General features: G+C 31.9%; 132 protein-coding genes, 3 tRNA genes and 3 pseudogenes (2 of these 138 running past the window's edge). 53 read left to right on the top strand and 85 right to left on the bottom strand.

Annotation, left to right across the window (positions count from 1 at the left end):
- The 13 genes from DSQ20_RS09590 to DSQ20_RS09650 form a co-directional block, all read right to left on the bottom strand.
- Positions 1-803, bottom strand: the 5' portion of a protein-coding gene (locus tag DSQ20_RS09590) for a CoA ester lyase (RefSeq protein ID WP_179365444.1). It extends 64 nt beyond the left edge of the window; 803 of the gene's 867 nt are visible here — the first part of the coding sequence; the start codon lies at positions 801-803; its stop codon lies beyond the left edge, outside the window.
- 7 nt (positions 804-810) lie between these two features.
- On the bottom strand, positions 811-1,890 hold the full coding sequence (locus DSQ20_RS09595; RefSeq protein ID WP_179365445.1) for a zinc-binding dehydrogenase: 1,080 nt from the start codon (positions 1,888-1,890) through the stop codon (positions 811-813).
- A 40-nt stretch (positions 1,891-1,930) separates the two neighbouring features.
- Complete coding sequence (locus tag DSQ20_RS09600) at positions 1,931-2,206, bottom strand: DNA-binding protein (RefSeq protein ID WP_007551490.1); 276 nt, start codon at positions 2,204-2,206, stop codon at positions 1,931-1,933.
- 7 nt (positions 2,207-2,213) lie between these two features.
- Complete coding sequence (locus tag DSQ20_RS09605) at positions 2,214-2,666, bottom strand: 30S ribosomal protein S19e (RefSeq protein WP_007551491.1); 453 nt, start codon at positions 2,664-2,666, stop codon at positions 2,214-2,216.
- A 31-nt stretch (positions 2,667-2,697) separates the two neighbouring features.
- On the bottom strand, positions 2,698-2,964 hold the full coding sequence (locus DSQ20_RS09610) for an RNase P subunit (RefSeq protein WP_179366381.1): 267 nt from the start codon (positions 2,962-2,964) through the stop codon (positions 2,698-2,700).
- 86 nt (positions 2,965-3,050) lie between these two features.
- A tRNA-Gly gene (locus DSQ20_RS09615) sits at positions 3,051-3,124 on the bottom strand.
- A gap of 22 nt (positions 3,125-3,146) precedes the next feature.
- Positions 3,147-3,815: a ribosome biogenesis protein gene (locus tag DSQ20_RS09620; protein ID WP_179365446.1), complete on the bottom strand. Its 669-nt coding sequence runs from the start codon at positions 3,813-3,815 to the stop codon at positions 3,147-3,149.
- Position 3,816: 1 nt separating this feature from the next.
- A complete protein-coding gene (locus tag DSQ20_RS09625) occupies positions 3,817-4,938 on the bottom strand; it encodes a hypothetical protein (protein WP_179365447.1) in 1,122 nt (373 codons plus the stop codon).
- 309 nt (positions 4,939-5,247) lie between these two features.
- On the bottom strand, positions 5,248-7,896 hold the full coding sequence (locus DSQ20_RS09630; RefSeq protein WP_179365448.1) for an adenosylcobalamin-dependent ribonucleoside-diphosphate reductase: 2,649 nt from the start codon (positions 7,894-7,896) through the stop codon (positions 5,248-5,250).
- Between the two features lie 206 nt (positions 7,897-8,102).
- Positions 8,103-10,196, bottom strand: coding sequence for an anaerobic ribonucleoside-triphosphate reductase (nrdD, locus tag DSQ20_RS09635; RefSeq protein ID WP_179365449.1), 2,094 nt, complete (start codon positions 10,194-10,196; stop codon positions 8,103-8,105).
- Positions 10,197-10,351: 155 nt separating this feature from the next.
- Positions 10,352-10,513 (bottom strand): hypothetical protein, encoded by a 162-nt coding sequence (locus DSQ20_RS09640; protein WP_179365450.1) that lies wholly within the window; start codon positions 10,511-10,513, stop codon positions 10,352-10,354.
- A gap of 70 nt (positions 10,514-10,583) precedes the next feature.
- Positions 10,584-10,952, bottom strand: a complete 369-nt coding sequence (locus DSQ20_RS09645) for a Zn-ribbon domain-containing OB-fold protein (RefSeq protein ID WP_179365451.1) — start codon at positions 10,950-10,952, stop codon at positions 10,584-10,586.
- A gap of 1 nt (position 10,953) precedes the next feature.
- Positions 10,954-12,117 (bottom strand): thiolase domain-containing protein, encoded by a 1,164-nt coding sequence (locus DSQ20_RS09650; RefSeq protein ID WP_179365452.1) that lies wholly within the window; start codon positions 12,115-12,117, stop codon positions 10,954-10,956.
- Positions 12,118-12,164: 47 nt separating this feature from the next.
- Here DSQ20_RS09650 and DSQ20_RS09655 point away from each other — a divergent pair, with 47 nt between their 5' ends.
- Positions 12,165-12,632 carry a topoisomerase DNA-binding C4 zinc finger domain-containing protein gene (locus DSQ20_RS09655; RefSeq protein WP_179365453.1) on the top strand — a complete coding sequence of 156 codons (468 nt, stop codon included), beginning with the start codon at positions 12,165-12,167 and terminating at the stop codon, positions 12,630-12,632.
- Here the strand turns inward: DSQ20_RS09655 and DSQ20_RS09660 are convergent.
- The 5 genes from DSQ20_RS09660 to DSQ20_RS09680 all read right to left on the bottom strand — a co-directional run bounded on the left by DSQ20_RS09660 (position 12,616) and on the right by DSQ20_RS09680 (position 18,064).
- Positions 12,616-13,422: a carbon-nitrogen hydrolase family protein gene (locus DSQ20_RS09660; RefSeq protein WP_179365454.1), complete on the bottom strand. Its 807-nt coding sequence runs from the start codon at positions 13,420-13,422 to the stop codon at positions 12,616-12,618. The two genes, DSQ20_RS09655 and DSQ20_RS09660, sit on opposite strands and share 17 nt — an antisense overlap.
- Positions 13,423-13,587: 165 nt before the next feature.
- On the bottom strand, positions 13,588-13,764 hold the full coding sequence (locus tag DSQ20_RS09665; RefSeq protein WP_007402510.1) for a 4-oxalocrotonate tautomerase family protein: 177 nt from the start codon (positions 13,762-13,764) through the stop codon (positions 13,588-13,590).
- A gap of 39 nt (positions 13,765-13,803) precedes the next feature.
- Positions 13,804-14,574 (bottom strand): rhomboid family intramembrane serine protease, encoded by a 771-nt coding sequence (locus tag DSQ20_RS09670; protein ID WP_179365455.1) that lies wholly within the window; start codon positions 14,572-14,574, stop codon positions 13,804-13,806.
- Between the two features lie 64 nt (positions 14,575-14,638).
- Positions 14,639-17,275, bottom strand: coding sequence for a PEFG-CTERM sorting domain-containing protein (locus DSQ20_RS09675; RefSeq protein WP_179365456.1), 2,637 nt, complete (start codon positions 17,273-17,275; stop codon positions 14,639-14,641).
- 93 nt (positions 17,276-17,368) lie between these two features.
- Positions 17,369-18,064 carry a hypothetical protein gene (locus DSQ20_RS09680; RefSeq protein ID WP_179365457.1) on the bottom strand — a complete coding sequence of 232 codons (696 nt, stop codon included), beginning with the start codon at positions 18,062-18,064 and terminating at the stop codon, positions 17,369-17,371.
- Between the two features lie 106 nt (positions 18,065-18,170).
- Here DSQ20_RS09680 and DSQ20_RS09685 point away from each other — a divergent pair, with 106 nt between their 5' ends.
- On the top strand, positions 18,171-19,085 hold the full coding sequence (locus DSQ20_RS09685) for a hypothetical protein (protein WP_179365458.1): 915 nt from the start codon (positions 18,171-18,173) through the stop codon (positions 19,083-19,085).
- A 34-nt stretch (positions 19,086-19,119) separates the two neighbouring features.
- On the opposite strand, the gene DSQ20_RS09690 is transcribed toward DSQ20_RS09685, so the two are convergent.
- From DSQ20_RS09690 to DSQ20_RS09715, 5 genes and pseudogenes are all read right to left on the bottom strand, one after another.
- The gene (locus DSQ20_RS09690; protein ID WP_255458251.1) at positions 19,120-20,847 is read right to left on the bottom strand and encodes a winged helix-turn-helix transcriptional regulator; all 1,728 of its coding nucleotides are present in this window, start codon (positions 20,845-20,847) and stop codon (positions 19,120-19,122) included.
- A complete protein-coding gene (locus tag DSQ20_RS09700) occupies positions 20,840-21,232 on the bottom strand; it encodes a hypothetical protein (RefSeq protein ID WP_179365459.1) in 393 nt (130 codons plus the stop codon). Before DSQ20_RS09700 ends, DSQ20_RS09690 begins: the two co-directional genes overlap by 8 nt.
- A 63-nt stretch (positions 21,233-21,295) precedes the next feature.
- A complete protein-coding gene (locus DSQ20_RS09705) occupies positions 21,296-22,897 on the bottom strand; it encodes a peptidase (RefSeq protein WP_255458252.1) in 1,602 nt (533 codons plus the stop codon).
- 32 nt (positions 22,898-22,929) lie between these two features.
- Positions 22,930-23,136 (bottom strand): hypothetical protein, encoded by a 207-nt coding sequence (locus DSQ20_RS09710; RefSeq protein ID WP_179365460.1) that lies wholly within the window; start codon positions 23,134-23,136, stop codon positions 22,930-22,932.
- Between the two features lie 14 nt (positions 23,137-23,150).
- Positions 23,151-24,820, bottom strand: a pseudogene (locus tag DSQ20_RS09715) (peptidase).
- A 113-nt stretch (positions 24,821-24,933) separates the two neighbouring features.
- Between DSQ20_RS09715 and DSQ20_RS09720 the strand changes: the two are divergent.
- Both DSQ20_RS09720 and DSQ20_RS09725 read left to right on the top strand, forming a co-directional pair.
- On the top strand, positions 24,934-25,746 hold the full coding sequence (locus DSQ20_RS09720) for a CFI-box-CTERM domain-containing protein (RefSeq protein WP_179365461.1): 813 nt from the start codon (positions 24,934-24,936) through the stop codon (positions 25,744-25,746).
- 58 nt (positions 25,747-25,804) lie between these two features.
- A complete protein-coding gene (locus DSQ20_RS09725) occupies positions 25,805-26,677 on the top strand; it encodes a PEFG-CTERM sorting domain-containing protein (RefSeq protein ID WP_179365462.1) in 873 nt (290 codons plus the stop codon).
- Positions 26,678-26,692: 15 nt separating this feature from the next.
- On the opposite strand, the gene DSQ20_RS09730 is transcribed toward DSQ20_RS09725, so the two are convergent.
- The gene (locus tag DSQ20_RS09730; protein WP_179365463.1) at positions 26,693-27,313 is read right to left on the bottom strand and encodes a hypothetical protein; all 621 of its coding nucleotides are present in this window, start codon (positions 27,311-27,313) and stop codon (positions 26,693-26,695) included.
- Positions 27,314-27,415: 102 nt separating this feature from the next.
- Between DSQ20_RS09730 and DSQ20_RS09735 the strand changes: the two genes are divergently transcribed.
- Positions 27,416-30,202, top strand: a complete 2,787-nt coding sequence (locus DSQ20_RS09735) for a CopD family protein (protein WP_179365464.1) — start codon at positions 27,416-27,418, stop codon at positions 30,200-30,202.
- Here the strand turns inward: DSQ20_RS09735 and DSQ20_RS09740 are convergent.
- The 3 genes from DSQ20_RS09740 to DSQ20_RS09750 are packed head-to-tail and all read right to left on the bottom strand — an operon-like array spanning position 30,185 to position 32,639.
- Positions 30,185-30,976, bottom strand: a complete 792-nt coding sequence (locus DSQ20_RS09740; RefSeq protein WP_179366384.1) for a metal ABC transporter permease — start codon at positions 30,974-30,976, stop codon at positions 30,185-30,187. The two genes, DSQ20_RS09735 and DSQ20_RS09740, sit on opposite strands and share 18 nt — an antisense overlap.
- Before the next feature lie 32 nt (positions 30,977-31,008).
- Entirely contained in the window at positions 31,009-31,731 is a 723-nt protein-coding gene (locus tag DSQ20_RS09745; RefSeq protein ID WP_179365465.1) for a metal ABC transporter ATP-binding protein, read from the bottom strand.
- The gene (locus tag DSQ20_RS09750; protein ID WP_179365466.1) at positions 31,725-32,639 is read right to left on the bottom strand and encodes a metal ABC transporter substrate-binding protein; all 915 of its coding nucleotides are present in this window, start codon (positions 32,637-32,639) and stop codon (positions 31,725-31,727) included. The genes DSQ20_RS09745 and DSQ20_RS09750 overlap by 7 nt, the downstream gene beginning before the upstream one ends.
- 90 nt (positions 32,640-32,729) lie before the next feature.
- Here DSQ20_RS09750 and DSQ20_RS09755 point away from each other — a divergent pair, with 90 nt between their 5' ends.
- Positions 32,730-33,113 (top strand): CopG family ribbon-helix-helix protein, encoded by a 384-nt coding sequence (locus tag DSQ20_RS09755; RefSeq protein ID WP_179365467.1) that lies wholly within the window; start codon positions 32,730-32,732, stop codon positions 33,111-33,113.
- 2 nt (positions 33,114-33,115) lie between these two features.
- Here the strand turns inward: DSQ20_RS09755 and DSQ20_RS09760 are convergent, their stop codons facing one another.
- From DSQ20_RS09760 to pyrB, 3 genes are all read right to left on the bottom strand, one after another.
- Positions 33,116-34,501 carry a PEFG-CTERM sorting domain-containing protein gene (locus DSQ20_RS09760; protein WP_179365468.1) on the bottom strand — a complete coding sequence of 462 codons (1,386 nt, stop codon included), beginning with the start codon at positions 34,499-34,501 and terminating at the stop codon, positions 33,116-33,118.
- A gap of 6 nt (positions 34,502-34,507) precedes the next feature.
- Positions 34,508-35,218 (bottom strand): LON peptidase substrate-binding domain-containing protein, encoded by a 711-nt coding sequence (locus DSQ20_RS09765; protein WP_179365469.1) that lies wholly within the window; start codon positions 35,216-35,218, stop codon positions 34,508-34,510.
- A 74-nt stretch (positions 35,219-35,292) separates the two neighbouring features.
- The gene (gene pyrB, locus DSQ20_RS09770; protein ID WP_179365470.1) at positions 35,293-36,222 is read right to left on the bottom strand and encodes an aspartate carbamoyltransferase; all 930 of its coding nucleotides are present in this window, start codon (positions 36,220-36,222) and stop codon (positions 35,293-35,295) included.
- A gap of 41 nt (positions 36,223-36,263) precedes the next feature.
- Between pyrB and pyrI the strand changes: the two genes are divergently transcribed.
- On the top strand, positions 36,264-36,725 hold the full coding sequence (gene pyrI / locus DSQ20_RS09775) for an aspartate carbamoyltransferase regulatory subunit (protein ID WP_048110111.1): 462 nt from the start codon (positions 36,264-36,266) through the stop codon (positions 36,723-36,725).
- Between the two features lie 33 nt (positions 36,726-36,758).
- Here the strand turns inward: pyrI and DSQ20_RS09780 are convergent, their stop codons facing one another.
- Genes DSQ20_RS09780 through DSQ20_RS09800 form a run of 6 tightly spaced genes read right to left on the bottom strand, consistent with a single transcriptional unit; the run spans position 36,759 to position 41,648 of the window.
- Positions 36,759-37,067, bottom strand: a complete 309-nt coding sequence (locus tag DSQ20_RS09780; RefSeq protein WP_179365471.1) for an ATP synthase subunit C — start codon at positions 37,065-37,067, stop codon at positions 36,759-36,761.
- Positions 37,068-37,118: 51 nt separating this feature from the next.
- Positions 37,119-37,250 (bottom strand): hypothetical protein, encoded by a 132-nt coding sequence (locus tag DSQ20_RS10945; protein ID WP_255458253.1) that lies wholly within the window; start codon positions 37,248-37,250, stop codon positions 37,119-37,121.
- Positions 37,250-37,882 (bottom strand): V-type ATP synthase subunit D, encoded by a 633-nt coding sequence (locus DSQ20_RS09785; protein ID WP_179365472.1) that lies wholly within the window; start codon positions 37,880-37,882, stop codon positions 37,250-37,252. The genes DSQ20_RS10945 and DSQ20_RS09785 overlap by 1 nt, the downstream gene beginning before the upstream one ends.
- 4 nt (positions 37,883-37,886) lie before the next feature.
- Entirely contained in the window at positions 37,887-39,272 is a 1,386-nt protein-coding gene (locus DSQ20_RS09790) for a V-type ATP synthase subunit B (protein ID WP_007551535.1), read from the bottom strand.
- Complete coding sequence (locus DSQ20_RS09795; RefSeq protein ID WP_179365473.1) at positions 39,269-41,047, bottom strand: V-type ATP synthase subunit A; 1,779 nt, start codon at positions 41,045-41,047, stop codon at positions 39,269-39,271. Before DSQ20_RS09795 ends, DSQ20_RS09790 begins: the two co-directional genes overlap by 4 nt.
- Position 41,048: 1 nt before the next feature.
- Positions 41,049-41,648 carry a V-type ATP synthase subunit E gene (locus DSQ20_RS09800; RefSeq protein WP_179365474.1) on the bottom strand — a complete coding sequence of 200 codons (600 nt, stop codon included), beginning with the start codon at positions 41,646-41,648 and terminating at the stop codon, positions 41,049-41,051.
- A gap of 92 nt (positions 41,649-41,740) precedes the next feature.
- Between DSQ20_RS09800 and DSQ20_RS09805 the strand changes: the two genes are divergently transcribed.
- A complete protein-coding gene (locus DSQ20_RS09805; protein ID WP_179365475.1) occupies positions 41,741-43,840 on the top strand; it encodes a V-type ATP synthase subunit I in 2,100 nt (699 codons plus the stop codon).
- A gap of 69 nt (positions 43,841-43,909) precedes the next feature.
- Here the strand turns inward: DSQ20_RS09805 and DSQ20_RS09810 are convergent, their stop codons facing one another.
- Positions 43,910-45,301, bottom strand: a complete 1,392-nt coding sequence (locus DSQ20_RS09810) for a hypothetical protein (protein WP_179365476.1) — start codon at positions 45,299-45,301, stop codon at positions 43,910-43,912.
- 122 nt (positions 45,302-45,423) lie between these two features.
- Between DSQ20_RS09810 and DSQ20_RS09815 the strand changes: the two genes are divergently transcribed.
- Positions 45,424-46,332, top strand: coding sequence for a DMT family transporter (locus DSQ20_RS09815; protein ID WP_255458254.1), 909 nt, complete (start codon positions 45,424-45,426; stop codon positions 46,330-46,332).
- Positions 46,333-46,410: 78 nt separating this feature from the next.
- Here the strand turns inward: DSQ20_RS09815 and DSQ20_RS09820 are convergent, their stop codons facing one another.
- Positions 46,411-46,833 carry a DoxX family protein gene (locus DSQ20_RS09820; protein ID WP_179365477.1) on the bottom strand — a complete coding sequence of 141 codons (423 nt, stop codon included), beginning with the start codon at positions 46,831-46,833 and terminating at the stop codon, positions 46,411-46,413.
- A 170-nt stretch (positions 46,834-47,003) separates the two neighbouring features.
- Positions 47,004-47,771: a DUF6293 family protein gene (locus tag DSQ20_RS09825; RefSeq protein ID WP_255458255.1), complete on the bottom strand. Its 768-nt coding sequence runs from the start codon at positions 47,769-47,771 to the stop codon at positions 47,004-47,006.
- 94 nt (positions 47,772-47,865) lie between these two features.
- On the opposite strand from DSQ20_RS09825, the gene DSQ20_RS09830 reads away from it, so the two are divergent.
- Positions 47,866-48,138 (top strand): hypothetical protein, encoded by a 273-nt coding sequence (locus tag DSQ20_RS09830; RefSeq protein ID WP_179365478.1) that lies wholly within the window; start codon positions 47,866-47,868, stop codon positions 48,136-48,138.
- Between the two features lie 62 nt (positions 48,139-48,200).
- Here the strand turns inward: DSQ20_RS09830 and DSQ20_RS09835 are convergent, their stop codons facing one another.
- Together DSQ20_RS09835 and DSQ20_RS09840 are read right to left on the bottom strand one after the other, a co-directional pair.
- Complete coding sequence (locus DSQ20_RS09835; RefSeq protein WP_179365479.1) at positions 48,201-48,977, bottom strand: sulfurtransferase; 777 nt, start codon at positions 48,975-48,977, stop codon at positions 48,201-48,203.
- A gap of 72 nt (positions 48,978-49,049) precedes the next feature.
- Complete coding sequence (locus tag DSQ20_RS09840; RefSeq protein ID WP_179365480.1) at positions 49,050-50,612, bottom strand: ammonium transporter; 1,563 nt, start codon at positions 50,610-50,612, stop codon at positions 49,050-49,052.
- A 128-nt stretch (positions 50,613-50,740) separates the two neighbouring features.
- On the opposite strand from DSQ20_RS09840, the gene DSQ20_RS09845 reads away from it, so the two are divergent.
- The 4 genes from DSQ20_RS09845 to DSQ20_RS09860 all read left to right on the top strand — a co-directional run bounded on the left by DSQ20_RS09845 (position 50,741) and on the right by DSQ20_RS09860 (position 53,432).
- Positions 50,741-51,406, top strand: a complete 666-nt coding sequence (locus tag DSQ20_RS09845) for a hypothetical protein (protein ID WP_179365481.1) — start codon at positions 50,741-50,743, stop codon at positions 51,404-51,406.
- 64 nt (positions 51,407-51,470) lie between these two features.
- Positions 51,471-52,508 carry a V-type ATPase subunit gene (locus tag DSQ20_RS09850; protein WP_179365482.1) on the top strand — a complete coding sequence of 346 codons (1,038 nt, stop codon included), beginning with the start codon at positions 51,471-51,473 and terminating at the stop codon, positions 52,506-52,508.
- A gap of 10 nt (positions 52,509-52,518) precedes the next feature.
- On the top strand, positions 52,519-52,755 hold the full coding sequence (locus tag DSQ20_RS09855; RefSeq protein ID WP_179365483.1) for a hypothetical protein: 237 nt from the start codon (positions 52,519-52,521) through the stop codon (positions 52,753-52,755).
- Positions 52,756-52,787: 32 nt separating this feature from the next.
- On the top strand, positions 52,788-53,432 hold the full coding sequence (locus DSQ20_RS09860) for a hypothetical protein (RefSeq protein WP_179365484.1): 645 nt from the start codon (positions 52,788-52,790) through the stop codon (positions 53,430-53,432).
- A 265-nt stretch (positions 53,433-53,697) separates the two neighbouring features.
- On the opposite strand, the gene DSQ20_RS09865 is transcribed toward DSQ20_RS09860, so the two are convergent.
- Positions 53,698-54,219, bottom strand: coding sequence for a hypothetical protein (locus DSQ20_RS09865; protein ID WP_255458256.1), 522 nt, complete (start codon positions 54,217-54,219; stop codon positions 53,698-53,700).
- Positions 54,220-54,347: 128 nt separating this feature from the next.
- On the opposite strand from DSQ20_RS09865, the pseudogene DSQ20_RS11055 reads away from it, so the two are divergent.
- Positions 54,348-54,703, top strand: a pseudogene (locus DSQ20_RS11055) (hypothetical protein).
- Here DSQ20_RS11055 and pyrH read toward each other — a convergent pair.
- From pyrH to tmk, 3 genes are read right to left on the bottom strand one after another with little or no spacing between them, the layout of a single operon-like run.
- Positions 54,704-55,387: a UMP kinase gene (gene pyrH, locus DSQ20_RS09875; protein WP_179365485.1), complete on the bottom strand. Its 684-nt coding sequence runs from the start codon at positions 55,385-55,387 to the stop codon at positions 54,704-54,706.
- A complete protein-coding gene (locus DSQ20_RS09880; RefSeq protein WP_179365486.1) occupies positions 55,387-56,622 on the bottom strand; it encodes an HD domain-containing protein in 1,236 nt (411 codons plus the stop codon). Before DSQ20_RS09880 ends, pyrH begins: the two co-directional genes overlap by 1 nt.
- Positions 56,619-57,200 carry a dTMP kinase gene (gene tmk, locus DSQ20_RS09885; protein ID WP_179365487.1) on the bottom strand — a complete coding sequence of 194 codons (582 nt, stop codon included), beginning with the start codon at positions 57,198-57,200 and terminating at the stop codon, positions 56,619-56,621. Before tmk ends, DSQ20_RS09880 begins: the two co-directional genes overlap by 4 nt.
- A 77-nt stretch (positions 57,201-57,277) precedes the next feature.
- On the opposite strand from tmk, the gene hsp14 reads away from it, so the two are divergent.
- The gene (hsp14, locus tag DSQ20_RS09890) at positions 57,278-57,670 is read left to right on the top strand and encodes an archaeal heat shock protein Hsp14 (RefSeq protein WP_179365488.1); all 393 of its coding nucleotides are present in this window, start codon (positions 57,278-57,280) and stop codon (positions 57,668-57,670) included.
- On the opposite strand, the gene DSQ20_RS09895 is transcribed toward hsp14, so the two are convergent.
- From DSQ20_RS09895 to DSQ20_RS09925, 7 genes are all read right to left on the bottom strand, one after another.
- Positions 57,671-59,218 carry an AarF/ABC1/UbiB kinase family protein gene (locus tag DSQ20_RS09895; protein WP_179365489.1) on the bottom strand — a complete coding sequence of 516 codons (1,548 nt, stop codon included), beginning with the start codon at positions 59,216-59,218 and terminating at the stop codon, positions 57,671-57,673.
- 2 nt (positions 59,219-59,220) lie between these two features.
- Positions 59,221-59,607, bottom strand: a complete 387-nt coding sequence (locus tag DSQ20_RS09900) for a hypothetical protein (RefSeq protein WP_179365490.1) — start codon at positions 59,605-59,607, stop codon at positions 59,221-59,223.
- An 80-nt stretch (positions 59,608-59,687) separates the two neighbouring features.
- Positions 59,688-59,870, bottom strand: coding sequence for a hypothetical protein (locus DSQ20_RS09905; RefSeq protein WP_255458258.1), 183 nt, complete (start codon positions 59,868-59,870; stop codon positions 59,688-59,690).
- A gap of 214 nt (positions 59,871-60,084) precedes the next feature.
- Positions 60,085-60,417, bottom strand: a complete 333-nt coding sequence (locus DSQ20_RS09910; RefSeq protein ID WP_179365492.1) for a hypothetical protein — start codon at positions 60,415-60,417, stop codon at positions 60,085-60,087.
- Between the two features lie 41 nt (positions 60,418-60,458).
- Positions 60,459-61,760 carry a COG1361 S-layer family protein gene (locus tag DSQ20_RS09915; protein ID WP_179365493.1) on the bottom strand — a complete coding sequence of 434 codons (1,302 nt, stop codon included), beginning with the start codon at positions 61,758-61,760 and terminating at the stop codon, positions 60,459-60,461.
- Positions 61,757-62,404: an ABC transporter ATP-binding protein gene (locus tag DSQ20_RS09920; RefSeq protein ID WP_179365494.1), complete on the bottom strand. Its 648-nt coding sequence runs from the start codon at positions 62,402-62,404 to the stop codon at positions 61,757-61,759. The genes DSQ20_RS09915 and DSQ20_RS09920 overlap by 4 nt, the downstream gene beginning before the upstream one ends.
- A 49-nt stretch (positions 62,405-62,453) precedes the next feature.
- A complete protein-coding gene (locus DSQ20_RS09925; RefSeq protein WP_179365495.1) occupies positions 62,454-63,641 on the bottom strand; it encodes an ABC transporter permease in 1,188 nt (395 codons plus the stop codon).
- A gap of 117 nt (positions 63,642-63,758) precedes the next feature.
- Here DSQ20_RS09925 and DSQ20_RS09930 point away from each other — a divergent pair, with 117 nt between their 5' ends.
- On the top strand, positions 63,759-64,661 hold the full coding sequence (locus tag DSQ20_RS09930) for an AsnC family transcriptional regulator (RefSeq protein ID WP_179365496.1): 903 nt from the start codon (positions 63,759-63,761) through the stop codon (positions 64,659-64,661).
- A 25-nt stretch (positions 64,662-64,686) separates the two neighbouring features.
- Entirely contained in the window at positions 64,687-65,199 is a 513-nt protein-coding gene (locus DSQ20_RS09935; RefSeq protein WP_179365497.1) for an NUDIX hydrolase, read from the top strand.
- Here the strand turns inward: DSQ20_RS09935 and DSQ20_RS09940 are convergent, their stop codons facing one another.
- Positions 65,200-66,180: an AbrB/MazE/SpoVT family DNA-binding domain-containing protein gene (locus tag DSQ20_RS09940; protein WP_007551568.1), complete on the bottom strand. Its 981-nt coding sequence runs from the start codon at positions 66,178-66,180 to the stop codon at positions 65,200-65,202. It abuts the gene before it with no gap.
- Between the two features lie 65 nt (positions 66,181-66,245).
- Between DSQ20_RS09940 and DSQ20_RS09945 the strand changes: the two genes are divergently transcribed.
- From DSQ20_RS09945 to DSQ20_RS09975, 7 genes are read left to right on the top strand one after another with little or no spacing between them, the layout of a single operon-like run.
- Positions 66,246-67,160, top strand: a complete 915-nt coding sequence (locus tag DSQ20_RS09945) for a pantoate kinase (protein WP_007551570.1) — start codon at positions 66,246-66,248, stop codon at positions 67,158-67,160.
- 10 nt (positions 67,161-67,170) lie between these two features.
- Positions 67,171-67,935 carry a 4-phosphopantoate--beta-alanine ligase gene (locus DSQ20_RS09950; RefSeq protein ID WP_179365498.1) on the top strand — a complete coding sequence of 255 codons (765 nt, stop codon included), beginning with the start codon at positions 67,171-67,173 and terminating at the stop codon, positions 67,933-67,935.
- Positions 67,928-68,767 (top strand): 3-methyl-2-oxobutanoate hydroxymethyltransferase, encoded by an 840-nt coding sequence (panB, locus tag DSQ20_RS09955; RefSeq protein ID WP_179365499.1) that lies wholly within the window; start codon positions 67,928-67,930, stop codon positions 68,765-68,767. The genes DSQ20_RS09950 and panB overlap by 8 nt, the downstream gene beginning before the upstream one ends.
- A complete protein-coding gene (gene coaBC / locus DSQ20_RS09960) occupies positions 68,757-70,016 on the top strand; it encodes a bifunctional phosphopantothenoylcysteine decarboxylase/phosphopantothenate--cysteine ligase CoaBC (protein ID WP_179365500.1) in 1,260 nt (419 codons plus the stop codon). The genes panB and coaBC overlap by 11 nt, the downstream gene beginning before the upstream one ends.
- 1 nt (position 70,017) lies before the next feature.
- Positions 70,018-70,179: a hypothetical protein gene (locus tag DSQ20_RS09965; protein ID WP_179365501.1), complete on the top strand. Its 162-nt coding sequence runs from the start codon at positions 70,018-70,020 to the stop codon at positions 70,177-70,179.
- Positions 70,180-70,206: 27 nt separating this feature from the next.
- Positions 70,207-71,049 carry a class I SAM-dependent methyltransferase gene (locus tag DSQ20_RS09970; protein ID WP_179365502.1) on the top strand — a complete coding sequence of 281 codons (843 nt, stop codon included), beginning with the start codon at positions 70,207-70,209 and terminating at the stop codon, positions 71,047-71,049.
- A 19-nt stretch (positions 71,050-71,068) separates the two neighbouring features.
- The gene (locus DSQ20_RS09975; protein ID WP_179365503.1) at positions 71,069-71,557 is read left to right on the top strand and encodes a DUF3888 domain-containing protein; all 489 of its coding nucleotides are present in this window, start codon (positions 71,069-71,071) and stop codon (positions 71,555-71,557) included.
- 2 nt (positions 71,558-71,559) lie between these two features.
- On the opposite strand, the gene DSQ20_RS09980 is transcribed toward DSQ20_RS09975, so the two are convergent.
- Entirely contained in the window at positions 71,560-72,624 is a 1,065-nt protein-coding gene (locus DSQ20_RS09980) for a Xaa-Pro peptidase family protein (RefSeq protein WP_048110132.1), read from the bottom strand.
- A 72-nt stretch (positions 72,625-72,696) separates the two neighbouring features.
- Here DSQ20_RS09980 and DSQ20_RS09985 point away from each other — a divergent pair, with 72 nt between their 5' ends.
- Both DSQ20_RS09985 and sepF read left to right on the top strand, forming a co-directional pair.
- On the top strand, positions 72,697-73,704 hold the full coding sequence (locus DSQ20_RS09985; protein WP_179365504.1) for a tRNA (5-methylaminomethyl-2-thiouridylate)-methyltransferase: 1,008 nt from the start codon (positions 72,697-72,699) through the stop codon (positions 73,702-73,704).
- Positions 73,705-73,777: 73 nt separating this feature from the next.
- Positions 73,778-74,056, top strand: coding sequence for a cell division protein SepF (gene sepF, locus DSQ20_RS09990; protein ID WP_007551580.1), 279 nt, complete (start codon positions 73,778-73,780; stop codon positions 74,054-74,056).
- On the opposite strand, the gene DSQ20_RS09995 is transcribed toward sepF, so the two are convergent.
- Together DSQ20_RS09995 and psmB are read right to left on the bottom strand one after the other, a co-directional pair.
- Positions 74,048-75,985 carry a beta-CASP ribonuclease aCPSF1 gene (locus DSQ20_RS09995; RefSeq protein WP_007551582.1) on the bottom strand — a complete coding sequence of 646 codons (1,938 nt, stop codon included), beginning with the start codon at positions 75,983-75,985 and terminating at the stop codon, positions 74,048-74,050. The genes sepF and DSQ20_RS09995 overlap by 9 nt on opposite strands.
- Positions 75,986-75,992: 7 nt before the next feature.
- A complete protein-coding gene (gene psmB / locus DSQ20_RS10000; RefSeq protein ID WP_007551584.1) occupies positions 75,993-76,625 on the bottom strand; it encodes an archaeal proteasome endopeptidase complex subunit beta in 633 nt (210 codons plus the stop codon).
- 76 nt (positions 76,626-76,701) lie between these two features.
- On the opposite strand from psmB, the gene DSQ20_RS10005 reads away from it, so the two are divergent.
- Entirely contained in the window at positions 76,702-77,766 is a 1,065-nt protein-coding gene (locus DSQ20_RS10005) for a sn-glycerol-1-phosphate dehydrogenase (RefSeq protein WP_179365505.1), read from the top strand.
- 1 nt (position 77,767) lies between these two features.
- On the opposite strand, the gene DSQ20_RS10010 is transcribed toward DSQ20_RS10005, so the two are convergent.
- From DSQ20_RS10010 to DSQ20_RS10020, 3 genes are read right to left on the bottom strand one after another with little or no spacing between them, the layout of a single operon-like run.
- Positions 77,768-78,517, bottom strand: a complete 750-nt coding sequence (locus tag DSQ20_RS10010; protein WP_179365506.1) for a peptidylprolyl isomerase — start codon at positions 78,515-78,517, stop codon at positions 77,768-77,770.
- A 41-nt stretch (positions 78,518-78,558) separates the two neighbouring features.
- Positions 78,559-79,704 (bottom strand): alanine--glyoxylate aminotransferase family protein, encoded by a 1,146-nt coding sequence (locus DSQ20_RS10015; protein WP_007551589.1) that lies wholly within the window; start codon positions 79,702-79,704, stop codon positions 78,559-78,561.
- A gap of 43 nt (positions 79,705-79,747) precedes the next feature.
- Positions 79,748-80,242 carry a nicotinamide-nucleotide adenylyltransferase gene (locus tag DSQ20_RS10020; RefSeq protein WP_179365507.1) on the bottom strand — a complete coding sequence of 165 codons (495 nt, stop codon included), beginning with the start codon at positions 80,240-80,242 and terminating at the stop codon, positions 79,748-79,750.
- Between the two features lie 63 nt (positions 80,243-80,305).
- Between DSQ20_RS10020 and rtcA the strand changes: the two genes are divergently transcribed.
- Positions 80,306-81,328: an RNA 3'-terminal phosphate cyclase gene (gene rtcA, locus DSQ20_RS10025; RefSeq protein WP_179365508.1), complete on the top strand. Its 1,023-nt coding sequence runs from the start codon at positions 80,306-80,308 to the stop codon at positions 81,326-81,328.
- Here rtcA and DSQ20_RS10030 read toward each other — a convergent pair.
- Positions 81,311-81,808, bottom strand: a complete 498-nt coding sequence (locus DSQ20_RS10030; protein ID WP_007551592.1) for a CopD family protein — start codon at positions 81,806-81,808, stop codon at positions 81,311-81,313. The genes rtcA and DSQ20_RS10030 overlap by 18 nt on opposite strands.
- A 100-nt stretch (positions 81,809-81,908) precedes the next feature.
- Here DSQ20_RS10030 and DSQ20_RS10035 point away from each other — a divergent pair, with 100 nt between their 5' ends.
- On the top strand, positions 81,909-82,385 hold the full coding sequence (locus DSQ20_RS10035; RefSeq protein WP_179366388.1) for a hypothetical protein: 477 nt from the start codon (positions 81,909-81,911) through the stop codon (positions 82,383-82,385).
- Between the two features lie 9 nt (positions 82,386-82,394).
- On the opposite strand, the gene DSQ20_RS10040 is transcribed toward DSQ20_RS10035, so the two are convergent.
- Positions 82,395-82,468, bottom strand: a tRNA-Val gene (locus tag DSQ20_RS10040).
- 83 nt (positions 82,469-82,551) lie between these two features.
- On the opposite strand from DSQ20_RS10040, the gene bluB reads away from it, so the two are divergent.
- The 3 genes from bluB to DSQ20_RS10055 all read left to right on the top strand — a co-directional run bounded on the left by bluB (position 82,552) and on the right by DSQ20_RS10055 (position 83,963).
- A complete protein-coding gene (gene bluB / locus DSQ20_RS10045; protein ID WP_007551594.1) occupies positions 82,552-83,262 on the top strand; it encodes a 5,6-dimethylbenzimidazole synthase in 711 nt (236 codons plus the stop codon).
- 24 nt (positions 83,263-83,286) lie between these two features.
- Positions 83,287-83,380, top strand: a tRNA-Arg gene (locus tag DSQ20_RS10050).
- 40 nt (positions 83,381-83,420) lie between these two features.
- The gene (locus tag DSQ20_RS10055) at positions 83,421-83,963 is read left to right on the top strand and encodes an NADPH-dependent FMN reductase (RefSeq protein ID WP_007551596.1); all 543 of its coding nucleotides are present in this window, start codon (positions 83,421-83,423) and stop codon (positions 83,961-83,963) included.
- On the opposite strand, the gene DSQ20_RS10060 is transcribed toward DSQ20_RS10055, so the two are convergent.
- The 3 genes from DSQ20_RS10060 to DSQ20_RS10070 all read right to left on the bottom strand — a co-directional run bounded on the left by DSQ20_RS10060 (position 83,944) and on the right by DSQ20_RS10070 (position 85,401).
- Entirely contained in the window at positions 83,944-84,438 is a 495-nt protein-coding gene (locus DSQ20_RS10060; RefSeq protein WP_255458259.1) for a hypothetical protein, read from the bottom strand. The genes DSQ20_RS10055 and DSQ20_RS10060 overlap by 20 nt on opposite strands.
- Before the next feature lie 171 nt (positions 84,439-84,609).
- Complete coding sequence (locus DSQ20_RS10065; RefSeq protein WP_179365509.1) at positions 84,610-85,095, bottom strand: hypothetical protein; 486 nt, start codon at positions 85,093-85,095, stop codon at positions 84,610-84,612.
- 84 nt (positions 85,096-85,179) lie between these two features.
- Positions 85,180-85,401 (bottom strand): hypothetical protein, encoded by a 222-nt coding sequence (locus tag DSQ20_RS10070; protein WP_179365510.1) that lies wholly within the window; start codon positions 85,399-85,401, stop codon positions 85,180-85,182.
- A 245-nt stretch (positions 85,402-85,646) separates the two neighbouring features.
- Here DSQ20_RS10070 and DSQ20_RS10075 point away from each other — a divergent pair, with 245 nt between their 5' ends.
- Both DSQ20_RS10075 and DSQ20_RS10080 read left to right on the top strand, forming a co-directional pair.
- Complete coding sequence (locus DSQ20_RS10075; RefSeq protein ID WP_179365511.1) at positions 85,647-86,123, top strand: peptidylprolyl isomerase; 477 nt, start codon at positions 85,647-85,649, stop codon at positions 86,121-86,123.
- Entirely contained in the window at positions 86,124-87,119 is a 996-nt protein-coding gene (locus DSQ20_RS10080; protein ID WP_179365512.1) for a hypothetical protein, read from the top strand.
- 41 nt (positions 87,120-87,160) lie between these two features.
- Here DSQ20_RS10080 and DSQ20_RS10085 read toward each other — a convergent pair whose 3' ends face one another.
- A complete protein-coding gene (locus tag DSQ20_RS10085) occupies positions 87,161-87,316 on the bottom strand; it encodes a hypothetical protein (RefSeq protein ID WP_007551603.1) in 156 nt (51 codons plus the stop codon).
- Positions 87,317-87,550: 234 nt separating this feature from the next.
- Positions 87,551-88,042 carry a hypothetical protein gene (locus DSQ20_RS10090; RefSeq protein ID WP_007551604.1) on the bottom strand — a complete coding sequence of 164 codons (492 nt, stop codon included), beginning with the start codon at positions 88,040-88,042 and terminating at the stop codon, positions 87,551-87,553.
- Between the two features lie 133 nt (positions 88,043-88,175).
- On the opposite strand from DSQ20_RS10090, the gene DSQ20_RS10095 reads away from it, so the two are divergent.
- From DSQ20_RS10095 to DSQ20_RS10105, 3 genes are read left to right on the top strand one after another with little or no spacing between them, the layout of a single operon-like run.
- Complete coding sequence (locus DSQ20_RS10095; RefSeq protein ID WP_179365513.1) at positions 88,176-88,628, top strand: hypothetical protein; 453 nt, start codon at positions 88,176-88,178, stop codon at positions 88,626-88,628.
- Positions 88,629-88,639: 11 nt separating this feature from the next.
- Entirely contained in the window at positions 88,640-89,533 is an 894-nt protein-coding gene (locus DSQ20_RS10100) for a PfkB family carbohydrate kinase (protein WP_179365514.1), read from the top strand.
- Between the two features lie 49 nt (positions 89,534-89,582).
- On the top strand, positions 89,583-89,927 hold the full coding sequence (locus DSQ20_RS10105; protein WP_179365515.1) for a dUTPase: 345 nt from the start codon (positions 89,583-89,585) through the stop codon (positions 89,925-89,927).
- Here DSQ20_RS10105 and DSQ20_RS10110 read toward each other — a convergent pair.
- Both DSQ20_RS10110 and DSQ20_RS10115 read right to left on the bottom strand, forming a co-directional pair.
- Positions 89,924-90,394, bottom strand: coding sequence for a tetrahydromethanopterin S-methyltransferase subunit A (locus DSQ20_RS10110; RefSeq protein WP_179365516.1), 471 nt, complete (start codon positions 90,392-90,394; stop codon positions 89,924-89,926). The genes DSQ20_RS10105 and DSQ20_RS10110 overlap by 4 nt on opposite strands.
- Entirely contained in the window at positions 90,387-91,475 is a 1,089-nt protein-coding gene (locus tag DSQ20_RS10115; RefSeq protein ID WP_179365517.1) for a DegT/DnrJ/EryC1/StrS aminotransferase family protein, read from the bottom strand. Before DSQ20_RS10115 ends, DSQ20_RS10110 begins: the two co-directional genes overlap by 8 nt.
- Before the next feature lie 82 nt (positions 91,476-91,557).
- Here DSQ20_RS10115 and DSQ20_RS10120 point away from each other — a divergent pair, with 82 nt between their 5' ends.
- Entirely contained in the window at positions 91,558-92,118 is a 561-nt protein-coding gene (locus tag DSQ20_RS10120) for a hypothetical protein (RefSeq protein WP_007551611.1), read from the top strand.
- A 13-nt stretch (positions 92,119-92,131) separates the two neighbouring features.
- Here DSQ20_RS10120 and DSQ20_RS10125 read toward each other — a convergent pair whose 3' ends face one another.
- On the bottom strand, positions 92,132-92,521 hold the full coding sequence (locus tag DSQ20_RS10125) for a hypothetical protein (protein ID WP_237698829.1): 390 nt from the start codon (positions 92,519-92,521) through the stop codon (positions 92,132-92,134).
- Between the two features lie 133 nt (positions 92,522-92,654).
- On the opposite strand from DSQ20_RS10125, the gene DSQ20_RS10130 reads away from it, so the two are divergent.
- On the top strand, positions 92,655-92,840 hold the full coding sequence (locus DSQ20_RS10130) for a C2H2-type zinc finger protein (protein ID WP_179365518.1): 186 nt from the start codon (positions 92,655-92,657) through the stop codon (positions 92,838-92,840).
- A gap of 28 nt (positions 92,841-92,868) precedes the next feature.
- Here the strand turns inward: DSQ20_RS10130 and DSQ20_RS10135 are convergent, their stop codons facing one another.
- Both DSQ20_RS10135 and DSQ20_RS10140 read right to left on the bottom strand, forming a co-directional pair.
- Positions 92,869-93,219 (bottom strand): hypothetical protein, encoded by a 351-nt coding sequence (locus DSQ20_RS10135; protein ID WP_179365519.1) that lies wholly within the window; start codon positions 93,217-93,219, stop codon positions 92,869-92,871.
- 53 nt (positions 93,220-93,272) lie between these two features.
- The gene (locus tag DSQ20_RS10140; RefSeq protein ID WP_179365520.1) at positions 93,273-93,476 is read right to left on the bottom strand and encodes a hypothetical protein; all 204 of its coding nucleotides are present in this window, start codon (positions 93,474-93,476) and stop codon (positions 93,273-93,275) included.
- Between the two features lie 98 nt (positions 93,477-93,574).
- Between DSQ20_RS10140 and DSQ20_RS10145 the strand changes: the two genes are divergently transcribed.
- Entirely contained in the window at positions 93,575-94,615 is a 1,041-nt protein-coding gene (locus DSQ20_RS10145; RefSeq protein WP_179365521.1) for a tyrosine--tRNA ligase, read from the top strand.
- On the opposite strand, the gene cobJ is transcribed toward DSQ20_RS10145, so the two are convergent.
- From cobJ to DSQ20_RS10175, 6 genes are read right to left on the bottom strand one after another with little or no spacing between them, the layout of a single operon-like run.
- Positions 94,609-95,406, bottom strand: a complete 798-nt coding sequence (gene cobJ, locus DSQ20_RS10150; RefSeq protein WP_007551619.1) for a precorrin-3B C(17)-methyltransferase — start codon at positions 95,404-95,406, stop codon at positions 94,609-94,611. The two genes, DSQ20_RS10145 and cobJ, sit on opposite strands and share 7 nt — an antisense overlap.
- Positions 95,407-95,457: 51 nt before the next feature.
- Positions 95,458-96,918 carry a hypothetical protein gene (locus DSQ20_RS10155; RefSeq protein ID WP_370464188.1) on the bottom strand — a complete coding sequence of 487 codons (1,461 nt, stop codon included), beginning with the start codon at positions 96,916-96,918 and terminating at the stop codon, positions 95,458-95,460.
- Between the two features lie 40 nt (positions 96,919-96,958).
- Positions 96,959-98,362 carry an aspartate kinase gene (locus DSQ20_RS10160; RefSeq protein WP_179365523.1) on the bottom strand — a complete coding sequence of 468 codons (1,404 nt, stop codon included), beginning with the start codon at positions 98,360-98,362 and terminating at the stop codon, positions 96,959-96,961.
- A 35-nt stretch (positions 98,363-98,397) separates the two neighbouring features.
- Positions 98,398-99,144, bottom strand: coding sequence for a proliferating cell nuclear antigen (pcna) (gene pcn, locus DSQ20_RS10165; protein WP_179365524.1), 747 nt, complete (start codon positions 99,142-99,144; stop codon positions 98,398-98,400).
- A gap of 35 nt (positions 99,145-99,179) precedes the next feature.
- The gene (locus DSQ20_RS10170) at positions 99,180-99,491 is read right to left on the bottom strand and encodes a transcription factor S (RefSeq protein WP_179365525.1); all 312 of its coding nucleotides are present in this window, start codon (positions 99,489-99,491) and stop codon (positions 99,180-99,182) included.
- Complete coding sequence (locus tag DSQ20_RS10175) at positions 99,492-99,770, bottom strand: RpoL/Rpb11 RNA polymerase subunit family protein (protein ID WP_048110146.1); 279 nt, start codon at positions 99,768-99,770, stop codon at positions 99,492-99,494.
- A 51-nt stretch (positions 99,771-99,821) separates the two neighbouring features.
- Here DSQ20_RS10175 and DSQ20_RS10180 point away from each other — a divergent pair, with 51 nt between their 5' ends.
- Genes DSQ20_RS10180 through DSQ20_RS10190 form a run of 3 tightly spaced genes read left to right on the top strand, consistent with a single transcriptional unit; the run spans position 99,822 to position 100,698 of the window.
- Positions 99,822-100,358: a hypothetical protein gene (locus tag DSQ20_RS10180; protein WP_179365526.1), complete on the top strand. Its 537-nt coding sequence runs from the start codon at positions 99,822-99,824 to the stop codon at positions 100,356-100,358.
- A 30-nt stretch (positions 100,359-100,388) separates the two neighbouring features.
- Positions 100,389-100,541, top strand: coding sequence for a hypothetical protein (locus tag DSQ20_RS10185; RefSeq protein WP_007551627.1), 153 nt, complete (start codon positions 100,389-100,391; stop codon positions 100,539-100,541).
- 10 nt (positions 100,542-100,551) lie between these two features.
- Positions 100,552-100,698, top strand: a complete 147-nt coding sequence (locus DSQ20_RS10190; RefSeq protein ID WP_007551628.1) for a hypothetical protein — start codon at positions 100,552-100,554, stop codon at positions 100,696-100,698.
- Position 100,699: 1 nt separating this feature from the next.
- Here DSQ20_RS10190 and DSQ20_RS10195 read toward each other — a convergent pair whose 3' ends face one another.
- Complete coding sequence (locus DSQ20_RS10195) at positions 100,700-101,197, bottom strand: dual specificity protein phosphatase 23 (protein ID WP_179365527.1); 498 nt, start codon at positions 101,195-101,197, stop codon at positions 100,700-100,702.
- Positions 101,198-101,279: 82 nt separating this feature from the next.
- Here DSQ20_RS10195 and amrS point away from each other — a divergent pair, with 82 nt between their 5' ends.
- Positions 101,280-102,338, top strand: a complete 1,059-nt coding sequence (amrS, locus tag DSQ20_RS10200; RefSeq protein WP_179365528.1) for an AmmeMemoRadiSam system radical SAM enzyme — start codon at positions 101,280-101,282, stop codon at positions 102,336-102,338.
- On the opposite strand, the pseudogene DSQ20_RS10205 reads toward amrS, so the two are convergent.
- Positions 102,332-102,975: pseudogene (locus DSQ20_RS10205) on the bottom strand (cyclase family protein). The gene amrS and the pseudogene DSQ20_RS10205 sit on opposite strands and share 7 nt — an antisense overlap.
- A 78-nt stretch (positions 102,976-103,053) precedes the next feature.
- Here DSQ20_RS10205 and DSQ20_RS10210 point away from each other — a divergent pair.
- Positions 103,054-103,311 carry an Lrp/AsnC ligand binding domain-containing protein gene (locus DSQ20_RS10210; protein WP_007551635.1) on the top strand — a complete coding sequence of 86 codons (258 nt, stop codon included), beginning with the start codon at positions 103,054-103,056 and terminating at the stop codon, positions 103,309-103,311.
- On the opposite strand, the gene DSQ20_RS10215 is transcribed toward DSQ20_RS10210, so the two are convergent.
- Positions 103,306-104,457 carry an aminotransferase class V-fold PLP-dependent enzyme gene (locus DSQ20_RS10215; RefSeq protein WP_179365529.1) on the bottom strand — a complete coding sequence of 384 codons (1,152 nt, stop codon included), beginning with the start codon at positions 104,455-104,457 and terminating at the stop codon, positions 103,306-103,308. The two genes, DSQ20_RS10210 and DSQ20_RS10215, sit on opposite strands and share 6 nt — an antisense overlap.
- Positions 104,458-104,486: 29 nt before the next feature.
- On the opposite strand from DSQ20_RS10215, the gene DSQ20_RS10955 reads away from it, so the two are divergent.
- The 3 genes from DSQ20_RS10955 (at position 104,487) to DSQ20_RS10225 (ending at position 105,516) form a co-directional block, all read left to right on the top strand.
- Positions 104,487-104,711 (top strand): hypothetical protein, encoded by a 225-nt coding sequence (locus tag DSQ20_RS10955; RefSeq protein ID WP_255458260.1) that lies wholly within the window; start codon positions 104,487-104,489, stop codon positions 104,709-104,711.
- A 26-nt stretch (positions 104,712-104,737) separates the two neighbouring features.
- The gene (locus DSQ20_RS10960) at positions 104,738-105,103 is read left to right on the top strand and encodes a hypothetical protein (RefSeq protein WP_255458261.1); all 366 of its coding nucleotides are present in this window, start codon (positions 104,738-104,740) and stop codon (positions 105,101-105,103) included.
- 113 nt (positions 105,104-105,216) lie between these two features.
- Positions 105,217-105,516: an ATP-binding protein gene (locus tag DSQ20_RS10225; RefSeq protein WP_007402606.1), complete on the top strand. Its 300-nt coding sequence runs from the start codon at positions 105,217-105,219 to the stop codon at positions 105,514-105,516.
- Between the two features lie 34 nt (positions 105,517-105,550).
- Here the strand turns inward: DSQ20_RS10225 and DSQ20_RS10230 are convergent, their stop codons facing one another.
- Positions 105,551-106,543, bottom strand: coding sequence for a plastocyanin/azurin family copper-binding protein (locus tag DSQ20_RS10230; protein WP_179365530.1), 993 nt, complete (start codon positions 106,541-106,543; stop codon positions 105,551-105,553).
- Between the two features lie 131 nt (positions 106,544-106,674).
- On the opposite strand from DSQ20_RS10230, the gene DSQ20_RS10235 reads away from it, so the two are divergent.
- Entirely contained in the window at positions 106,675-107,001 is a 327-nt protein-coding gene (locus DSQ20_RS10235; protein ID WP_048110153.1) for a P-II family nitrogen regulator, read from the top strand.
- A gap of 12 nt (positions 107,002-107,013) precedes the next feature.
- On the opposite strand, the gene DSQ20_RS10240 is transcribed toward DSQ20_RS10235, so the two are convergent.
- From DSQ20_RS10240 to DSQ20_RS10250, 3 genes are all read right to left on the bottom strand, one after another.
- The gene (locus DSQ20_RS10240; RefSeq protein WP_179365531.1) at positions 107,014-108,762 is read right to left on the bottom strand and encodes a HAMP domain-containing protein; all 1,749 of its coding nucleotides are present in this window, start codon (positions 108,760-108,762) and stop codon (positions 107,014-107,016) included.
- Positions 108,763-108,906: 144 nt separating this feature from the next.
- Positions 108,907-110,061, bottom strand: coding sequence for a J domain-containing protein (locus DSQ20_RS10245; protein ID WP_179365532.1), 1,155 nt, complete (start codon positions 110,059-110,061; stop codon positions 108,907-108,909).
- A gap of 90 nt (positions 110,062-110,151) precedes the next feature.
- The gene (locus DSQ20_RS10250) at positions 110,152-110,622 is read right to left on the bottom strand and encodes a hypothetical protein (RefSeq protein ID WP_255458264.1); all 471 of its coding nucleotides are present in this window, start codon (positions 110,620-110,622) and stop codon (positions 110,152-110,154) included.
- Between the two features lie 134 nt (positions 110,623-110,756).
- Here DSQ20_RS10250 and DSQ20_RS10255 point away from each other — a divergent pair, with 134 nt between their 5' ends.
- Positions 110,757-111,440, top strand: coding sequence for a VIT1/CCC1 transporter family protein (locus DSQ20_RS10255; protein ID WP_179365533.1), 684 nt, complete (start codon positions 110,757-110,759; stop codon positions 111,438-111,440).
- A 15-nt stretch (positions 111,441-111,455) separates the two neighbouring features.
- Here DSQ20_RS10255 and DSQ20_RS10260 read toward each other — a convergent pair whose 3' ends face one another.
- On the bottom strand, positions 111,456-112,358 hold the full coding sequence (locus DSQ20_RS10260) for a malate dehydrogenase (protein WP_179365534.1): 903 nt from the start codon (positions 112,356-112,358) through the stop codon (positions 111,456-111,458).
- Between the two features lie 173 nt (positions 112,359-112,531).
- Between DSQ20_RS10260 and DSQ20_RS10265 the strand changes: the two genes are divergently transcribed.
- Complete coding sequence (locus DSQ20_RS10265; RefSeq protein WP_179365535.1) at positions 112,532-112,864, top strand: helix-turn-helix transcriptional regulator; 333 nt, start codon at positions 112,532-112,534, stop codon at positions 112,862-112,864.
- An 82-nt stretch (positions 112,865-112,946) separates the two neighbouring features.
- Positions 112,947-113,729: the 5' portion of an HPP family protein gene (locus tag DSQ20_RS10270; protein ID WP_179365536.1), read on the top strand. It continues 69 nt past the right edge of the window; the window shows 783 of its 852 coding nt (coding positions 1-783); it begins with the start codon at positions 112,947-112,949; its stop codon lies beyond the right edge, outside the window.

Consider the following 113,729-nt stretch of genomic DNA (forward strand, 5'->3'; position numbering starts at 1 on the left):
ATCATTTTTCCATCTATAGTTGTAGCTCCTTTTCCTTTTTTTGTTGATTCTAAATAAAATTTGTAAACTTTTTCTGCCCATTGAATTTCTTTTTTACTTGGATAGAAAACTTTGTGAGTTGTTAATATTTGGTCAGGATGTATGATACTTTTTCCTGTATAACCAAGATCCTTTCCAACTTTACAATCTTTTTCTAATCCCTTAATGTCTTTAAGGTCTTGCCAAATGGCATCAATTGCAGAAACTCCTGCTGCTTTTGCATCTACTGGAATTTTTGCCCTAGAATATCTTCCACCTTCTGAATCTTTTGAGTATTCAATTCCTAAATCGTTTAAGAGATCAAAAACTCCAAAAACTACTGCTTGGATTCTTTTACTGCATGATGCGATATTGTATGTGTTAACTACTCCTTCAGCTGATTCAATAGAAGGAATTATTTGAATTGGTTTTAGTTTACGATTTTTTTCCAATAATAAAAGATTCTTTTCAATTTTTTTTATCTCAGCAACATTGTTTACTTTAGGAATCACTATTCCATCAATTCCTTTTTGAATAATTGTTTTTAGATCATCTGGAATTTTTCCAGATTTTGGAGAATTTGTGCGCACAAAAATTGATGATTTGTAAGATTGACGTGATTTTAGTGCATCTTGAATTAATTTTCTAGCATTATTTTTTTCCTCATCTGGTACGGAATCTTCTAAATCAAAACAAATTATATCAGCTTGAATATTTTTTGCCTTTTCTAAAAACCTGGAATTATTTCCTGGAACAAAAATAAGACTGCGAAAAAGCTGTGTCATTAAATGGCTAGACGCCTTCTGGCTTCATTAAGATTTTGCCAAAGAGTCCTTTTCCAGTTAACATTTTAGTATGAGCTTCTGCTGCTTGCTCAAATGAATAAACAGAATCGATTGCTGCTTTAATTTTACCTTGTCCCATCCAATACAAACCTTGATCTAATTCTGCTTTAGTTCCTTGTGTTGAACCAAGAATATTTGTACCTTTAAAGAATATATGTCGTAAATCAGTTTTTGCATCATAACCAGTTGTTGCTCCACAGGATACTAATGTTGCACCATATTTGAGTAGTGTAAGTTGTTGATTCCAATGAGTTTGACCAATATGATCAAATGATACATCAATGCCTGGTGCCTCATCTTTTTTCTTGGCTAATTCTTTTGAAATTGCTCTTACTTCCTTATACCAGTCTTCTTTTCTGTGGTCAACAGCAAAATCTGCACCAAGTTCAAGACACTTATCCAATTTGTCAGGACTAGCAGTTGCTATTACATCACAATTATACAACTTTGCAATTTGAATACCAAAGCTTCCAACTCCTGAGCCACCGCCCATTATCAATACAGTTTGTCCAGGTCTTATCTTTGCTCTTCCAACTAACATATGCCAAGAAGTTAAAAGAGTCATAGATGCAGCTGCTGCTTCATCATAGCTTACACCTTCAGGAATTTTCGAAACATTCACTTCTGGAAGATGGGTAATTTCAGAAAATGCACCCCAAGTTGGTCCAGTTTGAAATCCCCAAATAATTCTATTTACACAATCAAATTCTCTACCATCAGTACAAGCTTTGCAAACTCTACATGACATGTTAGAATGTGAAACTACTTTATCACCAACTTTGATATTTTTTACATCTTCTCCAACTGCAATTACATCTCCAGATGCATCAGAACCAGAGATGTGAGGTAATGGAACTGGTACTGGTGAACCTCTCATTCCCCATATATCATTATAATTTAGAGCGGCGGATTTAACCTTGAAGACTACTTCATCAGCTTTTGGTTTTGGATCAGGTACATCTTTTACTTTTAAAATTTTAGCATAATTATCATCAGGTGCATATTCTTCATAAACAACGCCTTTCATGAATAAACTCTGATCAGACCCCTAATTATATTTTCTCTGATTAGATACGATTTATCTTAAAATCACGTTTTGGTTGTTGAATTGATAATAAAATTTGTTTAAGTTGATTGTCATTAATTTGAGAATTCATCTTTCCTTGTGATGCCATTCCAATTAGATACTGCTCTACTAAATCAGATAATTCAGGTTTGACCATCTTAATGTTATTTAATCTCATTCTTGCATCTGGAGAAAGTATTTGTTTGAGGACTTGCTCTTTTTGAGCAGTCATATCGTGATTTTGTTTATCTTGATCAGGTGATTCAGAAAAACTCATTTTAAATCTAAGAGTATATTTTTAGTTGAGGATTTACAACGATCAGTTCGTTTAGAATTTCTGTTGATAATCTATCTAATTTTTGCATTCCTTTTTTTGAAATGACACGGCCTTTTTTCTCAACTTTCTCAACATATCCAAGCTTCTCTAATCCTTGAATTGCATTACGAATTATTGCGCCTCCAGCATCTTTATGATGAGCAGCACCATATCCAGATGGTCTACCTCCACCATAAATTTTTCTTAATTCGTTAATTCCAAGTGGACCATGAAGGTAAATTTTTCTCATTAGTGATGCACATCTTGTATGCCACCAATCTCTGTCTTGAGGTGGTTTATCTGCATGAGCTCCAGTTTTTACAAATGGAATCCAAGAAGGAGCAGGAATATCTTCATTTTTTAAAATAGCTGCCAATCTACTAATCAATACATCAGATGGTACATCGTATACCTTTGCCATAAGGTCAAAAACTCAGGAATCGTCTTATAAATCATTGAGCTATTATTTTGCGATAAGTATGCCCACAAAGGTTACACGAAATTCTGATCGACTTTACTGATGTTCTGCCTAATCGAATTTTAGAATTTATCCCTGGAGCGATAAATGATTTACATTTTTTACAAAATACAATTTTTAATTCATAAGGCATGTGAATTTTGTGTCTTGTGCTAATTCGTTGTGCCAGTAATGCCTGTCTCTGAGATAGTACTGGATTCATTTTTGCATTAGAAATTGCACTATTAATTAAAATCTGCATTCTCTCTAATGCAATTTGTCTAAGTGCGGGTTTCACAATAATTAATCACTATCCACCTAAAAATTAGTTCTCTTTTGATAGAAAAGTGCAGTCAGCGGGATTCGAACCCGCGTCACAGGGTTGGAAACCCCGAATACTAACCAGGCTATACTATGACTGCACAAGAAAACAAACTTAATTTCCTACATAAAAACGGTTTTTTCATACTCGTAGAGCATACGTGCAATCACTACATGAGCCTCATAAGACAAGTTACCAACTGAAAATAAGCGATTTATTTTATTGTTTATTGACGCAGAAAAGTGGCCTTTTTGAAATCCACCTATAACTATACAAGAATTATCTGAAATTTGAGAGCTAATTTTTTCAAATGAGCTTGGTTCTCCTTTAGTTGAAAATCCAATAATCTCAGATGGTTTTATCTCATTGATTAACTCAGTAAACGATTTTTTTTTAATTTCCAATAACATATCTTTGCCAGATTGTATGGTTTTTTCTAAATATAATTTTTCAATAAGACCTTCAAATCTATGATATGATTTTGGAATGTGAACGTTTTCTCCAATGTAAATTACGTTATCATCAATTGTGTGAATATAAATTTTAATTTTATTTTGTGAGTATAATGGAATTGTTGTAGCTTCCAATATAGAAAAATGAACTAGATCAGGTCTTCCTCTTTTAATTTCATCGTTGATTCCTTTCATTGCAGCAAAATGCCATGAGTTATCAAGCAATATTTCAGACGGATGTTTTCCAAGTTTTTGTGCATGTGAAATTACTGAAGGATGATCTTGTAGTTCTGTGGGAATTGTTTCTAATGCAGATTCTGCTAAAATAAGAGAGAGCATCTTAATTGATTAGTTCTATCTGATTTTTAAATTCATTCCAACTAGATTTTGGTGTTCCATCAACACCCAATAATCCAGAATTACAAATGTAATGACTCAGTCGCTCCATTATGTATTCACTGCTTCCTAAACCAGAACCACCGCCTACAGTTAGAGTTTGATTAGCAATTTCTGGTTTGTCAATCACACATGTGCCATCAGGTCTATCATATTGCCTGTACCAAGTAAAAAATTCTATTTTAGATTCATTTTCAGTGTAAAATTCAAATGATTTTTCTAGAAATATTTGCTGTGATGTTTCATTACCTCCTACAAAATCAGAAGTACTCCAACTAACCTCAAAAAATCCAACTTTTTTATCAGGTATGATTTCAAATGTCTTTTGCAAGTCTGCTTTAGCTTCTTCTGGTGTTTTGACAATATCATTTAAGGTATCAACTGGGAAATATGAAAAAGCTACAAAATCACCTATTGCCAGATCAGATACAATATGCTCTAAGTTTTTATTTAATACGTTATGTAACGCAAATCCATTTCCAATTTGTACATCGGGGTGTTTTTCTTTTAATTTGGCGTATACCCCATTGAATAGTTCTTTGTATACAGGAATATTTTGTTCATGATAACGAAATTGAGATTCTGTTTCCCCTGCAATTACAACTGTATCTATAATATCATAACGAGATAATATTGCATCAAGAACGTTTACTAGTCGATCTTCTCCAATCGCATTAAGTGATGGCTTTCCTATCCAATTTGGAAATGGTCCTAATGTTTCTCCATTAATAACAGAAAAAAATAATGTTACTTTGAGATTATTATTTTTATTAAAACTCATCAACACATCTGATTGTTTCCAGTCATATTCTCCTCTTACAGGCTCAACAATATTCCAAAACAAGTAGACATTACTTCTTCCAATACCTGTAGAAGATGCTTCAGCGTAAATTTGATTTAAGTCTTGCAGTGATATTGCTGAATGTGGTGCATTAATTACAAGGCCGATTTTTTCATTATGTTTCTGAATTGGAGTTGATTCTAAATTTGGTGTAAGCAGCATTACTGCAACTATAACAATCATTACTGCAATACCTCCAGATATACCAAGAATCTTCCTATCCATGTTGAATCAAAAGTGATCGCAGGTAAAAAAGTTGTTACATGTTTCAATTCTATTTGTCATTTTTTTCAATTAGTTAATTATTTCATGTTGGTTTTTATTACATCATTATAGCAAGAAATTATAATAATAATTTCATGATAGTACACGTCCTGCCCGGATAGCTATCTACCTGATTGGAGATCAGGTTTTTGCCTTTTTTCATGTACTACCATGCTCAACAAATTGCCGATAGGCAACTACTTCTGCTTGGCAGGCAGCTATTGCCTCCCTGCAAAGTAGCAGGTCTCTAGTAATCCGTTGAGTGTAATTTTATCCAGAAGTACAACCGCTGTACCCACATTCGATGCAAATACTACATCCTTCTACAAATACAAGGTTGTTTTTGCATGTTGGACAAAGACGATTTTCATCTACTTCTTGTCTAACAGGTTCGGATGTAATTTCTTCATCATATACTTTGAGTTCAAGTGAATCATGTACATGTGATTTGATATATGGATTTGATATCATAGTTGTTACATATCTAGTAACGTGTTCGCTTGGTGTAACATCAAATGTCTTTTGTGCATTGTCACTTGTCATGTGAAGTACTTGTTTGTGTCTTGAACCATCACGATATACTGTGATTCCTTTTAGTCCCAGTTCATGTGCCAACAGATATGCAGATTTTACATCTTCTGCTGTAACATCATATGGCATGTTAATTGTCTTGGCAATTGCATTTCCAATCCAATCTTGCCATACACCTTGAGCCATTAGATGATCTGCCCAGTGAATATCCATTGCAGTTACATAGACATCTTGCATCCATTGAGGAATTTCAGGAATTCCTTTTAGTGAACCATAATTGTCTGCAATTTTTGCAAGGAGCTCATCGCTGTATAGACCATGTTCTTGTAGTACTTGTTCAACAATTTTGTTGGTGTAGAAGAATCTACCTACTGTTACTCTCTTCTCAAAGACTAGAGCAAATGCTGGTTCCATTCCATTTGAACAATCTGCAATCATAGATAATGTTCCTGTTGGAGCTACTGTAGTAGTCAAAACATTTCTTATTCCATGTTTCTTTATCTTATCAATTAGCGCATCCCACTCATAACAGTGAGACTCTTTTGGTTTCTCATAATATCCTGCAATTGGTATCTTTCCTTCAGGATATTCTGTTTTTGAGCATAGTGGGAATTCACCTCTAGACTTTGCAAGTGCTACGCTTTCTTCCATTGAATAATAAGTCAATGCTTCAGATAGTTTTGATTGTAGATCGTATCCTTCTTTGGAGTTGTATGGAATTTTTAATTTGTATAATAGATCTGCTACTCCCATTACACCCAATCCAATTCTTCTAGAATCTTTTGATGCAATATCAATTTCTTTTACAGGATAGTGATTTACATCAATGATGTTATCTAAGAATCTGGTTGTCTTTCTGATTGTTTCTTCATATCTTTGCCAATCAAATTCGTATTCTCCATCAGCTTTTCTCTTTACAAGATTTACCAAGTTGATAGAACCAAGATTGCATGATTCGTATGGATAAAGACTTTGTTCACCACATGGGTTTGTAGCTCTTAGTGGAGCTTGTCTTGCTTTAGCAAATACATTGTATTTGTTAATTTGATCAAAGAAGATCAATCCAGGCTCTGCACTCTTCCATGCAGAGAGAGCTATCAAGTCAATTAATTGATGTGCATTGATTTCTTTTACTGGCTTTCTGTCACGTGGACTACGTAACATGTATTTTCCATCAGTTGTATTTACTAGTGAATTCCAAAAGTCTTCCCAAATACCTACACTGACGTTAAAGTTTTCCAAAACACCAGGTTCGGTTTTATTTGTGATGAATTTTTCAACATCAGGATGCCAAGCTTCAATGATTCCCATGTTAGCTCCTCTTCTTTTGCCGCCTTGTTTTACAACTTCAGTTACGGTATTGATGATATTCATAAAAGAGACAGGACCTGATGCTACACCTGATGTTGATGCAACAATGTCGCCTTCTTCACGAAGATCAGAATAGTTGATTCCAACTCCGCCTCCAGATTTGAATATTAGTGCTGCATCAGAAGTTGATTTCATAATTTTTTCCATGTCATCTGGCATTCCAAGAACAAAACATGCAGAAAGCTGACCAAGTCTACCACCAGCATTCATCATTGTTGGTGAATTTGGCAGAAAGTCTTGTGCTGTCATCAATTCAAAATATTCTGTGATTTTGTCTGCGTAACTATCTAATTCTTTTGCTGCAAGCAGTGTTAGAAGATCTTTAAAGCTTACTTTCATCTGACCTTTACTTGCAAGAGTCACATAGTGATTGATCAGAGATCTAAAGTGCCACTTGTTGAGAAAATATTCTCCAATTTTGAATTTATAATCAAAATTATCTAATTTCTCAAGATATGTGCGTGCTTCTTCAATATCTTGGGTTATATTTCCAGTTTTTTCAAACACTTTTGAATCATATAAGACATCACCTATTCCAACAAGAATTGCAACTCTTTCAAACATTTGAGTTGGTGATTCAATGATTTCATTTTTGTTATTTCTGAAAAGATATCTAGATGCCAATACTCTCAAGCAATTTAGATCAAAATTCTTAGAGACAGGATCTAAAGATTTTAGGTTTAAGACTTTCATTTTTTCGTCCCTTAATTTTCTTCGTTCATGTCTGTAAACGATGTATGCTTTTGCAATGTCGCTGTTTCCACAATCGATAAGAGTTGACTCTACAATGTCTTGAATATCCTCAACACTAGGAGCTCTAGAATTTGTGAACCCCTGTTCGACTAATTTTTGTACAACTTTATTTGCAAGTTGATCGGCTAGCGCACGGTCGGCTTTAGAGGTGGCTGCCAACGCTTTGTATATAGCGTTTGAAATTTTATTTTGATTGAAGGCCGTTATAGCGCCACTGCGCTTACGGATCTCATTGATAGTACTTTCTATTTGTGATTTATCCAATTATAATCTCCCCGCAAGAGGTAAGAAATATGATGGTATAAATGATTTGGCAGTTTTTTCTAAAAATTCGGTGGAAAAATATTGACAACGGTCCAATCGATATCATAATGGTATTATGAATTTAGTAACAAGCTACAACGATGATCGCTTATGTAAAGCGTAATATTTTTTTAAGATGATCGGAACTAGTTTTAGACTTACGAATTTCAGATGACATATGAAGACTTACACTTTGGACACTTGTCAACAAAGGGTTCATCTTTGAATCCGCATTCACCACAGAGTGCTACTTTTTTCACAGGCTTAAAGGAAGATGTAAGCTCTGCTGCTTTCTCAATTGATTTTTTAATATCAGCTTGAGTAGCGTTCTGATCAATGTCTAGTTTAACTAGTAAACCACCATTAAGCAATTTAGATAGTCTAGTACATTCTGTGATAATCTCAGTCTTAGTTGTATAATCAGATATCTCAGATGCTTTTAACACTATTCCTTGTGAATAAGAGTCACTATCCATAGAGTTTAGTGCAGAATTTTTACCATATTTTTCACCATCTAGGTTTGCAAATCGGCTAGATCCTTCTGTTTCAATCATGGATATCGCTACAGTATCACCGAGTTCCTTACCTTTCTTAGCAGCAACATCAACTGCAGTTTCTATTACTTTATTGAGTACGTCTCTTCCTTCTTTATTATCTTGGAAACCAAGTATATTGAAGACCGATTCTTTCAAACCCACTAGATTAACAATTAGTGACACAGAACTTCTTTGCATATATTGAGTATTTTTTGCAAGTATTGGATTTAATCCTCTTCGTGTAAGATCAGATATGTCTTTCTTTCTTAATGCCATAGAAGATAATGCAGGTTTCATTAGCAATGCGAGTCTTGCTCTAAAGTATGTTTCATCTTTGTTGGATTCAAATGCAAGTCTTGGAAGATTGATCGATACAGATTGTAGTGTAATTGCAAGTGGACCAGAATTTTTAGTTGTGCCATTTGTAATACCATAACTTGATACTTCACCTTTTGCAAACATGACTTTGCCACCAATTGTAATAATTTCAGATAATGCATCAGAGACATCAGTGATTTTTCCTTTATCGAAATCAACAATTAAACCAATTTTTGGAATTGGAGTTATCTTTGTGTAATTCTTGTAAGCATTAATTATTGCATTAACAATTTTTAGATCAGAACCTAATTGAAGTCTAATTGAAACATCAGTACTTTTTCTATTATACTTTGATGTAGTGGAAGCAGTAGAAAATGCATCTGTCAGTTTTTGTTCTAACTCTGGAATGTTCTTTGCATGTTTTGTAAATAATGGAATTAATCCATCAAGAACAATTTCTTGTGAAGCTTCTTTGGAAAGTAATGAAATGATAATAGATAAAGAAGATGTGACATCATCTAGTGTTTTTGATGATGTAATTCTTGATACATCAAGATATTTTCCGCCAAGAATAACTCCGTCTTCAATCAATTCTTTTACATTGACAAATATTGTATCAGGTATCATTGACCAGATTCCAGGATTTGAAATATGCATATCACCAGAAAGATGGGAATCTGCAACATCTTTTGGCAATACATTTGTGAGTAAGTGTTCTGCAAACACTTTTTGACCGGTATTGAAAAGTAAGCCTTCTGCGCCATTATCTACATTGTCTAGATTTGTAAGCATCTCTTGAACGTCATATACAGGCAGACCTAGGCGTGCCAGTTTGTTGCGATATTCTTCATGACCATGCTCTAAAAGGACCGAATTTACCATTTCTCGAATGAGAGATCCCGTAAGATAGGTTGTCTGATATTTGTAAATTCTATTTTCAACTTCTTCAGTAATTTTTTGGGCTAACTCTAGTGGTAAGCTACCTTCGCGTACAAGTGATTGAATAATTTTATGAGAATTAAATTCTTCAATTGATTCATGGGATGTTCTAACATACATCTTACCACTTTCAATAATTGAACGTTCTTCAATTTGTCTTGCTAAGCTTAAGACCAATTTTCCAAGATTTGTAATTGTATAACGTCTTTCAGATTTATTTAGTGCTACAAGCGATTGTCTCAATAATTTTCTTAAATGGTATGCAAATTTTCCACTCTCTTTTTTAGATTTGAATCCGGCTAGTGACTTTAATTCAGAATAAGTCAGAGGGCCCTTTGAATTTAAGATTCGTAAAATATCGATTCTGTTAGGACTTGCCATTACAGAAAAGATCATTCTTACACGTTTTGACGTGGATTGAAGAATTCCGCTTCGCTTTGGCTCTTCTAGCTCTTCATCCAATTCCATACTAAATCAATAAAAAAGGAAGGAGTAATTAAGACTTATGACTAGATCATTTTTGTAGATTTTAGATCCATTTTCTAATTGAAATAAAATTTAGGGGGTTGTAATATTAGATGTTGACAATAAAAAAAATAAAAAATCATGAAAAGATTTTTAGATCAGTTTTCTTGAACATCAAGAGAAAATTCAGACGTTGACAATTTTTGTCCACATGAAGGACATTTTCCACTATATGGTGTCATTACATCTTTGAGTGCTTTTAGCATTTTCATATTAACGATCTTTTCTCCGCATTTACCACATGTAATTTCTACAGACATGAAAGGAAACAGTGGTAGAAAAGTATTAAGAAATGATTATGATTTTTTTTAATAATTCAAACAAATATTTTTACTGTTTTTTAATAATGATTCCACAACCATCTTCAAAGCCGGCTATTCTGGCTCTAGTTCCTACAGGTAGATCTTCAGGTGTTGCAATTCCAGCCATAAATCCTGAAATTCTCAAATGTGTGTTGTCTAACTGAAGCACCACAAATGCATAAGGTGTAAATTTTTCAAATCCCGCAGGAGCCACGGTTATTATCGTATAAGTGGCAATTGAGCCTACTCCTTCTAAAACAAGGTCCTCAAAGCCCTTACTTCCACATTTTAGGCAGTAATAGGCAGTAGACAAGTGAATGTATCCGCACTTTGTACATTTGTGAGTTAAGAGTTTACCTTGTTTTGCATATTCAATAAGTTGTTCTTCAATAGTCATTTTACACACTTTGGAATATATGAACAGCACAACTTGCACCAGTTGCACCAAAATTATGAGTTAAACCAATTTTTGCATCTTTAACAGTTCGTGCTCCTGCTTTACCAGTTAATTGATCAAATACTTCTACTACTTGTCCAACACCTGTAGCTCCAATTGGATGTCCTTTTGATTTAAGACCTCCTGATGGATTAATTGAGATATCTGAATTCAAACTAGTTCTACCTTCTCTTACAGCTTGTACACCTTTACCTTTTTCAAAGAATCCTAAATCTTCAGTGTCAACAATTTCTGCAATTGTAAAGCAATCATGTACTTCAGCAAAATCAATATCTTTTGGAGTAACACCAGCCATTTTGTATGCATCTGCAGCTGCAATCTTTGTACTAGGAATTGTAGTCATATGTTCACGTCCTTGCAATGCAGCAGGTGAACCACCTCTACCAGACCCAATTACTTCAATGTAATCACCACCATGTGCTTTTGCAAACTTTTCAGAACAAAGAATAACAGAACTTGCGCCATCAGAGAAGGGACAGCAATCATAAAGTTTTAGTGGACTTGCAACTACAGGAGATTTTAGTACATCATCGATTGTAATTTTCTTTTGCATGTGAGCTTTAGGATTTAGAAAACCGTTGTCGTGATTCTTTACTGCAACTCTTGCAAAATCTTCTTCAGTTGCACCAAACTCTGTCAAATAAGCTCTTGCCATTGATGCAAATAATCCTGGAAAAGATGCACCTGCTTGGCCTTCATAAAAAAAATCAGAACAATATGCAAAGTAAGTTGTTGTCCATTCAGTTCCTGTATGAGTTACTTTTTCAACGCCAGTTACTACAAGACAGTCATAAAATCCAGCCGCAACATTGGCATATGCTTCTCTAAATGATACTGAACCACTTCCACATGCAGACTCTATTGTTAATGATGGTTTATCTGGAATTCCCAATCTACTCATTAAAACAGGTCCAAGATGTACCTGCTTATCGGCAACCCCAAAGACGTTTGAAATGTAAGATGCCTTGATCTCCTTTGGATCGATTCCTGCATTTTCTATAGCTAAAACGGATGCCTGAGTAGTGATATCAGCTATACTTTCTGATAATTTACCATATTTGGTACTACCTGCGCCAAGAACACAGACCTTTTCCACAAATGTCACTGACCCAAGTCCCTATAAAAATTGTTTTAGTAAATTCATTATAGAATATGCCACCAAAGAAATCATTGCTCAAAACTATTCAGGTTAAAAGGATTGTTGGCAGACATGTAGCAAAAACTACAAAGTCAAAGACAGCAATTTTCAAAAAAGAGATCATTCAATATTTGGACATTAATGGATACTTGTCTTGGTCATCAAAAGATAGAAAATACATGATTCTTGGGACAAATTCTCCAAAAAATGGACTAGTTGAATGTCCAGAATGTAGATTAGGCCAGATAATGCTAATCAGATCTAGAACAACAAGAAAGCGATTCATGGGTTGTTCAAACTTTTATGGAGGTTGTAAAGCATCATCACCGCTATTACAGAAAGCAAGACTTAGAGCAATGAAGATTCCATGTGATGTATGCAAGTGGCCAATGATAATTTTCCGTTATTCACGAAAACAAAAATGGACTAGACAGTGTTCAAACTTTAATTGTGAAAGTAGAAAAATTAAATCTTCAAAGTAGGATAGATATCAGTACGTCTGTTTTTTAATAACGGTAAAATCTTTCTAATTTGTTTTACATTTTTTAATTCAATGTCAACATATCCAATTCCTTGTTTCTTTTTCATATCAAGCAAAATTTTTCCGTATGGATCAATTACAAGACTTCGTCCACAGTAAATATTTCCAATTTGATCAGGGGCAATTACATAACAACCATTTTCAATTGCACGTGTTTTGTTGATTGTAATCCAATGTTCTTCTTTCATGTTACCTTTCACCCAAGCTGATGGTACAACTAGAATTTCAGAGCCTGCAACAGCAAGTGATCTTGACATCTCTGGAAATCTCAAGTCATAGCAAATCATCATTCCTATTTTCCCAATAGTAGTAGATACAGGCTTTGCAATCTTTGAGCCTTTAACCATTTTATCAGACTCTCTAAATCCTAGAGCATCATAGAGATGAATTTTTCTGTATCTTGATATTACTTTACCATTTTTATCAATAATAAATGAAGTGTCATATACGCGATCTTTTTTTGTGCTTTTTTCATAAAATGATCCTACAACATCTATGTGATTTTCTTTGGCACACTTTGCAATACTAGTTACAAAATTTCCAGTGATAGTTTCAGCTAAAGTTGCTAGCTGTTTTGATGATTGTGATGAATTTGTATAAAACATCATAAATTCTGGAAATGCAACAAGTGTAGCTTTTTTTTCTGCTGCTTTTGTAATATAATCAATAATTTTTTTTAGATTAGTTTCTTTTTTAGTAGATGCCTTAAACTGTATAATCGCAACTTTCATGAAATTTGTATTATTAAAGAGGATAAAAAGATAAAGTGGTACAAACATGAAATGTACCATTTTGTTATTATGTAAATTAGGGATAAAGAAATTAACCGACCATAATGTGTATGTGTAGCCCTCTAACTGGAAGGGAATTATTCCAGTGTTTTTTTTTAAAAATAATTAAAGTTGGTTTCCTGCTAGAAACCAGTTTTCTTTTGGATTATCCTCAAAAACTACAATGACATGAGATTCTTTTGTTTTTAGAATTTCTACTGCAGATTTTGTGATTGCTTTTGCATATTCGTCTTTTTGTTGTTGAGTTCTTCCTGGATACATTGAAACTGTAATCAATGGCATGATTAGTTTGAAAAAGTTACAATGATTTATTCTTTAGACTTAGCCCTTGTACCCATATCGTGTTCCGTATGTGTACTCGGAGCTATGTGTTTTCTTGTATAGATAACCAGTAGCAAGTCCTACTACAAATCCACCAATATGAGCAAGATATGCAACACCGCCTCCTGCAACACCAAATCCACCAATAAAAAACGGAAGTAAGTTTTGGAAAACAAGCCAAAATGGCAAGAACCATCTAGCTTGGATATGCAACATTCGGATAAAGAATCCCATTATCATAACAGTCTGAATCTTTGCTCTTGGAAACATTACAAGATATGCACCAAGTATTCCAGATATTGCGCCAGATGCTCCCACTGCAGGAATTACACTTGTAGGATCACCAAGTATGTGAATTAGTCCTGCGCTTATTCCCCACATCAGATAAATTCCCAGATATTTTAATCGACCAAACTTTAGTTCGATGTTATCGCCAAATATCCACAAAAATAACATGTTACCTCCAAGATGCATTGCACCACCATGTAAGAAAGTAGAACTAAGAAGAGAGATGTATGGTTCAGTAGGACATTTGATTTGTGTTGATCCTTGTCCAAAATCTATGTTAGAAACAGTTGCACCTGTAACACAATTTGGTACTGCCCCCCAATTATAAAATAATGAAAATGCATTTTGATTCGTAAATTCAATAAATTGTCCAGTATATGCAATTTCTATAAGGAATACTAGAACATTAGCTGCAATTAATGCATAAGTTACTTTTGGTTTGAATCCTGGAGGATGGGGATTTTCATCGCGTAATGGAAACATTAGATATTAAGATTGAATAAAAATTGTATAATAAGATTATTCAAGACTTGCTATAAAGGAAAAATCACACAAATATCTTAGTTTTTCTAGTTACTGCAATAATGCTAATGATTGATATGGTAAGTATCATCATCACCATGGTTCCAAATTCAGGAATAACTCTTGTACCAATAATAGATACTTGGGATGTATTGCTTGGTACATCAAGTTGTATAGTAAAGAATGACTCATCAGAAGAGATTATTTCATAATCAATCATTCTTTCTGGAGAGGCTGTAACCATAACTAGGAAATTATTGTTTTCTGCATCCACTAGTGCTCTTGGAAGACGCAAAGTGAGTTTATCTTCAATAACATTATCAAAATATAGAGACAGTGTATTTTCTTCTTCATTTACAGTCATTTTTTTAAGTTCACCATTAAGGTCATATGTAATTGGAAATGTTTTGTAATGTGTGCTTGCAAATATTTTTTTACCTAAAATATTACCAAAATCATAACTAGAATCAAAAGATCCATCAACTAATGCTACAAGAAATTCTTTTGGTTCAGGATCAACGCAACTTACACCATAACATGTGTTAGATTCGTTATGAGACGAATGTTGATCATCTGAAATAATTCCTTCTTTGGTTGTTACTTGGTCCATTACATGATCATCATGTGAAACAATTCCTTCTTCATCCATTGTATGATCATCATGTGTAGTTTCATCATCAGTCATTGTATGGCCATCATGTGAAGCAAATCCATGTTCCTCATGAGATATTTTGCACATGTCGTCGTTTGTGAGTTTTCCAGTAATGGTATCAGAATTTGGTTTGAATGGATTTATTGTATATGGAATATCTATAAGATGAATCTCAGAATTTGTGTATGGATCACCAAGATAAAGACTGATCCCAACTATGTTTGGAAGATTCTTTGTTGAAATAGTATATTGTATTTCGTTAAAACTAGTAGATTCAAAACTTGCAGTTGCAGTTGCTCTTGATTTTGCCCATAAAATTGAGTCTTGTTCAGTATCAAGAACTTCGTTAGTTGGTTTTGCTAATGTAGAAAACACTTTACTGCCATATTGATAATATAGTTGCCCTCTAGCTTCACCTGGAGTGTAAAAGTCGCCAGGACCTGAATTGGTTGTAATATCGCCATCTGAATCTGTATGTATTTGGAGATACACTTGATTATTGTATATGTCACGAATCAATCCATTGACAGTACAATCATTTATTGTGTAACTCACTAGTCCACCATGTCCTGCATGATCAGCTGAAGAATGACTGTGACTACTACCATGACTACTATGACTATCATGATCATGACTAGACTCAGTACCAGTACCCACTAAATATGATGAAAAGTGTTCAACTTCTTGCTCATATGCACATTGAGTTGAAGTATGAAGTGACGGAACAAGTGTTGGAGGATGTGCATGTCCACTAACTTGTACTGAATTCCATTGATTACCATTTAAGAGATAAACAGTGACTGTTGATGGATTAACACATGAGCCTGAATTTTTATCCAAGTAAAAAGTAATTGTTGGGTTTTCTGAAAATGAATTTGAATTACTAAGATCAATATCGCCAACAGCACTAAGATCAATAAACAATGCTTCAAAACCATTTGCAGGATCAAGGTTTGGAAATGTGCTTGGAGGATTTTTATTAATTCGAAGACTAACACCAAAATCACTGCCAGCAACTGCCAATGGTAAATTAATTCCTAACACTGATGGACCATGAGTTCCATGATCATCATTGTGTTGTGTTACACCATCAAGTCTTAAGACAAGATTGGTATTAAAATTAATACTTGAAAATTTCGGAGTTGATATGATACGACTTCCATCAGTATTGTTTGCAGAAAATACTGGTGGAATATATCCATTATTTGAATCACCTGAAGGAGGTGCATCATAAGTTGGAATGCCCAAATTTGAAAAGCGTTGTGTAGAAGTCCAGTTTACTGCATTTGCAGGTAAAACAGTTCCAAATACTATTGGAGATGGAGCTGGTGTAGACAGTACAGTGCTTTTTGAAGAAACAATAGAGGATGGTAATTGTGTTAAGGCCTGATTACCAACTTTTGGAGCATATGTATTCATTGTATTAAGATTGGATGTGGGCAAAGGTGGAGGTAACATAGTTTGTGGTCCACTTGAACTATTCAAAAATAAGTTTGTCACAGGAACTGATGGATAGTTTCCTATTGCTACTTCAGCTGAAGAATGAGGAGCATTATTTTTTATAAAACCTTGCGGTCCTCTTAATTCCCATACACTATAAACTCCGGGATTGACTTTGATTAATTCTATTACACCCAGTGTTGGATCATAATCTAAAGGATCATTGTCACTAACAATTAAAGTTGGACCAAAAAACTGAGGATTTGCAGAACTATTAAAATTTGTAAATGCATATGGGTTTGGAGAAATCATAAACATTGTTCCACCAGCAAGAAATGGCATGTCTGCAGTTCCATGTTTGAATATTGTAAGGACTTGGTTGTTTGTGTTATTATTACAACCATAGCAATTACCTATTTCAGATAGTTCCACCATTGCTTGATAACCTTCTAGACCAACAAAAGATCCTGCACCTCCTGATTCACTGCCAGATGAACTTGAACCATGATTATGATTATCATGTTGTGCAAAAACTAGATTTGAATTAGATGCTACAAATAAAACAATCACAAATAAAAATAAAATTCGAATATTTAGAAATTTAGAAGATACTTTAGAAAAATTATTAAAAAATAAAAAAGAAATCATGTGGTCACCTTTTATCTAATGACCTGCATGTGTACCATTGTCAAAACTGATAGATCCGCTTGGGAATTTTGGATATATGTCATGAGCAGGTGTATCACATGCACCATCACTGTTGCTATCTGCACAACTGTATGGAAGTGGCATGTTTCCTCCAGGACCGTAATTGTTTGGAGGGTTAATGTTTCCTACTACATTTAGTATAGTAAATGACATTGCATTACCAGTTCGAAATACTACATTTTTGTCGCTAAGATTCAATAAACCAATATCAGTAATTCTAGGTGCTCCTGGATTACCAACTTGAGTTAGGTCTACAGCCGGGATATGTGAGTGATATACACAAGTCTTGCCTTTGTTTGATACGTGTTCAATCAAATTAAGTTGTGCTTGATCAAGCCATGTTCTATCTGGCAGCTCATCAACATGACCAGCTACAGGAATTACAAGTGGTGTACCTGTACTATCACAAGGTATCCTTGCAAGAAAATGACCAGTTACATAGTTAGGACTATAATCGGCTAACGGCAAATAGTCACCTGGTTGCAAGACTTGTCCTGCCAAGACTACAGTAACAGCATTTGGTAGTGTACCTGTTGCAGCTCCTGTTTCAAATGAATGAGCTCCTATTGCAAAGTTGTAAGTAAAAATTGCTCCACTAATAGCTCCAACAAGCAGTACCATAAGTAAAATGTTACTTCTTGAATATTTCATTGATGAATAATTTTGAGAATTGTAAATAAAGATTATAGTACAAAGATAGAAGTTGTTTTGATTATGTACCAATTTCATTAAATACAGAATTAGTTTTTTTGATTTAATGAAAAGAGAATATCTAACGTTTGTATTGCTAGCTGCAATTGGAATTCCGTTATTATCTCTTGGTGTACAAGAAGCTTCAGCACATGGTAACTTTGAAGTTGTCTTTGGTGGAAATACAAACCAGACATTAAGATTTGTAATTGGAGAAACAGGAGAGCCAGCATACGTTGATGGAGTTCATAACATGGAGATGAGAGTCACAGACAAACTTACTGGACTTCCAAATACTGTAGCTGTGAAATTTAATAATGGTACAAATAGTTTGAAACTAGATACTTGGTTTTATCCAAAGAATCTATTAGTTGGTGGATCTTTAGATGGTGCCCCATATCTGATTGATGCTGACGGTGGTGGAGCAGGAGTATGCAATACCAGTACAACAAATGATGTACAAAGTGCAGCAGCAGGTGGCATAGGTGGATGTGGACCAGCTCCAGGCTTTACAGATTCAGAAGCTACTGGAACAAGATATGTATCAAGTGTATTTGGAAAAGTTGGAGAATATACTGGAGCTACCCAATACTATACACAATATGGTAGAACATTGTATCACTTTTACGGACAGGTAAATTATTTCCAAAATAGTCCAGAAAAAATGGCTAACATAGATGTATGGTATGATGGAAAAACTATCAAAGTAGCATACATCAATGGTGTACCAGCTACAATTAATGGTGGTTTTGGCTTAGCTGATATCACGCAAGTGTATTGGCCAGGACCAGGCGGTGCTAGCGTAGGAACATCAGGTATTACAAATGCAACAACACCTGATAACTTGCGTAACGCAATTGGACAAGACAGAAACAATGGAATTGACATGTGGAATTTCCTACGTGATATTACGATTGCAATCAATAGTATTACAGGTGGAGATACAGTTACGCCAGTGAATCCAATTCCTCTAGCAAAATAGTTCAAGTTTCTTTAATTATTTTTTTTATTTTATATTATATTATAATGATTTTTCTTTTAACAAGGTTTTCAATCATATTTAAAAAATCGTCATCAGAGATTTTATCTTCGGACCACCAAGAAGCAGTAATTTTGATCCATGATGGTAGTTTCCAATTTGATTGAGAAGTTATTTCTTTTGGTGTTACTACGACAATTCCTTTTTCAAACAAGAAATCTACTCCCTCAAGAAATTCTGAATCGGATATTTGATTTGTGGACCACCAACCAGCATTTGTTTTTACCCATTGCGGAATTTTAGAAGTTTCGGGAGGCAAGCCTTTTTCAAAACCAGTAATCTTTAGAATTCCTTGCGATGTTGGTCCTACAGTAAATGCAACATGCCAAAATCCCATATCGTCAATACTTTGAATAAATTTTACAGGCTTGTCGTTTACAGTTACATTGAATTTTTCTTTACCTGAAATTTGTGGAAATTCAAAGTTTGCATAAGTCTCAAGTGGATAACTATTGTATCCGCGCATTGTAAGAGTTGTTCCCTCTTCATTAAATTTAGCAGCAGAATACCATGCGCCAGAATCATATCTAAAGTTAAAATCACCGTTATTTTTCTTTGCAACTACAGGGATAACAGTGGTATCCACAGGAGCAAAACAACTGTAGAAAAAAATATCTTCAGTTATCGAAGGATCAGGATACATTGAAAATTCAAGAATTTGACCCGGTTCTATCTTATCAATATATTCAATATTATGAACTACATCGAGTACTTTTTCATGTCCATGAACTATTGCAAGTATTTTTGGATTGAAGACAGTTTGATTACCAATGTTAGAAATTCTTCCTGTAACATGGCCATCATCATGTTTGATTAGTGTTTTATCATAAATAATTGTAATTGGAATTGAAGATTTTTCTGTTTTGATAAATTTGAGATCTGCATCTAATAATATTGGATTTTCACCGGTAATTTCAGGAATTTTTATCTTAAACGGAATATCAGTATTTGGTGGAATTGGAACGTGTTGTAAGGTTGAAGTAAATGTGTTTTTCCCATCAATTACTGAAACAGTGATTGTTGGGATTACTGCATAATCATTTTGGTTTTTTACATTACCTCCCACAGTATAGACGCCCTCAAAATCAAAATATCCAATATACTCTTGAGGAGGAATAATGACATCAGCAAAAGCAAATTGAGAAATCAATAATGAAATAAAAACAAAAACAAGTAAAACAAATACTATTTTTGAATGGAGTAAATTAAAAGAGTTGAATATATCTTCGAATCCAGATGTTGGTTTTTCAAGTAAACTTGGTCTATAGTCTTCAATTAATTGATCTATTACCATTCTAGATTTAATATAATATCTCTTTCTTGTATTTTCTAGTTTAATTTCAACTAGCTCATCTTGTACTAACTGTGACAAATATAAGGACACGGTTGATGGTGATTTTACTACTTCATTTACTAATTCATTAAACTCAAGGCCATCTTGTTTCACTAGTGCTAGCAAAAGATCTCTTTGAGTTTGTCTACGTAATGCTTTGATAATTTTTGATTCGTCTTCAGTAATTCTTGGTGAATAAAATCTGGTCTGTCTAGGTCCCCGTACTACTTTGATTATTCCATGCTTTTCTAATTTACCAAGATAGTGGCTAAGAACACCATTTTTTAATCCTGATGAACGCATAATTTCCCTGAATTGGATTCCAGGATTTTGATCAATGATTTTTTGTAATTGTATATTTCTATCAGTCATTTCTAAATACACCTATTGCTAATAATCCCAATGTACAAAATGTCAATATATGTCCTATCTCTAAAAGAGAAATATCATTTAAATCATAAAGTGTAGGCCAAGTAGCATCCATCACTAATACCACTTCAGCAACTATGAAAGTTGCAAAAGCAAACATGCTAAGAAGCAATCTTTTTGTTTTTAATTTTGAATATGCTAGAATTGCCAATATTGTGATAAACACTGCAAGTGTGATTCCAGCTATATGCAAAAATATGTGAGCTAAATGAAAACCATGTAAAAGATGAGGCATTATTACAGGAATTGCTAATATTGCAATTACTCCCACTACAACAAGAGAAAATATGGTTGATTTTCGTTCTAGTAAACTCTGAGCTCTAAACAAATCACAAAAAATATTATTTTTATAGATTTAAACAGACTGGTTCATGTGTCGAAGTAGATGCGATCAAACATGAATAATTCTATTTTTTATTAAAAATTGTAATCCTTGAACAAAAGTTTTATCATCAATTTGTCCATCTGCCCACCACTTTGCATTATTTTTAATCCATGATGGAATTTCATTTGTGACATCACCTGTATTTTGAGAAGTTGGTGGAAGTTTAACTATTCTTTCTTTGATAAGATATTGAATTCCGTCTACGAATGAACTATCATCAATTTGTCCATCTGCCCACCACTTTGCATTATTTCGTATCCAATCTGGTATTGAAATTTTATTTTCATTAATTGGATTATTAATTACAATTGGAATTGATGTGCTTGCAAGATTATTATCTGCAAGATTTTGGAAGTTTAATTTAACAATTCCAGTTATGTTATCAGGTATTGTAAATTCTACAATATTGTGTTTTTCTTTTGAATCAGTACTGATTCCACTTTGTTTAAAAATTATTCTATCATTTTGAGTAACTAAAAAATCATAATTAACTGCTATAGGTCTATTTTTAAGAAAAACATCAATTACATCAAAATAAATTGTAGCTTTGGAATTTGATTTCAAGTTTTCAGGTTCCCAAGTTACAATAATTCTAAACTGTCCATTAGAAGTAACCGAGCTTAGCTTAATATCATCGGAATTTGGTTTTATAAGAAAATTCATTCCATTTTGTGGTGACTGATTATTGTAAATGTTTTGTAATTCTTTTTGGCTAATGATAAAATGAACTACTCGTTTTTCAGAAAAAAAATCATCAATGGTTACAATATCATCAGAGAGTTTGATACCATTGACATACATAGAAAATCCAGATACCAGCAAATCACCAAATGTTTTTGGGATAACTAATTCCTCATGTACAACTGATGTTTGATTGATATTATCTAGACTCCATTCAAAAGGCATTGAAAAAGTGATCTCTTTGGATTCAATATCATATTGAAAATTTTTTATTTCATCATAGTATGTAATAACATTGATTTCCTGCAAACCAAAAACGGGGTGATTGATTTCATGTTTAGAGGTTTGTGCAATGGAAATTCCAGCGTTAAATGTAAGAGGTATATCTAATTTCTTTGAATATCCATCTGCCGTAAGAATAGTTACGTCTAACTTGTAAAGTCCACCATCACTTAATCGTGGACCCTTAATGTTGATCTTCCTATTATCTAATCCAAGTAATGAAGCAAAGAAATTATTCTCACTTTCTTCTTGGATTTGAATTGATTCTGTGTTTTCAGATATAAAATTAAAGACTAGAAATCCATTGTCACTTTGAAATTCTTTTTCAAAAAGAAATTGTTCACCATGACTAGATTTTACCAAAAATGTGACATCTCTAAGAGTAATTTTTGAGTTAAAATCAATTAATGAAATTGATATTTGTTGATCATCATTTTCATCAGGATTGTTTGTAGATGAAGAAACTTCTAAACTCACTTGTTTTCCATTTAGATCTACAGGTGGAAATATTTCACTTCCAACGCCGTGACCATAAACATCTACAATAGTAAATGGAATTAGAATAGAAATGATGGATAAAGATATTATATGTAAAAAAAATTGTTTACCATCATTTTTTTGTTGCCTGATACATATTTTGAACATGACGTTTGTTTCTCAGGGTTAAGAAATAATGATCAAGTCCACTTGGTTGGATCTTTTTTCCAAATTTGTTTGCCATCAATTGTCACTAAATCTTTTTCTTCAAAGACAGTATGCCATTTTCCATTGTGAGGAAAAATTTTATTCATTTCTTTTACTTTATCATTAGTTGGTGCTTTATTCATTAAAGCTCCCCATCTCATGTTAGGTATCTTTGGAAGAACATCGTTAATATCTTTCATATATTATCACTTTATTATTTCTGAATTTTCATTATACCTTCTTTGATCAGATATTGTATACCCTGAACAAAAGAATTATCGTCAATAGATCCATCTGCCCACCATCCTGCATTGTTTTTAATCCAAGATGGAATTACATTTGCTCCGGTACCTGGACCTTGAGTGGTTGATGGAATTTTCATAATGTTTTCTTTAATCAGATATTGTATACCCTGAACAAAAGAATTATCGTCAATAGATCCATCTGCCCACCATCCTGCATTGTTTTTAATCCAAGATGGAATCGATACTGAAGTTCCAGAAGTTTTTGGCAAACTTGGACCAATTTCAATTATTCCAGAACCTATACCAGCATATTTTGCATCATACATTATTCCAGTTCCATAAACTAGAATATCAATCCTATATTGTCCTTGAGATGGAACAAATATTTTTTGAGTATCTAATCCTTCAAATGCAACTATACCAGGATTCTGCGGATCAGTACCAGAATTTCGTTTTATTTCTTTATTATTTCATCAATGAGTGAATATGCATATCTTACATCTTTTAGTAGATTTCTATTTTCATCAAAAAATGTTAGTTCAAATGGAATTTCTTCGCCTGCACCATAACTACCGTCCCAAGCAATATTTACTGTTGTAGGAACTTGTTTGTTGGTTTTAGTATCTACTAAATAAAATTGCGTGGAACTTTTTGAAACACCACTTTGTGGAACTAGTTTTAATTTCATAATTCCACTGTCGTAATTTTCCGAACCTAAAGAATCATTGATTTTTTGTAGTTCATTTTTAGTTATAAGAAAATGTACAATGTTTGTATCATCATATGAGTAAGGATCATTTAACAATGCACGTTGATCTATTTCTACACCGTTAACGTATCCTTTGAATTGTTTACCTTCTGCATACGGTGTAAAGCTTTTTGGAACTCTGACTTCTTCATGTACCACTTGAACTAAATCTACATAGTTTGGATCCCAATCAAATGGCATATCAAAATAGATAGAATTATCAGAGTTATCGAATTTAAAATTCTCTACTTCATCATAGTAAGTTTTTACCACTACAGGAACTTCTTGTGCATTTGCAGTTTTAATGAAAAAATCTTGATCTTGTGCAACACTAACAAAAGTATCATAGCTGAGTCTATTAGCTAATAGTGCTTTTGGACTAGTAGCTCCTTCAATGTCGACTCTAATATTGTACAATCCACCTTTATCAAATATTGGGCCTTTGATTTGTGTTCTTCCATCCCCCTCTGCATACAAAGCTTCAGGTGCACTAGCATGCTCAGAACCATAATATTTTGTACACTTCCATAGTTCCATTTCTTTGCATCCTAGTTCAGGTTTAATTTCAACATCTAATGTTCCATCTAAATCATAAAACAGATTTCTTGCCAAGAGATCTCCACTTCTCCAAACTTCTACTCTATAGGTAACTTTATCCAGATTCTTATCAGTAAGAGTATCAAAAAATCTGACTTGCATATTTGCAGATGTGACTTCACCAACTGTAATATCTGCAGGATTTAGTTGTGTCATTACAGTCACATTCATTCCACCAAAACTTATCGGTGGTGCCATATCACCACCCAATCCATGTCCGAATGCATTTGGAGTCAAAGCTGAAATTGTAAAAGCCCCAATTACTAAAATAAATAATGTAAATTTGTCATACAATAGTTATTTTTGTCATAATTCCATATTTAAAGATGGTTCATAATTCCTAATAATGGTCTTGAAAAATCATATAATAGGTGCAGTTTTATTTAGAATAAATGAAAAATAAAAATATGAAAATTCTAATTGCTGTATTCTTAATTCCATTATTAATTATTCCAGCATTTGCCCAAACAAATTCTCAAATTTTACAAACAGAGAAAGGAACTTTGGATGTTAAATTATCATATGATGATATATCTACAGGAGATCAAACAAGATTGTTAATTGAGTTTATCAATCCTATTACAAAAAAAATTCAGGAGCATATTGATTATAAACTTGTAGTATCAAAAGATGGTGAACCAGTATTTGGACCAATACCACTAACACATACGTCTGAAGGAGTTGTCAAAGGCTTGAAAGTTGAATTTCCTGAAGAAGGAATTTATCTTGTAGAGTTTGAAATTGAAGGAATATTATTCCAACCAATTCCAGCTGAAAAGGTTTCATTTGATGTTTCAGTTGGAGAAGCTTTTGCACAACCTCCTCCAATAAATGACAAAAATGGTGGGGCTTGCCTAATTGCCACTGCAGCATTTGGTTCAGAATTATCTCCTCAGGTCCAACAACTTAGAGAATTAAGAGATAATACCATTCTTTCCACTGATTCTGGAACAGCATTTATGACAACTTTTAATCAGTTTTATTATTCATTTTCACCAATAATTGCAGACTATGAAAGAGAACAACCAATTTTCAAAGAAGCTGTAAAAATTTCATTAACACCAATGCTTACATCACTTTCCATATTAAATCATGTCAACATTGATTCAGAACAAGAAATGGTAGGATACGGCATAGGGATAATTTTGATGAATATTGGAATGTATATTGGAATTCCAGTATTTGGAATCCTAAAAATATACCAATTTAATAGAAGATAGATTTCATATCTAGAATTTCTAGTCAGGTTTTTATTTATCCAGTAGAGTACTTGATTTAATGAAGACAATAGCTATTAGCTCTATCTTCGTATTTTTTGCCATTGTAGCAGGATTAGTTGCATTAACACCAGCTGCATTTGCAGATCATAGCGAAGTTACAATTGTCCCAGCAGCAGGTTCTGGTGCTCCAGGATGTGAAGAGACAGCAGATGGATGTTACATTCCAAGTACTGCTACAGTAGATGTTGGTGGAAAAGTAATATTTTCTAACACAGATACTGCAGCACATACATTCACAGCAGGAACTGCAGCAGAAGGCCCATCAGGAGAATTTGATACTAGCTTAGTAATTGCCGGAAGTTCATATGAATGGACAGCAGCTACTGTAGGCGAATTCCCATACTATTGTATGGTACATCCATGGATGGAAGGATTAATTGTAGTACAAGAAGTAGGAGCAGAAGAACAAGACGATGATATGATGGACGATACGATGGATGACGATCATGCAGGTGATGCATCTGCAAGTGGAATGTTATCTGACGGAACTGAAGTTGAAATCCACACATCTGCAGTTGCTGCAGATGAAAGAATGGAAATTTCTGTAGATTTTAATGAATCAGAGCATGTCAACTATGATATCATGGTAACACAAAATGGTGAAGAAGTACTAAATGATATTGGTGCTCATAGCCATGATGGAAAAGGCGTTCATGAAACAGCAGCACTTACTTCAGCAGATCCAGTGGATATCACTATAACCTTCCAAGGTTATGGAATTGAAGATCCAAAAACAGGACCAATTGGTGAAGTAGTAGTATTTGCAAACATTGTTCCAGAATTTGGAACAATTGCAATGATGATACTTGCTGTTGCAATCATAAGCATTGTAGCCGTTACTGCAAAATCTAAAGTAATTCCAAAATTTTAGGGAATTATCTTTTTTCTATTTTCTTTTTATTAAAGCAACTATTGCTAAGATAATAGCTGCTGATGCAATAGACAGTCCAAATATTGCAAAGTCATATGCTGCTCCGCCATCATTTTTTGAGCCATCATTCATAGCAGATACATCTCTTTGTAATGATGAGATGGCATTTTTGAGTGAAGTTACATCTTGATTTGATGAATCACTAGTTGGTGGAAAGTCCAATATTGCAGTACTCTCTACATCTTCAACTGGAATTTGTACATTAATTGGTACTCCATTGATTTCGCCTTTAAAATCCATGATGTAGCTTCCAGTTTTTGTAGGAATTACTGGTGAAAAATAATATCCTATTTTTGGATCTGAGTTAATATCAATTTTTTTAGAGGCACCTCCAAACATGGCAGTAACTTCTAGATTTTTGAACGCATTTGTAATTCCTTTGTATTGACCTGAGGTTTTATCAGGTTCAGTAATTTTAAAAACAAAATCATTTCTTATACCTACAATTGGAGGTTCCAATCCCCATCCAGCTTCAATTTTGTATGGTTCTACTTCAACTGTAGTATGAGCAAAAGCTTGGGATGTAAAGCCAAATGAAAGTAATAATCCAATAATACTTACTATAATTACTTTCATGACGTTATTTTATGAATACATGTTATTATCTTTACGTGAATTGGTACAAACTTCGAATAAAATAAAAATTGTTTAAATTGATAAACGTAGCCTGAAAATTAAATGAAAAAAATTCTAATTTTATCATTATTTGTTTTATCAATATCGATTCCATATGCTGCAGCTCATCCATTTACTCTGGAAACTATTCCAAGTTCATCAGTAAATGCACAAATAGGAATTACAGAGGTAATTGTTTATTTTTCAGAACCAATTGATAATAATTTTAGTTCACTAAAGGTATTTGACAGTAATGGAGATCAAATTGACAATAAAGATACCAAGTATTATGAAGGGGATTATTCCCTAATTGTAACTACACCACCATTAGAAGAAGGAGCCTACACAGTATCTAGCAAAGTTTTATCAAAAGTTGATGGTCATTTGGTTCCTAATGCATTTATTTTTGGAGTAGGAGAGGCCAAAATCGATGTAGGATCATTAACTAAACAAGATATTTCAGACATAGTATTTTTGCCTGAAGCTGGAGCAAGATTTCCAGGACTTGTTGGTCAAACTATTGTTTTAGGAGCTATAATTGCATCTATAATCATTTGGGGAACACAAAACAAACAACTTGTTAGAAAAGAATTTGACAAACTTGAAAACTTTCATCATGGAAAATTCATGACACTCACAGGTGCTGGGCTAGTACTAGTATTTGCATCAAATATTTTGGTATTAGCTGTACAAACTATAAGATTAGAAACTTCAGTAATTGAAGTAATTAAAACTGATTTTGGAAATATTTGGACAATTAGAATGATAATTACAGTTATTCTGTTAGGTTTATGGTTTGGAATGGATAGAAAAAAGATATTATCTATAAAAAACAAAATTCCAATGCTAATAATCACATTAGGATTAATTGGTACATCAAGTTTAATTGGACATGGTGCAGCTAGTGGTGAAACTCCTGCATTAATTCTAGATTATATTCATAATTTTGTAGCAGCAGTTTGGATCGGTGGCATAATTTATTTTGTGTTTGCTTTACTACCAACATTTTCACAGTTAGAAGAAACAAAGAGAGAAAAGATGTCACTTGTTTTAATTCCAAGATTTTCAATGATGTTTATAGTTGCAGTTGGAATTGTTATTATCTCTGGACCTACACTAATGTGGTTTTTGGAAAGTGATGTAAGCTTGATTACAGAGTCAATTTATGGAAAATTAATTTTTGTAAAAATTGCAATCGCTGCAGCTATGATTGGTTTTGGTGGATATTTTCAGTTTAAAATTCAAAAAAATGCTGAGAGGGATTTACAAAAAGGAACTATTGCCATATACAAAAGACTAAGAAAATCATTGAAATTTGATGTCGTATTAGGAATAACACTCTTGGGAGTGGTTGCATTACTAATTAATGGAACATTACCAGCTGGAGAAATTAATCAGGTAGATGCTCAAAAAGTGTCACACGGATTTAGCAGCTTGGAATTTTCAGAAAACACAAAATTTGATGTTAAGATATCATCATTTTCAAGTGGAACAAACACGATTTTAGTTAAGGTTAGTGATTTTGAAAATAAACCGTTGTATGATTCAGATCAAATTAAAGTAAAGATCTCATATCCTGAAAGAAGTATTTCACCAATAGAAATTCCAATGAAAATTATTAATCAAGAAGAAGATAAACCGCTTGAATTTCAAGGTGATATCACTTTTGGGTTTTCAGGCAAATGGAAATTAGAAGTAGAAGCTCAAAGAAAACATAATGCAAATGAATCAGTAATTATAGATTTAGTAGTTAAACCAAGATTGGCAGATCTATCAACCAAAATTATTGGATACCCGTTGCCTGAACCTTCAAAACCACTTTATCCATTGTATGATGGAAATGATTCAATTTGGATAAGCGATCCATCTTCTCCTAGATTATGGGAATTCTCAATTGAATCACAGAATTTTACTTCATATTCATTTGATGGATTGACAACAATGTGGCTTACTAAAGATAGTGAGGGAAAAATTTGGTTTACAGATACGCCAAGGAATCAAATAGGATATTTTGATCCAAGCAATAAACAAATCACCACAAAAACATTACCAAAAATAGATCCTGTTATTGATAGTAACACTGCAACTTTCATACAAGCAGATTTTGATGGAAATATTTGGATATCAATTACTAACAAAGATATTATTTTAAAATATTATCCAAAAACAGATACATTTGAAGAAATCAAAATGCCTGTAAGAGAATCATTACCATTTGCATTAACAATTGACAGTGAAGGGAAAATTTGGTTTACAGAATCATACTCAGGTAAAATTGGATTTATCGATCCTAAAGATAACAAAATATCAGAATTTATGCCTGAAAAACCTCTTGCATCCCCAGAAGCAATAATTTTTGATGAAGAAGGGAATTTATGGATTGCAGAACATACTGGTACTGCAATTACCAAATTCAATCCAATTCTAGAAACATTTGAGAGAGTTTCAGTAATAGACAAAGAGGCGTTACCATATGGAATGTCATTTGATAGATATGGAAATATTTGGATCCCACAGCATACAATAGATAAGATTGCAGTATATGATCCATATAACAAAGATTTGATTGAGGTTACAATTCCTACTGTTACATCATTTGTACAATTTTCAACATCAGACAGTAAAGGCAATGTGTGGTTTGTTGAACAACAAGGAAACAAGTTATCAATGGTAAAGACCACAGAAATTCCAGTCACAATATCTGAATTAGATGATAAGAGTAATTTTTCACTTAAATATTCTGAGATAGTATCACCATTAATTGCAATGGGAATTATTGCAACATCGTTATTCTTTGTTAAAAATCTAAGAGATAAAAGAAGATTAAATGAATTAATTATGTCTGGATAATAATCCAGCAGATTTTATTCCAAGAGTGCATGCCAATATTCCAATTGCAAATAAAACAATTGTTCCAGCTGGAGTAATATCAAAAACATATGATATCAAAATGCCTGAAACTACAGAAAATATAGAAAAACACATTGAAAGTAGTGCAGTTTGTTTGAATCCTCTTCCATACATTATTGCCGTTACATTTGGAATTACAAATAATGCAGAAATAAGTAAGACACCAACTAGCTGTATCGAAGTTACAACTGTAATTCCTGCCATAAAGACAATAAGATAATTTATTTTTTCAACTGGAATTCCACTTACTTTGGCCTGCTCTTCGTTAAATGTAGAGTAAAGAAGCTGACGATAAAGTAAAAGAATCACAATTAGAATAATTCCTGTTAAAGATAAAATCAGAATTGTATCATTGACACTAACAAGCAAAATGCTTCCAAAAAGAAAGCTGAAAATATCAATAGTAAAACCCCCAGATAATCCAATAATTACGAGCCCAACTGCTATTCCTGATGACAAAAGAACAGCTATTGAAGCATCTCCAGATATGTTGAATCTATCTTTAATTCGTGTAATTATTAGAGCACTAACTATTGAAACGCCATATGCAGTCCAAAGTGGATATATTCCTGCCATCAAACCTAGTGCAATTCCACCAAATGATGAATGAGCAATCGCATCTCCAAATAAGGAATAACGACGTAAGACTAGAAAGAGTCCTACAACAGAACATAAAATCGCAATTGCAATACCTGAAATTATTGCTCTATGCATAAAACTAAATGTAAAAATTTCAAAAGTCATTTCTAATGATGATGCATGTGTTCCTGCATAGAAGCTTCAGAATATTGTTTTACAAGATCATCATTATTAAAAAATTCGTCAGATTCTCCGTGAAAGAAAAGAGTCCTATTAAGACAAGCTACATGATTTGCTAATTGATTTACTGCATCCAAATCATGTGAAGACCAAATGATTGTAATGTTTTGTTTGGAATTTAGTTCTTTTAAAATACTATAAAAAAGATCTATGCTTTGTTGATCAATTCCTGTAACAGGTTCATCTAAAATCAAAACTTTTGGATTGTTAACCAAAGCTTTTGCAATAAAGACACGCTGTTGTTGACCACCTGATAGCTCACCTATTCTTCTTTCACTTAGCTCATGTATCCAAAGCTGTTGCAATATTTCATCAATTTTATTTTCATCTGACTCTTTGTGTAATCCCATTTTAACAACATCATTTACGGTTGCAGGAAAATTTTTCTCAAAAATAGGTTTTTGTGGTACATAACCAATCTCTTTGAGATAGTTTTTTGATTTTCTAATGTCAGTACCAAAAAATTTGATTATTCCTTTGTATTTTGTATTAAGACTAAGCATTGAAGCAAAAAGAGTAGATTTACCTGCGCCATTAGGACCAATTATGCCTAAAAAATCACCTTGATTGACTGTAAAACTGATATCATCTATAGCCTTGACGTCAGGATATTCTATCGTAAGATGTTCAATCTCAACTATTTTCAACATAATGCCTCCTTGAGATTATTGAGATTCTCAGTCATTCTAGAAATATAAGTTCCATCATCACCAATTTCTAGTGGAGATAAAACAAGTACTCTTCCTCCGATTTCGTTTGCAATTACTTGAGAAGTTTTTGGATCAGCAGTTTCTTCAGTGAATATTACATTAAGATTAAGATCTTTGGCTTTATTGATCACATTTTCTAAAGTCTTGGCAGTAGGCTCAGCATGTGGTGTATTTGATGGAAGTATTGTATGTTGAGTAAGACCATATTCATTTGAAAAATATGAAAATGCATTATGAAATGCTATAAAATCCTGATTACAATTTGATAATTCATTTCGAATTTTTAAATCAAGTAAATCCAATTCAGCAATATAGTTTGCAGCATTATCTTTGTAATATTTTTCATTTTCAGGATCAGATTTAGAAAAGGCAGTTGCAATATTTTGTACTTGGATTTTTGCATAAACAGGATTTAACCAGATATGGGGATCATCTGATGTAACAACATTTTCATTTATTGAAGATTCTTCAATATTTTTTTCAATAATTCCATTACTTGTATCAACTACTACTCCCTGATAATTGATTTCAGTCAATTTATCAGTCCAGCTTTCAAATCCAATTCCATTAATGATAATAAGATCAGATTTTTGCATCTGTTGTACGTCCTTTATTGTTGGTTCCCAATCATGTGGTTCGATTCCAACTGGAACTAGTAATTTGACATCAACCTTGTCCTGACCAACTTTTTGAGAAAACTCATGTAATGGGTAAAATGATGACATTACCTGTAATTTTGATTCATTTGTTTTTTTAGATTGGTTTGGATCACTTGAAAAAACACCAAATGAGATCAAAGGAATTGTAATAATGATTGCAATAATTGCAAGTTTTACTTGGTTATTCACAACCAAATCTAAGATATGTTATTAATAACTCTATAAAATATTAATAACTTTAATTGTTAAACTTATAAGATAATTAATAACAATTAACATATGCCAATAGTTTCAATCTCATTAAACCCTGAGATTTTATCAGAATTAGATAAATTGCAAAAGAGTATGGGATTTTCAGGAAGGTCTGAAGCAATTAGAGCTGGAATCAGGACATTTGTTTCAGAAGAAAAACAAAGATCTGAATTAGAAGGAAATATTCATGCAATTCTTTTAGTTGTTCATAATGATGAGTTTGATCATGTGGTGTCTGGAATAAAACATAATTTTGAAGATCTTATCACAACACATCTTCATAGTAAGATTGAAGGAGAAAAATGTATGGAGTTATTTGTAATTGATGGTGATGCAAAAAGAGTTTCAACTATTACAAAAGATTTTCAAGTAAACAAAAACATGGATACTGTAAAATTAGTAACTTTATAAAATTAATTAGAAATCAAGTTTTTAGGAAAGTAATTTCTAGATATTAAAACAACCGTCAATAACATAGAAAATAAGATAATAGTTGCAATTGTTCCAAATTCAGGAGCGACAACAATTCCAAAAGCTGTCTCTTGACCAGAGTTTCTAATATTTTCAAATTTAATTATGGTAGGACCTGTTTGGTCTTCTGAAAATGTATACTGCTCAAATTCTCCTCCAATCTGTGCAACTCCAGTGGATTTATAGATTTCAAGACCGTTCTGTAAGATTACAAAAGTATAAGCAGAGTTGCGTATTGGTTCTCCAGTTTTACCATCCCTAATTGTAAAGATGAAATTAGTATTTTGTCCAGGCATTATTTCTATTGGATCCCATGAAAGATTTACTTGAAAGTCTTCACTTTTTGTAAATGCAGTTAATGGAAATCCAGGATTTTCCGATTTACTAAGTGTAAAAACAATTGAATTAGGTAAAGGTTCTCCAGATTTTTCTAATTGGTTCTTTATGAATCTAAGATGATCCTGCAACAATACAAAATGAACTATTCTCTCATCTTCTACTGAATAATCATCAACTGTAACAGATGCTTTAAACAACTCTATTCCGTTAGCTGTACCAGTATAACTTGGAGAGAAAAATTCTGAAAAACTCTTAGGAAAATGTACTTCTTCATGAACTACTGGAATATGAGACATTTTTTTTTCACTCCAATCAAAAGGCATCTCAAATGTTATTTGCTGGGCAATAGGATCATATTGAAAATTGGAGATATTATCAAAATATGATTTTATTTTAAACTCTATATCCTGATTTTCAGCATCTTTTTGTAGAAAATTAGTTGTATCCACTATAGTCAAATCTGCATTGTAAACACCAGAATTTTCAATAATATTTGTAGGCTCATCTATTGTTCTTACTTCTATTTCAAAATTGTATAATCCACCTGAATCAAATATTGGACCAGAGATCACTATTGGATTTTCTTTTGTTCCATGCCATGCACCTAATAGAGAATCTTGTTCTCCATGAATCATAATTTCATCATCTTGTGTAGGATTAATTTTGATTGTAAGAACTCCATCGGGTGTAAAAAAATAATTTCTAAATATCATTTTGTTTTCATGAAATAAGCCAATTAGAAGAGTAACATTTTTTGCCTGTTCCTTTGCTTCGGTTTCAGTTACAGTGACAGTAATTTGTTTTTCACCAGTTGGTTCAAAGAACATTGGAGTTTCAACTGAGATTGAAATTTTCTTACCCTCTACATCAACAGATGAAATGGTATCTATTCCAAATCCATGTCCATAAACACTAGAAATAGGAATTAGTAAAGAGATTGTTAATGCAAAAATTCCAAATTTCGATAATGACAGAATTATTTTGTTCATGTTGGGTTATTTTACTGTGAGTAATTCTTTAACTCTCTGAATTAAATCATCCATATTATTTGCTTCTAATATTGGTTGTAATTCATGTGGATCTTTAGCACCAATAGCTGATAACGAGTAAACATAATCAATTGTAGGCATTTCTGTTGTAAGATAATATTTTTCTAAAACATGATCAAGTGAATGAGGTTCGACAATTTGTGGTAATGCTTGGTGAATAATTTTATTTTTCCACATTGCTACTAGTTTTTCCCATGTGTCTAAAGATATGTTATCATCAATTTCTGGAATTAATTCAACTTCAGCACGAATGTACATTTTTTGTTCTGTTCCTAATTTTTCATGTATTTCTGAAATATTTCTATGACCTTCTACAGAATATGGATCATAGTCAGGAGGCTGTGGAAAAGAGGGTGGAATTATTTTATTAATTTTAAATTTATTACGCCCAATGGTCTCGATGTGTAATTGCATCCCATCTAATTCAACATCTTCACATTTAGTTATCTTTGCAATAGTACCAACTGATTTTGGTGCAGTCCAACCACTAATTGAGTTATTTGCATCAATAAGACATACACCAAATTGACCATCACCTATCATACAATCATCAACTAACTGCTTATATCTAGGCTCAAAAATTCTTAGAGGTAATTCCTGTCTAGGAAACAATACTAAATCTAAAGGAAAGATAGGTAGAATTTTTGTTTCTGTCAAACTGTTGTTATTTAGTATGACTCCAGATATATGGAATGCGCAATCAATTTTAATTATAAAATAGATTTTAAAATTTAAAAGCCGTTTTCGTTGAGAATTAATCCAAGTAATGCAGCTCTTGTATGTTTTCCATATTCAGCCTGTTCAAAATATTTTGCGTTTTTTGTATTATCAACATCAGTTGATATTTCATCTAGTCTAGGTAACGGATGCAAAATAATAGAATCATCTTTCATTTTTTGCAATAAATCTAATCCTACAACATAGCTTCCCTTTACTTTGAGATATTCTTCCTCATCTGGAAATCTCTCTTTTTGAATTCGTGTTACATATAGAACATCAAGATCATCTATGTAATCTTCAATTTTAGTAGATTCAGTAAAAGACAATTTCTTTTTTATTTCATAGATTGAATCTGATCTAATTCGTAATGATTCAGGAGAAATTAAATGGACATCAACATCATAATTTCCAAGTCCATGTAAGAGAGAATAAACTGTTCTTCCATATTTTAGATCACCGATAATTCCTATTTTTAGACCGTCAATTTTTTTCTTCTCTTTTCTTATTGTAAACAGATCTTGTATTGCTTGTGTAGGATGTTCTTCAGTTCCACTACCTGCATTGATAACAGGTTTTGAAGAAACTTCAGCTGCAAACCTACTAGAGCCGTCAAGAGGATGTCTAAGTACAAGTACATCAGAATAATTTGACATTATTTTCACAGTATCTGCAAGGCTCTCACCTTTTTTGGTAGATGATGATGAGATATCAGAAATTCCCAAAGAATTACCGCCAACTGAGGCCATAGCAGCATCAAAACTAAGACGAGTTCTAGTACTGGGCTCATAAAAGAGGTAGCCTAAGCCATTTCCTTTACAAATTTCCCTTCTTTCTATCGGGCTAAGTTTTATAATTTTATCAGTGGATGCAAAGATTTGTTCGAGTTGAACCTTGTTAAAGTCCTTGATTGAAATTATGTCTTTTTGGTAGAACTCGTTCATTCTTTCAATGATATATACAGGTGACTATACAAAGTATTCTGATGCAAGAGTCCGAACTTATGGTTCGACGAATTAAGGAGGGTACAGTGTTGGACCATATTGATGAGGGTAAAGGCCTTCAGGTACTTAGTGCTTTAAGAATAGATGGTAAAGATGGAAGTCTCATTACTATTGCTCTAAACGTACCCAGTGGAAAATTTAAGAAAAAAGACATAATCAAAGTAGAAAATAAATTTCTAAAAGACGATGATACAAACAAGTTGGCAGTGATTGCACCTAAAGCAACAATAAACATCATCAAAGACTACAAATTAATTGAAAAGAGAAGAGTAGCACTTCCAAATGAAATTAATAGAATTTTTCGTTGTTCAAATCCAGATTGCATCAGTAATAGTACTGAGCATATTGAATCAGTGATGGATGTAATTGACAAAGAAGGAAGAGTACTCAAATGCAGATATTGTTCAAGAGTATTAGATGTTAACAAACTGAAATATAATTAAATTAAAAATTTGAAAAAGATGGTACTACTGGGTTTATTGTCCCAGGATGATGAACATCATTACTATACCGTAGATTGCGATTGATTCAACCATACCTACGAAAATGAATACTTTTGACTGCAATGCTGGGTTTTCACTAATTACTGCAAGACCTGCTGCGCCAACTTGACCCAAACCGATACCTGCTCCAGCTGCTGCTAAGCCAAAGGCCAAACCTGCACCTAGAAGTTTCATCGAGTCTGCACTACCTGCTGCGGATTCTTCCTGTGCATAAGCAATTCCAGTCAATCCAGTTGCAGATATTGCAATTGTTGCCAAAAGTAGCAATACGATAGATTTCATTTATGTACCGACTCTTCTAGTTCCATATTTAAATCATGATGATGTTTAAAGCTAAATTTGATCGAGTGTTTTCTTTTTGAATGATGTTAAATCATTTTTGATTGATTTAACAAAATTATCATGATCTTGTTCTAAAACCTTTTTTGAATTTTCAACTAATTTTTTAATTTCTTCTTTTGTCATTATTTCCTACTCACCATCTTTGCTTTCACTTTTTTTAACTTTGCGAATTCTTCTCTTTCTCTCTCTTCAAGAGTAGCAAGAATAAATCGTATTTTTTGTTGATATTGAGGGATAATGACATTTTCTAAGGCATTTAGTAGTTTTTGAGTTTTTTCAAGGGCCTTTGCAAGACTAAAAATAGAATTTTCATATTCTGCCGCTTTGCAGATTTTTGGAAGTAGTTCTTTGATCTGTTTTGCTGCTCGATCTATAGATGAATTCGTATCAGCAAATCCGTAAGGCATTGATTTTGTATCCTTCTCCGTTACTGTAAGGGCAGGAATTTTTACATCAACAACTCTACGTACATGAACATCAACTTGCATTACAGGTGGTGTGGATTCAGCAACAGAATCTACCGTATTGGTTCCTAATGCAAGATACGCTTCATTTACTGATTTGTAAATATCTTGTAATGGATCCCAAATTCCACCTCTTGCTTTTGAGGCTTCTTCAATCATTTCTTCAATATTTTTTAAAAGAACTTTACGTTTATCATCTAAGATCTTCTGAACCATTGTAGCAACTTGACTAGATTTTTTATATTTTAGAAGTTCGATTTTTGTTGCAGCTACATTTTGTCCAAATGACATGCTGTTAGTTTTCCTGATAGTATTGATCTATGTATTTGTCTTTGATTTTAGTAATTTCGTTCTTTGGAAGTTTTGAAACAATTTTCCATAGTAAAGTTAGAGTTTCTTCTATTGTTCTATTTTCATCAGTTGCTTGTGAAAGAAATTCTTTTTCAAAGACATCGCCTACATCCATGTATTTCAAATCGATTTCTGTTAATCCTGCTTTACCTACAATTCCAGCCAGTGCTCTTACTTCTTGTGCTCTAGAATATGCATCATAAACTTGATTGGAAACTTCACCATGATCTGCTCTTGTACTTCCTTCACCTATTCCATCTTTCATCAATCTACTAAGACTCATCAAAATATTGATTGGAGGATAGACACCTTGTCTGAATAAATCTCTTCCAAGTACAACTTGGCCTTCTGTGATATATCCAGTAAGATCAGGGATTGGATGTGTAATGTCATCTGAAGGCATTGATAAAATTGGAACTTGGGTTACACTGCCTTTTCTACCATTTAATTTTCCTGCTCTTTCATAAATTGTTGAAAGATCAGTATAGAGATAACCTGGATAACCTTTTCTGCCTGGAACTTCCTCTCTTGCTGCACTAATTTCTCTTAATGCTTCTGCATAATTTGTCATATCAGTCAAGATTACAAGAACATGCATTCCAAGATCAAATGCAAGATATTCTGCTACAGTTAATGCTACTCTTGGAGTGATAATTCTTTCAATAGCTGGATCATCTGCTGTGTTTAAAAATAGAACACTTCTTTTTAGTGCCCCAGACTCTTCAAGACTTCTTCTAAAATATTCTGCCTCACTGTATTGCACACCAATTGCTGCAAATACTACTGCAAAGTCATCTTTTGTACCAACAACACTTGCTTGTCTTGCAATTTGTGCTGCAAGAATGTTATGAGACATACCGGAGCCAGAAAATATTGGTAATTTTTGTCCTCTTACAAGAGTAATCATTCCATCAATTACAGAAACACCAGTTTGAATGAAGTCTTTTGGATATTCACGTTGTTCTGGATTCATTGGTTCTCCGTTGATATCAATAAATTTATCAGCAATTGGATCTGGGAGTCCATCTTTTGGTCTACCTAGTCCATCAAATACTCTGCCAAGTACCTCTTTTGATACTGGCATTTCCATTAGTTTACCAACAAATTTTGCACTGGTACCAGAAATAGATAATCCAGTAGTTCCCTCAAATACCTGAACTATTGCTTTACCATTTCCAACTTCAAGAACTTTACCTAATCTTCTTTCACCTTCTTTAGTTTCAATTTCTACAAGTTCATCAAATGCTGCATTTTCAACATCATCAACAACGACCAATGGACCTTTGATTTCAGCAATCTTGCTGTATTGAACTCCACCTTTAGCTGTCAATTCGAAACTTTCACTCCTGTAATAGATTTGAATTGTTCTTTCATATCAATATCTAATTGATCAAGTTTAGGAATTTCATCGTCTTTGATATCCATTCTTGCTTTAAGCAATGTAGGAATTATTGTCATTGCACGAATGTCAGCTAATGATGCACCTTCTTTAAGTGCTTGTTGACCTCGTTTGTAAAATTCTACTGATAATTTTAATAATTTGTACTGCTTTTGAGGACTGCAATAGGTATCAACATCATCAAATGAATTTTGTTGTAATAGACCAATCTTTAACATTCTTGCAACTTCAAGAATTAGCTTTTCTTCATCAGGTAATGCTTCAGGACCTAAGAGTCTAACGATTTCTTTTAGTGTATCCTCTCTTTGTAATACACCATAAGCTTCACTTCTTAATGATAACCAATCACTATTGATATTCTCACCCCACCATTTTGCAATATCTCCAAGATAACCAGAATAGCTGTTCATCCAGTTAATTGATGGATAGTGTCTAGAGTAAGCAAGTTTTGCATCTAAAGCCCAAAATGTTTTGATAAATCTCATGGTATGTGTTGTTACAGGTTCAGTGAAATCTCCACCTGATGGTGAAACTGCTCCAACTAATGTAACAGATCCGTCACGATCAGGACTACCGACTGCTTTAACACGTCCTGCTCTTTCATAAAATTCTGCTAATCTTGATGCAAGATATGATGGATATCCTTCTTCTGCAGGCATCTCTTCTAATCTTCCACTCATTTCTCTTAGTGATTCTGCCCATCTACTAGTAGAATCAGCTACAAGTACGACGTCATAACCCATATCTCTGTAATATTCTGCAATTGTTACACCAGTGTAGATACTTGCTTCTCTTGCAGCTACTGGCATGTTACTTGTGTTTGCAACCAAAACTGTTCTATCCATAAGTGGTTTACCACTACGTGGATCTTTAAGATGTGGAAATTCAACTAGTACTTCAGTCATTTCGTTTCCTCTTTCACCGCATCCGATGTAAACTACAACTTGTGAATCAGCCCATTTTGCAATCTGATGTAATGTAACAGTTTTTCCTGTTCCAAATGCACCTGGGATAGAACCAGTTCCTCCTTTAGCAATTGGGAAGAATGTATCAATTACACGTTGTCCGGTAAGAAGTGGAACTGTTGGATCGTATCGGGTATGGTATGGACGTGGTTTTCTAACAGGCCATCTGTGATACATTTTAAGTTGAATTTTTTGTCCGTCTTTTTCAGTTGTAGCTAATACAGTTTCTAAATTATAATCTCCTTCACTTACCATATTTGAGATCTTTCCGCCAGGATGATCTGGTGGAACCATAATAGAATGAAGAATAAGATCAGTTTCTTGAACAGTTCCAAGAACATTTCCTGCAGTAACTTCATCACCGTTACTAACAGATGGAACAAAGTGGAATTTCTTTACCATATCAACTGGTGTTGTAGTAATACCTCTACCAATGAATGAACCAGAAGCTTTTGATAATTCTTTTAATGGTCTTTGAATTCCATCGTAAATTTGTCCAATAATACCTGGACCTAATAAAACGCTAAGTGGGTTTCCTGTACCAACTACAGGTTCGCCTGGTTTTAGTCCACTTGTTGACTCGTAAACTTGAATAAATGCAACATCGCCAGTCAGACGAATAACTTCGCCAACTAATTTTGAGTTACCAACAACTACAGTTTCATACATTTTAGCATCAGACATTCCATCGGCCTTTACTGCAGGACCGCTGACCCAAACAATTCTACCTTGAGCTGCCATACTAATTACCTACTCCGAATTTTGTGGCAATTTCTTTCCTTATTAAAGGCTTCATACGCTGTATTCTTGCATCAATAGTATTATCAAATTTCATTCCGCCATCTTTTGATTTTACCGTAATACCTCCCATACAGGTAATTGGTTCTGGAGATAGTTCTGCGCCAGAATATTTGGATAATAAAGATTGGACTATGTTTTTGTCTTTAGAATTTGTTGAAATTACAACTTTGGTTGTACCTAAAATTGCAGTTGCTTCATCCAATAAAGTTGTCATTAATTTAGAATAATCATCATTACGATTTGTATTTGAAATTTGTTCAATTGCTTTTGTAAATACATCATCTACTGCTTTTTCCAATGCCAAAAGTCTGTTATTTCTGGCTTCAAGATCGGAGCTTCCAATAAGCTGTTTTTCTATTTTATCTGCCTCTTTTTTGCCATCTGAGACGATTTTATCATATTCTCGCTCCAGTTTAGGAATAGAATCATCAAGGGTTTGATTAGATTCAGTTAGGGCAGATCGGATGTTTGACAAAACATCTTTCTCGGTTTTTGTAAGTATTTTGTCGATTGTTTGTTCTAATGCAGAATTAGATCCCAATGTGACGCGTTAATTCATAATAGATTTTAATGTTTGGGAAAAAAGGCAATTTTGGAAAGATATTAAACTAAATAAAATTACACAGGAATGTCTTGGGAACCGCCGATCTAAAACTGGGAACTATAGTTTTGCCAAGAAGTGAATCTCCACAGGCAATATCTAGATTAACAGAGTTTGAATGGTTTCATAAAATTGATTCGTCAAGTGATCAAGTAACACCTGAAATAGATGATTTACTATTAGAGGCCCAAAAAATATTCCAATCAATTGATGATGTGGTCAAGGGTATGGGAATTCCATTAACAGTGGGAATTATGGAGATACTCTTCAAAGGCACTGTAATCAAGAAAAAAAATTATGAAATTGATGAAATTGAACATATGATAAATGATTTGAGAAAAACAACCCCATCAGTTATTGATGAACCTACTAAATTATTAGAAGATGCACAAAACACTAGACTTGCCATTGAGGAATACAAATCACTCAAGGATACTTTGGAAGTAATTAGAAAAATGAATCTAGATCTTACCGGATTTGGATTAATGAGGTATTTTTTTACAAATCTTTTTGTTATCAATTCTTCAGACTATGAAGAGATTAGTCGCTCACTTGAAGGCATTACAATATACAAATATGATTTAGAAAGTAAAGATAAAACTGCCCTTTTAGTAATTTCTGATATTGAAGATTCTGAAAAAGTTTTCAAGATCCTAAGAAGCTTTAATTCCAATTCATTTAAAATTCCAGAGGGATTTCCACAAGTTCCTAGTGAAGCCTATGCGTTGGCTGAATCCAAAATTAAAGAATTAACCACAAAACAAACTTCAATATCTAAAGAACTTTTAAAATACAAAAAGAAAATTCGTCAAGATATTCTTGCTATTCATGAAAAAGCATTAGTTGCAAAAGATGTTCTTGAAATGTTAAGAAAACCTGGAGGTACTAAAAATTTTGCAGTAATACAAGGATATATTCCAAAAAGAATGGAAACCAAGTTTAAAGATTCTACAAAACAATGGATGTCAATAATTGAGGATGTTACTGATCCAAAGCATGTAGAGGAATTACCTACGTTATTTGAAAATAAGAAATTTGTAAGAACTTTTGAGGTTATTACAAAAAGTCAGGGCATTCCAAAGAAGGGAGAACCGGATCCAACTCCTATGATTGCACTAATGTGGCCAATTTTTTATGGATTGATGTTTGCAGATATGGGTCACGGATTATTATTAATGGGATTAGGATTGTTATTCAAAGTAAAAGGACAGGGCGATTTAGCAAGATGGGGAATGCTCATTGCAATTTCAGGTGCATCAGCTGCAATTGCAGGTGTAGGTACTGGAGAGATGTTTGGATATCATATTTCTCATATGGGTCCATTTGAAGGGCTTTTAGCAGAAGGAGGAGCACTATATTCAGTTAGTTGGATTGTTGGAATTCTTAGTGTTGCTGAACTTACTTTTGATCAAGTAATCAATATCCTCAAAGTATCATTATTCATTGGAATTGTTCATTTAGTGTGGGCTATGGTTTTGCGAATCAGAAGATTAGCTGCAGAAGGACATAAACTTGTAATGTTTACTGAAGCAATTCCAAACATTACACTCTATGGAGGTATTGTTGTTATAATGATGTGTGCTATTGGTTCACAATATGATGTAATGAACATGTATTCAAAAGTACATACTGAAGCGGTTCCTTGGGTTACAATATTTCTTGGAGATTGGGCACAGGTTTGGATCGTTACAAGAATTGCAGTTATCATTGTTATTGCATCAATGGTATTGATGATGGTTGGAGGTATTTTACATGCAAAGAAACATCCAGAAAGCGGAGGAGATCCTGCAAGTGTTCTCATGGAAGTATTACTTGGTAAAACCGTAGAAAGTTTAGCTCACACAATTAGTTATGCTCGACTTGGAATTATGTTACTTGTACATGCTGCATTGTTAATGACAGTAAATAATGCATTTGCATCTTTGGGCGGTGCAGAATCTGGCGGAGCTATGGCAATGATTATTGGTGGAAACTTGGGAATTATGATGATTGAAGGGTTGATCGTGTATATTCAGTCACTCAGATTGCATCTGTATGAATTCTTTACAAAATGGTATGTAGGCGGTTCTCAACCATTCAGACAAATCAGACCAGAACTAATTTACAATCAATTTATTTGGAAGAAAAAATAATTCATCTTCTAGTTCAACTCCACAAGGATGATTCACCTACATTTTGGGGAATAAAATGGACGCAGGTTATTAAAAATTAAATAATTTTTCAAAAAATGCAAGAATTTCATCAAAAATTGATGGTTGTGAAGAGTCTTTTGCGGGTAAAGTATTATCATAGATATTAGTTTCATCGTTGTTTAGAACTTTAACAGGTAAAGTTGCTATTGCAAATGGATTATCTCCTACTTCAAAAAATCTCAAATTAATCAAGTTACTTGAATTTTCAGGAATAACAAATTCTATTTCGTTTGGATTATCAATAGAATCCGTTGATCTTCCATTATGAGTAAAGATTGTCTTGTCTCCCGAACTTATTGAAATATCATAGCTTGTTTTAACAGGAATTAATTTAGGATATGTTTCAAAAATATTAAAAAGGATTTTTGCTTTTGAGCCTACTTCAAAGTTTTTTGGTTCTATAATAATTCTAAATTCTCCGTTTTCAGTCATAGCACTAAATGGAATATCTTTCATGGCAGGTTCTAGAACAAACTTCATGCCATTTATTTCACTGACTTGTATTTTTTTTAATTCCAACAAATCTCCGTGGCTGAGAATGATATGAACCAATCTTTCATCTGTCCAAAATTCATCTATCGTAATTAATTTTTCTGGAATTTGGACATCGTTGACGTATGCATTGTATTCTGCAACCATCAAGTTCCCAAAAGTCTTGGGTATTGTAATTTCTTCATGGATTACTGATGTTCGATTAATGTTCTCATTAGTCCACTCAAAAGGCATTTCAAAAGAAAGTGTTCTTGTTTGTGGCTCATATTGAAAATTTTCTAATTTATCAAAATAAGAAATCAGCCTTATGGTTTGTGTTCCAAAGTCAGAGTCTTCAACATCATGAAAAGTTTTATGAGGAAAAGGTATCTGAGCAAAAAATATTAGTGGTTCATCAATTACTGTGTTTTCTGCTTCTAGGATTTTAACTTCAAAAAAATACAATCCTCCATTATCAAAATCATTACTTTTTACAGAAACCAAGTCATATTTTGGATCATTTGGAAATTCTTTTGAAGTAACATTTTCTTTTTCTTCTATTGTGATAATTTCAGATTCCACTGGAACAAATTCCATTACGAGTAGTCCATCATCTTGTTTTTCTGATACATATTCAAATAGAAATTCGCCTGTTATTGTTGTTTTTATTTCAAATACGGTATCTTTTACGATATTATTTGAAATCATTTCAACGAGTTGAAAAGAAACCTCTCTAGCATTTGAGTCAGGATCGTATACTGGTGAAGATGTAAACTTTAGAGTCACATTTTTGTCACCCAATTTTTGAGAAGGGGTAGTGTCATGGTGAGCACCGTGACCAAAAGAGTTTGGTATTGAAATGAAAGTTAAGAATAATATCATTATGGTACAAATTCCTAGAATTTTTTTGTATTCTAAATTAGAACTCATATTCTGCAGAATGTAAAAAGTGATTATAACTTTTTTAGTACAACTCAAACATCAATTTGGATAAAAAGCGACACAGAAAAGCATGAAAATACTAGAAATGTTTAGCTAATCCAAGTTATCAAATGTCAATTATGCTTCAGAAATATGATCAGGTACAACTAGGCTATGTGTTTGCAATAGGGTCTGCTGTCGCATTTGGTTCAGTATCAGTATTAGCAAAACCGCTTGTCTCTTCAGTTGATCCTATTTTACTTGCATCTCTGGTTTACATCATATCAGCAATTACTCTAAGTCCTTTTGCACAAAAGAAAAAGAAGAGTCTTACAAAAAGAGATCTTCTATTGGTTCTTTCAATAGCATTATGTGGTGCAGTAATTGCACCAAGCTTGTATTTTGTTGGATTAACTCATGCAAGTGCATCTGATGCTGCTCTTATTGCAAATGGAGAAGTATTTTTTTCGGTTTTACTTGCAGTGTTATTTTTTAGAGAGAAACTTCGAGTTGTTGGCTGGATTGCAATTATCTTGGTTCTATCTGGTATGGCGATCATTACTACAAATTTAGATTTCACAACTTTTACTCTACAACAAATTCACTACAAAGACATGTTACTAATTATATCTATGTTATTTTGGGGATTGGATAACAATCTTAGCAGATACCTTGCACAAAAAATGGATGTTGCAAATATTGTACAGATAAAATCTGCAATAGGAGGTGGAATGTTACTAGTAATTGCATTATTGGTATTCGGAGTAGATGTTAATTTGCAAACAGAACAGATACTTCCAATTTTGGTTCTTGGTTCTGTAGGATTTGCAGCATCTCTCTTCTTTTTCTTGCAGGGGCTGAAAAGAATAGGTACAGTTAGAACAATTACAATATTTTCAATGTCATCAGTATTTGGTCTTGTAGCAGCTAGTATATTCTTGGCAGAACAGATTAGTTGGTATCAGATTATTGCTGCAGGAATCATGATTTTAGGAATTTATCTTGTGAGTAGAAAGGACACTGTATTCAGTCCAGCATAGATTCCGCATGGGAGGGATATAGTCCCATCAGAGACATCATTTCAGGTGCAGATTGATGTGAAAACAAAAAAAGAAAAATTAGTGAAGAAGATTTGGAATCTTCACTTTTGATGCAATAGATATTTTTCCTGAACCTGTAACTAGAACAAAAAGAACCATTGCAAGTAAGGCAAGATCATAATCCCAACCTCCTTGTGATATGAGAAATCCTTTTTCCCATCTAATGTGAAATATTGCATCAAGTAGAATCACACTGAATACTACTCCTGTAATTCTAGTCATGAATCCTATAATGAGGAATATTCCTCCAATAGTTTCTGCCAATGCTATTGGGATTTGCAGTTCTGGTGGCAAGCCAAACCCTATAAGATATTCTTTCCATATTGGATTGAATTTTTGCAGTCCATATACGATAAAGATTACACCTACTGATGCTCTGATTCCCCAATAGGTTATCTCATGGAGTTTATTTGTTTTTGTAACTTGTTGTGTTACGTTCATTTTTTCTTCAGATATTCTAAAAAGTGGAGATAGTAAAACAGTGGACTTTACAAATGTAAAATATACTAAACTAAAATATAATATGAATACTTGACAAATGTAAAATTATTTTTATGGATGTAGATAGACGTGAAATTTAGTTTTCATTTTATTTTCTCATATAATGTTCATCATAACAAGAACTCTATTGCATTTTTACCTTCTTGAGTAAGTGTTATCCATCGATTACGCCCTATCTTTTCAATATGTATAAACTTCCACTGTTCTTCTAGTGGTTGAATAATATTTTTATCAAGACTTGCAAATCTTGCCATGGAGTGATTTTCCTCTTGTGCATTAATTGTAATAATATTTTTTTCTTCTGAAATTTCTGCCATCTCTTTTTTAGTTATCTTGCCATTGTTTTCTTTAATGATCTCCAGTGCTTGAATTAATTTTTCTTCAGGAATTTTTATTGAATATGGTGGAACATCTTGAATGTCTTTAATTCCAGTGGATACTGGTTGTTTTGCATCAACTCCTCGATATGTTTTTGCCTCCACATAAAATGGATGGATGTTTTTATTGTCATTAAACATCATACATGCCATCATAGTACCTATTGCTTGGATCTTACTACCTGATGCTAAGTTAACAAATATTTCATTTTCTTTTTCTTTTTCAATAATATTTTTTATTACTCTAATAATTTGAAATAAATCTCGTCTGTTATGCTCCTCTTGCTTTACTTCAATTCCTAATTTTTCTAACTGATTTGTAATTTTTGTAGTAAATGGACCTGATTTGTCTTCGTTTTTGTTTTCATGAAGTAGCAACCAAACTCTGTCTGCCTTTTCTTGTTTTGCAGGAAGTACCACTCTGTCAATCTCATATCCCACAGGAGCAATATGTATGCGTAATTTTGAAATTCTATCCATAATAGTATTCTCAGTATGCATACTATTAACATGTTATTTAATAATTTAGATATTCTAACTAATTCATGAAAACCATTACACAATTACAGAAAAATCATGAGGCATATGAAATACAATGACTAAACAGATTGATTCATACAAAAAGAGTCTCTTTGAAGCCACAGCTAACTTGATGGGTGGTTATCCAATGATGTTTGTGGCAGGAATAATCATCTTACCATTATCTGCAAATTGGATTAAAGAAGATCCTCTAGTTGCAAACATAACAATTACAGGAGTTTATGCTTCAATTAATTTTACTAGAAGTTTTCTACTAAGAAGATTATTTGCAAAGTATGAACTTCATGATAATCTTATCAAACTAGTAAAAAATCTGGTTAGAAAATAATTTGATTCCACATTCAGGAATTCATATACTATTTTTGGAAAAATATATGTCAAAATTGAATATTATTTTTCAACGGGTAATTCTGGTTTATTACCCCATTCTCCCCATGAACCAAGATATACACGTACTTTATCAAATCCTAGTTTTTTTAAAGCAAGAAAAGAATTTGCTGCCCTATAGGCGCCTTGACAATAAATAATAATTTCTGCATCCTTTGGAAAATCATATAGTCTTGACAGTTCTGAATTAGTCTTAAAAGTACCATCTTTTTCGATATTTTCATTCCAATCAATATTGATGGAGTTTGGGATATGTCCAGATTGAGCGGCTCTAATTACATTTCCAGTATATTCTCCTGTAGAGCGAGCATCAATAATTTTTACATTATTTAGATTATCTCTGATATATTCAAATCCAGAAATTATATCGGGGTTAATCTTTCCTGTAAATTTGGATGGCTTGAATCCATTTGGTTTTGTTTCAAGTGGTAGATTTTCTTTTTTCCATTTTGTTATTCCGCCATCTAATATGGAGACGTTTTGATGTGAAAAATAAAGTAACATCCAAACACCTCTAGCTGCAAGCATTCCAGAAACAGTATCATAAAAGATTACTTTTTTTTCAGGTGTCACTCCAAGAAAGGAAAGAAGAGTTGAAGTTTGACTGTTAAAATTTGTAATACCTTCTTTTGTCGTATCTATCCAATGAAATGCAAATAGATCTAAATTTACAGCATTAGGAATATGACCCTCAGAATATTCCTTAAATGAACGAGTATCCACTATTATGACATTAGGATCATTTAGAATTGAGTTAAGGTCAGATGTAGAAATTAACATGATTTGGATAAAATGATCAAATCTAAATTGATTTGTATTGAATAATAAAAATAAAAGAAAAAGGAAGTTTCCTTATTCGTTAACGTATGCTCTTTCTCCGTGCTGTGCCAAATCAAGACCGATCTCCTCTTCTTTTGGAGTGACCCTGATTCCACCTGGCCAAACGGCATCCATTATTTTGAGAATTACAATCGTAACACCAAATGCATAACCTACTGAGATTGCTGCACCGATGATGCTAATTGCTTGCTGTTCCATTCCTTCTGCAGTACCAGTCCAAGCACCAATACCGTCACCGGTATCCCAAATGTGCGGACTAGCTAATGTACCAGTCAAAATTGCACCGGTAAGACCACCCATTCCGTGTACTCCCCATACATCTAATGCGTCGTCCCATTTACGTGCGTTTTTGAATGTTACAGCTGCATAACAAACTGTTCCAGCAGCAATACCGATTATAATTGAAGCCATTGGACCTACCCAACCTGAAGCTGGAGTGATAGCTACTAAACCTGCTACTGCACCTGATGCAGCTCCTACAATACTTGGTTTTCCTGTATGTGCCCATGACATCAAGACCCAAGTAAGAGCAGCCATACCTGTTGCAGTATTTGTAACTGTCCATGCGCTTACGGTAATGCCGTCTACCATTACTTCGCTTCCTGCGTTAAAACCAAACCATCCAAACCAGAGTATTCCTGCTCCGAGGACTACCATTGGGATGTTGTGTGGTTCCATTGGCACTTTACCATATCCAAGTCTTCTGCCAAGGATTAAGGCGCCTGCCAATGCAGAGAATCCAGAAGTAATGTGTACTACAGTACCACCAGCAAAGTCTAATGCAAACGATGGAGATAAGTCAGGATTAAGATCTAATGCGCCTCCTCCGATATAACCACCTCCCCAAACCCAGTGTGCAACTGGATCGTAAACGAAGGTAGCCCATAGGAGTATGAAGATTATCAATGCGCTGAACTTAATTCTATCAATTAATCCACCAATAATTAGAATTGGTGTGATAATTGCGAATGTTGCTTGGAACATTGCGAATAATTGATGAGGTACAGTACCTGGCCAACCTTGACTACATTGATCTGCTTCCACCATCGCATTCATTTGGTAAGCCGCTGACCATGTGTCTGCACATGGACCTGCTTCACCTAATGGTGCATAGTGAGAGACTTCATTGAAGCCAACATATTGAAGTGAGCCCATGAACATGTTTGCATCACTATCAATTGGACCAAATGCTAGAGAATATCCCCATAGAACCCATTGTACTGAGATAAGTCCCATAACAATTATGGTCATACCAAGTACGTTGACGACGTTCTTTGATCTGGCTAATCCGCCATAAAAGAAGCCGACTCCGGGTGACATGAAGAGTACCAATGAAGTAGCTGTTAGTATCCATGCTGTATCACCTGTATCAATTCTACAGGGCATCATGTTACCTTCGCCATCATCATACCAACATTCGTTAGGATTACCAGTGTAGATTCCACTAGTTCCTGCAACGTATCCGTCCATACCATCATTAACATTTTGTGCGAATGCTTGTGACATTGCACCTGCTGCTGTAATGGCTACTGCGGCCACAAGTAATAGAGCATACTTGTGGTTCCTAGAATTCATTAAATTAATCGAAATTGAAAATTATTTAAGCATTGAAGATGTAAAAACTTGTAAAAATGTAAATTATTATATTTTAGTATATTCTGATATTATCATAGAAAATGAATATTATGTCATTTGGTGATTAAATGAAGAAAACAGGTACAAAATTATCAATTTTTGATACTTTCAAGACAAAAGATGAGGAATTAACAGGGGAAGCAAATAGACAAAGATCAATTATTGCAATATTAGCAAGTAATGCCAATCCAGCGGAGAGAACAAGAACAGGGATTTCTCAGAGAATTGCAAAGATTCATGAGATTGCATGGAAAAATATCTATTCTGGAATTTTTCGAGATCTAGATGAAATTTTGATCCCAATGGGAATTGCTGAAGAAGATGGGAGATTACCTATGAAACGAGGCCCAAAAGCTCTTCAAGAAAAAGGTATTCCATATTATCATTTAACAAAAAAAGGGATACTTGTAGCATTATCGTTAAGCAATGTTGGAAATAAAGACAGATTGTTAGAAAAATTTTTTTCACAGGCAGATTCAAAGGAGAAAAATTATGAAGGAATTATTAAAAATCTATCAAAGGCCAGTCCAAATTTTACTTATTCTATTTTTCAAAAATATGTAAAGGCATTTTGTGATAATAAAATTAAAGACTTGCTTCCCTTTGAACTCTCAAAACTAAAGGAGATTTCTGATGAGTCTTTATTGATTCAAAAGGAGATTTTAGAGACGTTTTTGAATCTACCAAAGCAGGATAAAGAAGAAACCATCAGTTTTCTTAATAAAATTACTTAAAATATCAGGCTTTTAGGAACGGATCGCCAAACATTAAAATCCGCATCTATTGAAATTTACCTAAATGGGTGGAGCAAAAAATGTCTATGCATCTGTAAAATCATATAGTAAACGAGGTAAATTATTAAAAAAATCGGATTTTCAAACGTTAGCAGAATCAAGGGATCTTGATGAATTAATGACTAGAATCAAAAATACAATTTATGGAGATTCTATTTCAGAGGTACAAAAACCATATACATCACAAGGTATCGAATCTGCACTAAGAAGTCATTTAGCAGATACACATTATTCAATTGCAAAAACATCAGGAAATTCAGGTGTTTTAGATGCATATTATATGAAATTCATTGTTTCAAATTTAAAATCAATTTTAAAAGGAAAAGCTTTAGGGAAACCTCAAGAAGAAATTGAAACTCACGTAAATCTTCATGCTGAAGAATTAATCAAACAAAGAGATGTTGTCATTAAAGCATTAGTTTCAAAAGATTTGGAAGAGGCAGTTGCAAGCTTGAATTCAGTACAATTTGGGGAGGAAATTGCAAAGGCTGCAGCTTTATACAGTGAAAGAAAAAATGTCCAGATTTTTGATACGTATTTTGATAAAATTTTAATTCAACATTTAGCCGGTGCTATGAAAAATTATGCAGATAAGGATGCTACAAAATTGGTCGGAATGGATGTAGATTTTTACAATATTCTAAGTGTAATTAGAGGAAAATTCTGGGGTTTAAAAGAAGAACAAATTCAAGATCTAATTGTTGCTCAAACTCCTACTGCAAAAGAACTACTTGGAAGAATGATTGCATCTGCAACAATTAAAGATGCATTTAATGAATTATCCAATACAAAATACAAAACTTTGATCCCTCAAACTGAAAAAGAACTTGATGCTATTGCTGAATTTGAAAGAGCATTTGAAATGGCAATTTACCAAACAGCCATAAGATCTTTCACAAAAATGTTTAGTTTTGCAACAATTGTGGGAATTACTAAACTAACGGCATTTGAAGTTAGAAATTTAGCAGCTATTGCATTTGCAGTTGAACAAAAAATACCAACTGAAATTACCATGTCAAAGTTAATTTTGGAAGTAGAATAGAATTTTTAAAATGATCAGATTTCCAAAGAAAAAAACTGAAATTACTACAGAGGTTTTGACTAATACTATTTGGGTTAGCACGTTTTTAGCCATGATTTTATCATTGCCTCCATTAGGATTATTTCTTGGCATTTATTTTCTAACAGGAAATATCATAGTAGGCGCAATTCTAGGCTTTGGAACCCATTTTATCATATTAGCATTCTCTACTAAAATTTCAAAATTATTGACCAAAGTAATGAGCTAGTCTATAAAGATGAATTTGTTAAGTGATTTATCATGATGGGAGATAGAGACTATAGAAGCATTATAAAAAATGCTGTCGATTCTATTGGAAGAGAATTAGAGATTGAAATAGACGCTAAAGACATCAAAACCATTCATCTAAAAGAAGTGGTCCAATGTTTAAGACGCTCATATTATGATAGAATTGATCCCAAAGAGGTTGAAAGACGGGGTTTTAATGATCTCCTTTCTGGTCTACTTCGAAAATTACAATATGGCAGTGATCCAAAAGAATTCTCTATCGATGATATTAAGTTAAGAGGCCATGCAGATATGATTGCAGATAATTCAATTATTTTATTTCGACCGACAAATACTAGTTTAGAATCACCTCTGGCAAATGACTTACTTTATCTCAATGCTTGCATGTGGATTTATGATAAAACAGATGGAGTGATTATTTACATTACTGGAGATAGAGAAGAGATCATGTTCTCGTTAACTCGTGATAAAAAAATGTTTGAAGAAATTATTAGAAGAGTAAGAGTTCTAAATGATCTTCTTAAAGAACAAAAGACTCCAATTTTAGAGCCATCTACAGACTGTATGGAATGCCAATACTATCAAAGATGTTTTATCACAAAGAAAAACACCAAACAGATATCATTAGCAGAAATGCTAGGTTTGGGTAAAGATTAGTTAGATAAATGAAAAATATTGTAAAGGAATAATTTCCTTTGATTAGTCCAGTGGTTCAGGATGTCCTTTACCACGAAGTGCAAAACACACTACTGCGAGTGCAATTGCCACTCCTACTGCTGAGCCAAATGCGGCCATTCCTGCTTCTGCCATTTAATGAAAAACTACTTCAGGGGCTTTTATAATTTTGCCAATATTTTTTATCTAAAAACAAATTATCATAATTTTTAGTTTTTATGATACTATTAGTGATTTTTAGTTTTATTTATTTTTCAAATTCAAAATGAAGTGTGTTTTCTTGTCCGCTAGTCATTGAACTGAGATTATAAAATACAGTACCAGTAACTCGCCATTTTGCAGTATCATTTTCTAAATCAGACCATAACTTGGGAGTGTTACCTGTATTTTTCAATTGTATTTTATCTTTTAAAATTATCGAGTTTTCAGCTAGAAGTACATAGTAATCAGATCCAAATTCCACCATTCCTTCTGGTCTACTTCCAATTTGACCGCCTGAGATTTGTTCTACGTTAGAATATCCAGTTTCAAATAACTGATAATCCATAACTTGTACAATCACAGAATTGGAATTTGGGTTGTTAATTTTAAATGATATTTCAATCGTAGCCCCTCTAGGAGTAACTTCTTTTATTGAGATATCATCTAGTTCAACATTTAGTGATTGTATTTGAGCTGATATTGGTTCTTGTGATACATCGGATTTTATTTCTTGATTGGTATTTTCTGGTGAATTTATAACAGATGATGAACCTGACAGAAGAATCATGCCCAAAGCTGCTGCTAAAGCAATAACGGCTACAAAAACAAAGATTTTAGAATTCAGTAAATTTACTTAATTTTTACATATCTTAAATGTTGAGATAGTTATTATAATATTAAAGAGTAAAATGAATCATGCAATATTTCCAAGCAGTCCAGCAGGGAAAACAAAGAGCAAGTAAATCTCAAATGAAAATGTTTGATGTTGCAGGATTTGGAATGTTAACACTGACTACAAAAAAATTAATGGTGAGTTTTTTCCAGTCGGAGAGGAAGATTTTGTAGCTGTCATTACTTCACCTGAGGGATACGTTACAATAATTGCAGATAAGGATGGATTTACTAAGGCTCAATCAAAGGCAGTAGAAAAAAAAGAAGCACTAACAATTTACAATAAATTAAGAGAGTCTGGACTTCCAGAATATCCTGAAAATAAGATTCAGATTTGGTCAGAAAGTCGTTCTACCGTACAAAACGAGATTTTAGAATAATTATTTTGATTGTAGAATTATTTCTGTTCCTACCTCTCCACCTTTGATTGCTTTTTCAAGTGTTTTGAGGTCAGCTTTAATAATTCGTGTTTTAATTTTAGAGCGTTCGATTATTTTTAGAGCTACTATATCCATCAAATCATAGCCTCCTGCAACCGAATCTTCATGAACTAACATATTTTTTAAATTCTTAAGTTCAATTCGTTTGAATTTTTTTGCATTTTTGAATTTGTTAGGGTCCATATCATAAACACCATCAACATCAGTAGCATTAAGAAATTGTTCTGCGTTGATTTTTTCTGCAATAAGAGCTGCGGTGCCATTGGTACTTTGTCCAGGATGTAAACCGCCTGTAACCACAATTAATCCATCATCAACTGCATGTCTCACTTCTTGTAATGTTGTTGGCGGATGTGAATATGCTTTATTTTTTAGGGCATAAATCAATAGTTTTGCATTTAATCTAGAAATTTCAATTCCAAGTTCATCCAAAGTAGATTCATCAGCTCCAGAAGATCTTGCATGAGTAATGTAATGTCTTGCAATATTTCCTCCACCTGCAACAATTATCGGTTGACAAATCTTACTAATTTTGACTAGAAATGAAGCATAATCCTTGAGTACTTTTGCATTATCCATACCAAAAATTCGTCCTGAAAGTTTTATGACAATTCTTTTTTTCATTACTTTAAACCACCGAGGATTGATTTTGCGGCAATTTCAACTTTTTTTCTATTCTTTTGATGAGTGTATATCCTAAGAATATTCATAAAACCAGATATTGCTGAAACTACAGGAATTTCAGATATAGGCATCTCCTGAGCAGTAGATTTTCCATTCTCATTCGAAATCAAAATGATATGTTTTGATTCATTTTTGGACGGAGCTAATGGAATTGATGGAGTAACGGAGCTATCAACAAAAATTTCACTCTCATCAACTTTGGATTTTTTGGAAATTGATGTTCTTAATTCATCGGTTCTAGATTTTCCTAAATTAGTTCTGCTAGTTAGAATTCGTTCAAATACACATTTTAACAATTTACGATTTTGATAATCTTCAGCAAATTGTCTAGCACGTTTTAGCTTAGATGATTTTGATGAGATTAGTGTAGATAAAACATATTCGTCTGTAAGTTTGACAAATTCTTTAATGTTAAATGACGTAAAACCAAATTCATCGTCAGATAATCGTAATGCCTCCAAAAGCATTACTTCAGCAGATCTTACTGTTTTATGAAAATATACAGCTTTGAACATTTGATAACGAGAGTGCATCATAGATTCAAAAGAGTAAAGTGCTGATCTTTCTAGAGCAAGTTTTTTCTTGTGTACATCAAGAGATTGTGTTATTCTTTTATGATCAATTTGTGCATGCTCTGCTCCTGTAAAATATCCATCTCTTAGTAAGTAATCCATCATATCAGCACTTAATGCTCCAGAAATTATTTCATTCATGTATTGTAATTTTGAATCTCCAAATGCAATTTTTGTAACAAGTTTTTTGTCATATCCATTTTTTGATAGTATATCACCAATTTCAGATTTTAAAATAATTTCTTTACCAAAATCTTCATGGGAAAATTTTTTTTGTTGAATGACTTCCTCAAAAAGATGCGAGAAAGGTCCATGACCAATGTCATGTAAAAGTCCTGCAAGTCTCAATAGATCAATATCTTCAGATTTTAAAATTCCTTTTTCGTTTAATGCCTTACCAGCTTGACTTGCAATGTGCATTACACCCAAAGAATGTTCAAATCTAGTATGTTGTGCAGCTGGATATGTTAAGTGAGCACCAGAAAGTTGACGTATTCGTCTTAATCTTTGAAAGATTGGATTATCAATTATTTTTAATTCATGATCATATACACGAATAAAATCATGTATCGGATCAACTATGTCTGAATAATTTTTTTTCATAAGCCTATTTTCTGAGAAATTGCTTTTAAAATATTTTCATGGACTTCTTGTTTTGATTTAGATGCATCAATAATTTTCCAATGTTCCTTCTTTGCAATAGTTTGATAAATTTTTGATATTTTTCTTAGAAATTCTTCATTTTTTTCAAATTTATCTCTGTTAGTTTTTTTTCTACGAAATGATTCTCTTTGAGTCACATCAAGTAAAATTACAAGATCAGCCTTTGGGAGACCATTATCTAGATTTTTTAGCCATTTGCTTTTCATTCCATTTGCTAAACCATAGATCAGATTTGAGTGATAATATCGATTCATTATCACAATAGAATTTTTTGATTGTGCTGCTAAAATTTCATTTAATTTTTCCCATCTGTTTGCAGCTAAAAGACAATGAATCACTTGTGGTGGGAATTTTCTTTTACCGTTAAGATATTTTGCAATTTCTTTTCCTACTGGAGTCTTATAATCAGGAAAACTAAAGGTAGTTGTTTTGATTTTTCTTTGTTTTAATGCTTTTGCCAACAATGCAGTTTGAGTTTTCTTTCCTGCCTGATCTCCGCCCTCAATAACAATTATCATAAGTTACAAAATCAGAGAAATTAATTGATTAAAAATCTATCAAGGTTTATAACTAAAAATTAAGCACATATCTCAAAATGGGACTAGTTAAATCAATGGCAAAAGAAATGATCAAAGAAATAGGGAATAAATCTAGAGAATTTTACGAATTTGTTCTACCTCCTGTAGATATGTATCTGGATAATGACAAATTGACATTAATAGTTGACATGCCAGGATTTACAAAAAAAGACATAAAATTATCATTAGATGGAAACATTCTCTCCATAAACGCATCAAAAGAAATTTCTGAAGAAAAAAATCATAACATTATCTGCAATCAGAGACCAAATGTCATAGATAAAAAAATCAGATTGCCGATTGAACTTAGAGAAGGAGAAAATGGAGTAAGTTCTGCAAAATATGATAATGGTGTATTAACAATTACAATTTTAGTTAAAAAACACGGTAAAGATATTCCCATAGAATAATTATCGTTTTCTAAATATTGTAAAAATACTCATTATTATCAAAGAACCAATTATTCCGGTAATTCCTAGAGATTCATTTGCAGTATACAAAACCGTAGAACCAACAAATATTGCAGATGAAAGTATACTTCCAGAAAGCAAAACATTGGATTTAGGTTTTGTATTTAGTTGGATTGATCTATTTTCATCAATAAGTTTCTTCAGTTCTGGAGCAATTGAGATAGTGGCATCAATTGATTTTGCAAATCTTTGAAATGAATATTTGAGTTCTTCAATGTATGCATCTTTGATTAAATGTTCTTCTTGTAAAATTTCTCTCAGTACTTTGACAAATTTAAAATCAACTTTATGTGTTTTGTAAATTCCTTCAATGATAGACGCCATTCTCATGTATAGCGCCAAATTTTTTGGAAGAACAAATGGGAATTTACTCATTGTTTTGTTTGCAAGTTCCATCAAACTTTGTACTTCCATTTCATCGGGCTTTTTTCCATGCATTGCGCGAACTGCCAATTCGATTCCTTTTTCTATTACTGCTCGGTTAAAGTCAGGAGTTAGCATTCCGAGGTCCGCCATCGCGTTAACTGTTCGAGGTGGATCTTTCTCAACTAGGGCAAGATAAAGTCGAATCAATCTTAATCTAGTATCATTGTCTAATCTCCCAACCATTCCATAATCATAAAGAATCAATTTTCCATCGTCTGTTACTGAAATGTTTCCCGGATGAGGATCTGCATGAAATAAAGAATGACGTAAAAGCATGGTGAAAAAGACCTTATGAACATCAATGACTAGTTTGTGCCTATCGATTCCCTTTTCATCAAGTGCTTCTATATTGGTAATTTTGATACCAGGAAGGTATTCCATAGTAAGTACATTTTTTGAGGAATAATCATCATACACTGAGGGAATCGCTATGTTGCTTTTCTTCATGTCTTGCTTGATTTTTTTGAGATTTGTTGATTCTATCGTATAATCCATCTCTTCATGAATAGTTTCAATAAATTGTGAAAGCATTGCTCTTGCAGAAAAACGTAAGTTTGGATCTACAAATCTCAATGCCATTGGAAGTATTTTTTTTAAGACTTTAAGATCTTCTTCTACAACTTTTTCAATACCAGGTCTTTTTACTTTAATTACAATCTCTTGACCAGATATTCTTCCTCGATAAACTTGACCTAATGATGCACCAGAAAGAGGATTTTGATCTATGCTTTCAAATTTTTCATTTAGTGGTCCGATGTCATTTTCAATTATTGGTTTTACCAGATCAAATGGAGCTGCTGGAACACTATCTTGTAGCTTGGCAAGTTCTTCCAAGTATGGTTGTGGTAAAATATCCGCTCTTGATGAAAGCCACTGTCCTAATTTTATGTAAACAGGTCCTAATGAAATGAAAGTGTTTAAAACTTTACGTGCGTTCTTACGATATTTTTCTAAATCGGTGTCCTTGCCTTCTGTTTTAACCCACTTTCTTCTATCTTTTCGTAATGCCAAAATTGAAGGTAGTAGTTTGTAAAGTACTTGAATTGTTCTTACGTTAGACATTATTATTCTAAATAATTTTTAGCTTTTTTTGTTGCAACATACCCAATGTATCCAGCAATAATAGAAGATGTTATAGTAGCTGCTACAGTTGAGTTTTTGGATTTATTATTCTTAAGAAATAATTTTGCAATTTTTGAACCACCTAAAATTGAACATGCAACTCCAATTAGAATTTCTGGGGCATCATATACTAAATGACCAAATGGATCTTTTCTAGGATCAATTTTATCAGTATGAACTAGAAATTTATCATCATATTCTCTTATGTGCAAATTACCATATCGATATTGTTTATTTGCGCCATTTTTTTGTCCAAGCATAGTTTCATGTGCCCCATCTATCATGAATTCTCTTAACTCCTTTGGTACTTCAATCTCATCTATTTGCATAAACGCAAGATCCATTATTCGTTTATAATCTTAGCCATAATAAAATTAAAAAATTTTCATATTTTTTATGCCTAAAAAATTTATTTTTTAGATTTTGATTCTTTTATTCTCTCTTTTCCAAATAATACAAAACTTGCAATGAATACAATCAACATAGAAATTCCAGTAATGTAAGCAAAATTAAATCCAATTCCAAGAAGATTTGTTTCATGATTAGAAATCAAATAGGTAGCAGCCAATAAGATCATACCAACGATTGTCAATTTTTGATGATTTCGCATTATTTTTGATTTTTTTCTATGTATATGAATTTAGAAATAAAAAAGGATTCAGAGAAATGGTGTTGTTATGAATCCAACTATACTACCAACTAGAAATAGAAATATGCTATTTGCCATGCCTGATTCATATCATCTCAACTTAATCATATAACAATAATGCAAATGTCCCAGAATAGGGAATTAGAATTGATCGATCTTAAGGCGAGGAATTCATCGTAGAAAGTTTTTTTATAACTTGTTCGAGTTCCACTTTATTATCATTAATTACTCGTTTTAGAACTGAGATCTCTTGGTTTAGTTGGTTTAAACTAGAATTATCAGAATTAATCAGTTTGTCTTCTAATTCTAGAAGCAGTTGTTGATTATACTGGTTAATTTTTTCTAGTTCTTCTTTGTAGATTTGTAATTTTTCGTATGGATCTGATTGTTCAAGAGTTTCTGGAGAATTTTGATTTGTAATATAACCAAAAAAGATCACTATGCTTCCTACAGCTAAAACTGCAATAATGACAATAATAGATAATCTCATTTTAAACAGTTCTTTTTCTATTTCTAATTTAAAATTTAATTTTAACTGGCCTGAATTTTTGATTTTTTACGCCTACGAATCACATAGAATCCTATTGCAATTGCTATTATTAGTGGAATAATAATCATAAAACTATTATCAGATTGAACTTTTTCTGGTTCTTTTACAAATATTGTTGCATCATGCGTGTACAGTGTTTCATCTCTAACACTATCTTTGTATCTTACAGTTAGTTTGATATCATGTTCTCCATATCTTGGCTCACCATCAAATTCTAATGGAATATTAAATGGCACAGGTGAATCAATTTCAATTTCATCAATAAATTGAGTTTTTGTTTTAATATTTGAGTCACCCCTAGGTTCAATTGTAACAAAACCAAACACTGCATTTTCGTTTCCTTCGTTTATTATTTCTCCAACAACCATTTGTGTATTAGATAGTTCAATTACTCCTACATCATACATGTTAAGTTCAATCAATCCTTTAATGTAAAAATCAACAATTTTAGAAACAGTTTGTAAATCACCATGTGCATTATAGAATTGAATAGATAATGGAATTCGTAATGTATCTTGTTGAAGATTTCCAGGTACGTATACTGTAGCAGTAAGATATCTAGATGATTTTGGATTTATGTTACCAACATCCCAATTTGACTCTAAAATTACTACATTTTCAACATTGGTAGTTGACGATGAAGTAGATGCAAGTTCTGTTTGAGTGTTGGTATTTACAATATCTACACTAGATATTGGTGCAGTTCCATCATTTGTAATTTCGATTACAACATTGTTTAATTTTAAAGACGTAAGGAATGGATCCAATGCCTTAACATTGATTATGCTATCTCCAGTAACTTTAAAGGTAAATTCGGAAAACGAAGTTCTAACTCCGGATTCTCTTATTCTAGAATAATCAACTTTAACAGTACCAGGATACTGTTTAATTTGAATATTTTTATCAATATTAACATTAAATGTCATATAGAAAGTATCGCCAGCCAATGAATTAGAATCACTATTAGCAGTTATTAGTGAACCAGGACCATCTGCTGAAGAAAATCCAACTGGAAGGGATAGTTGGCCTTTGATTCCAGTAATATCTTGTGTACCAACATTTGCAAATACTACAGTAAATGGGACATTATCATCGCCAGGATCAATTTCAATTTTATTGTTAAATGTTCCAAAATATCCTTCTAGGAATTTTACATCTCCAAACTCTCTTTCAAATGGCGATTGGCCAAAACCACCAGATTTGATTTGAGCGTATGAATCATCAATAATTAATGGAATGAACAACAACATGGTCAATGAAAATAGAATTTTGTAATTTATCATACTAAAACCTCCAATTCAGATGGTTGATTTCCCTCAGATGCTTTTCCATCTTTGATTGTAATTACTCGATCAGCATCTCCAAAATGTTGTTGATCATGAGTAACAATGATAAATGTTTGATTCAGTTCTTTTGCCATTGATTTCATCAAATCAACAATTATTTTAGAAGTTACAGAATCCAAATTACCAGTTGGTTCATCAGCTAAAACAATTGAAGGGTTATTTATCAAACCTCTAGCAATTGCTGCTCTTTGTGCTTGTCCACCTGAAATTTTATTTGCTCTTTTGTTAATTTGATTCTCTAATCCAACTGCTTTTAATAATTCTCTAGCATTTTTTTCAGCGGATTCAGTAGTTCCAGCAATTTCTCTTGGCAGTAATACATTTTCAAGAACAGTCAGATCAGTTAAAAGATTTGAAAATTGGAAAATGAATCCTAGTTTTTTATTTCTAAATGTTGAGATTTGGTTGTCAGATAGATTTGATGTATCTATTCCATCTATGAAGACTTTACCATTTGTAGGACGATCTAAAAGACCTATCATGTTAAGTAAAGTAGATTTTCCAGAGCCAGAGCTACCTACAATTAATACAAATTCTCCTTTTTCAATTGAAAATGATACATTATCTAAGGCTTTTACCATATTTTCGCCGGCGCCATAAATTTTACTTAAATTATTAATTTCAAGTACTTTAGACAGTTCTCATTGCCTCCACAGGTAATAATTTAGTTGCCCTATACGATGGATATAATGAAGCAATTATTGCTAACATAAAAGACATTACTGCAGTTTGAATAATTTTTTCCCAGTTGTAACTTACTTCCAACGGGAGGCTATTATTGAATGACATTTTAGTCTCCTTTGCATAAAATGTATAACCTAAGCCTGCTGCAGTACCAACCCCAGCACCTATTGCACCAATTATCATTCCTTGAAAAATAAAAATAACCAAAATATCTTTTCGTGTAGCGCCAATTGATCTCATTACTCCTATTTCTCTAGTTTTTCCATTAACTAACATCATTTGAATTGTAACAATAGCAAATGCCGATGACATCATTCCAAAATAGCCAATCATGTTTATCATAGCAATACCAGATCTAAAACCAGCTAATTGCTCTTCAGCTGATTCTTCTATTGTTTCTGCAATAAAATCGTCATTAGGAAAAGCAGTTAAAAAGAAATTTTTAACATCATCTGCTTTAGTTGGATCGTTTAGTTTTACCATTATTGAACCTGATTCACCATTTCTATTCATCATGTCACGTAAAGTATCAATATGTACAACGACACTATAATCAAAGCCTTGTCCACCTGGTGATTGTGCTATGCCAGTAACTACAAATCTTCTAATTTGATCTTGACCATATCTATCAACAATTTTTAATTTTAGACTATCACCTACTTGAGCGCCACCAAGATCTCGTGCGACATTAGAACCTAATACAATTGAATTTTTAGCAAAAACATATTGTCCATCGGTTACAGTTTCATGAACTGTGGAGGCTTGAATATCTCTAAATGGATCAACACCTACTATAGGAATTCTTGTTTCTTCATGTAATGTGCCAAATTTTGTCATATTGATTGATGCACTTGATGACAACCGGGGAGTAGCTGCTTCTACATACGGAATTCTTTCAAACCAATTAACTAATGCTTGATCAGACTTGTCGATATAGTCTTCTTCATCTGTGATTAGAACATTCCCATTTCTATAATTTGAGATATCTCTAACAATTGCATCAAACAATCCCTGAAAAATTACAAAATTTACATGAATTACCAAAATTCCAATAGTAACAGCTAAAACAGCCCCGATTAAACTTCCTTTTTTATTAAACAGCATTCTTTTTGCTAGTCGTAATCGATATTCCATAAGAAGACTAAAAATAGTCTGATATTTAATGTATATTATCTATAGTGCTAACAGTATAGACATTTTTATATCTTATTAGTTAATTGTAAACAATATGAAATGGATTCAGGTGACATATTGGACAATTTAGATATCAAAATTCTAAGCAGATTACTAAACAATTGCCGAGAATCAGATAGACAGATTGGAAAGGAATTAGGAATATCAGGTGGGGCAATTAGAGCACGTATTAAAAAAATGCAGGAATCCAAAATAATTGAAAAGTTTACGATTAAAGTTGAACCTCCAATTTTAGGACTAGGTGTTTTGTATATTGTGGTATCAGGACAAAACATCAAAGATATTTTAGAGCAAATCAGGTTAGTTGGAGAGCCATTTTTTGTTGTGCCATGTGTTGGTGGAATCACAGTGTGTAGTATAGTAATAAAAGAAAATTTACAACAAAAAATAGAACTTGCAAATAAACTAATGAAGGATGTAAGAGTACTATCAATTTTTGAAGCCGAAAGTCCAGGATATAGTTCTAATCTAACTAAAACAGATCTAGAAATTTTAGAATATTTGATAAAAGAACCAAGACAAAAAATTGAAAAAATAGCGAAAGAAATGTCAATGTCTACAAAAACCGTTACAAGATGTATTGACAAATTACAAAAAAATAACGGTATTCAATTTACATTAATTTACAATCCAAGAAAAATTGAAGGTTTTATTTCACATGCCATACTTGCATGGATTGATGGAAATCTTAAAGAAACATTAGACAAAATGAATGATAAACTTTCTGAATCATTTATGCAAATACCATTTATTGCAAAAAATCAAATTGTGTTATTCATGTATAGTCATGACATTTTTGAAATGGATGAATTAACTAAAATAGTTAGAAACATGAATGGAGTAAAATCTGCAGATTTATTCATACCAAAAGAGATATCATTTCCAATGAAATGGCTAGAACAAGCTATCAATATTGCTAAAAAATCTCCAACACTACATATTTCGTATCAAACAAATTAAATATTAATCAAATTATGAATTAAACATGAAGAAGAAGATCTATGAAGGTAAAATACTAGGCCTTAGCATTTATGATTTAGTAATTGAAGGTAGAAAAGTAAAACGAGAAATGATAGAACATAGAGGAGCAGCAGCAATTTTAGCATTTGATGAAAATAATAAACTGATACTTGTAAAACAACATAGATATCCTCATGGTTATGTAATTGAAATTCCAGCAGGTACATTAGAAAAAAAAGAAGACCCAAAGAAATGTGCTTTTAGAGAGTTAGAAGAAGAAACAGGATACAGTGCTAAAAAAATGATTCCATTAATCACATATTATCCTTCTATAGGGTACAACACTGAGGCTATTCATTGTTTTGTAGCATCCGGATTGAAAAAAATTACAGATTTGAAGCTAGATGAAGATGAAATATTATCTGTAGTAAAGATGGATTTTAAAAAAGTAATTACGATGATAAAAAATGGAAAAATTCAAGATTCAAAGACAATTTGTGCAGTTTTAACATATGCATTAAAAAATAAATTAAATTAATTATTTATTATATATTGGTTTTACAAGATCTACTACATCTGCCCATGATTTAGTAATTCGTTCAAACATATACACAAGATCAAGAAGATCAATTGGAATTTCTTTTTTATTTCCAATTGTGTTTCTTAGTTTAGAAAGATTTTCCTGATATTTTTTGTGTAATGCAATAGCTTCAATAGCTAAACGTCGATCAGGTTTTGTAAAAGCATCAATAGACTTTTCTGCAAGATCATTAAAATTTTGAACTACATCAAAAATTTTCTTTAAATGTTGATCAGGTAAAGATGAATTATATATAAAATCAGCAAGTTCAACTATTGTATCACCAGCATTTTCTAAAAGATTTGCAGCTACTCGATAATCTAAAATATCTATATTTTCTAAATTAAATACATTAGCTAATCGTTTATCAACAAGTGTACTTCTGATTAAACGTACAAGAAGAAAATATTGCCTGTTTACTTCTACATCTCTATTTGATAATGTCCGTAAATTAGATTTATCATTTAAAATTAACCCATTTGATACATCTTCATACATTCCAAGTGCAATAGAACTCATTCTTTTTAGAATTTTTTCTGGATTAAGTGTTGTAGCATCTAAAAGAAATTGCATGTTAATATGTGAGGCATCTTCTTCAATAATTTCCATTCCAACTAATCGTCGCATGGAATTTCTAATTTGTTCTCTATCAACACCAGGTATAGTTGATTTGGAATTGATTAGTATAACATCATATCCTAATAGATATGCTCCAGTGATATCAGCAACGATATTTTCATCTTTAGGTAATGGATATGAAATTACAAGTTCTTTGGTAGGACGCATTTCTTTATTTGCAGAAATAGAAATTGTATCTTGTCCAGTTTCCAGTTCAATTTGACTGCCTTTATCTAGATTATTAGCAACTATCCATTCTTTTGGCAATGAAACTAGTATGCTGCTACCTATCCGTTGTAGGCGTCGAATGAATTTAGTCAATTTATACTAGTATAATTAATTTAAGCCATATTCTTATATTTTGTGTAAAATTTAAACTATGATCAATGGAATCCACTGCATTTTGTCCTGCTCATGTAACAGGTTTTTTTAAAGCGTATTTAGAAAAAGATGATCAAAAAACTCCAGAAAAAATAGGTTCTATGGGTGCTGGATTTTCAATAAGAGAGGGAGTTACCACACATATCAATATTTTACCAAAAATTAATCAAAATTCTAATTTTAAAATTACAACCATAGGTTATGAATCAGACAAGACAGATGTTTCAGAATATGTTTTAAATGAATTTTTAAAGCTTGGAAATTTTGAAGATATGTTTTTTGATATTCGACATGAGATTACCATACCTGTTGGATATGGTTTAGGTTCTAGCAGTGCTGTTGCGTTATCATTATCATATGCATTAGATCATGTGCTTAAAACAAAATTAGATCACACTATGATTGGTCAGATTGCTCATAATGCAGAAATAAATTGCAATACAGGGTTAGGTGATGTTTTAGCATCATATCATGGAGGTTTTGAAATTAGAATCAAACCAGGAGCACCAGGAATAGGTCAAGTAGAAAAAATTAATCCTGGAGAAATCACAATAATCATGATTTGTTTTTCCCCAATTTCAACAAATAAGTTCATCAAAGAACGTTTGTCTCAAATTAATGGTCTTGGTGGAAAAATGGTAACTAAATTATTAGAATCAAAAAATTATGAACACTTTGAAGATATGTCATTAGAATTTGCAAAATATATTCAAGTAATGACATTAAGAATGGAAAATTTAATTCAAGAATTATCTTTAAATGGAATAAAATGTGGTGTTGCATTATTTGGTGAGACTGTATTTACTATGATTCCAAAAGAAAAAGAAGAGAAGGTTTTACAAATTTTAAAAAAATATTCTGAAGCAATAATTATAAAATCAGAATTGGATAATCAAGGAGCAAGAGTGCTCAATAATTAATTGAATATAGATGTCTTTAATTCCAAAATCTCATCCTAGAGCTAAATCTCTTTTAATTAGAGAAAAACTTGTTTTAGGATTTGAACAGGGATTAGTAGCTAAAGAAGGTCTCTTAGCACATGGCAGAGGAGAAGCTTTTGATTATTTACTTGGTGAAAAAACAAGCAAGACTGCAAAACTAGCAATCAAGGCTGCTGCAGCACAAATCCTTTTGGCAAAACTACCAATCATTTCAATCAATGGAAATATTGCTGCATTATGCCCAAAAGAAATAATCAATCTTTCTAAAATCTCGGGTGCAAAAGTTGAAATAAATTTGTTTTATGCTAATGAAAAACGAAAAAAGAATATCATAAAGATTCTAAAAAAGAATGGCGCAAACGAAATTTTAGGTATAAATCCTAATTTTTCAACCACACTATCAGGATTAGATTCTGCTAGAAGAATAGTTGATAAAAATGGAATATTTGCAGCTGACGTTGTAATTGTTCCATTAGAAGATGGAGATAGAACCATGGCGTTGAGAAAAGCTGGAAAAACAGTCATAACATTTGATCTTAATCCACTTTCAAGAACTTCACAAACGGCAAATATTACAATAGTTGATAATGTGATTCGTGCCGTAGAATTGTTATCTATAACTTGTAAAAAATTATCAAAAAATAACAAAAATACACTTGAAAAGATCGTCAAGAATTTTAATAATAAAAAAAATCTTTCAGATAACATAATTGAAATTAGAAATAATTTAACAAGGAGATCTCATTTTGCATAAATCAGTCTACGATATTATTCGAATGAAAAAAGATGGTAAAAAAATTTCAGTCGTTACAAGTTATGATTATACACTTGCTTCACTTTGTGATAAAGCAGAAATAGACATTTTACTTGTTGGAGATAGTGCGGGCATGGTAATGCTTGGCTATGAAAATACCATACCAGTAACAATGGATCAAATGTGTATGTTTACAGAAGCAGTTAGTAGAGCAAGGAAAAATGCTTTGTTGGTTGCAGATTTACCATTTATGTCATATCAAGTAAGTATTGAGGATGCAATAAAAAATTCTGGCAGATTAATACAAGCAGGAGCTGATGCAGTAAAACTAGAAGGTGGAATTGTAATGTCAGAAACAATTAGTGCAATTACAGATATCGGTATTCCAGTAATGGGCCATATTGGATTACAACCACAAACAACAATGTTATCTGAAGGGTATAAGGTACAGGGGAAAACAAAAGACACTGCAATAAAATTAATTGAAGATGCAAAGGAGCTTGAAGAAGCTGGTGCGTTTAGTATTGTTTTAGAAATGGTAAGTCATGAGGTTGCACAAATAATTTCAGAGACAGTAAGTATACCAACGATTGGAATTGGTTCAGGAGTTGGTTGCAACGGACAGGTTCTAGTTGTGCAAGACTTGTTGGGAATGTATGAAAAAATCAAACCGAAATTTGCAAAAAGATATTTGAATTTATCAGAGGAAATTGTAAAATCTCTTGAAAATTATAAAACAGAAGTAGAATCAGGCATATTTCCTGCCCAAGAAAACTGGTTTTCAATGGATGAAGATGAATTTAAAAAACTACGAGAACAAATTGGCAGCTAAAAAGAAGATAATTAAGGAAAAGAATCATCCATCATTAGATATTGTGAGCTCATATGGAGTTGAACTTTCTGGGAAAAAAATCGTTCTTTGTGTAGCAGGAAGTGTAGCAGCATACAAAGCAATCGAATTAGCAAGATTGCTAATGAGACATGGTGCAGATGTCAGATGTGTTACAAGTGATGCAGTTACAAAATTAGTACAACCAGATTATTTTAAGTGGGCAACAGGAAATGCAGTAATAACAAAGCTAACAGGTGAATTAGAACATATTAAATTAGCAGACTATAACCAATCAGATCTTATCATAGTTTATCCAGCAACTGCAAACACACTGGGAAAATTAGCTAATGGTATTGACGATACACCAGTATCTACGGTGCTTACAGTAGGATTTGGTTCAAAGATTCCAATTTTGATGTGTCTTGCCATGCATGCATCGATGTATGAAAATGCAGCAGTAAAAAAGAATGTTGAATTTTTAAAGAATAAAATTGAATTTCTAGCTCCTCAACAAACTGAAGGTAAAGCAAAAGCTACCGAACCAGAAGATGTTTTAGATTATGTATTAAAAAAATTTGGGTTTTCATCTATTTTAAAAAATAAAAAAGTTTTGATTACAGCTGGACCAACAATTGAATATATTGATCCTGTTAGAATAATTACAAATCAAAGCTCAGGAAAAACTGGTATGTTATTAGCCTCAGAATTAATTTCGTCAGGAGCTAAAGTCACATTAGTTTATGGTCCAGGAAGTGAAAAACCACCAAAAGGAGTAAAATTAATTAAAATTTCTACAAGCAATGAAATATTTAATGTTGTAAAAAAAGAGATGCAAAATAAATTTGATATTGTAATAATGGCAGCTGCTATATCAGACTACATTCCAGAAAATCCTAGCAAAAATAAAATAAAAAGTTCTAAAAATAAAATAAAAATCAGCCTCAAAAAGACTCCAAAAATAATTAATCTTATTAAAAAATATCAGAAAAATGTATTCTTGGTAGGTTTCAAAGCTGAGGCAAATATTCCAAAAAATGAATTAATTTCACTTGCAAAGAAAAAAATGAATGAATCAAATGCAGATATGATCATTGCAAATGACATTGGTTCAAAAAGATATAAGAAAAATCCTGAAAGTAATGAGGTATTGATCATAGATTCAAACCATGTAATTTCATCTGGTTGGATGAAAAAAGAAAAGATTGCCAAATTAATTATAAAAGAGATCGAGAATAAAATAAAAAGATAAAATGAAAAAATCAGAAATAAAAAAACTTTTAGCAGAATATAATAAAATCAAATTAAAGAAAATACAAAACGAAAAAACATTAGATAAGCTAAAAGAGATTGAACATAGATATTTTCACGAGACAGGAAGAACAATTAAATCAGATTTTAAAGAGATTACATAAAATATATCATCAAATATCAAAAATATAATGAAACTAGATCATACAGAGTATAAACAAAGAAACATCAAGATATGGAATGAAATAGCACCAAGATATCATAAAAGATGGGCCGGTGTTAATCAAGGACCATTTCAAAGTACTTCAAAATTAGTTGATCTGGTAAATGTAAAGAAAGGTGATAGTATTTTAGATCTTGCATGTGGTACAGGTGCAGTTACAAAAAAAATTCTTGATAAAATTGGAAATTCAGGATGTGTTATTGGAGCAGATGCTTCAGTTACTGCAATTAATATTGCAAAAAAATGGAATGGTAAAAAATCTAATTTAGATTTTATAAATATCGATGCTGAAAAATTTAATTTTAATCATAAATTTGACATTATAACATGTCAGTATGCATTATTTTTTTTCCCAAATGCACAAAAAGCATTAAAAAATATCAGAAATAGCCTCAAAAAAACAGGAATGTTAGGAATATCAGTTCATGGTCATAAAGACAAAGTTCCATTTTTTAGCAGTATTTTAGATGCTATTACAAAATTTATTCCAGATTATGTACCACCTGGTACACCTAATTTAGATAGATTTGGAACAAAAAAATCATTATACGATGAAATAAAAAATGCAGGATTTTCAAAAATTTCAATAAAAGATTTTACATTTAGCTATAGTCCTGGAAATTTTGAAGAGTATTGGAAAAATTATCTGAAATACATTGCCAAACCAATTAAGGAAAAAGTAGATGCACTAGATAAATTTCAGAGAAGTGAGTTGAAACAGGCAGTTAAACAAAATACTATTCCATATACAAAAAGAAATGAGGTAATAGTATTTCCTTGGCAAGTTTTAATTTTAACTGCAAAATACTAGATTGGTAGTAGGGAGTAGAATGGGTAAAAATAACAAAAAGAAAGAAGATGAACCAAAAAAGTCAGATTTTAAGTCATTTCTAAAAAAAAGAGCTCCAATTTATCTAGGCATAGTAGCAATTTTTGTGGTATTTGTAATTCCTGAATTAACAAAAGGCAACTTAGAAAGTAGTTTTCCAGACAATTTAACAAATGAAGAAAAACAAATTTTAGAAATTTTAATGGCATATAATGGTCCAAATGAAAAAGGATTAACCGTATTGAATGCAATTAAAGAACAAATTGCTAAAGAATATCCTGATGAAAAAATATACGATAACAAAAAGACAAAAGTGGAGCTAAACATTACTAAAGTTGATTCTACTGAAAATTACAAAGTAGTTTTAATATTTGAATCCTATAAAGGAAAGATAGACTATATCTGGAATGTAAATCAAATTACAAAAGAAATCAAGGCTGAAAGCTCAAATGCAAAACACGTAATTGATATTGTAAACTATTACGACTAGAATCAGATAGTAATTAGATCTTTTGTAAATTTATGCAAAATTATTGGTTTATCTTTTACAATTAAGGAGTCTTCAATTCTTACTCCAAATTTATTTGGTATATAGATTCCAGGCTCTACAGTAATAGCCATATTCTCTTTTAATTTGGTATCACTTCGATATGAGATAGTTGGTAACTCATGAACTTCAAGTCCAATACCATGACCTGTTGAATGAATAAAATATTTTCCATAGTTTTGTTCTTCGATATATTTTCTACAAGCAGAGTCTACATCTTTACAATTAATATTTGGTTTAACTGATTTTAATCCAAGTTTTTGTGATTCTTTTACAATTTCATAGACCTGTTTTTCTTTAGGAGATATTTTTCCAATTGCAAATGTTCTAGTTGCATCTGAAACATATCCTTTGTATCTCAATGTAAGATCAACTACTACGAGATCTCCTTTTTTGAATTTTCTATCAGTTACTTGTGCATGTGGTAATGCTCCATTGGATCCTCCAGCTATAATCAAAGGGTTAAGTGTTGATTTGTATCCAGTATCAAACATTTTTTGTTCCATTGCGTATGACATCAAGATTGTTTGTAATTCAGACTCTTTTTGACCTACTTTCATTTTTTTATTACAAAGTTCATACATTTCATCAATTATCTTTGAAGCTTTTTTCAAAATATTGATCTCTAATTCATCTTTTATAATACGAGAATCATAAAATGGTTCAGTAGACGATATTATCTTAGGGACAGATTTTTTGAGAGATGTCATTACTGAATAATTTTGGCAATCAGTACAGACAGATTTTTTTTTGATTTTATTGATTAATGAAGAGATTAATCCCATACCACGTTCTGCAGTAATTACATCGCAGTCTTCAGATTCTTCTTTAACACGACCTACTTCAAGTTCAGGAGCAATAATGGTAGTTTTTCCTCCTTTTTCTAACATACCAATTGCCTCCCCCCAAAATCCAGTCATGTAGAATAAATTTTCAGGCTCAAATGCAATTAGTGTATCACAGTCGATCTTTTGAGCGAATTTGAGAAGATTTTTTCTTCGTTCCTTCACAAAAATATCACAGCAATTCTCAATTTATGTATGATGTAAAGTTTGTATACAGCAATTTTGATTTTTTTTAATATGGCAGACGAAAAAAAGAAAGTAGTTGCTCTGTTATCTGGTGGTTTAGATAGCCAGCTTGCAGTTAGAATGATGCAGGAACAGGGATTTGAAGTTTCAGCTGTTGCAATAAAAACACCTTTTTGTGATTTTGATTGTGGAAGAGGTTGTGGTTTTGAGATTAGAGAAAGAGCTGATGATCTTAATGTCAATTTAAAAACTGTGTATCTTGGTGATGAATACATTGAGATGTTAAAACATCCAAAACATGGTATTGGTGCTGGATTTAATCCATGTGTTGATTGTAGGACTATGATGTTTGATGCTGCAAAAAAACACATGGAAGAGATCGGTGCTGAATTTATAATTTCGGGAGAAGTGTTAGGACAAAGACCAATGAGTCAACACGCTCCTTCATTAAGAACAATTGAAAAAGATTCAGGTCTGATAGGAAAAATTGTTAGACCATTATCTGCAGGACTGCTTCCAGAAACAGATCCTGAAAAAAATGGATTGATCAAAAGAGAAAATCTTGGGATGATTAAAGGAAGAACTAGAAGAGCACAATTAGAGATGGCAAAGAAATATGGAATTGAAAATCCACCTAATGCTGGTGGTGGATGTCTTTTAACTGATCCAACATTTGGTTTACGTGCAAAAGATTTGTTTTCACACACTGAAACTCCTACAATAAATGATATTGATTTACTAAAAGTAGGAAGACATTTCAGATTAGATGAACAAACTAAATTTGTTGTTGGCAGGAATAAAGATGAAAATGAAATGATAAAAGCAATTGCATTACCTGATGATATTTTATTACAGGCTCGTGATCATATGGGGCCAGTTTCAATTTTACGTGGAAAGAATGCAGATATGCATGTAAAATTTGCATCTTCTATTACCTTAAGATATTCAGATGCACCAAAGGGAATGCAATCAACAATTACTATTTCTAAAAACAACATAACAAACGAAATCACAGCAGAGCATGCTGAAGAAGAATCATACATTAAATTTAGAATTTAGGCATGATTTTTTTTTGGAATTAGTTAAAACTAAGGAAGAGTTTTTGAAGGAGTAGATCGCATTTTCTTCAAGGATGCAAAAACAGGAAAATCCCACATATTTGAAAGCCATTACTATACGAGACATTAGTGATGTACATTCGATTAAAGAAGATATCAAAAAAGAAATGATTTTAATTCTTAGAGTTACACCATTGGCTCAAAAAAATGTTGAACAGCTCAGAAAAGTAGTTGAGGAGTTGTATTCTATTGCAAAAACTGAGGGTGCAGATATTGCAAGATTGGGTGAAGAAAGGATTATTGTGGCACCATCAAATATTAAAATCTGGAAACCAGAATATGATCTAAAATAATTTGATCGCTTCTTGAACTTGAGGATAGTGTGCAGGAACTCTAAACATTCTTCTAATATTCATTGCCAAATTTTCTGATTTTCGTCGTTCTCCGTGATTTACAAGGACTCTACGAAGTTTTGGTCTTAGTCTTTGAACAAATGACATTAATTGATTATAATCGCTGTGTCCACTAAATCCATCCAGTTTTTCAACACTGCAATTAATTGTAACAACTTCTACTTTTCCTTCTTTACCTAACATAGTAACTTGTTTTGAACCATCCAATACTCTCCTACCCATAGTTCCATTGACTTGATATGAAACAAACAAGACTTTGTTCTTTTTATCAGGAGCAATATTTTTGAAATATTCTAAAACAGGCCCACCTTCTAACATTCCAGATGTTGCCAAAATAATACATGGTGAATTGTCTCGCATAGGTTCTTCTCGTGTATCAGCGTGCTCAATGTTTGTAAAATATTCTGAGTCAAATGGATTATCATCAGTTTCTAAGATTTTCTGTTTTAATTCTCTAGCAAGGTATTCAGGATATGCCTCGTGAATTGCAGAAGCTTCTGAAATCATTCCTTCTGTAAAAACAGGAGCTTCAACCATTTCACCGGATTTCATATAGTGATCAATTACCATCATGATTTCTTGTGCACGACCGACTGCAGGAATAGGAATGAGAACTTTTCCTCCATCAGCAAGAGTGTTATTTACTGCATTAATGAAAGCAGATTCTACTTCTTGTCTGGTTGGTTGAATGTCTTCTTTTGCACCGTATGTACTTTCAATTAACAGAGTTTCAACTCTAGGGAAATTCCAACTGGCTGCTTCAAATAAAATACTTTTTCCAAATTTAATATCACCGGAATAAACAAAATTATGATCACCATTACCAATATGAAAGTGACATAAAGCTGAACCTAAAATATGACCTGCATTTGCAAGTACTAATTTAATGTCAGGAGAAATATCTGTAACAGTACCATATGGTAAAGTAATTGCTTGTTTCATGATTTGTTTAACATCTCTTTCGGAGTAAATTGGTGTTCTACCTTGTGCAGCAGCAACTTTGATTGCATCTAATTGAATAAGATTCATCATGGGTAGTGTTGGCTCTGTACAATAAATTGGTCCTTTATAACCAAATTTACACAATGCAGGTAAGAACCCAGTGTGATCTAAGTGTGCATGTCCAATCACTATTGCATCAAGTTCGTCTAAAGTAATATCTAGAAAATCTAATCTAGGAAAAGAATCCATTGGGTGTTTAGCACCAGGATTTATACCACAATCAACTAGGATTTTACTTTCAGGAGTAGATAAGAGCATACAAGATCTCCCCACTTGACTAAAACCGCCAAGTGTTATGAGAGATACCTCAGATTTTTGTGCTAATCTAGGTCTAAATATCTCATCTCCAATTTGTTTGAATTGCTTGCTTCGTTCAACAGCTGTGAGTTTTAGATTTGCATTTATTGTTTGAATAGTACGAGATGGTATTGTAGTTGCTTTTCTTATACGGAGTTTCCAACCTATTTTTTCAGTTATTTCAGCATGATTGAATTCTTTTGCATCTCTTTGTAGTAACCAAGGTCTTTTAGCTTCAATTGAAACTTCACCTGTAGCAGTATCAAAAAATGCCCCTTGAAAATTTGCTTCTTTTGGAATACATTCAGCTAAAATTTTTCTTGCGTCTTCTTCTGATTTTCTAATAGATTCGTCAGTTCGTACAACAATTCTTTTTTTAATTATATTAACAAGATTAGAAATTGTTTCGTTGTTTTCCATCAAATAACGTGGTGAATTTGTATACAACGCAATTCTTGGTCCTTCATATTCAATTTTTGTTACTTTAGCTTCTTTGGGTATACTTTGCAGTATGATCGCCATCATATTTTGGCTAGGAGGTAATTCTTTTTGTTGCTGTTTTCTTTGCATTAAATCACTAAAGTTCGATGACTGCTTTCTTTTGTTCTTCAGTCAAAAGACGGAATCCGTCTTTATCCATAACTGCGATGTTAATTCCATCGCCAGTACCAATGTTTCTAACTATTGCGGCTTTTACTGCTCTTAGAGCAATTTTTTTTGCTTCTTCTACTGTTAGATCAGATCTATATTCTTCTTCTAACAAACCATATGCTACAGGAGAACCACTACCTGTTGTTACATAAGATTTTTGTTCAACTGAACCAAACATGTCGATATTAAATAATGCAGGGCCATTTGCATCATAACCACCAACAAGAATATCTGCCATGAATGGATAACCACGATTCTGATGAAATATGAGAGAACAGAGTCTAGCAAGAGAATGAATTGAAATCGGTCCCTGTTTTTCTACTCTATGAAGATTTGAATGATAACGAAGTATATCCACAATGTTTTGAGCATCTGCTACACCTCCAGCTAAAGTCAAGCCTGCGTGTGCATCAATTTTTTGAATTTTCATAGTATTGTTATTTGCAATGAAATATCCAGCACTGGCTCTCATATCAGCGCATAAGACAACACCGTCTTTAGCCTTGATACCTACAGTGGTAGTCCCGTGCAGAATTTTTTCTTCAACATTATTTGACAAAATACACCTATTAGAGATATTAGGAAATGCATGACACCCTTTTAAATAACTTTTTGTTCCATTGAAATGATAAATAATGACAAAAAGTCATGATCGTATGCAGTCGCATACGATGGAACTGCCCAGGCTCATTGAGATTGGGGAGAGAAACATAGGTGATTTTGGAAAGTTTGTTAATTCTCTCAATAAATCAAAAAGAATTTCGTTAATCAGCGGAACAAATGTAACAAAAATTATTCAGAAAAAAATTGAAAGTTCGTTAAAATCCAATAAAATAAAATTTGTTTGGCATATGTCTGGAAACAATACAATTCCAGCCATAAATACGATCCAAAAAGACGTAAAAAAAGATCAAAGTGACTTGATTGTAGGTATTGGAGGAGGTCGTTCTGTAGATACTGCTAAAATGATTGCATTTAACCTAGATAAACCGTTTGTAAGCGTACCAACAGCTGCTTCGCACGACGGAATGGCAAGTCCATTTGTTTCTATTGTTGGCGATAAACCGCACTCAATTGTTGCATCAGCACCATTAGGAGTATTTGTAGATATTGATATAATTCGTAAAGCGCCTCCAAAACTTTTAGCTAGTGGTTGCGGTGATCTTATTGCAAATATCATAGCTGTTAAAGATTGGCGGTTAGGACATGAAAAAACAGGTGAGTATTACGGTAGATATTCTGCAGATTTAGCATTGATGAGTGCAAAAATAGTTATGGAAAATTCAAGTCATTATGCTAAAAACGGACTAGATGTAAGAATAATTGTTGAAGCATTGATTAGTGCAGGAGTTGCGTCTTGTATTGCAGGTAGTAGTAGACCGTGTTCAGGAGCAGAACATCTTTTTTCACATGCTTTAGATAAGATTGCACCTGGAAGAGGTCTTCATGGAGAGAAATGCGGTATTGGTTCTATTATGATGGCAAAATTACAAGGACAAGATTGGAAAAAAATTGTAAAAACGTTAAAAGATGTTGGTGCACCAACATCAGCAAAACAAATTGGTTTAAAATCTGAAGAAATTGTAACTGCTCTAATGATTGCACAAGAATTAAGGCCTGAAAGATATACTATTTTAAAAGAAATTGAAATGACAGAGAAAAAGGCGTTGAATCTTGCAAAAGTAACTAATGTAATTTGATTTAAGCTGTTTTTGGTTCTGGTGTTTTTTCTTCTTTGGTTTCAGCTTTCTTTGTTTGAGTTTGTTTGTTGAGATGTGTTTCAATAAAGTTAACTTTCTCTAATGATGGAACAAATTTGAAAATATCTAATTGTATGAAGTGTTTCATTATTTGAAGTCCATCAGCTCGTAGTATTTCTTCAGGAATTGTAATGTTTACTTCTTTATCTTTTAATTCAAATGCAATCTTTGAATCTTCTAGTGGTAGTCTATTTTTTAGAATTCCATCGACTTTATCATTTGGAGTTTCAAGTGATTTTACTACATTAACATCATAAAGAATTGTTTTACCTGCGTATCTATGATTATAATCGATTTGGACTCTTCCTGAACCAATATATCTTATAATTCCTCTCTTATTATCAACTTCAATTGTATCGCCTACAGAAACTTTTTCAGCGTCTTCACCAAGTTTTCTAATTGGAATCATTCTAACTTTACCAGAATCACGTTCGCCAAATCCCTTGTCAGGTGTAACTTCAATTGTGAGTTTATCACCTACTGAAGTTTTAGCTAATGCTTCATCTAATCCTTTGAGAACAGGATAGGATACTTCACCAATTGAAACAAGCTTTGGTTGATATTTTACATTTGATTCATGAATAGAATGTTTTTTTGCATCTTCTTCAATAGTAGTATCAAAAACCTCTGCATTATCTTTAACCTTAGCAGTATAATCAATTAGTATCAATGAACCTTTATTGAAAGTCAATGTGATCGGTCTCGAATTTCCTTATATTAAGTTAACATGGATTAGAGAGCTTTTAGTTTTTCTTCAGCTGTTTTGAGACCTGCTTGGGCATCTGCATCATAACCCATCATTGCCAATGTTGATGAAATTGCAGATATTGTTCTCATAACATGATATTTGTTAACTTCTCCCATACATCCTACTCTGAAAACTTTACCTTTGAGATTTCCAAATCCTCCAGCTACCAACACTCTGAATTTTTCAGCTAGTGTATCTCTGAAAATTTTGTCTTCTAGACCATCTAAGTAATTTAATGCAATAATAGATATTGACCGGTCTTCTTTTTTTGCAAATGGTGTTAGGCCTATTGCACTTAAACCAGAATATAGTGCATCAGAACAAATCTTATGTCGTTTGAATACATGTTCAAGTCCTTCTTCTAACATAATGGATAATGCTTCTCTATATGCATAAAGTAAAGGCAATGCTGGAGTAAATGGAGTATGTTTTGATTCTTCATAATATTTGAAATACCTTGCTAAATTGAAATACATTGTAGGTGGAGGATTAGCAATCATGTATTTTTTGGCTTTAGCACTAATAGATATTGGAGAAATTCCAGGAGGTGCAGCGATTGCTTTTTGTGCACCAGTCATACATACATCAATATTCCATTTATCAACTGGAAGATTAACACCGCCAAGTATAGAAACAGAATCTACAACATACATTGCATCGTTACGTGATGTTAAATCAGATATTCGATCAAGATAATTTACCATTGTTCCTGTAGATGTTTCATTATGAACAACATAGAATGCTTTGACATCTTTGTTATTATCAAAAGCTTCTTTTATTTTATCAAAAGTTGCATTTTCTCCAGGAGGGGTTTGAAGTTTAATTACATGAGCTCCTTGAGCTTCAATTAGTTCTGCAAGTCTACCGCTAAATTCTCCATTTACAGGAATTATGATTTTATCGCCTTTTTTTACAATATTAATTACGCTTGCTTCTACTGCTCCAGTTCCTGAGGCAGATAATGCAACTATATCATTTTTAGTTTGAAAAACTTGTTGTGTTTTTTCAACTACATCTGTGTATAATTCAACAAAGTCATCACTTCTATGATTAATTATTGGAGCAAGCATTGCTCTCATAACTCTATCAGGTACATTGGTAGGACCAGGAAGCATTGACAAATATTCCAATTTTATATCTCCATCGTAGCTTTCTAATGAGGTTTATTTATAATTAGAGATTTTTCAATCGTTGTTTACCACTAATTTTATTCAAAAAATGTTTAGTTCCTTCAGGAACAAGATCCTCCCATTTTTGATCGGATATTATCATATTTCGAATATTTGTTCCGGAGAGAACATCTCTTTTGACAAATGGAATTGACAGTACTGTAACATTACGTTTTGAATAAAGATGTCTAGTTAATTCATCATTAGTAAAAATAATATCAAATTTTGGAACTATTGTATTGATAAGTTCAATCCATTTAATGTGATTATCCAGATCTGGAATGAAATAGATTTGGATTCTTTGTTTCATAGAATCATCAATTGAAGATAAAATCATTTCTTTTCGTTCTTCAGCAGAAAATGGATTGTTTTTATCTAAAGATTTATTGGAACTGCCTAATCCTACCCATAATTTATCAACTTTGGATAATGCAAAATGTAAAGCATCTAAATGACCTAAGTGAAATGGTTGAAATCTCCCTATTAGTAATCCATTCATACAAAATAATTAGATAATTTCTTTTTAAAAACTATCATAAAGTGCTGTATATCAAGAAAATACATGGAATTTCTAAAAATTAATGGTGAATTTGGTGAGGGTGGAGGACAAATAATTCGCACTGCAATTACATTATCATGCATTACAAAACGATCTGTAATAATAGAAAATATAAGAAAAAATAGGAATGTTCCAGGATTAAGACCGCAACATCTTACAGCAATTAAAATTCTACAAAAAATTTGTGATGCAGATGTAGAAGGAGCACAAATAGGATCAACAAGTTTAAAATTCATTCCAGGAAATGTTAAAAGTTGTAATCTAATTGAAGATGTTGGAACTGCAGGAAGTATATCTCTCATACTACAAGTATTGATTCCAGTAGCTGCAATATGTCAAAAAAAAATAAATTTAACAATCAAAGGAGGTACAGATACTCTTTGGAGTCCTACAATTGATTATACTCAATATGTTTTGAAAGAAGCATATTCTAGAATGGGAATTAAATTTTCAATGAAAGTAATCAAACGTGGTTATTATCCTAAAGGTGGTGGAGAAATAAATTTGGAAGTTTTACCATCCAAAGTAAAATCAATTACACTGAATCAAAGAAAAACAAGAAATGTAAAATTATTTTGTTCATTTTCTAATTTACCAAATGAATTAATAAAAAGAAATGTAGAAAGTTTTGAAAAAAAATTAATTGAAAAAAAATTTAATGTTCAATCTCAAATTAATGAAGAAATTGCTATTAATTCAGGAGCATCTTTGTTGATTTGTAGTATTGACGACGAATCAATAAATGGAATTGATTCAATTTTTGATAAAAAAACTGAACAATTTAATTTGGATCTAGAAAGTTTTATTGAAAATAATCTTGGCGTTGATGAACGACTAGCAGATATGCTTGTTTTACCAGCATGTCTTACTAACGAAATGACAGTTTTTAGAGTTAAAAATATTTCAAAACATTTAGAGACAAATTTGTTTGTGGCTTCAAAAATAACTGGTTGTAAATATGGAGTAGGTAAACTAAATGATTGTTTTGAGATTAGAATTGAAGGTATTTCATACGCCAGCATCTAGTAATGATGCAAAAAATAGAATTGCTACAGATAGGATTACAGTAATTTCTCCAAGTATGATGATTTTTTTTCTTAGTTTTTGAATTTGTTGAGTTGACATTTGTTTTGACATTATTTTTTCTTCTACATCTTTTCTAATTACTCTAACATGAATGATATATGTAATGATCAATGCTATGACTAAAATTATTTTTATAATAAGAAAATTACCATAGCTTGTTGCCATTAACAGATCAGGTTTACTCAACAACACATGTGAATTGTATAATCCAGTTCCCATTAGAATAATTAATGACGGTACAGCAATTTTGTTAAATCTCTTACCAACTTTAATCATAATTTGTAATCTTTCTTCAATTGAACCATACATTGTTTTTAGAAGTGGTGAAAAAACAATTCCAATAAAAAGAGAACCGCCCACCCAGATTGCAGCTGCAAGAAGATGAATCCACATAATTATTGCTTGTTCTAATGGAGTCATACTGTTTCATATTTCAAATCAAATATTATGTATTTGGATCTTGACAACGTTTTTTAGTTGTTCATAATCTGATATCATTGAATTGGGATTACAAAGTAAAATGATAGTGTATGCTTCTATAGCAGGATTATTTGGATTGATGGGCATAATCATCTGGTATGCCAGTCTTGATAATTCACAGTTAGAACAAGTTGAAATTCGATTATCTAGTGTAGAAGTAAAAGACGTTAATTCAATTGAAAATTCTGCAAAATTAGAAATTGTTTTTCTTGTAAAAAATCCAAGTGAAAAAACTTTTACAGTTCCTGTGATTGGATACCAGCTTTATGCAGATGATCAATTGTTGGGTTCTGGTCAATATTCCACTGAAGATATTGCCATGCCTGGCAGGGCAGTGTTTTATCCGGATTCAGAAATTCCATTGAAAAATACTTTCGTTTTAATAAAATCTGAATTAAATTCAGAAATATATCAAGCGGTTTTGGATGGCAGGATCAATAGTTTTAGTGCTGAAGGAATCATAACTACAGAAACGTCTTGGAGCTTGATAGAAAAAGAATTCAAGTCTTCAACTTAAGTTAAAGAGTGGGCCGAGTGAGATTCGAACTCACGATCACTGCCATGTCGGGGCAGTATCCTAACCGGCTAGACTACCGGCCCATTGAAGTAAAAGATTAGGTGCAGGCATTATTAACGTTTAACAAAAGAAAGGATTGAATAAAAAGAAGGAAGACGGTTAAGAGTTGACAGAAGATTTTACAGAAGAGGAAAAAAAAGGCCTCTATAAGGCAATTTATTCTAGAAGAGATGTTAGATCACATTTTACATCAAGATCTATTGATGATGATATTTTAGCTAGAATTCTAAATGCAGCACATCATGCACCGTCTGTTGGTTTTTCTCAACCATGGAATTTTATTTTAATAAAAGAAATGATTACAAAAAAGAAGATAAAAAATTCATTTGAACAAGAAAAAAGTCGTTCATCAAAATTAATTGAAGAGCCCAAAAGATCAAAATATCTTTCGTTTAAACTTGAAGGAATTTTAGAATCTCCTATTAATCTATGTGTAACATATGATCCAACTAAATTTGGTCCATTTGTGATTGGTAGAACAAGTATTCCTGAAGCAGGGTTATACAGTGTATGCTGTGCAGTTCAAAACTTATGGCTTGCTGCAAGAACTGAAGGAATTGGACTTGGATGGGTAAGCATTCTTTCAAATGATGCACTTAAGGAAGTTTTAGAATTACCAGAACATGTTGTTCCGATAGCATATCTATGTTTGGGATATGTGGATGAATTTGCACAAAAACCAGATCTTGAAACTGCAGGATGGCTTCCAAGACTTGATCTGAAGGATGTAGTATATTTTGAAAAATGGCAAGATACTGAGAATACAGAATGGAATCAAATTCAAGAGATGATCAAAACTAATCTTGATTACGCTTAAATAATTACAAATGTTTTTTTTGCTGGGCTTGTGGCGCAGAGTCATTTAAGACGCGAAACTTGGATAGCGCAGTAGCCTCCTAAGTTACAGGTCGAGGGATCGAAGCCCTCCAAGCCCGTTTTTTAAAAATTATTATTGCAACTTAAATACAGTTGTAAATGGTCAGAATTATGAAAGTTGTAGTAATTTCAGGTAGTCCTAGAAAAAATGCAAATACTCAAGTGATAATGAAATATGTTTACGAATATACTAAATCAAAAAATGTAGATACAGAATTTATCAATCTTTCAGACGGACAAATTGAATGTTATAGAGGACCAGAAGAAGAATATAATGAGCAAACAAAAAATGCAGCTAAAGATATCATGGATGCAGATGTTTGGTTAATTGGATCTCCAATTTACAATTCATTTTTTAGTTCTGCATTGAAAAATTTGTTTGAATATATCAATTATAAAAAAACTGAAGGTAAAGTTGCAGGCATAGTAATTTTAGCCGCAAGTAATATTGGATTTATTGATGTACAAACACTCATCACTCAATTATTATCATATTTTAGAGTAATTGCCAATCCTAAAGCAGTGTTTCTCACAACAGAAGCAATATCAGAAAACGCTATATCAAAAGAAGAGGATAAGAAAAGATTAAGAGATATGGTAGATGAGACTTTGAAAATAGCCTCTAAATTACATCAAGATTAGGTTGTAAGTATACAACTTTGAAAATTTTAACAGTATAATTTCCATCAAAGATTTTAGTTATTTTTCCGTTATTGGAATCTAATACCCTAAATTTGTATTCATATGAGCCATCTTCATTTACTATAGTTTGTGCAAAGTGTACTGCACCAACACTGTTTCCTGGAATAATTTCATCGTTATCAAATATCTGAATAATTACAGGATGACCAGCAACATGGTTTGCAATTTTTCCTTCAACGAATCCCCAAGGGAGTTTATTATTTTCAGAAATTTGCATTTGTAAAGTTGTTTTTTCAAGTCCAATGGAATTATTGATTGGAGTAATTTCTGTTTGTGAATTTATTGATTCAGCAAACGAAATATTAGTTGATAAAACAGTAGTAAATATTATTGATGCAATAACGCTTGCAAAGATAATATTTTTGGACATATCTGGAATTACATTACTTAGTTTAAAAGATTTATTCCAATTCATCAAAGGTAAAAATTAAAGAGTCAAATATTAACATGACGTAGAAATGATACTAGATATGGAAAAAGATCCAACAGAGTTGTGCTCATGTAAATGCCATTATGGCGGTGCTGTTAGTTGCCCAAGTTGTAAGAGCAATCATGGCATAGTATGTAGTCATTGTAACAAGTAGATCTATTTGTTTTTTGATTTACTTTTAGATGCCAACATCTTAAGATTTGCAAGTTCTGTTTTTAATGATTCAATCTGAACTAAAGTTTGCAAATTTGAAATTTCTTGGTTTAGTCTTTCAATTTCACTGTCTTTGAGTTTCACACTTTCTTTGAGTTTGTTTAATTCACCAGATAATTCATTTTGTGCTACTTTAATTTCAGTAGGACTAACTTGTTTTCCATCTGATGTGTAAATTTGAGTTGTTTGTGAGCTACTCAAGCTTTTTTTTTCGCTATGATTTTCATGTATTTCATATTTATGCATATAATCAGCACTCTTTTGAGAAATCCAGCAAGTGAATGTAAGGAACCAAGTTATCGGTACAGCCATAATAAACACAAAGTTTAGGAGTGGAGCAAAATCTACAAAATAAGGCCATAATCCAGTAAGTACAGCTGCAAAGACTCCAGTAACCACTGTTGCTAAATGGTTTCCAAGGTATCCCATAATTTATTTGAAAAATTCATTGTTTATAACAGTAATGCTAATGTCAAAATTTGATATTAAGTAAAAAGAAAAAAAGAGTCTAGTTTATTCGTCTTCGTTAGATGTTTTAGGCATATCTGATTGTAAGATCTGGATTTTTTGTAGTAATTCAGTTCTCAAATCTCTTGCGACCCTTCTTACAGTAGGTCTTGGGACACCAAGTTCATCTACAACTTTGGTATAGATATCTTGCTTGTCTGTTACACCTTTGTCAAGATAAGAATTAATTGCTTCTTTAATGATCGTGCTTTGGTTTGTACGATTCAACGAATTCTAAATTTTAGTTGTTCTATATAAGACTATAACTTTTTGACATGATTTAATTTTTAATTCAAGTATTAATAGTTGGAAAAATTTTTCATTTAGAGTATTCGCTAATTATTAAATAATTATTGTATTAACGAAAAACGTACAGATTATTATGAATTTTTCAAAAAAAAATAACAGACTATAAAAATATTAATTTACTTTGCACAAAAAGACTCTTATGATAATGCTGTTGATAGTTCTCATTGAGTACAGCAATTATTGAAACAAACTTGGGAACAATTGTATTTAAATTACTTCCTGATTTGGCTCCAGAAACTGTAAGAAATTTTGAGAAATTAGCAAAAGACGGATTCTATGATGGTACACTTTTTCATAGAGTTATTCCCGGATTTATGATTCAGGGAGGAGACCCTAACACAAAAAGTGGAAATAAGAGTACTTGGGGAACAGGTGGCCCAGGCTATACGATTAAAGCTGAATTTAGTTCCAGATCACATCATCGTGGGATTGTTTCTATGGCTAGAGCCCAAGATCCAAACAGTGCAGGCTCACAATTCTTCATTGTTACTACTGACAGTACTTTCCTCGATAGACAATATACGGTTTTTGGAGAAGTGACAGAAGGAATGGATATTGCAGATAAAATTGTAAAGTTACAAAGAGATGGAAATGATTGTCCTCTTCAAGAAGCAAAAATGATTCACGTTAAAGTGGAATAAATGAAAATAAAGCAGATTGGTTTTTTCATAATACTGTTATTCATTATAGCAATTCCTACAGTTTATGCCCAAGTATCTATTGGCGAAGAAGTAAAGCAAAAAACAGTTAATGTAATAATTAATGAATTGAATCAAATTCACGTTGTACATGAAGTCATTGCAGCAAATTCGCCTAAACAATTACAATTGATCGATGGATTGGTAAGTAATCTTAGTGTTACTGATGTTGAAGGAGATGAGAAGCAGTTTGGCTCTATTGGAGATAACGATGGTATTATTATTTTTCCATCACAAAAAAACATAGTTGTACAATATGATCTTGAGGATGTTTTAGTTCTAAAAAATAATGTATGGACTTTAGATTTTAGATATCTTCAAACAACTAATTTTATATTTCCAAATGAAGTAGATCTAGTTTTTGTAAATGATAAACCAGTGTATTTGGGTGAGAAAAAGGGAATTGCATGTCATGGTTGTCAAATGATTCTAGAGTATTCTATCAATGAACCAAAAATATTAAAAAATATAAAATATGATAATAAAGATTTTTTAATTGAAATTAGATCGTTTGCAGAAACAGATGAATTTAATTTTGAACAATTAACCAAAAGAATTAATTTTCATGTTAATGGAGAAAATCAATTTCTAACATTGGTAGTTCCTCTTCAACTATTACCAGAATCATATGATGTATTAGTAGATAATGAAAGAATATACTTTCATGGATACATCAATAATGGAACACATGTATGGATTAACGTAAGATCCGATACTACAGGCATGGTATCAATCGTAGATTCAAAAAATACTGATCAAGTAAATCCCAATATGCGAGATTTACCACTAGTATCAGACATTAATCAGAACATCATAGTTTTATTTGGCGTAATAATCATAGTTGGAGTTATTATTACCATATTTATCATGAAGAAAAAATCATCAGTAACTTCAAAAGATATCGAAGATGAGCATACTCAAAATGCAGATGAAATTTAATATCTCAATAGACTATGAATATATTTTTAGATAATGTAAAACTATTCTCCACCTGAACCACAAGAACAAAAACCATATTCATCAATCCGAACATTACAGATTACACATTTTTCGCCATAATCTACTTCCCAGGGTTCTTTTCCATATAACTTAAAATGATCATCAATCTCAAGTGGGATTTCCCGTTTCTTTCCCAATGATTTGTATATGTAAAACAACTATACATAGATTATTGGAGAATAAATAAATGAAAATTGAATGTGGATGTCACTGTATCAAATGTAAAAGTACTAATCTTGAATCAAATAGAATCGGACAAATTGAGAAAGATGGATATTTCGATATGCATCACACATGTAATCAGTGCAACACACATTTTGATCATTTAGATGGAGAAATTTTTGAGAGTTGTGAAAAGTGTGAGTATAAAATTAGTTAGATACTAATGCGTTTTCAACAAAATAATGGGCTCTATTCTCTTTTGAATTTTTTAGAATTTCTCTATTAGATGCCATTTTTGCTAAAGCTTTTGATACATCTAAGGGACTAGCACTCCAACCATATTCTCGAAGTTGTTGGACGGTTTCTGTTACGGTTCTAGGAGAATCAAAGAATTTACTAGTTTCTAATATTCTTAATTTTGCTTTGATTTCATGAGGTGTAATTGGTTTTGGTTCATTAAACTCTGGCTCAAATGCTTCTGCATCATCTAAATATTCAAGACCAAATCGGTTAGATTGTATTGATTCATTTGGCTTTGTAGAAACTTCATTTGAATTTTCATAGATAATTTTTGCCTGATTTGCATGTATGTGACTAGATATGTTTTCAATAATTTCACCTAAAGTTTGATTATCAACATAGAAATCTCTAGACTCAACCTCAATTTCACTCTCACCAAGTTTGAGTTTTATTCTAGCCATCACCCATAAATCGTAAGGTTTTGATTTATTCTGCTAGCTCTAATCAGCTTCAAGATTAGATCAAAACTTTTACACATAGAAATGGGATTTTTTTCCTATTGAGTTAAAAAGCGATCATGAGATAACGTGATGTATGGTTTCCAAAGCCAAGAAAGTAATCATAATTATTGTTATAGCGTTAAGTCTATTTGCATATTCACAATATGTATTAGCCTCACAAATAGGCGTGAAAATTACTCAAAGTGATCTTCTTGAAGAGAATGAAAGTGGAGTAATTCATGACGTTGTACTAGAGTTTAGTAATCCATCATTATTGTATTTGACTGCTGGTAAAACAGAGTTTTTTGTAGTAACAAATGAGGAAATGATAGGAAGGGGAGATTTGGAATCATTTGTACTGCCAGCATTAGGAAGTAGTTCTGTAAGCGGTACGTATATGAGAGATTCTAATGTAAATACACAAGAAGATTCAACAGTAAAAATAAGTGGTGTCATAAAATATGATGTGATTTTTACTTCGATTGATGTACCTTTTGTATATTACCCATCACCTGATCAAGCAAGAGAATTTATACGTGAAAATTAGTTTTTTAAAGAATGTTAACTGTTTTTGGTTCTACTGCCTTAGATACAATTAGAACACCAAAAAAAATTTTAAAAGATGTTTTAGGTGGTGCTGCTACATTTGCAGCAATATCAGCAAGTAATTTTGTTGATACAGGACTAATAGCTGTAGTTGGAAAAGATTTTCCTGAAAGATATCATCAAATTTTAGCAAAATATCTTGATTTACGAGGCTTGACCATAAAAGATGGTAAAACATTTCGTTATGATGGAAGTTATGATAAAACACTTAGCACAAGAGAAACTTTGAAGACTGAGCTAAATGTATTAGCAGATTTTAAACCAACTGTTCCACAAGAATATAAAAAATCTCAATTTGTGTATCTAGCCAATAACGATCCTGATCAAAATTTAATGTTAATTAAAGAATTTGATAAAGTAAAATTTTCAATGTGTGATACTATAGAATTTTGGATTTCTACAAAACGTGAATCTGTAATTAAGATGATTAAAGCTGTAGATGCAGTGGTCATAAATGATGAAGAAGCTAAATTACTAACAAAAGAATTCAATTTAATAAAATGTGCAAAAAAAATGATGGAATGGGGTGCAAAATACGTAATAATTAAAAAAGGAGAGCATGGTTCAATGATGTTTTTTGATGATGTAGTATTTCCATCAGCAGGATTTTCATTAGAAGATGTGGTGGATCCAACAGGTGCAGGAGATTCGTTTGCTGGAGCCATGATAGGGTATTTAGCTAGTAAAAATTCAGTCAGGTTATCAGAGATCAAAAAAGCTGTTGTTTATGGAAATGTTTTGGGTTCATTTGCTGTTGAAAGATATGGATTAGAGGGATTACTTCAAATTAAAAAAACAGATATCATGAAACGAGTCAAATTATATGAAAAAATGATTCGTTTCTAAAAAGATTTAAGTTTGATTATTTCCGCAATTGAGTTGTATATTCTAAGATATGTCTGAAAAAAATGAAGATCGTTTAGATACTATATTCAAATTACAAAAGGGGTTATCAGAAATGATGAAATTAGATCGATATCCAAAAGATTCTGAAGGAAGAATTTCTGCATTATCTACAGCAATAATACATGAAGCAGTAGAACTACAAAGAACTACAAATTGGAAATGGTGGAAAACTCCAGTTCCATTTAATGTATCAGAAGCAAGAGAAGAATTAATTGATATTTGGCATTTTGTGGTACAAGCATCCTTAGAACTAAATTTGACTCCAGATGATATTCTTGAAGAATATAAAAAGAAAAATGAGATTAATCGAGAAAGACAAAGAAACGGATACTAGTTTACATATTTTTTAATTGTTTCAAAATTAGTTTCATTGATTATATTTACTAGATTGATTTCATTCTGAAAATAATTTATCTCAGATTTTGTTGAAGTAAGAAAAGGATCAGGACTTAAAGAGTTAATTATTCTTCCATATTCATTGATTCCATTTTCATGTAATTTAATCAATGAATGACCAGCTTTATGACCCCAGACTTCTTTGCCACAAACTATAAGCGTTTTTACTTTTTTATTTTGGTTAAGATATTTAATTATAGAATCAATTCCTTTGTTTTCAGAAAGTAATCTTCCAGCAATAGAAATATGATTCAAAAGTTCAGAATTTGAGATTTTTTTAAGTAAATTCATGCTTGAAAGTGTACAAATTGCTATAGAAGAATGAGGATTTCCTAGGTATGATTCTTCTGGAATTGGCAGTATAATCTTACATAATTCTCCAATTGTATTTCCAATACTATTCATTTATTATATCACGAAGAGATTGTGCGATAAATTCAATATTTTTACTAGTAACTTTAGGATGTATTGGCAGAGATAAAGTATGAGATGAGGCCCATTCAGTAATAGGAAGTTTGATTTTTTGTTGGTAAAATGGTGTTTTGTGAACTGGAATAGGATAGTAAGAAGCTGCACCTATTCCTTTTTCATTAAGTTTTTTCAAAATTTTATCTCGTTTTGAAGTTGCTATTGTGTAAAGATACCAGTTCACATTTTCATTTTTTCTTTGATGTGGTAAAATAATATTCAAATCAGAAATAAGTTTTGATAATAGATTTGCGTTTTTTTGTCTGGTTTTTAGAAATCCCGGAAGTTTTTTCATTTGTATTGTTGCAATAGCAGCACTTATTTCTGGTAATCTAAGATTTAATCCAAATATTCTGGTATCATATCCATGAACCATTCCATGGTTTCTGATCATCAATAATTTATCATGTAATTTTTTATTGTTAGTTCCAATAAATCCTCCTTCGCCAGATGTCATTACTTTAGCAGGATACATACTCCAACAACCTAAATCAGAAAAAGTTCCAGCATGTTTTCCTTTGTAAGTAGAACCTAAAGATTGAGCAGAGTCCTCTATTACAGGCAAATTATGTTTTTTTGCAATTTCTAGGATCCTATCAATATATGCTACATTGCCATAAAGATGTACAGGCATAATTGCTCTAGTCTTTTTTGTAATCTTTTTTTGTAGATCATCAGGATCCATAGTATAATTTTCTTTCAATATGTCAACAAAAATTGGTTTTGCTCCAGTAGAGACAACAGAATTGGCAGTTGCAACAAATGTAAATGAAGGAACAAGTACTTCATCACCTTTTTTGATATCTAAAGCATAAAGTGCAGCCTGTAAAGCAGCAGTACCAGAATTTACAGCAACTACATATTTTGATTTTATGAATAAAGATGCTGATTTTTCAAATGCTTGTACATGCTTTCCTCCATGACTTGCTGCTGATGTAAGTGAACCATTTTTAAGAATTGAAGTAACTGCAGAAATTTCATCTTTACCTACAAATGGAACATTAATTGCAATTTTCAACAAGGAATCTCTATAAAACTAGTCTATAAATCTCATGAAATAGGCATGAATTTTTATATTTCAAAATTAGGAAATTCGCATAATGAGTCAACATCATCTTGAAAAATCAGATGCAGGGTACAAAGTTTTTCTATACATTTTCTATGTTTGTGGTTTTATCATGGTCTCAAGTCTTGTTTTTGGAGTATACATCACTATGATAGAATGGATGGAAAATGGAAAATATGTTATGGGAGAAGCAATTCAGAATACTTTCATACCATTTGAAAATTTTGCCAGGGTTTCTACTTGGATATTCTTTTCTACAATTATTGGATGGTATTGCGTTTCAAGAATAGGATGGAGAAGAACTGCTGGAAATAAAATCATTGGGTGGAGAATGGCATTACTTCAGCTTATGTTGTTAGGATTTGCAATTATTACATTGTATGAAGTATTATACAATTTTACAGTTTTAAACGCAGAGATCACAGCAGGTATGATTAAAGGTAATGCCCCCAATATTGACATGTTATCAATTGCATATCCAGATCAAAATAGACCATGGAATTTGGTTTTTGCAACAAAGGTTTTCCTTGCTGCATTCATAATTAGTGCCCACGCATTTTATCTTAGTACTAAACCAAGAAAAGTCTTAGAATAGTGAATTATAATTTTTATTTAGATGCAAATAGTTTTCCTAGCTTTTCTTGATCAGCTTTAACTTTACCAAATGCTTTTCTGTGGGTTTGATTACAAAATTTTACAGTTTCTGAACGTGGATCATTTTTTCTTGTTTCCTCAATAATTCTACCACACCAAAAACAATATTCTTTCTTAATGACTCCCAATTCCCATCCTAAAAATTTGGAATCATAGTATCCTTTTTCTTTTGGACGTATAGAATTTAGAAAATCACCCTTCTCAGATTTAATCCAAATATTTTTAATTTTAGGATGAAATGGTTTATTCCATCGTCTCTTTTTTTCATCCCATTTGATATTGTTCTCAGTACAAAATTGATAAAATTGTTCCTCAAAGTGTTTAGATACCACAATTCTATTCACAGTTTCGCCTATGAAAGCATTCCCAAAAGATAATCTTGTAAATTGACAATTGTTACCTTTGTAAGAATTTTTAAGAATTAAATGGCTTGGGAAGAGGAAATTAGTTTTTCTACTAGATGATACTATACTAAACATGGGATTGTTTGGTAGTTCTAATGAAACAAAATGTAAAAAATGTGGAACAGTACTAACAGATCCTGAAAGGCTAAAAAAACATCAAGAAGTTGCACACAACAAAAAAAAGGAAAAATGCAGAGCATGTGGTTCAGAATTTGATTCTTCAGAAGATCTAAGAAAACATAAAAAAAATTGCAAGTAAAATATTATTTTTAAAAATTAATTAATGATTAAAATTTATGGTAAAGATTATCAGTTCCTAATTTGTATAATTTAGAAAGTTTTTCATTTGCTTCTTCTTTAGTTAGTAGATCTCTTTGAGTAAAATCTCGAAATTGTTCATTATATTCTATATCATCACTATGTCCGGAAATACAAAATAATCTTGATTTATTTTTTCCTCTATATTCTGTTATTGTACCTCTTTTAATTAACAAATCAATATGATTAGTTAACGTTTGATGATCAATTTTTGCTTCTATTGATAAATGCATAAAAGAAATCCAATTTTTATAAGTTGTAAATTTTTCTATAATTGAAATAATTCTTTGTTCGCTTCTACTCCATTTATCTTCAGTCATAATTATAATTCAATTCCTATATTTTTCATACTTCTAAATAATAAAAAACTCAATTATTTAGATAGTCCTGATTTAGATGTACGTTTTAATGCTTTTTCTATTGCTTCCAAATTTGCAATTTCATTTTTTGAATTTATTGTTAGTGTTTTGATCATTTCAGAACCTAACTGAACTGCTTGCTCAGGTAGTACATCTAAAAATTTTTGTAATCCTTTTTTGTAGTTTTCAATTAGTTCTAATCCTTCTTCGAGTGTCATATTATTGATAATTCATTTAATAATTCAAATATTGCAAATATGAACTAAATCATATTTCAAATAACTTTATAGACCTACATCTCAGAAGTTGTTTTGATTTGGATATTACTGAAAAAATTGAATTAATTGAAAGACCCCCAACTGAAGAGATTGTTACGCATGAAGAATTATTAGAATTGTTCAAATCAAATTCATCCCCAAAGCATTACATTGGTTTAGAGATTTCTGGATTTTTACATCTTGGTAGCTTAATTAGTACCGGTTTCAAAATTAATGATTTTATTAAAGCAGGTGTTAAATGTACAGTTTTTCTTGCAGATTGGCACACTATAATTAATGATAAGTTAGGTGGAAGTTGGGAAACCATTGAAAAAGTTTCAAAATATTACCAAGATGCTTTCAAGTTAGTTTGTCCAAATGTAGAAATTGTTTTAGGATCAAAATTGTATGAAGAAAAAACAGAGTATTGGGCTAATCTTGTTAAATTTACAAAACATATGTCGATAGCTAGAACTATGAGAACCCTTACAATCATGGGACGCTCAGAAGACGATACAAAAATAGATGTAGCTAAGTTACTTTATCCGGCAATGCAAGCTGTTGATATTCATTCTTTAGGTGTAGATATCGCTCATGCTGGAATGGATCAAAGAAAAATACACATGCTTGTAAGAGAGATTTTTCCTAAAATGGGATGGAAGGTTCCAGTAGCTGTTCATCATAAACTATTACCAGGTTTAACAAAACCAGCAAATGCAAATGGGGAATCAACAAAAATGAGTAAGTCAGATCCAAATTCAGGAGTTTTTATTCATAATTCTGATGATGAAATTAGAACAAAGATCAAAAAAGCATGGTGTGAAGAAGCAAATATTCAGAATAATCCATTATTAGAAATTTCAAAAAATGTAATTTTCCATGAGTTTAAGGAAATTAATGTAGAAAGACCAGAAAAATTTGGTGGAAACATGACATATGCAAATTATAATCAATTAGAATCTGATTTTGCAGAAAAAAAATTACATCCAACTGATCTAAAACAAACAGTAGGAGAATATCTAGTTAAAGTGATTTCGCCAATCCGAGAAAAATTAAACCTTAGTGAAGAGTTGTTTAACGCAATTAAGAAAAATTATTGAATTTTAAGATTGGGGTTTGTTTGTTCTTCTAGATTATATTTTGATTTGTATCCTCTCGGATTAATCATTAAATCCTTGTAAGTGTAAGTAGATGAGTTTCCGATGATTACTGTACTTATCATTCCCAATTGATCAGAGTGATTTGGAAGATTTTCCAAGTCGGTCATTACAATAGTTTGTGACTCTCTAAATGCACCTTTAATTATTGCAACAGGTGTAGTTGGTTTTCTATACTTTAATAGAATTTTTCTAGTATCTACTAGTTGATGTATTCTTTTTTTACTTGCTGGATTATAAATTACAATTACAAAATCACCTTGTGCAGCAGCTTCAACTCTTTTTGTTATTATTTCCCATGGTACCAATAAATCACTCATACTTACAACTGCAAAATCAGTCATAAGTGGTGAACCAATAATTGATGCACATGAGTTCAATGCAGAAACGCCAGGAACTATTTCAACTTGCAGACCATCTTTAGGATTCCAATTTGTTGCTGCAAGTGTTTCATAAATTAATCCAGCCATTCCATAAATTCCTGGGTCACCACTAGAAACAAGTGAAACTATTTTTCCAGATTTTGCCAGATCAATACATTGATGAGCACGTTCAACTTCTTGAGTCATGGCATAACGATGAACTGTTTTTCCTTCAATAAGATCTTGTACTAGGTTAACATATGTTTCATATCCAACAATTGTATCACTTTCTTCAATCACTTCTTTAGCACGAAATGTCATATGATCATGATGTCCGGGACCAACACCGACGATGTAGAGTTTACCAGTCAATTTAACATTAAATTTTCTTTCAAGTAATTTATCCGTTTAGTGATTTTATTTTTATTGGAATGGATCTATGAGGGGACCATTTATGATATGATGGCTATTCATGGGACGAGCTAAACTTACTGAAATAAGGTCTTTTGCTTTGAAAGAATCAATATCAGATATGGTTTGGAGTATTTTTGCATCTTCGGGATTGTGCCATTCAACATTATAGATACGCCATATAGGACTATAATTTTCCTGATCAGAATTTACACTTGATATTCCTGGTTGATACCCTAAATAACCTGAGCCTTTAATGCCATTTTGAAATTGAAAAAGATCAGCTGCAGAAGAATTTGCAATTAGATTGTCATATACAGGAGAAAATGGAATTCCCATTATTTCTGATGGATTAGAAGGAGTTGCATCAGTTACAATAGAATAGATTGTTTTACCATCTGGGCCCCACATACGATGAGCAACAAAAGTTACTGTCATCTCATCTTTGTTAATTTTAGTAATTTGACCTCCACTAAACGTTAAATCATCAGTAATTTGGGTATCATTTCTTACTAACATTTGTCCATTAGGCCAAATTATTTGAGGAGAATTAATTACTACTCCAGTTTTAGTAAATTCGATTCTCCCATCTTTTTCAGCATCAATTACATCTTCAAAAGATTTTAGAACTTTTGCATTTTGACCTTTTTTCCATGAAACTTCAATTACGGAATTTAGTGCGCTGTACTTTGATTCTTGAACTGGAGTACTTGAAAAAATTTCTTTTTGATGTCCATAAATTCCGTTTCCTCTAACACCGTTATTAAAAATGAATATTTTTTGTAGAACCTCTTCAGGCATTTTTTCAATTAAGTGGGAAGTTTGTACTGTCCATTCTTGTTTTTCACTAATTTTTTTAGAATAATCTTCTCTACTAGTATCTGTTATAATATAAAAAATAGAATTTCCTTTGTATAGTCCTTCATGCATTGGGATAATTGCTTCTACATTTGCTCTAGATAACATTAGTGATGGATCTTTGTCAACTTGTATTTTTTGCATAATTACTTCGGTTGGTTGACCTCTAATCCAACCATCAACACTTACAGTTGCAGTAAACTCTCTTGAATTAGAAGAATGTAATGCCAAAGCAGCTCCAGTAAATTCAATCGAATCTGATTTTGATTTAAGATCGATTAATGACATTGCGTAGATAGTTTTTCCATCAATAGTCCAAGTCGGTTGGCCTTTGACATCATTATTAGTAATTTCGTGTAAAACAACAACATCTACAGGCTCATTTGATGTAAATGTCATAGAACCATCATAAAGAGTGCCCTCATTTGGCGATAAAATTAATGATAGTTGATGATTTTCGTGCCCTTGACCTGGATCTTGTGATGAAATAATAGTTTTGGTAAAATGAATTTTTTTAGTAGAATTTGCATCAACATAGCTGTTAGAGATAAAGGAAATTGTAAGAATCCCTGAAACAAAAATTCCTACAATTAAGATAATTACAAATCTATTCAATGAAATCATTTGAAGTTGCTCCCCTTAAATGATTTTATCTCTAGTTAATTTTATCCAGTTCAAATGCATCATGTAAAGCCTGAACTGCCACATTAGTATCAGAATTTTTAACAACAAATGCAAGATTTAGTTCTGACGAACCTTGAGTAATCATTGCTACGTTTACATTATTTTTTTGGATTGCTCCAAAGACTTTAGATGCAACGCCTACAGTTCCCCGCATTCCTAAACCAATTAGAGCAATAATTGCAACATCAGTAGTTACTTCTAGTTTTTTAATTATTTTTCCTAAAAGTTCCATTTCTAATGCATTAACTGCTTTATCTAAATCAGTATTCTTGACTACTATAGTGATACTAGATTCTGAGGGATTTTGAGATATCATCATTACATTGATACCAGCTTTAGCTAGTGTTGCAAAGATTTTTGCAGCAGTTCCAGGATTACCAACCATGCTACCCCCACGTATATCGATTAATCCATTATGACGAATACTGCTAACACATTTTACAGTGTTTTTTGTAGAAATTGAAGGAGAGTCAGTGACAAGGGTTCCTTCGTTTTTTACATTAAAGGAATTTCGAATCTTCATAGGAATTTTTTTTGTTAATAATGGCTCAAATGTGCGTGGATGAATTTGTTTAGCTCCAAACAAAGCCATCTCAATTGCTTCGACATAAGAAACCTCTTTGAGTAATTTTGCATTTTTTACTATTTTTGGATCTGCAGTCATTAATCCATCTATATCACTCATTAACCATATTTCATCAGCTTTGATGCATGTGCCGATAATTGTAGCTGTATAATCTGAACCACCTCTACCAAATGTAGTTATGTGTCCATGTTGATCGGCTCCTGTAAAACCTCCTATTACTGGGATTGTTTTCTTGGTAAATTGCTGATCGATTGTTTTAGAAACTCTTAATCTTGTAGTATCCATTAACGGTATAGATTCTCCAAAATTAGAATCTGTGACAATTCCAACTTCTTTACCTGTTAGGTATATTGATTTTTTATTCAAATCGTTAATTGCAAAAGAGATTAATTTTATTGAAAGACGTTCTCCAAATGAGATCAAATAATCCATAGATCTGGCAGTTACTTCTCCCAACAATACCATTCCTTCAATTAATGCAACAAGTTCTCTAAAATCTACATCTAATTTTTCTAATAATTTTTTTCTGATTGTAGATTTTTTTATTGTCTGCTTTGCAAGTTGTTTATGTCTATTGATAATTTTTGATGCTAGTTGTATGGCTTTGTCTTTATTCTCATTTTTTATAGATTGAGATATTTCAATTAAATCATCAGTGGTACCACTAGTTGCCGAGCAGACTATTACTATTTCATTATGTTTGGATAATGTATTAACATAATTTGCTACAGTTTGAATATCTTTTGCCGATGAAATTGATGTTCCACCGTATTTTATTACAAGTCTCAATTCAAAGTACCTGAATCAGTTAATCTTTAAATGCTTTAACTTTCTACTCGTGGAGCCAGATAAAAGTGGATTCTGCCTATGTTTGCTACTTTGAATTCAATTCTTAGAGGTTTTGCACTAGAAAATTCACATGTAATTTGACCTGCGGTAGTACCTACTGCTTTAACTACAGGATTGAGATATTCGAGGCTATAGGTACCAACACTGTCCTCTTTTGAAGAGATTTCACCAATTTCATCTGTATCTTTCTCTAGATCAATTACAACTTCACCTGAATCACCTTTTCCAGAAAAATCTGCTTTTGAATCAGATGTATGAATAGTCAAATAATCAGATACAACTTGAACATCTCCTAAAATCTTATCAAATCTAGAAGATGATAAAGTAATTTTAGAATCATATGGAATTTTTGGTAAAGGAGTATCAGTTGCAGAGCTTTCAATTAAACGCATTTTGTATTTTTTATTTTTACCGACTGTTACAAGTAACATGTTTTGTTCAGAAATACTAATTTCAATACTATCTTTTTTATCGGCTCTTTTAATTAATTTAGAAAATTCATCTATTCTAACTCCAAATTTTATATCACTATCACATTCATATTTTTCAAATGCAGAATTAGGCCAAGAAATATCTATTAAAGCTACATGAGATGGATCCATTCCCCTAAAAGTAATTCCTTCAGCTGTTGCAACAAAAGTAGCTTCTTCGACAAGTGTAGATATTGCTGAGATGATTGCTTTTAGATCATCTGAACCACTTGTTTTTGCTTCGAAAGTCAAACTAAATCTTTTGGGTTTTATGTTCCAGTTAAACGTTATGCGTAATTACGCCAAGTGTATCTACATTTAGAACATCTATAGAATTGAGTTGTAGGTTCATCAGCACTTCTAGTTTGTAACATCCACCAAACTGCTTCATCGTTACCACATTTTTCACATTCAATTTTTATCGTAGGTAATGTTTCAGTTCCTTCATTTTCTGATAATACGTTAAATTGTGATTCCTCTTCTTCAACTATAGTTTTTGTTTGCATGGTTTCATTTCCTTCAACATAATTGCATTTTGGACATTGGAGACCAGAATCACCTTTTTTTAATTTGACCTCACATTTGGGGCAAAATTTCATCTAATTTACCTTAATTTTAGAATTAAATAATTGTTTAAATTCATTAGCCATTTTTATTGCAGAATCTGTTGCTTTTTTGATTTCTTGCAAAGGTTTTGTGTTTGAGTTTATTCTCATCCAGCATTCATTGGTGAGAGGATGTTTTACAATAACGCCTGCAAAATCAATATTTGATTCCTTTAAAAGCTCATGTTGAATTATGTATAAAATTCCTATATCAGTTTCCGTAATAGAAAGGCTAATTTCCTTAGGTTCTGAACTGATTACTTGAGCATTCATGTATTCGGAAAAAGCACTTATTGTGGATATAAATCATTATGAGCGGATAGAATGACAGAAAGTAAGATTTCAGATATCGACATAGTGAAAACTAAGGATGAATACGCATTAAACGACAGTATTGAAGTAAATGTCAGTTTTAAAGTAGATGGGGGGATAAGAGAGGCCTTCAATGAGACAAATTGGACTAAAGCATATAACAACAATGATGTGTCATTTAAGATGAAATACGGCATAAAGCTGACTTCTGGAGGATTTAGGAAAAAGGAGGTCGGTAAAACTATTGACACTTATAGAAAGGCAGCAATTTTTTGGACACGAAACCCCAAATTGGTTAATCCCCATAAAGATAGAAGAATATGGGTTCAAGTAGCCAAAAATTTTGAGCCATTTATTCGATTATCGGAAGAAGAGGTAAGACAAGAGTTGTTTGATTTTAATGAAAAAATTATCATTAAAGCTTCTGAGTTAGGAAAAGGCAAGCATAAGATCGGTGCTGAGGTATTTGCCTCATGGCAAAAACACGACTATACAGAACCGGGAAATGTTAAAAGCAATTCTAAGGAAATTGAGATCACAATCAATTAGGGATATAAGGAACTTTTTGAGTTAATTATTATGGCAAAATACGATGGTCTGTTAGGACAACCAATACTTGAAGTTGAAGAACCAGATAAAGAAGGAGGCATCACGTTTATCTTTAAAGATAACAGATTTTTGTTCATTAAAGTCGTGGACGGAAAAATAGATGCCGTATCAATTCCAGAATAGGTGAAAATGAATGGATAAATTCGAACAAATTAAAATGATTGAATTGGTAAAGGTTGAAGATCCTGATTCGGATGGTGGAATTACTCTTGTATTTCAAGAAAATAAAATATTAAAGATAAAGATTGTAGATGGAAAACTAGTATCACAGTTTATGTGATCTATTTACTTCCTACATGTTTTTCATAGAAGGTAATAGCTAATTCCTGTACTTCGGATTGGATAGATCCTGGTCTTTCAGTTCTAATTTTTTTAATTGCATCTTTTGCAGGATAATTTTGATACTTTATCAGATAACAAGCTAGAATTGTTCCAGCTCTTCCCATTCCAGCTGCACAATGAACCATTACAGCTTGATCCTTTGAAATTTTTTTATGGATAAAATCAACTGCGGTATCAATTCTATCCATGTCAGGAGCTGTAAGATCTGGGGTGGGGACATGTAAATAACCAATATTACTTACCCATTCTTCAGGTAAAGCATTTTCAGTCATAGTTACAATTGATGTAACACCTTGTTTTAGAATCCAATCAAACTCATCAAAACTTGTTGGTATTCCTGAACCTGCAAGTTTATTTTCAATTAACCATGAGAAATTGGTTGGTTTTTTAGTAATTTTACCATGAACTTTTCTCCAAATATTTCCTGGTTTACTCATAGGTAATGTGTTATTTTCTATATTTTTAGGATTGCGAAAAGTGATGCACCTTATATGGGAAAATCATCTATAATTAACTAAAATGAACAAAGAGGCAATTCTTTATGAAAAATTACCTAACAAGAAAGTACGTTGTACTGCTTGTGCAAGATACTGTGAGATGAATGAAGGCCAAATAGGATTATGCGGAATACGTGGTAATGAAAATGGAAAATTAGACTTATTTGTATACGGTAAAGTAATAGCAGGACATGTTGATCCAATAGAAAAAAAGCCAGTCATACATTACAATCCTGGATCTAAAGTGTTTTCAATTGCCACCACTGGATGTAATTGGCTTTGTAGATATTGTCAGAATTTTGACATTAGTCAGAGAAGAAAAGTAGAGGGTGTAGATATGACTCCTGAACAAGTAGTACAAACAGCATTAGATAATGGTGCAGATGGAATTGCGTATACATACAATGAACCATCTATATTCATTGAATTTGCTAGAGATTGTGGAGTAATAGCACATCAAAAAAATCTTTACAATGTATTTGTCTCAAATGGATATGATACTCCAGAATCAGTAAATATGATGGGAGAATTTTTAGATTCTATAACAATTGATTTCAAAGGTAATGCAGAACCTAATTTTACAAAAAAATTTATCGGGGTTCCTGATCCTCAACCTATTTTTGATACATTATTAGAAATACGTGACAAGACGAAGATTCATGTAGAGATTACAGATCTTATTATTCCAAAAGTAGGAGATAGTTTAGAATATGCAGAAAAATTATGTAAATTTATTTATGAACAATTTGGTCCAGAAATGCCAATTCATTTTTTACGTTTTCATCCAGATTATAAAATGATGGAATTTGATTCTACTCCTGTTAAAACTTTAGAAAAACATTATGAAATTGCAAAAAAAGTTGGATTGGAGTATGCTTATATCGGAAATGTGCCAGGTCATCCTTTTGAGCATACTTATTGTTCAAAATGTAACAACATTGTGGTTAAGAGATATGGTTTTGATATTGAAGGTTGGAATCTAGATGAGAAAAATAAATGCCAGTTTTGTGGAAATCAAGTTCCAATTATTGGTAATTTATCTAAAAATTATAAGAAAAATAGATTTCATTTTGTTCATTGAATAGCTATTGCTCTAACTGGAGAACCAGTTGCATCCTTTAGTTTTAATGGTAAAATTACAAAATCAAATTGTTTTAAAGAAATTTTATTCAAATTGGATAGATTCTCAACAATTAAAATATTATTTTTTGCAAGTATTTTATGAACTTTAAAAATTTTATCTTGACCTAAATCTATACTAGGTGAATCAATTCCAACTAAATTGATCTTTTTTGAAACAAGATATGTAGCAGCTGATTCAGATAAACCAGGATTATTAATAAAATAATAATTACTATTCAAGTTTTTTTGCCATTCAGTATAAAAAATACGGATGAATTTTTTGGAATATTACCATGTTTTCTTTCAAATAAAATTAAATCATTTTTAGTAATGGATTGATTTTTTCCTTTTCGTATTTTAATCAAGATACCATTTCCTACTAATCTATCAAGTGGAATTTGATGTATTTTTATTCCATTTTTTACAAAATGGTATGGTGCATCAAGATGAGTTCCAGTATGAGAGCTGAGAAATAACAATTCAAGATTATATTCATCATCTTTTAGTGTAGACCAAAGAATGAATTGTGGTTTTGGTGAATCTGGAAAAGTAGGAATGGATGTAGATATTGTCAATGTAAGATCTAGTGGTTTCACATCAGTAAATTACGATGGGGATTAATCAGTTTTTGAGATCTATGAAAGGTTAAATAGTGTTTTATGAAAAACTGCAATGTGCCTACTGCGTATGTTTTATTAAATTCTGACCTAGGATCTGATGAATCAATTATAGAAGATATCAAGCGTATTCTTGCTACTGAAGACATAGAGTATGAAGTTCAAGGAGTTTATGGAGTATACGATATAGTCTTAAAATTATCATCTAAAGATGCCGAAAAATTACGGGGGATTATTACAAATAAAGTTAGAAAAATTGGAAAAATACAATCAACACTAACAATGATGGTAATAGAAGAGCAAGAAAAATCATAGATTTTTTATTGCATCAATAACCTCAAGTATTTCAGATTCAGTATTAAAAAAATGAGGTGATGCTCGTACGATTTTTTGTTCTAAAATTTCTCTAACAGCCAATACAATGTTTTGCTTTTCTAGTTTTTCTACAATTGTTTGTGGATTTTGTCCATCAATATTAAAAGAAACAATACTTGTTCTTTCTTCAGGATTTTCTGGTCCATATAGAATAATATTTTTTACTTTAGATAATTCTTCTCTTAAAAGATTTGAAAGGTAAAGATTCTTTTTACGAATGTTTTCCATTCCAAATTTAAGAAGATAGTTTGCAGATGACTCTAAACCAACTATCCCAACATAATTACGAAATCCTGTTTGAAATTTATCTGGCATGTCTTTGAATGCAAGATTTATTTTATCATAAATCATTGCTGATTCTCCTCCAATAGTCATTGGTTCTAGTAATTCATGTGATTTTTTGTTACAATAAAATAATCCAGTTCCCATAGGCCCACATAACCACTTTGAACCATTAAATGACATAAAATCACATTTAGTTTTTTTTACATCAAAATTACCTATGCAGCCAATAGTTTGTGCACTATCAATGAAAAACGAGGTATTACTTTGAAGCATATTTCCAATTTTTTCTACAGGCAATATTGATCCTGTATTGTATAATGCATGACTAATAGCTACCAATGTCGTATCTCTATCAAGAAGAGTTTGAAATTCATCAAAATTAAAAAAACCGTTTTTATCTATGGATAAATTTTTAATTTTAGTTTTTTTCTGTAATCTAAGCCAAGGATAGAAATTTGCATGATGTTCATGTGAAAATCCACGAATTATAATATTAGAATTTTTTTCAAATGAGAGTCCATTGGCAACTATGTTTATTCCATCTGTGGTACTTTGAGTCAAGACAACTTCTTCTGGTTGGCTATTGATAATTTTTGCAATAATTTTTCTAACATTTTGTAATTTTTCAGCAATAAATGGTTGAGAATCTATTGAATCGGGTCCCATAGAATTGTATGAAATTTGAAAATCTTTCATGGCTTCTATGCTTTGTAAAGGCATTAAAGAAACAGAAGCATTATTTAGATAAATTTTGTCAGAATTATGAAAATCTTCTGATACATCTTTTGAAGCCAAATTCATTATTATATCTGTAATATACTAAATTGGTGTTGGATAAAAATCCTCAAGAGATTTTAGATAATGATTTAACATATGTAAAAAAGGAATTTTCAATCAAAAATCCAAATGTGATTTTATGCGCTGAGCCATTTCTGAAAGCAGAAATTTTAAATGAATTAATAGATTCTATTACTTATCCTATAATTTTCTTAGATTTTGATTTGCTCTATAGTGGTTATGTAGTTTCAGAATTAATTAAAAAAATGAGAGAGTAGAAATTTATCGTCCAAGTAAGATTGATTTGAAAAAAATCATATCTGAAATAGCAAATAAAATATCAAGTGAAAAATTCTTGGTCATAATTGATTCACTTAATGGATTCTACAACATATTTGATGAAAAAGAATCTGGGAGATTCATTAATGCGTCATTAATGCTACTTTCATCAGTTTCAAGGGAAAATGGCTCCTCAGTAATAATTACAGCAATAACACGAAAAAATGATGAAGGGGAATGGATTCTTTCCCCAGGAGGTAGACACATTATTGATTCAAAAAAATCTGGAATGTTTCATCTCAAAAGAATTGATAAAAGTATGATAATTAGGTCGTTAAATCAAATCGGAAATACTGAAAAAACATTCAAAATTGAATTATCCAATGTCTAATACACATTGAGAGCGATCAGAATTTTAAACGGTGTTATAAAATTTGAAACGCCGTTATAGAACAGATTTTTTGGGCAAATTATATTAAGAGCAAAATCGAAAGAAAATTTGTTATGCCAGTAGGAATTATTCCAGACATCAGCGAACAAATGTGTATCGGATGCGCACTATGTGTAGAAATCTGTACAACATTAGGACCAGATGTACTTAGAGTAAAACCAGTCGAAGGCTGGAAGAGAGGAAAAGCATTTGTCTTTTACCCAGAAAGATGCATCTCCGATGGAGCATGTATCGGTGTTTGCCCAACAAAGGCAATCTTTTGGATGAGACCAATGGACTTTACCGTTGGACAACCAGTTCCACTCTACAAGAACTCAGTCTTCGTTAAAGGTTGGACCGAATTAATCGATTAGATTAGGTCATCATTTTTAATTTCTTTTTATTATTTTAGAGGTTAACAGCACCAGCTTTTTTTGTTGTAGATTCTGGTTTTTTCTTCAGCCAGAATAAAATACCTATGAATAGAATAGCCGGAATTAAAATAATAATTATCATTAATTCATAGTAAGTGTTTAGTCTTTGAGCTGGTTTTAAATGATAAATTTCATGAGTGGTTTTTTCTGGATTGTCATAAACTACAGTTGTAAAGTCTACTGCCCTTAATGCTGTATTTTCAACATTTCCAGATACAGTTACACTTTCTTCAGCTAAGATTGAAGAAGATTGAATTCCTTCAATACGAATTATTATTGAACCTGAATCACTGAAAACAAAATTTCTATAATCACCACCAATTTGGTTTATACCATCATCACGAAGAATTTCTTTTCCATTTTGGAATATTATGATTGTATATTTCATTTTGGCAAGGTTCGAATTTGTTTGAGGATCATAGAACTGATATACAAATTGGATTTTTTCATGAGTTTTGATAATTGGTGGATCCCATGTAAGATTTACTTCTATGTTTTGATCTGGAGTGTATTGTAAAAGTGGAAATTTTAATTCTTTTCCAGTTGCATCATGCGGATAATCTGGAATTAATTTTTCAACAATTACAACTCCTTCCATCCAAGGATGAATGGTACAATAATATGAAAAAGTGCCAGATTCTTTAAAATCATATGACCATGATTCACCTGGCATGAATCTATCACTATTAAAATATCCATTTGGCGTTCCAAAATCATCACTCATCCAACCGAATCTTCCTGATCCTTTACCACTAGTAACTGTATGACCTTCTCGATCATCATTATACCATGTAATTGTGTCATCAATTTTTACAAATATTTGAGGAGGATCATACCATACTTCTGCAGGAGTGTTTAATTCTGGATTATACGCACCAAAAGGGATGCTGATTTTATATTCTTCTGCAAAAATTAGAGATGAAGAGCCCAAGATCGAAATAATAGTAACAAGTAATAAAAAATACATAATAAGAATTTAAAATTTAAATTGCATAAAAGATTACCTTAATTTTCAATAATGATATTCAGTTTTGATATTATCAAAAATCAGTGATAATCTAAAGTATGTTTTTAAAGTATTATAGAAATTATTTGATAATGAAACGAATAGAAGCGATTGTACAAAGTGATGTTTCTAAACAAGTAATCAATGAGATAAGAAAATCTGGTGTCGGTGGTGTTACACTAATTCAATCGTTAGGACAGGGAATGGGAGAACGACCAGAAATAGGAGGACGTCAAATAGAGTTTAACTCAGTAGATGTAATACTTACAGTTGTTCATGATTCAGAGGTAAAATCAGTAGTTTCAGCTATCATGAATGTTGCTCACACAGGACAAAAAGGTGATGGAAAAATTTTTGTTACAAATGTAGAAGAATCATACGATATTAGTACGAAAGAAAAATCAACTAAATTAATTTAATTGTAAAAAGTATTATCTATTTTTTCTAGAAACACGATATACTGGATAATCAGATTCGGATGAGGAAAATGTGTTTTCTATTTTTTTAAATATATAGTCGTCAAAATTTTTAGCACTTTTATAGAATTCTTCGCCGATTACTAAGCCATTTGCAGGAGCAAGTCTATTTATTTTTGCACATCGATTTACAGTATTTCCAAATATATCATTGATAGAGGATGTAGATGTTTTTGCAATTCTAACTATTCCATAGGTTGAACTAGTTCTGTAATCAAAAATAGGTAATTTGTGATTTTCAAGTTTTTTTACAATATCATCATGTAACTCTCCTAATGCAAGACAACAATCTAGGCATTTTTTTAATGTAGATTCTTCTTCTGAATGTATAACCGGAAAATAAAACAATAATGCATCCCCAATATTTTTTATTACAATTCCACCAAAATTTCTCACAGTAGAAGCAATAGAATTAAGAAAAATTTTATAAAATTCACTAGTTTGTGATTCGGATAAATTAAGAGTGATTTTTGTTGAATTCATAATATCAACCATACATACACAATATTGCTCACTATGATCAGAAAATTGCAATAAAATATCTTCTTGTTGTTTTATAACATCTTCTTTTTCTTTAATTTCAATTAATGATTTCTGAAGCTTTTCAGTCATTAAATCAAATGCCTGAGATAGCTCACCGATTTCATCTTTAGTTGTGATGTTTGTTCGAACATTAAAGTCACCACTTGCAACTTTGTTTGCAGCATTTTTTAATTTAATTAGAGGTCGTGACATAGATTTTGAAATTAGAAATGCCACAATTGTCATTATTATAGTGATCACTAAACCAGTTTGAAAAATTCTATTTTGGAGTATTATAACAGGCTGAATTGTTTCTGATTCGTCAATTTCCGCAAGTAAAACAAATCCTAAATCATTAGCACAGTATGATGATCCATAAATATTGATTTTTCTATAATCCAAATAAATTCCTGAAAAATCTTCTGATTCCCTAAAACATTTTTGGACAGGAACGGTATCAACTTTTTGTTTAAAGATAGCGTTTTCTATGAATCTAGATTCAGATAACATCAAGAACCCGTCACTTACGATATAAACTTCGCCTGTTTTTCCTAAACCACTTGAATCAGTCAAAATATTATCTAATGATTCAGTTCTCATTCTAGAGATAACTACTCCAATTGGTTCATCATTTTTTTTATCATCTAGAGCAAAAATTGGAGAAACTATAATCATCTTTTTACCAGTTGCAGTTGGCTCAAAATCCACTATTGGTTTTTTTAATCCTTTTTGAAATAGTGGATCTTGAAGAAAATTATTATCAGTTAGTTTACCAAGTGAAAAGTAAACATTACCATTTGCACCAATAATTTTTACATCCTCAAAACCTATCGAAAACCCAACTAATGTTTGAAATGCTTGGATTTGAGTAAGGAAGTCTCTACGTTTGATTTCTCTTTCTTTATGCAAATCATCTTCTGAAACTTGGTTTAAATCATTAACAAGAATTTTTATCATTGGATCATTTGCTAAAATTTGATTTTGGTCAATTCGTGATTCAAAAAGAAGTCTAATAGCATTACCACGTGTAGCTGATTCGCCTAATAATAGATCGCTAGCTCTTTCTATTAGAATTTGTTCAGCATAGTTAAAGCTCAAATAAGCTGTAACCAAAAGTGTAATTATAGATACTATAATTACTAAAAATATCAATTTTTTATCTATACTAAAGGAAATTTGCAATCAATTTTTGTTATTTTTATACAATATCAATTCTTCGTGTATTTTCTATGATAAGAATAGCTTTACTAGGACATAATTAGTTTTCATAAAGGAATTATTCATGATTTAAGTTAGTTTTTTAATATAGATAATTTAGAAATTTATTTAGTTTTTAGAAATTTTAAATTTAGAACCCCATTTACTCTTTTGATTTTTTGTTGGCTTTTTTGATAAATGATCTAACATTTCATATGTAATTGTAAATCCATTGCCTACCATTGTGGTGTCCTTATCAAACTCACTTTTGTTAGGCACAAATTCATCCGGTAAATCCTTGATTTTTTTAGTTTTAATATCAAATAACCTAATTTCCTTACCATTTTCAAGTTTGATAAGTGCATCATTACTAAGACTTTGAATTGAGAAATTTTCAAAAAATCTTATCATTCCACCTTTTTTTAATTTAATTTTAGAATCATAAGTGATTTTACTTCCATAAAATAAAATTTCTCGTGCACTAATTTCAACATCATCTTCCAAATTAAGAACCATAATAACATCAGCCTCAAGAGAAACTGTATTAATTATATTTTCTGCAATTATTTTTCCGTTTGGTGCAGATACAAAAGTCCGTTGTTCTTGAGTTTTAAAAATTCCAACTCTCCCATCTGAATCTTGAATTTTATATTTCCGACCAAAAATATTTCCAACTACAATATCACCATTATCTGCAATTACTCTAGCACCATTTTCAATTTTGTATTTATTTTCAAGTGGATTAATAAATTTAAAATCTCCTTTTGTCAAATGAATATTTGTTCTAAATTCTTCAGTCCAAGATGGACTTGTTATATTTCCCTGCATAATAATAGGACCATCATAAGTTAGATTGCCTGCCATAAAATTTCCTTTGATTGAAAGTATACCATTAGCTTTTCTTTCAAGTTCAATTTCTCCAAGAGATTTTGAACCAAATAATTTAATGCCGGTTGAATTTGTTCTATTAAGTTCTGCTGTCCACTCTTCTGCTAATTTCATTTCTTTGAATAACTCTTGGCCTAAAATTTGGTTTTTTCTTCGTATGTCCTCTTCTGAATCACCAGAATAAACTCTAGAATTTCTAATTTTTTCAAGATCAGTTTCAGGATATTTTTTACCAATTTTGAGATCTTCATATGCTTGTTTGATTTTTATGAATTGATCATTTTCTCCTCCTTTATCAGAATGATAAAGCAATGCTAATCTTCGGAATGCATTACGAATTTCGTGCTCAGTTGAGCCTTCAAGAATTCCCAATATGTCATAGTTACTCTCCACCATTTTCTTTCAGTTTTTGGTTATTCTTTTCATATTTCCTATACTTTTAGTTTATTACGATATAAAATGTTGAGAATTTTCATTAAATGAAATCTATATCATGTCTTTTAAAAATCCAGTAAAACTATCAGAGGGAGTTACTTGAACAGCTTTTAGTTGACCAAGCTTTGAAAGATATTGTCTTTTATCATAATAGTTGAAAGTTCCTTCTTTATCAGGATAGATTACAATAGTGTCTTTTTGTCCAGGTTCTAATAGATCAGTTTGTATGTTGAAACCATCAATGTATAATCTATGATGTTGATTCCCTCTATTTTCGACAGTAAGAACATAAGCAAAACTAATTCTCATAATTAATGTTGGATTGTTATCTTCAGATGTACCAGAAATGCCAATTAGTTTTACTTCATCATCAATATCAATAAAGGCAACAGTTTGTTCAATTTTTTCTGGCCAAAAAATTTGAACGTGTCTTACATTTCCTTGACTTATTACACCAATAATTGCTGCAAATCCCATAATTCCTATCATCAATATAATAATAACAAAGAGTTTGTCTTTCATTTTTATAATAACATAACAGTTCATAGTATTTTTACTAGATGTAGAATTTCATAATTGTAAATTAAAGTAAAAATAGCTATTTTATGACCAAAGTAGGAATATTTGTTAAATAATGAACGTGTTTATTAAAAATTATGAAACTACATTTTGATGATTTTATTTATGGTTCCATTGATGGTGCAGTTACAACTTTTGCAATAATTGCAGGAGTTGTTGGTGCTTCATTATCTCCTGGAATTATTTTAATTCTTGGATTTGCCAATTTATTTGCAGATGGATTCTCAATGGCTGCAGCAAATTATCAAGCATCAAAAGCTAGAAATCAATTCATCGAGATGAAAAGAAAACAAGAAGAATGGGAAATTGACAACTTGGAAGAACAAGAAAAAGAGGAGATCAGAGAGATTTACAAGAAAAAAGGATTCAAAGATGAATTGTTAGAAGAGGTTGTTAGAATAATTACATCAAGACGAAAAGTTTGGGTGGATACAATGATGAAAGAAGAGCTGGGATTAATTGAGGATGAAAAAAACCCACTTGAGAGCTCAGTAAGCACTTTTATCGGATTTAACTTGATAGGGTTAATTCCATTAATTCCATTTATGATTTTTATATTAATGAAAATTGATGCAAATTCAGAAGCATTTGTTTATTCTACAATCTCAGTAATGGCATCATTTTTTCTTGTAGGTATGATTAAAGGAAAAATTGTTAAAAAACCAAAAATACGATCAGGTTTTTACACATTGATAATTGGTGGAATTGCATCATTAGTTGCGTATTATGTAGGATATGGCTTAAAGATTTTAATTCAATGATTAATTGCGTGTTAATTAAAGTGAATTTATACAGTCACGTATAGTTTGTGCTGATATTTTTAATAAACTATGTTCAGCTTGGTTTAGTTTTATTTCTATAATTTCTTTAATTCCATCTTTATTTATTTTTACGGGAACTCCCATTGAAACATCTTTTTCATCATATTCACCATTTAATACAATTGATGCAGGTATGATTAATTCATTATTTTTAATAATAGAATTTAGGACATCAAAGGTATTCTTAGCAATACCAAATTGGGATCTACTTTTGAAATTTCTCAAAGATTTCCAATAATTTCTAATTTCAGTTGTAATCAGATTTTGTTCTGCTTCATCAATCATCTCAAGTAGATTCATTTTATTGATTTTTACTCCAGAAAATATTGGTACCATCGAATCTCCATGTTCGCCCAATACCATTACATTGTTAATTTGAGATTGTTTGAGCTTAAATTTCTCTGAAAGTAAATACCTAAATCTACTTGAATCTAAGCTTGATGCAATACCAATTACTTTATTTCTTAATATTTTAGTTTCTTTTTGAAAAACATATGTTAAAACATCTAATGGGTTAGAAACGATTAGAATTATTGCTGAAGGACAATGTTTTTTGATTTCCTGTGCGATGTCTTTAATCATTTTAACTTGAGCACCCATCATTTCAGTTCTAGATTTTAGATAAGTTCCCGTACTAGCTGTAATTACAATGATATCAGAACCAATTATTTTAGAAAAATCATCAGTTCCCTGAATTGAAACATTAGAATTTTCAGGTACAGCATTTGATATATCTAATGCCTCACCTATAGCTTTATCCTTTGTGCGATTTACTAATAATACATCATCTAATGAGGTAGATATGCAAAGAAAAGCAATTGCTGTGCCAACCTTACCGCTTCCTATTATAGTAATCATTGTAGACTAATCTTCTCCATTTTATAATTAGGATAAAACAAATTGTTTAAATTAATAAAAATATATAATTCAAGTCGCATATCATAATTCCAAAGCAAATTTGTACTAAAAATGATTGCATTGTAGTGCAGTGCAGTCCTACTTGTTATATTAAATTGATATAGTAAATAATCATGCAACAATTAATTTCAGGAAAAAAAATAGACGATGAATCAAGGAAAGACGCAATTCTTGAGGTCATATCAGACAAATATTGTCGATCTATTTTAGAAAACACCATGGAAAAACCAAAATCAGCAATGGAGATAAGTGGTGAAACCAAAATCCCAATAAGTACTGTTTACAGAAGACTGCAAACATTACATGATAACAAATTGCTGGGAATTTCTGGTTCAATTAGTGATGATGGCAAAAAATACTTTCTATACAAAAGTAAAGTTAAGGCCATATCTACATCATATATTGGAAATAACATCGAAGTTGAAATTGTACCTAATATTTGTTAGGTACTAGATATTTTTATTTTTGTTGAAATCAAATTTGATAATCTAAGTTTAGTTTTAAATGAAAATTATAAACATAGTTAATATGAAAAAAATTTATTCATCTCCTGTAATTACTATTAATCCAGAGTCATCAATTTTTGATGCATTATTACAAATGCAAACTAATTTTGTAAAACATATAGTAATTTCTATTAAAAACATACCTGTTGGAATTGTAACTGAACGAGACATCAATAAATTTTTAGAGGAAGATAAAACTGCTCACGCAATAAATGAAATTCCAATTAAACATGTGATGAAAAAAAACATAATTACCATATCTGAAGGAATAGAAGATTATTTTGAACAATGTGCAGCAAGAATGGAAACTTTCAAAATTGGTTCTATAGTTATTGTAAATGATAAAGGAGAATTGACAGGAATTATTTCAAGAACAGATTTAGTGAAATCATTTGCTGTTGTATTTGGTGGAAAGTATTTAGTGAAAAATTTTATGAGTAGAAATATTGTTACGTGTAGAAAAACTGACTCAATTAAATTTGCAATAAGTATAATGAATAAAAATCAAGTTTCAAGATTGATTGTAACTAATGATGATGGTTGCCCTATTGGTCTTATTAGCACTAATACATTATTAACACATAGTGATTATTTTACTAAAGGTAGTACACGGTCTAGAGATTATTTAATTCCAATAAATACAGAAAAACTAACTGTTAACGATTTACTAACTGATGAACTTTTAACAATAAATGAAGAAGAAGATTTAGTAGTAGCAGCTAACAAAATGATAAAAAACAAAATTAGCGGAATTCCTGTTGTAGATTCTAATAATAATTTAGTAGGGATAGTTAGTAAAACTGAT

The organism is Nitrosarchaeum sp. AC2 (genome assembly GCF_013407385.1).
Lineage (GTDB): Archaea > Thermoproteota > Nitrososphaeria > Nitrososphaerales > Nitrosopumilaceae > Nitrosarchaeum > Nitrosarchaeum koreense.

What these genes read in the sequence shown, in the direction of transcription:
- DSQ20_RS09595 (WP_179365445.1), bottom strand. Translation starts at nt 1,890, where the DNA reads ATGAAAGGCGTTGTTTATGAAGAATATGCACCTGATGATAATTATGCT.
- DSQ20_RS09600 (WP_007551490.1), bottom strand. Translation starts at nt 2,206, where the DNA reads ATGAGTTTTTCTGAATCACCTGATCAAGATAAACAAAATCACGATATG.
- DSQ20_RS09605 (WP_007551491.1), bottom strand. Translation starts at nt 2,666, where the DNA reads ATGGCAAAGGTATACGATGTACCATCTGATGTATTGATTAGTAGATTG.
- DSQ20_RS09610 (WP_179366381.1), bottom strand. Translation starts at nt 2,964, where the DNA reads ATGCAGATTTTAATTAATAGTGCAATTTCTAATGCAAAAATGAATCCA.
- DSQ20_RS09620 (WP_179365446.1), bottom strand. Translation starts at nt 3,815, where the DNA reads ATGCTCTCTCTTATTTTAGCAGAATCTGCATTAGAAACAATTCCCACA.
- DSQ20_RS09625 (WP_179365447.1), bottom strand. Translation starts at nt 4,938, where the DNA reads ATGGATAGGAAGATTCTTGGTATATCTGGAGGTATTGCAGTAATGATT.
- nrdD (WP_179365449.1), bottom strand. Translation starts at nt 10,196, where the DNA reads ATGGAATTGGATGAAGAGCTAGAAGAGCCAAAGCGAAGCGGAATTCTT.
- DSQ20_RS09640 (WP_179365450.1), bottom strand. Translation starts at nt 10,513, where the DNA reads ATGTCTGTAGAAATTACATGTGGTAAATGCGGAGAAAAGATCGTTAAT.
- DSQ20_RS09645 (WP_179365451.1), bottom strand. Translation starts at nt 10,952, where the DNA reads ATGACTATTGAAGAACAACTTATTGAATATGCAAAACAAGGTAAACTC.
- DSQ20_RS09655 (WP_179365453.1), top strand. Translation starts at nt 12,165, where the DNA reads ATGCCACCAAAGAAATCATTGCTCAAAACTATTCAGGTTAAAAGGATT.
- DSQ20_RS09660 (WP_179365454.1), bottom strand. Translation starts at nt 13,422, where the DNA reads ATGAAAGTTGCGATTATACAGTTTAAGGCATCTACTAAAAAAGAAACT.
- DSQ20_RS09665 (WP_007402510.1), bottom strand. Translation starts at nt 13,764, where the DNA reads ATGCCATTGATTACAGTTTCAATGTATCCAGGAAGAACTCAACAACAA.
- DSQ20_RS09670 (WP_179365455.1), bottom strand. Translation starts at nt 14,574, where the DNA reads ATGTTTCCATTACGCGATGAAAATCCCCATCCTCCAGGATTCAAACCA.
- DSQ20_RS09680 (WP_179365457.1), bottom strand. Translation starts at nt 18,064, where the DNA reads ATGAAATATTCAAGAAGTAACATTTTACTTATGGTACTGCTTGTTGGA.
- DSQ20_RS09685 (WP_179365458.1), top strand. Translation starts at nt 18,171, where the DNA reads ATGAAAAGAGAATATCTAACGTTTGTATTGCTAGCTGCAATTGGAATT.
- DSQ20_RS09690 (WP_255458251.1), bottom strand. Translation starts at nt 20,847, where the DNA reads ATGACTGATAGAAATATACAATTACAAAAAATCATTGATCAAAATCCT.
- DSQ20_RS09705 (WP_255458252.1), bottom strand. Translation starts at nt 22,897, where the DNA reads ATGTTCAAAATATGTATCAGGCAACAAAAAAATGATGGTAAACAATTT.
- DSQ20_RS09710 (WP_179365460.1), bottom strand. Translation starts at nt 23,136, where the DNA reads ATGAAAGATATTAACGATGTTCTTCCAAAGATACCTAACATGAGATGG.
- DSQ20_RS09720 (WP_179365461.1), top strand. Translation starts at nt 24,934, where the DNA reads ATGAAAATTCTAATTGCTGTATTCTTAATTCCATTATTAATTATTCCA.
- DSQ20_RS09725 (WP_179365462.1), top strand. Translation starts at nt 25,805, where the DNA reads ATGAAGACAATAGCTATTAGCTCTATCTTCGTATTTTTTGCCATTGTA.
- DSQ20_RS09730 (WP_179365463.1), bottom strand. Translation starts at nt 27,313, where the DNA reads ATGAAAGTAATTATAGTAAGTATTATTGGATTATTACTTTCATTTGGC.
- DSQ20_RS09735 (WP_179365464.1), top strand. Translation starts at nt 27,416, where the DNA reads ATGAAAAAAATTCTAATTTTATCATTATTTGTTTTATCAATATCGATT.
- DSQ20_RS09740 (WP_179366384.1), bottom strand. Translation starts at nt 30,976, where the DNA reads ATGCATAGAGCAATAATTTCAGGTATTGCAATTGCGATTTTATGTTCT.
- DSQ20_RS09745 (WP_179365465.1), bottom strand. Translation starts at nt 31,731, where the DNA reads ATGTTGAAAATAGTTGAGATTGAACATCTTACGATAGAATATCCTGAC.
- DSQ20_RS09755 (WP_179365467.1), top strand. Translation starts at nt 32,730, where the DNA reads ATGCCAATAGTTTCAATCTCATTAAACCCTGAGATTTTATCAGAATTA.
- DSQ20_RS09760 (WP_179365468.1), bottom strand. Translation starts at nt 34,501, where the DNA reads ATGAACAAAATAATTCTGTCATTATCGAAATTTGGAATTTTTGCATTA.
- pyrB (WP_179365470.1), bottom strand. Translation starts at nt 36,222, where the DNA reads ATGAACGAGTTCTACCAAAAAGACATAATTTCAATCAAGGACTTTAAC.
- pyrI (WP_048110111.1), top strand. Translation starts at nt 36,264, where the DNA reads ATGCAAGAGTCCGAACTTATGGTTCGACGAATTAAGGAGGGTACAGTG.
- DSQ20_RS09780 (WP_179365471.1), bottom strand. Translation starts at nt 37,067, where the DNA reads ATGAAATCTATCGTATTGCTACTTTTGGCAACAATTGCAATATCTGCA.
- DSQ20_RS10945 (WP_255458253.1), bottom strand. Translation starts at nt 37,250, where the DNA reads ATGACAAAAGAAGAAATTAAAAAATTAGTTGAAAATTCAAAAAAGGTT.
- DSQ20_RS09785 (WP_179365472.1), bottom strand. Translation starts at nt 37,882, where the DNA reads ATGTCATTTGGACAAAATGTAGCTGCAACAAAAATCGAACTTCTAAAA.
- DSQ20_RS09795 (WP_179365473.1), bottom strand. Translation starts at nt 41,047, where the DNA reads ATGGCAGCTCAAGGTAGAATTGTTTGGGTCAGCGGTCCTGCAGTAAAG.
- DSQ20_RS09810 (WP_179365476.1), bottom strand. Translation starts at nt 45,301, where the DNA reads ATGAGTTCTAATTTAGAATACAAAAAAATTCTAGGAATTTGTACCATA.
- DSQ20_RS09815 (WP_255458254.1), top strand. Translation starts at nt 45,424, where the DNA reads ATGTCAATTATGCTTCAGAAATATGATCAGGTACAACTAGGCTATGTG.
- DSQ20_RS09820 (WP_179365477.1), bottom strand. Translation starts at nt 46,833, where the DNA reads ATGAACGTAACACAACAAGTTACAAAAACAAATAAACTCCATGAGATA.
- DSQ20_RS09825 (WP_255458255.1), bottom strand. Translation starts at nt 47,771, where the DNA reads ATGCATACTGAGAATACTATTATGGATAGAATTTCAAAATTACGCATA.
- DSQ20_RS09830 (WP_179365478.1), top strand. Translation starts at nt 47,866, where the DNA reads ATGACTAAACAGATTGATTCATACAAAAAGAGTCTCTTTGAAGCCACA.
- DSQ20_RS09835 (WP_179365479.1), bottom strand. Translation starts at nt 48,977, where the DNA reads ATGTTAATTTCTACATCTGACCTTAACTCAATTCTAAATGATCCTAAT.
- DSQ20_RS09840 (WP_179365480.1), bottom strand. Translation starts at nt 50,612, where the DNA reads ATGAATTCTAGGAACCACAAGTATGCTCTATTACTTGTGGCCGCAGTA.
- DSQ20_RS09845 (WP_179365481.1), top strand. Translation starts at nt 50,741, where the DNA reads ATGAAGAAAACAGGTACAAAATTATCAATTTTTGATACTTTCAAGACA.
- DSQ20_RS09850 (WP_179365482.1), top strand. Translation starts at nt 51,471, where the DNA reads ATGGGTGGAGCAAAAAATGTCTATGCATCTGTAAAATCATATAGTAAA.
- DSQ20_RS09855 (WP_179365483.1), top strand. Translation starts at nt 52,519, where the DNA reads ATGATCAGATTTCCAAAGAAAAAAACTGAAATTACTACAGAGGTTTTG.
- DSQ20_RS09860 (WP_179365484.1), top strand. Translation starts at nt 52,788, where the DNA reads ATGATGGGAGATAGAGACTATAGAAGCATTATAAAAAATGCTGTCGAT.
- DSQ20_RS09865 (WP_255458256.1), bottom strand. Translation starts at nt 54,219, where the DNA reads ATGATTCTTCTGTCAGGTTCATCATCTGTTATAAATTCACCAGAAAAT.
- pyrH (WP_179365485.1), bottom strand. Translation starts at nt 55,387, where the DNA reads ATGAAAAAAAGAATTGTCATAAAACTTTCAGGACGAATTTTTGGTATG.
- DSQ20_RS09880 (WP_179365486.1), bottom strand. Translation starts at nt 56,622, where the DNA reads ATGAAAAAAAATTATTCAGACATAGTTGATCCGATACATGATTTTATT.
- tmk (WP_179365487.1), bottom strand. Translation starts at nt 57,200, where the DNA reads ATGATAATTGTTATTGAGGGCGGAGATCAGGCAGGAAAGAAAACTCAA.
- hsp14 (WP_179365488.1), top strand. Translation starts at nt 57,278, where the DNA reads ATGGGACTAGTTAAATCAATGGCAAAAGAAATGATCAAAGAAATAGGG.
- DSQ20_RS09895 (WP_179365489.1), bottom strand. Translation starts at nt 59,218, where the DNA reads ATGTCTAACGTAAGAACAATTCAAGTACTTTACAAACTACTACCTTCA.
- DSQ20_RS09900 (WP_179365490.1), bottom strand. Translation starts at nt 59,607, where the DNA reads ATGCAAATAGATGAGATTGAAGTACCAAAGGAGTTAAGAGAATTCATG.
- DSQ20_RS09910 (WP_179365492.1), bottom strand. Translation starts at nt 60,417, where the DNA reads ATGAGATTATCTATTATTGTCATTATTGCAGTTTTAGCTGTAGGAAGC.
- DSQ20_RS09915 (WP_179365493.1), bottom strand. Translation starts at nt 61,760, where the DNA reads ATGATAAATTACAAAATTCTATTTTCATTGACCATGTTGTTGTTCATT.
- DSQ20_RS09920 (WP_179365494.1), bottom strand. Translation starts at nt 62,404, where the DNA reads ATGGTAAAAGCCTTAGATAATGTATCATTTTCAATTGAAAAAGGAGAA.
- DSQ20_RS09925 (WP_179365495.1), bottom strand. Translation starts at nt 63,641, where the DNA reads ATGGAATATCGATTACGACTAGCAAAAAGAATGCTGTTTAATAAAAAA.
- DSQ20_RS09935 (WP_179365497.1), top strand. Translation starts at nt 64,687, where the DNA reads ATGAAGAAGAAGATCTATGAAGGTAAAATACTAGGCCTTAGCATTTAT.
- DSQ20_RS09945 (WP_007551570.1), top strand. Translation starts at nt 66,246, where the DNA reads ATGGAATCCACTGCATTTTGTCCTGCTCATGTAACAGGTTTTTTTAAA.
- DSQ20_RS09950 (WP_179365498.1), top strand. Translation starts at nt 67,171, where the DNA reads ATGTCTTTAATTCCAAAATCTCATCCTAGAGCTAAATCTCTTTTAATT.
- DSQ20_RS09965 (WP_179365501.1), top strand. Translation starts at nt 70,018, where the DNA reads ATGAAAAAATCAGAAATAAAAAAACTTTTAGCAGAATATAATAAAATC.
- DSQ20_RS09970 (WP_179365502.1), top strand. Translation starts at nt 70,207, where the DNA reads ATGAAACTAGATCATACAGAGTATAAACAAAGAAACATCAAGATATGG.
- DSQ20_RS09975 (WP_179365503.1), top strand. Translation starts at nt 71,069, where the DNA reads ATGGGTAAAAATAACAAAAAGAAAGAAGATGAACCAAAAAAGTCAGAT.
- DSQ20_RS09985 (WP_179365504.1), top strand. Translation starts at nt 72,697, where the DNA reads ATGGCAGACGAAAAAAAGAAAGTAGTTGCTCTGTTATCTGGTGGTTTA.
- sepF (WP_007551580.1), top strand. Translation starts at nt 73,778, where the DNA reads ATGCAAAAACAGGAAAATCCCACATATTTGAAAGCCATTACTATACGA.
- DSQ20_RS09995 (WP_007551582.1), bottom strand. Translation starts at nt 75,985, where the DNA reads ATGCAAAGAAAACAGCAACAAAAAGAATTACCTCCTAGCCAAAATATG.
- DSQ20_RS10005 (WP_179365505.1), top strand. Translation starts at nt 76,702, where the DNA reads ATGACAAAAAGTCATGATCGTATGCAGTCGCATACGATGGAACTGCCC.
- DSQ20_RS10020 (WP_179365507.1), bottom strand. Translation starts at nt 80,242, where the DNA reads ATGAATGGATTACTAATAGGGAGATTTCAACCATTTCACTTAGGTCAT.
- rtcA (WP_179365508.1), top strand. Translation starts at nt 80,306, where the DNA reads ATGGAATTTCTAAAAATTAATGGTGAATTTGGTGAGGGTGGAGGACAA.
- DSQ20_RS10030 (WP_007551592.1), bottom strand. Translation starts at nt 81,808, where the DNA reads ATGACTCCATTAGAACAAGCAATAATTATGTGGATTCATCTTCTTGCA.
- DSQ20_RS10035 (WP_179366388.1), top strand. Translation starts at nt 81,909, where the DNA reads ATGATAGTGTATGCTTCTATAGCAGGATTATTTGGATTGATGGGCATA.
- DSQ20_RS10055 (WP_007551596.1), top strand. Translation starts at nt 83,421, where the DNA reads ATGGTCAGAATTATGAAAGTTGTAGTAATTTCAGGTAGTCCTAGAAAA.
- DSQ20_RS10060 (WP_255458259.1), bottom strand. Translation starts at nt 84,438, where the DNA reads ATGAATTGGAATAAATCTTTTAAACTAAGTAATGTAATTCCAGATATG.
- DSQ20_RS10065 (WP_179365509.1), bottom strand. Translation starts at nt 85,095, where the DNA reads ATGGGATACCTTGGAAACCATTTAGCAACAGTGGTTACTGGAGTCTTT.
- DSQ20_RS10080 (WP_179365512.1), top strand. Translation starts at nt 86,124, where the DNA reads ATGAAAATAAAGCAGATTGGTTTTTTCATAATACTGTTATTCATTATA.
- DSQ20_RS10090 (WP_007551604.1), bottom strand. Translation starts at nt 88,042, where the DNA reads ATGGCTAGAATAAAACTCAAACTTGGTGAGAGTGAAATTGAGGTTGAG.
- DSQ20_RS10095 (WP_179365513.1), top strand. Translation starts at nt 88,176, where the DNA reads ATGGTTTCCAAAGCCAAGAAAGTAATCATAATTATTGTTATAGCGTTA.
- DSQ20_RS10100 (WP_179365514.1), top strand. Translation starts at nt 88,640, where the DNA reads ATGTTAACTGTTTTTGGTTCTACTGCCTTAGATACAATTAGAACACCA.
- DSQ20_RS10105 (WP_179365515.1), top strand. Translation starts at nt 89,583, where the DNA reads ATGTCTGAAAAAAATGAAGATCGTTTAGATACTATATTCAAATTACAA.
- DSQ20_RS10110 (WP_179365516.1), bottom strand. Translation starts at nt 90,394, where the DNA reads ATGAATAGTATTGGAAATACAATTGGAGAATTATGTAAGATTATACTG.
- DSQ20_RS10120 (WP_007551611.1), top strand. Translation starts at nt 91,558, where the DNA reads ATGAGTCAACATCATCTTGAAAAATCAGATGCAGGGTACAAAGTTTTT.
- DSQ20_RS10130 (WP_179365518.1), top strand. Translation starts at nt 92,655, where the DNA reads ATGGGATTGTTTGGTAGTTCTAATGAAACAAAATGTAAAAAATGTGGA.
- DSQ20_RS10135 (WP_179365519.1), bottom strand. Translation starts at nt 93,219, where the DNA reads ATGACTGAAGATAAATGGAGTAGAAGCGAACAAAGAATTATTTCAATT.
- DSQ20_RS10140 (WP_179365520.1), bottom strand. Translation starts at nt 93,476, where the DNA reads ATGACACTCGAAGAAGGATTAGAACTAATTGAAAACTACAAAAAAGGA.
- DSQ20_RS10170 (WP_179365525.1), bottom strand. Translation starts at nt 99,491, where the DNA reads ATGAAATTTTGCCCCAAATGTGAGGTCAAATTAAAAAAAGGTGATTCT.
- DSQ20_RS10175 (WP_048110146.1), bottom strand. Translation starts at nt 99,770, where the DNA reads ATGAATGCTCAAGTAATCAGTTCAGAACCTAAGGAAATTAGCCTTTCT.
- DSQ20_RS10180 (WP_179365526.1), top strand. Translation starts at nt 99,822, where the DNA reads ATGACAGAAAGTAAGATTTCAGATATCGACATAGTGAAAACTAAGGAT.
- DSQ20_RS10185 (WP_007551627.1), top strand. Translation starts at nt 100,389, where the DNA reads ATGGCAAAATACGATGGTCTGTTAGGACAACCAATACTTGAAGTTGAA.
- DSQ20_RS10190 (WP_007551628.1), top strand. Translation starts at nt 100,552, where the DNA reads ATGGATAAATTCGAACAAATTAAAATGATTGAATTGGTAAAGGTTGAA.
- DSQ20_RS10195 (WP_179365527.1), bottom strand. Translation starts at nt 101,197, where the DNA reads ATGAGTAAACCAGGAAATATTTGGAGAAAAGTTCATGGTAAAATTACT.
- amrS (WP_179365528.1), top strand. Translation starts at nt 101,280, where the DNA reads ATGAACAAAGAGGCAATTCTTTATGAAAAATTACCTAACAAGAAAGTA.
- DSQ20_RS10215 (WP_179365529.1), bottom strand. Translation starts at nt 104,457, where the DNA reads ATGAATTTGGCTTCAAAAGATGTATCAGAAGATTTTCATAATTCTGAC.
- DSQ20_RS10225 (WP_007402606.1), top strand. Translation starts at nt 105,217, where the DNA reads ATGCCAGTAGGAATTATTCCAGACATCAGCGAACAAATGTGTATCGGA.
- DSQ20_RS10230 (WP_179365530.1), bottom strand. Translation starts at nt 106,543, where the DNA reads ATGTATTTTTTATTACTTGTTACTATTATTTCGATCTTGGGCTCTTCA.
- DSQ20_RS10235 (WP_048110153.1), top strand. Translation starts at nt 106,675, where the DNA reads ATGAAACGAATAGAAGCGATTGTACAAAGTGATGTTTCTAAACAAGTA.
- DSQ20_RS10245 (WP_179365532.1), bottom strand. Translation starts at nt 110,061, where the DNA reads ATGGTGGAGAGTAACTATGACATATTGGGAATTCTTGAAGGCTCAACT.
- DSQ20_RS10250 (WP_255458264.1), bottom strand. Translation starts at nt 110,622, where the DNA reads ATGAAAGACAAACTCTTTGTTATTATTATATTGATGATAGGAATTATG.
- DSQ20_RS10255 (WP_179365533.1), top strand. Translation starts at nt 110,757, where the DNA reads ATGAAACTACATTTTGATGATTTTATTTATGGTTCCATTGATGGTGCA.
- DSQ20_RS10260 (WP_179365534.1), bottom strand. Translation starts at nt 112,358, where the DNA reads ATGATTACTATAATAGGAAGCGGTAAGGTTGGCACAGCAATTGCTTTT.
- DSQ20_RS10265 (WP_179365535.1), top strand. Translation starts at nt 112,532, where the DNA reads ATGCAACAATTAATTTCAGGAAAAAAAATAGACGATGAATCAAGGAAA.